The sequence below is a fragment of the Bradyrhizobium hereditatis genome (assembly GCF_020329435.1).
Classification (GTDB): domain Bacteria; phylum Pseudomonadota; class Alphaproteobacteria; order Rhizobiales; family Xanthobacteraceae; genus Bradyrhizobium; species Bradyrhizobium hereditatis.
The window spans coordinates 674,120-786,425 of sequence record NZ_JAGKJK010000001.1; the positions used below are offsets into that span (position 1 = coordinate 674,120).

The 112,306-nt window shown below is 62.6% G+C and carries 106 protein-coding genes and 1 pseudogene (2 of these 107 cut by a window edge); 36 read left to right on the top strand and 71 right to left on the bottom strand.

Annotated elements, in window-relative coordinates; genetic code table 11:
• The 4 genes from J6524_RS03375 to J6524_RS03390 form a co-directional block, all read left to right on the top strand.
• On the top strand, window positions 1–42 hold the 3' end of the coding sequence (locus tag J6524_RS03375; protein WP_225668913.1) for a patatin-like phospholipase family protein. Its footprint begins 1,053 nt before the window's first position; 42 of the gene's 1,095 nt are visible here — the last part of the coding sequence; its start codon lies beyond the left edge, outside the window; the stop codon is at window positions 40–42.
• Window positions 43–178: 136 nt separating this feature from the next.
• Window positions 179–919, top strand: coding sequence for a TetR/AcrR family transcriptional regulator (locus tag J6524_RS03380; protein ID WP_225668914.1), 741 nt, complete (start codon window positions 179–181; stop codon window positions 917–919).
• 463 nt (window positions 920–1,382) lie between these two features.
• Window positions 1,383–1,781: a PepSY domain-containing protein gene (locus J6524_RS03385; protein ID WP_249789252.1), complete on the top strand. Its 399-nt coding sequence runs from the start codon at window positions 1,383–1,385 to the stop codon at window positions 1,779–1,781.
• Window positions 1,782–2,027: 246 nt separating this feature from the next.
• The gene (locus J6524_RS03390; RefSeq protein ID WP_225668916.1) at window positions 2,028–3,053 is read left to right on the top strand and encodes an aspartate-semialdehyde dehydrogenase; all 1,026 of its coding nucleotides are present in this window, start codon (window positions 2,028–2,030) and stop codon (window positions 3,051–3,053) included.
• A 77-nt stretch (window positions 3,054–3,130) separates the two neighbouring features.
• Here J6524_RS03390 and J6524_RS03395 read toward each other — a convergent pair whose 3' ends face one another.
• The 8 genes from J6524_RS03395 to coaD form a co-directional block, all read right to left on the bottom strand.
• On the bottom strand, window positions 3,131–3,526 hold the full coding sequence (locus tag J6524_RS03395) for a type II toxin-antitoxin system VapC family toxin (RefSeq protein ID WP_225668917.1): 396 nt from the start codon (window positions 3,524–3,526) through the stop codon (window positions 3,131–3,133).
• Complete coding sequence (locus J6524_RS03400) at window positions 3,526–3,771, bottom strand: type II toxin-antitoxin system VapB family antitoxin (protein ID WP_225668918.1); 246 nt, start codon at window positions 3,769–3,771, stop codon at window positions 3,526–3,528. The genes J6524_RS03395 and J6524_RS03400 overlap by 1 nt, the downstream gene beginning before the upstream one ends.
• Window positions 3,772–3,905: 134 nt before the next feature.
• Window positions 3,906–5,216, bottom strand: a complete 1,311-nt coding sequence (locus tag J6524_RS03405) for a PQQ-dependent sugar dehydrogenase (RefSeq protein WP_225668919.1) — start codon at window positions 5,214–5,216, stop codon at window positions 3,906–3,908.
• 206 nt (window positions 5,217–5,422) lie between these two features.
• Window positions 5,423–6,499: a tRNA preQ1(34) S-adenosylmethionine ribosyltransferase-isomerase QueA gene (gene queA / locus J6524_RS03410; protein ID WP_225669316.1), complete on the bottom strand. Its 1,077-nt coding sequence runs from the start codon at window positions 6,497–6,499 to the stop codon at window positions 5,423–5,425.
• A gap of 112 nt (window positions 6,500–6,611) precedes the next feature.
• Window positions 6,612–7,076: a peptidylprolyl isomerase gene (locus tag J6524_RS03415; RefSeq protein WP_171713391.1), complete on the bottom strand. Its 465-nt coding sequence runs from the start codon at window positions 7,074–7,076 to the stop codon at window positions 6,612–6,614.
• The gene (locus J6524_RS03420; RefSeq protein WP_225668921.1) at window positions 7,052–7,492 is read right to left on the bottom strand and encodes a UCP034077 family protein; all 441 of its coding nucleotides are present in this window, start codon (window positions 7,490–7,492) and stop codon (window positions 7,052–7,054) included. The genes J6524_RS03415 and J6524_RS03420 overlap by 25 nt, the downstream gene beginning before the upstream one ends.
• 4 nt (window positions 7,493–7,496) lie before the next feature.
• Complete coding sequence (locus J6524_RS03425) at window positions 7,497–8,039, bottom strand: peptidylprolyl isomerase (RefSeq protein WP_225668923.1); 543 nt, start codon at window positions 8,037–8,039, stop codon at window positions 7,497–7,499.
• A gap of 51 nt (window positions 8,040–8,090) precedes the next feature.
• A complete protein-coding gene (coaD, locus tag J6524_RS03430) occupies window positions 8,091–8,588 on the bottom strand; it encodes a pantetheine-phosphate adenylyltransferase (protein WP_225668925.1) in 498 nt (165 codons plus the stop codon).
• A 266-nt stretch (window positions 8,589–8,854) separates the two neighbouring features.
• On the opposite strand from coaD, the gene J6524_RS03435 reads away from it, so the two are divergent.
• Together J6524_RS03435 and J6524_RS03440 are read left to right on the top strand one after the other, a co-directional pair.
• A complete protein-coding gene (locus tag J6524_RS03435; RefSeq protein WP_225668927.1) occupies window positions 8,855–9,112 on the top strand; it encodes a hypothetical protein in 258 nt (85 codons plus the stop codon).
• Between the two features lie 245 nt (window positions 9,113–9,357).
• Entirely contained in the window at window positions 9,358–12,582 is a 3,225-nt protein-coding gene (locus J6524_RS03440) for an alpha/beta fold hydrolase (protein WP_225668928.1), read from the top strand.
• 207 nt (window positions 12,583–12,789) lie between these two features.
• Here the strand turns inward: J6524_RS03440 and J6524_RS03445 are convergent, their stop codons facing one another.
• Window positions 12,790–13,572 carry a GntR family transcriptional regulator gene (locus tag J6524_RS03445; protein WP_225668930.1) on the bottom strand — a complete coding sequence of 261 codons (783 nt, stop codon included), beginning with the start codon at window positions 13,570–13,572 and terminating at the stop codon, window positions 12,790–12,792.
• Between the two features lie 117 nt (window positions 13,573–13,689).
• On the opposite strand from J6524_RS03445, the gene pcaB reads away from it, so the two are divergent.
• The 3 genes from pcaB (at window position 13,690) to J6524_RS03460 (ending at window position 17,891) form a co-directional block, all read left to right on the top strand.
• Window positions 13,690–15,048, top strand: coding sequence for a 3-carboxy-cis,cis-muconate cycloisomerase (gene pcaB / locus J6524_RS03450; protein WP_225668932.1), 1,359 nt, complete (start codon window positions 13,690–13,692; stop codon window positions 15,046–15,048).
• A 224-nt stretch (window positions 15,049–15,272) separates the two neighbouring features.
• Window positions 15,273–16,181 carry a hypothetical protein gene (locus tag J6524_RS03455; protein ID WP_225668934.1) on the top strand — a complete coding sequence of 303 codons (909 nt, stop codon included), beginning with the start codon at window positions 15,273–15,275 and terminating at the stop codon, window positions 16,179–16,181.
• Between the two features lie 180 nt (window positions 16,182–16,361).
• Window positions 16,362–17,891 (top strand): SGNH/GDSL hydrolase family protein, encoded by a 1,530-nt coding sequence (locus tag J6524_RS03460; protein ID WP_225668935.1) that lies wholly within the window; start codon window positions 16,362–16,364, stop codon window positions 17,889–17,891.
• On the opposite strand, the gene J6524_RS03465 is transcribed toward J6524_RS03460, so the two are convergent.
• Window positions 17,888–19,024, bottom strand: a complete 1,137-nt coding sequence (locus J6524_RS03465; protein WP_225668937.1) for a CapA family protein — start codon at window positions 19,022–19,024, stop codon at window positions 17,888–17,890. The two genes, J6524_RS03460 and J6524_RS03465, sit on opposite strands and share 4 nt — an antisense overlap.
• A gap of 22 nt (window positions 19,025–19,046) precedes the next feature.
• Window positions 19,047–20,054: a ribonuclease Z gene (locus tag J6524_RS03470; protein WP_225668939.1), complete on the bottom strand. Its 1,008-nt coding sequence runs from the start codon at window positions 20,052–20,054 to the stop codon at window positions 19,047–19,049.
• Between the two features lie 332 nt (window positions 20,055–20,386).
• Between J6524_RS03470 and J6524_RS03475 the strand changes: the two genes are divergently transcribed.
• Window positions 20,387–20,836, top strand: a complete 450-nt coding sequence (locus tag J6524_RS03475) for a YbhB/YbcL family Raf kinase inhibitor-like protein (RefSeq protein ID WP_225668941.1) — start codon at window positions 20,387–20,389, stop codon at window positions 20,834–20,836.
• Window positions 20,837–20,931: 95 nt separating this feature from the next.
• Here the strand turns inward: J6524_RS03475 and gyrA are convergent, their stop codons facing one another.
• From gyrA to J6524_RS03490, 3 genes are all read right to left on the bottom strand, one after another.
• Window positions 20,932–23,658 carry a DNA gyrase subunit A gene (gene gyrA, locus J6524_RS03480; RefSeq protein ID WP_225668943.1) on the bottom strand — a complete coding sequence of 909 codons (2,727 nt, stop codon included), beginning with the start codon at window positions 23,656–23,658 and terminating at the stop codon, window positions 20,932–20,934.
• Between the two features lie 203 nt (window positions 23,659–23,861).
• On the bottom strand, window positions 23,862–24,260 hold the full coding sequence (locus J6524_RS03485) for a DUF2306 domain-containing protein (RefSeq protein ID WP_225668945.1): 399 nt from the start codon (window positions 24,258–24,260) through the stop codon (window positions 23,862–23,864).
• Window positions 24,261–24,500: 240 nt separating this feature from the next.
• A complete protein-coding gene (locus J6524_RS03490; RefSeq protein ID WP_225668946.1) occupies window positions 24,501–24,986 on the bottom strand; it encodes a single-stranded DNA-binding protein in 486 nt (161 codons plus the stop codon).
• A 503-nt stretch (window positions 24,987–25,489) separates the two neighbouring features.
• Here J6524_RS03490 and J6524_RS03495 point away from each other — a divergent pair.
• From J6524_RS03495 to uvrA, 3 genes are all read left to right on the top strand, one after another.
• Window positions 25,490–26,239, top strand: coding sequence for an outer membrane protein (locus J6524_RS03495; protein WP_225668947.1), 750 nt, complete (start codon window positions 25,490–25,492; stop codon window positions 26,237–26,239).
• A gap of 246 nt (window positions 26,240–26,485) precedes the next feature.
• Window positions 26,486–27,217 carry an outer membrane protein gene (locus J6524_RS03500; RefSeq protein WP_225669317.1) on the top strand — a complete coding sequence of 244 codons (732 nt, stop codon included), beginning with the start codon at window positions 26,486–26,488 and terminating at the stop codon, window positions 27,215–27,217.
• Between the two features lie 258 nt (window positions 27,218–27,475).
• Entirely contained in the window at window positions 27,476–30,457 is a 2,982-nt protein-coding gene (gene uvrA, locus J6524_RS03505) for an excinuclease ABC subunit UvrA (protein ID WP_225668948.1), read from the top strand.
• An 82-nt stretch (window positions 30,458–30,539) separates the two neighbouring features.
• Here uvrA and J6524_RS03510 read toward each other — a convergent pair whose 3' ends face one another.
• The 5 genes from J6524_RS03510 to J6524_RS03530 form a co-directional block, all read right to left on the bottom strand.
• Window positions 30,540–30,866, bottom strand: coding sequence for a PRC-barrel domain-containing protein (locus tag J6524_RS03510; RefSeq protein ID WP_225668949.1), 327 nt, complete (start codon window positions 30,864–30,866; stop codon window positions 30,540–30,542).
• Window positions 30,867–31,005: 139 nt separating this feature from the next.
• Window positions 31,006–31,938 (bottom strand): YVTN family beta-propeller repeat protein, encoded by a 933-nt coding sequence (locus J6524_RS03515; RefSeq protein WP_225668950.1) that lies wholly within the window; start codon window positions 31,936–31,938, stop codon window positions 31,006–31,008.
• 2 nt (window positions 31,939–31,940) lie between these two features.
• Window positions 31,941–32,483 carry an SRPBCC family protein gene (locus tag J6524_RS03520; RefSeq protein WP_225668951.1) on the bottom strand — a complete coding sequence of 181 codons (543 nt, stop codon included), beginning with the start codon at window positions 32,481–32,483 and terminating at the stop codon, window positions 31,941–31,943.
• 145 nt (window positions 32,484–32,628) lie between these two features.
• On the bottom strand, window positions 32,629–33,402 hold the full coding sequence (locus tag J6524_RS03525) for an AAA family ATPase (RefSeq protein WP_225668953.1): 774 nt from the start codon (window positions 33,400–33,402) through the stop codon (window positions 32,629–32,631).
• Between the two features lie 19 nt (window positions 33,403–33,421).
• Window positions 33,422–34,180: an AAA family ATPase gene (locus J6524_RS03530; protein WP_225668955.1), complete on the bottom strand. Its 759-nt coding sequence runs from the start codon at window positions 34,178–34,180 to the stop codon at window positions 33,422–33,424.
• A 78-nt stretch (window positions 34,181–34,258) separates the two neighbouring features.
• Between J6524_RS03530 and J6524_RS03535 the strand changes: the two genes are divergently transcribed.
• Both J6524_RS03535 and J6524_RS03540 read left to right on the top strand, forming a co-directional pair.
• Entirely contained in the window at window positions 34,259–34,582 is a 324-nt protein-coding gene (locus tag J6524_RS03535) for a hypothetical protein (protein ID WP_225668957.1), read from the top strand.
• 455 nt (window positions 34,583–35,037) lie between these two features.
• Window positions 35,038–35,691, top strand: coding sequence for an outer membrane protein (locus tag J6524_RS03540; protein ID WP_225668958.1), 654 nt, complete (start codon window positions 35,038–35,040; stop codon window positions 35,689–35,691).
• Window positions 35,692–35,854: 163 nt separating this feature from the next.
• On the opposite strand, the gene J6524_RS03545 is transcribed toward J6524_RS03540, so the two are convergent.
• Complete coding sequence (locus tag J6524_RS03545; protein WP_225669318.1) at window positions 35,855–36,712, bottom strand: PCC domain-containing protein; 858 nt, start codon at window positions 36,710–36,712, stop codon at window positions 35,855–35,857.
• 4 nt (window positions 36,713–36,716) lie between these two features.
• Window positions 36,717–38,306: an acyl-CoA synthetase gene (locus J6524_RS03550; protein WP_249789300.1), complete on the bottom strand. Its 1,590-nt coding sequence runs from the start codon at window positions 38,304–38,306 to the stop codon at window positions 36,717–36,719.
• A gap of 232 nt (window positions 38,307–38,538) precedes the next feature.
• On the opposite strand from J6524_RS03550, the gene J6524_RS03555 reads away from it, so the two are divergent.
• A complete protein-coding gene (locus J6524_RS03555) occupies window positions 38,539–39,063 on the top strand; it encodes a DUF3828 domain-containing protein (RefSeq protein WP_225668960.1) in 525 nt (174 codons plus the stop codon).
• A gap of 50 nt (window positions 39,064–39,113) precedes the next feature.
• Here the strand turns inward: J6524_RS03555 and J6524_RS03560 are convergent, their stop codons facing one another.
• Complete coding sequence (locus tag J6524_RS03560) at window positions 39,114–39,515, bottom strand: SPW repeat protein (protein ID WP_225668961.1); 402 nt, start codon at window positions 39,513–39,515, stop codon at window positions 39,114–39,116.
• A gap of 178 nt (window positions 39,516–39,693) precedes the next feature.
• Window positions 39,694–40,638 (bottom strand): tetratricopeptide repeat protein, encoded by a 945-nt coding sequence (locus J6524_RS03565; protein WP_225668962.1) that lies wholly within the window; start codon window positions 40,636–40,638, stop codon window positions 39,694–39,696.
• A gap of 101 nt (window positions 40,639–40,739) precedes the next feature.
• Here J6524_RS03565 and J6524_RS03570 point away from each other — a divergent pair, with 101 nt between their 5' ends.
• Window positions 40,740–41,012: a GNAT family N-acetyltransferase gene (locus J6524_RS03570; RefSeq protein WP_225668963.1), complete on the top strand. Its 273-nt coding sequence runs from the start codon at window positions 40,740–40,742 to the stop codon at window positions 41,010–41,012.
• A gap of 80 nt (window positions 41,013–41,092) precedes the next feature.
• Here J6524_RS03570 and J6524_RS03575 read toward each other — a convergent pair whose 3' ends face one another.
• Window positions 41,093–41,479 carry a DUF3597 domain-containing protein gene (locus J6524_RS03575; RefSeq protein WP_225668964.1) on the bottom strand — a complete coding sequence of 129 codons (387 nt, stop codon included), beginning with the start codon at window positions 41,477–41,479 and terminating at the stop codon, window positions 41,093–41,095.
• A 306-nt stretch (window positions 41,480–41,785) separates the two neighbouring features.
• On the opposite strand from J6524_RS03575, the gene J6524_RS03580 reads away from it, so the two are divergent.
• From J6524_RS03580 to J6524_RS03600, 5 genes are all read left to right on the top strand, one after another.
• Window positions 41,786–42,691, top strand: a complete 906-nt coding sequence (locus J6524_RS03580) for a DUF2189 domain-containing protein (protein WP_225668965.1) — start codon at window positions 41,786–41,788, stop codon at window positions 42,689–42,691.
• Window positions 42,692–42,902: 211 nt separating this feature from the next.
• Window positions 42,903–43,718: a lytic murein transglycosylase gene (locus J6524_RS03585; protein ID WP_225668967.1), complete on the top strand. Its 816-nt coding sequence runs from the start codon at window positions 42,903–42,905 to the stop codon at window positions 43,716–43,718.
• A gap of 529 nt (window positions 43,719–44,247) precedes the next feature.
• Complete coding sequence (locus J6524_RS03590) at window positions 44,248–44,400, top strand: DUF1127 domain-containing protein (protein WP_016846063.1); 153 nt, start codon at window positions 44,248–44,250, stop codon at window positions 44,398–44,400.
• Window positions 44,401–44,583: 183 nt separating this feature from the next.
• Entirely contained in the window at window positions 44,584–46,017 is a 1,434-nt protein-coding gene (trmFO, locus tag J6524_RS03595; protein WP_225668969.1) for a methylenetetrahydrofolate--tRNA-(uracil(54)-C(5))-methyltransferase (FADH(2)-oxidizing) TrmFO, read from the top strand.
• A 4-nt stretch (window positions 46,018–46,021) separates the two neighbouring features.
• The gene (locus J6524_RS03600) at window positions 46,022–47,119 is read left to right on the top strand and encodes a serine/threonine protein kinase (RefSeq protein ID WP_225668970.1); all 1,098 of its coding nucleotides are present in this window, start codon (window positions 46,022–46,024) and stop codon (window positions 47,117–47,119) included.
• Window positions 47,120–47,255: 136 nt separating this feature from the next.
• Here the strand turns inward: J6524_RS03600 and J6524_RS03605 are convergent, their stop codons facing one another.
• From J6524_RS03605 to yajC, 5 genes are read right to left on the bottom strand one after another with little or no spacing between them, the layout of a single operon-like run.
• Window positions 47,256–48,119 carry a phytoene/squalene synthase family protein gene (locus J6524_RS03605; RefSeq protein WP_225668971.1) on the bottom strand — a complete coding sequence of 288 codons (864 nt, stop codon included), beginning with the start codon at window positions 48,117–48,119 and terminating at the stop codon, window positions 47,256–47,258.
• Window positions 48,116–48,499 (bottom strand): Mth938-like domain-containing protein, encoded by a 384-nt coding sequence (locus J6524_RS03610; RefSeq protein ID WP_225668972.1) that lies wholly within the window; start codon window positions 48,497–48,499, stop codon window positions 48,116–48,118. Before J6524_RS03610 ends, J6524_RS03605 begins: the two co-directional genes overlap by 4 nt.
• A 6-nt stretch (window positions 48,500–48,505) precedes the next feature.
• Window positions 48,506–49,507, bottom strand: coding sequence for a protein translocase subunit SecF (gene secF, locus J6524_RS03615; protein ID WP_225668973.1), 1,002 nt, complete (start codon window positions 49,505–49,507; stop codon window positions 48,506–48,508).
• Window positions 49,508–49,523: 16 nt separating this feature from the next.
• Window positions 49,524–51,125 (bottom strand): protein translocase subunit SecD, encoded by a 1,602-nt coding sequence (secD, locus tag J6524_RS03620; protein ID WP_225668974.1) that lies wholly within the window; start codon window positions 51,123–51,125, stop codon window positions 49,524–49,526.
• A gap of 54 nt (window positions 51,126–51,179) precedes the next feature.
• Window positions 51,180–51,542 (bottom strand): preprotein translocase subunit YajC, encoded by a 363-nt coding sequence (gene yajC / locus J6524_RS03625; protein WP_225668975.1) that lies wholly within the window; start codon window positions 51,540–51,542, stop codon window positions 51,180–51,182.
• 194 nt (window positions 51,543–51,736) lie between these two features.
• Between yajC and J6524_RS03630 the strand changes: the two genes are divergently transcribed.
• Window positions 51,737–52,708, top strand: coding sequence for an ATP-binding protein (locus tag J6524_RS03630; protein WP_225668976.1), 972 nt, complete (start codon window positions 51,737–51,739; stop codon window positions 52,706–52,708).
• A gap of 135 nt (window positions 52,709–52,843) precedes the next feature.
• On the opposite strand, the gene J6524_RS03635 is transcribed toward J6524_RS03630, so the two are convergent.
• Window positions 52,844–54,217 (bottom strand): peptidoglycan DD-metalloendopeptidase family protein, encoded by a 1,374-nt coding sequence (locus tag J6524_RS03635; RefSeq protein WP_225668977.1) that lies wholly within the window; start codon window positions 54,215–54,217, stop codon window positions 52,844–52,846.
• A gap of 109 nt (window positions 54,218–54,326) precedes the next feature.
• The gene (locus J6524_RS03640) at window positions 54,327–54,971 is read right to left on the bottom strand and encodes a protein-L-isoaspartate(D-aspartate) O-methyltransferase (protein ID WP_446479896.1); all 645 of its coding nucleotides are present in this window, start codon (window positions 54,969–54,971) and stop codon (window positions 54,327–54,329) included.
• A gap of 258 nt (window positions 54,972–55,229) precedes the next feature.
• Here J6524_RS03640 and J6524_RS03645 point away from each other — a divergent pair, with 258 nt between their 5' ends.
• Complete coding sequence (locus tag J6524_RS03645; protein WP_225668979.1) at window positions 55,230–55,607, top strand: response regulator; 378 nt, start codon at window positions 55,230–55,232, stop codon at window positions 55,605–55,607.
• A gap of 132 nt (window positions 55,608–55,739) precedes the next feature.
• Here the strand turns inward: J6524_RS03645 and surE are convergent, their stop codons facing one another.
• The 12 genes from surE to J6524_RS03705 all read right to left on the bottom strand — a co-directional run bounded on the left by surE (window position 55,740) and on the right by J6524_RS03705 (window position 67,728).
• A complete protein-coding gene (gene surE, locus J6524_RS03650; protein ID WP_225668981.1) occupies window positions 55,740–56,507 on the bottom strand; it encodes a 5'/3'-nucleotidase SurE in 768 nt (255 codons plus the stop codon).
• Window positions 56,508–56,601: 94 nt separating this feature from the next.
• Complete coding sequence (locus J6524_RS37820; RefSeq protein WP_376711970.1) at window positions 56,602–57,060, bottom strand: hypothetical protein; 459 nt, start codon at window positions 57,058–57,060, stop codon at window positions 56,602–56,604.
• A gap of 12 nt (window positions 57,061–57,072) precedes the next feature.
• Entirely contained in the window at window positions 57,073–58,404 is a 1,332-nt protein-coding gene (serS, locus tag J6524_RS03660) for a serine--tRNA ligase (protein WP_225668982.1), read from the bottom strand.
• Window positions 58,405–58,581: 177 nt separating this feature from the next.
• A complete protein-coding gene (gene tatC / locus J6524_RS03665) occupies window positions 58,582–59,403 on the bottom strand; it encodes a twin-arginine translocase subunit TatC (protein WP_225668984.1) in 822 nt (273 codons plus the stop codon).
• Window positions 59,400–59,921: a Sec-independent protein translocase protein TatB gene (gene tatB, locus J6524_RS03670; protein WP_225668986.1), complete on the bottom strand. Its 522-nt coding sequence runs from the start codon at window positions 59,919–59,921 to the stop codon at window positions 59,400–59,402. The genes tatC and tatB overlap by 4 nt, the downstream gene beginning before the upstream one ends.
• Before the next feature lie 122 nt (window positions 59,922–60,043).
• The gene (locus tag J6524_RS03675; RefSeq protein ID WP_225668988.1) at window positions 60,044–60,286 is read right to left on the bottom strand and encodes a twin-arginine translocase TatA/TatE family subunit; all 243 of its coding nucleotides are present in this window, start codon (window positions 60,284–60,286) and stop codon (window positions 60,044–60,046) included.
• Between the two features lie 168 nt (window positions 60,287–60,454).
• Window positions 60,455–61,186 (bottom strand): SMC-Scp complex subunit ScpB, encoded by a 732-nt coding sequence (gene scpB, locus J6524_RS03680; protein WP_225668989.1) that lies wholly within the window; start codon window positions 61,184–61,186, stop codon window positions 60,455–60,457.
• Window positions 61,187–61,204: 18 nt separating this feature from the next.
• Window positions 61,205–62,032 (bottom strand): segregation and condensation protein A, encoded by an 828-nt coding sequence (locus tag J6524_RS03685; RefSeq protein ID WP_225668990.1) that lies wholly within the window; start codon window positions 62,030–62,032, stop codon window positions 61,205–61,207.
• Window positions 62,029–63,051: a beta-N-acetylhexosaminidase gene (nagZ, locus tag J6524_RS03690; RefSeq protein ID WP_225668991.1), complete on the bottom strand. Its 1,023-nt coding sequence runs from the start codon at window positions 63,049–63,051 to the stop codon at window positions 62,029–62,031. The genes J6524_RS03685 and nagZ overlap by 4 nt, the downstream gene beginning before the upstream one ends.
• A gap of 47 nt (window positions 63,052–63,098) precedes the next feature.
• Window positions 63,099–64,601, bottom strand: a complete 1,503-nt coding sequence (locus J6524_RS03695) for an SPOR domain-containing protein (RefSeq protein WP_225668992.1) — start codon at window positions 64,599–64,601, stop codon at window positions 63,099–63,101.
• A 116-nt stretch (window positions 64,602–64,717) separates the two neighbouring features.
• Window positions 64,718–66,511 (bottom strand): arginine--tRNA ligase, encoded by a 1,794-nt coding sequence (gene argS / locus J6524_RS03700; protein ID WP_225668993.1) that lies wholly within the window; start codon window positions 66,509–66,511, stop codon window positions 64,718–64,720.
• 8 nt (window positions 66,512–66,519) lie between these two features.
• Complete coding sequence (locus J6524_RS03705) at window positions 66,520–67,728, bottom strand: deoxyguanosinetriphosphate triphosphohydrolase (RefSeq protein WP_225668994.1); 1,209 nt, start codon at window positions 67,726–67,728, stop codon at window positions 66,520–66,522.
• A 105-nt stretch (window positions 67,729–67,833) separates the two neighbouring features.
• Between J6524_RS03705 and erpA the strand changes: the two genes are divergently transcribed.
• On the top strand, window positions 67,834–68,163 hold the full coding sequence (gene erpA, locus J6524_RS03710; protein ID WP_225668995.1) for an iron-sulfur cluster insertion protein ErpA: 330 nt from the start codon (window positions 67,834–67,836) through the stop codon (window positions 68,161–68,163).
• Between the two features lie 313 nt (window positions 68,164–68,476).
• On the opposite strand, the gene J6524_RS03715 is transcribed toward erpA, so the two are convergent.
• Window positions 68,477–69,382, bottom strand: coding sequence for a LysR family transcriptional regulator (locus tag J6524_RS03715; RefSeq protein WP_225668997.1), 906 nt, complete (start codon window positions 69,380–69,382; stop codon window positions 68,477–68,479).
• A 219-nt stretch (window positions 69,383–69,601) separates the two neighbouring features.
• Between J6524_RS03715 and J6524_RS03720 the strand changes: the two genes are divergently transcribed.
• From J6524_RS03720 to J6524_RS03730, 3 genes are all read left to right on the top strand, one after another.
• Window positions 69,602–70,675, top strand: coding sequence for a tartrate dehydrogenase (locus J6524_RS03720; RefSeq protein ID WP_225668998.1), 1,074 nt, complete (start codon window positions 69,602–69,604; stop codon window positions 70,673–70,675).
• An 87-nt stretch (window positions 70,676–70,762) separates the two neighbouring features.
• The gene (locus tag J6524_RS03725) at window positions 70,763–71,743 is read left to right on the top strand and encodes a tripartite tricarboxylate transporter substrate binding protein BugD (RefSeq protein ID WP_225669320.1); all 981 of its coding nucleotides are present in this window, start codon (window positions 70,763–70,765) and stop codon (window positions 71,741–71,743) included.
• Between the two features lie 108 nt (window positions 71,744–71,851).
• Entirely contained in the window at window positions 71,852–73,144 is a 1,293-nt protein-coding gene (locus J6524_RS03730) for a Spy/CpxP family protein refolding chaperone (protein WP_225668999.1), read from the top strand.
• Window positions 73,145–73,193: 49 nt separating this feature from the next.
• Here the strand turns inward: J6524_RS03730 and J6524_RS03735 are convergent, their stop codons facing one another.
• Genes J6524_RS03735 through J6524_RS03745 form a run of 3 tightly spaced genes read right to left on the bottom strand, consistent with a single transcriptional unit; the run spans window position 73,194 to window position 78,319 of the window.
• Window positions 73,194–74,006, bottom strand: a complete 813-nt coding sequence (locus J6524_RS03735; RefSeq protein ID WP_225669000.1) for an amidohydrolase family protein — start codon at window positions 74,004–74,006, stop codon at window positions 73,194–73,196.
• 50 nt (window positions 74,007–74,056) lie between these two features.
• Entirely contained in the window at window positions 74,057–77,185 is a 3,129-nt protein-coding gene (locus tag J6524_RS03740) for an efflux RND transporter permease subunit (RefSeq protein ID WP_225669001.1), read from the bottom strand.
• A gap of 3 nt (window positions 77,186–77,188) precedes the next feature.
• Window positions 77,189–78,319 (bottom strand): efflux RND transporter periplasmic adaptor subunit, encoded by a 1,131-nt coding sequence (locus J6524_RS03745; RefSeq protein WP_225669321.1) that lies wholly within the window; start codon window positions 78,317–78,319, stop codon window positions 77,189–77,191.
• 205 nt (window positions 78,320–78,524) lie between these two features.
• Here J6524_RS03745 and xth point away from each other — a divergent pair, with 205 nt between their 5' ends.
• The gene (xth, locus tag J6524_RS03750) at window positions 78,525–79,316 is read left to right on the top strand and encodes an exodeoxyribonuclease III (RefSeq protein WP_225669002.1); all 792 of its coding nucleotides are present in this window, start codon (window positions 78,525–78,527) and stop codon (window positions 79,314–79,316) included.
• A 163-nt stretch (window positions 79,317–79,479) separates the two neighbouring features.
• On the opposite strand, the gene J6524_RS03755 is transcribed toward xth, so the two are convergent.
• Window positions 79,480–80,325 (bottom strand): tetratricopeptide repeat protein, encoded by an 846-nt coding sequence (locus J6524_RS03755; protein WP_225669003.1) that lies wholly within the window; start codon window positions 80,323–80,325, stop codon window positions 79,480–79,482.
• Window positions 80,312–82,036, bottom strand: a complete 1,725-nt coding sequence (gene ilvD, locus J6524_RS03760) for a dihydroxy-acid dehydratase (protein ID WP_225669004.1) — start codon at window positions 82,034–82,036, stop codon at window positions 80,312–80,314. Before ilvD ends, J6524_RS03755 begins: the two co-directional genes overlap by 14 nt.
• Window positions 82,037–82,925: 889 nt before the next feature.
• Here ilvD and J6524_RS03765 point away from each other — a divergent pair.
• The gene (locus J6524_RS03765; RefSeq protein WP_225669005.1) at window positions 82,926–83,876 is read left to right on the top strand and encodes a calcium-binding protein; all 951 of its coding nucleotides are present in this window, start codon (window positions 82,926–82,928) and stop codon (window positions 83,874–83,876) included.
• Between the two features lie 152 nt (window positions 83,877–84,028).
• On the opposite strand, the gene J6524_RS03770 is transcribed toward J6524_RS03765, so the two are convergent.
• From J6524_RS03770 to eno, 12 genes are all read right to left on the bottom strand, one after another.
• Complete coding sequence (locus J6524_RS03770; RefSeq protein ID WP_225669006.1) at window positions 84,029–84,199, bottom strand: hypothetical protein; 171 nt, start codon at window positions 84,197–84,199, stop codon at window positions 84,029–84,031.
• A gap of 58 nt (window positions 84,200–84,257) precedes the next feature.
• Window positions 84,258–85,226, bottom strand: a complete 969-nt coding sequence (locus tag J6524_RS03775) for a tripartite tricarboxylate transporter substrate binding protein BugD (protein ID WP_225669007.1) — start codon at window positions 85,224–85,226, stop codon at window positions 84,258–84,260.
• A gap of 33 nt (window positions 85,227–85,259) precedes the next feature.
• Complete coding sequence (locus J6524_RS03780) at window positions 85,260–86,501, bottom strand: threonine synthase (protein WP_225669008.1); 1,242 nt, start codon at window positions 86,499–86,501, stop codon at window positions 85,260–85,262.
• Between the two features lie 180 nt (window positions 86,502–86,681).
• Window positions 86,682–88,100 carry a dihydrolipoyl dehydrogenase gene (gene lpdA / locus J6524_RS03785; RefSeq protein WP_225669009.1) on the bottom strand — a complete coding sequence of 473 codons (1,419 nt, stop codon included), beginning with the start codon at window positions 88,098–88,100 and terminating at the stop codon, window positions 86,682–86,684.
• A 140-nt stretch (window positions 88,101–88,240) separates the two neighbouring features.
• Window positions 88,241–89,599, bottom strand: a complete 1,359-nt coding sequence (locus tag J6524_RS03790) for a pyruvate dehydrogenase complex dihydrolipoamide acetyltransferase (protein ID WP_225669010.1) — start codon at window positions 89,597–89,599, stop codon at window positions 88,241–88,243.
• A gap of 2 nt (window positions 89,600–89,601) precedes the next feature.
• Entirely contained in the window at window positions 89,602–89,907 is a 306-nt protein-coding gene (locus J6524_RS03795; RefSeq protein ID WP_225669011.1) for a DUF5076 domain-containing protein, read from the bottom strand.
• An 8-nt stretch (window positions 89,908–89,915) separates the two neighbouring features.
• The gene (locus J6524_RS03800) at window positions 89,916–91,307 is read right to left on the bottom strand and encodes a pyruvate dehydrogenase complex E1 component subunit beta (protein ID WP_225669012.1); all 1,392 of its coding nucleotides are present in this window, start codon (window positions 91,305–91,307) and stop codon (window positions 89,916–89,918) included.
• An 89-nt stretch (window positions 91,308–91,396) separates the two neighbouring features.
• Complete coding sequence (gene pdhA, locus J6524_RS03805) at window positions 91,397–92,422, bottom strand: pyruvate dehydrogenase (acetyl-transferring) E1 component subunit alpha (protein ID WP_225669013.1); 1,026 nt, start codon at window positions 92,420–92,422, stop codon at window positions 91,397–91,399.
• Between the two features lie 208 nt (window positions 92,423–92,630).
• A complete protein-coding gene (locus J6524_RS03810) occupies window positions 92,631–92,948 on the bottom strand; it encodes an FtsB family cell division protein (protein ID WP_225669014.1) in 318 nt (105 codons plus the stop codon).
• A 161-nt stretch (window positions 92,949–93,109) separates the two neighbouring features.
• On the bottom strand, window positions 93,110–93,664 hold the full coding sequence (locus J6524_RS03815; protein WP_225669015.1) for an NADPH-dependent FMN reductase: 555 nt from the start codon (window positions 93,662–93,664) through the stop codon (window positions 93,110–93,112).
• Window positions 93,665–93,853: 189 nt separating this feature from the next.
• Entirely contained in the window at window positions 93,854–94,990 is a 1,137-nt protein-coding gene (locus tag J6524_RS03820) for a zinc-binding dehydrogenase (RefSeq protein WP_225669016.1), read from the bottom strand.
• A gap of 45 nt (window positions 94,991–95,035) precedes the next feature.
• Window positions 95,036–96,319 (bottom strand): phosphopyruvate hydratase, encoded by a 1,284-nt coding sequence (gene eno, locus J6524_RS03825; RefSeq protein WP_225669017.1) that lies wholly within the window; start codon window positions 96,317–96,319, stop codon window positions 95,036–95,038.
• A gap of 178 nt (window positions 96,320–96,497) precedes the next feature.
• Between eno and J6524_RS03830 the strand changes: the two genes are divergently transcribed.
• The 3 genes from J6524_RS03830 to queF are packed head-to-tail and all read left to right on the top strand — an operon-like array spanning window position 96,498 to window position 98,387.
• Window positions 96,498–97,484: a Vgb family protein gene (locus J6524_RS03830; RefSeq protein ID WP_225669018.1), complete on the top strand. Its 987-nt coding sequence runs from the start codon at window positions 96,498–96,500 to the stop codon at window positions 97,482–97,484.
• 19 nt (window positions 97,485–97,503) lie between these two features.
• Window positions 97,504–97,854, top strand: coding sequence for a c-type cytochrome (locus J6524_RS03835; RefSeq protein WP_225669019.1), 351 nt, complete (start codon window positions 97,504–97,506; stop codon window positions 97,852–97,854).
• A 56-nt stretch (window positions 97,855–97,910) separates the two neighbouring features.
• The gene (gene queF, locus J6524_RS03840; RefSeq protein WP_225669020.1) at window positions 97,911–98,387 is read left to right on the top strand and encodes a preQ(1) synthase; all 477 of its coding nucleotides are present in this window, start codon (window positions 97,911–97,913) and stop codon (window positions 98,385–98,387) included.
• 17 nt (window positions 98,388–98,404) lie between these two features.
• On the opposite strand, the gene J6524_RS03845 is transcribed toward queF, so the two are convergent.
• Window positions 98,405–98,770, bottom strand: a complete 366-nt coding sequence (locus J6524_RS03845) for a VOC family protein (RefSeq protein ID WP_225669021.1) — start codon at window positions 98,768–98,770, stop codon at window positions 98,405–98,407.
• A 175-nt stretch (window positions 98,771–98,945) separates the two neighbouring features.
• The gene (locus J6524_RS03850; protein ID WP_225669022.1) at window positions 98,946–100,145 is read right to left on the bottom strand and encodes an alpha/beta hydrolase; all 1,200 of its coding nucleotides are present in this window, start codon (window positions 100,143–100,145) and stop codon (window positions 98,946–98,948) included.
• Between the two features lie 208 nt (window positions 100,146–100,353).
• On the opposite strand from J6524_RS03850, the gene J6524_RS03855 reads away from it, so the two are divergent.
• Entirely contained in the window at window positions 100,354–101,334 is a 981-nt protein-coding gene (locus tag J6524_RS03855; protein ID WP_225669023.1) for a Bug family tripartite tricarboxylate transporter substrate binding protein, read from the top strand.
• Window positions 101,335–101,566: 232 nt separating this feature from the next.
• Here J6524_RS03855 and J6524_RS03860 read toward each other — a convergent pair.
• Window positions 101,567–101,922: pseudogene (locus J6524_RS03860) on the bottom strand (cyclic nucleotide-binding domain-containing protein).
• A gap of 234 nt (window positions 101,923–102,156) precedes the next feature.
• Between J6524_RS03860 and J6524_RS03865 the strand changes: the two are divergent.
• Together J6524_RS03865 and J6524_RS03870 are read left to right on the top strand one after the other, a co-directional pair.
• Window positions 102,157–103,743, top strand: a complete 1,587-nt coding sequence (locus tag J6524_RS03865) for a tetratricopeptide repeat protein (RefSeq protein WP_225669024.1) — start codon at window positions 102,157–102,159, stop codon at window positions 103,741–103,743.
• 28 nt (window positions 103,744–103,771) lie between these two features.
• Entirely contained in the window at window positions 103,772–104,332 is a 561-nt protein-coding gene (locus J6524_RS03870; RefSeq protein ID WP_225669025.1) for a hypothetical protein, read from the top strand.
• A 27-nt stretch (window positions 104,333–104,359) separates the two neighbouring features.
• On the opposite strand, the gene J6524_RS03875 is transcribed toward J6524_RS03870, so the two are convergent.
• The 7 genes from J6524_RS03875 to secG all read right to left on the bottom strand — a co-directional run.
• Window positions 104,360–105,316, bottom strand: coding sequence for an ABC transporter substrate-binding protein (locus J6524_RS03875; protein ID WP_225669322.1), 957 nt, complete (start codon window positions 105,314–105,316; stop codon window positions 104,360–104,362).
• A 168-nt stretch (window positions 105,317–105,484) separates the two neighbouring features.
• A complete protein-coding gene (locus tag J6524_RS03880; protein WP_225669026.1) occupies window positions 105,485–107,215 on the bottom strand; it encodes an adenylate/guanylate cyclase domain-containing protein in 1,731 nt (576 codons plus the stop codon).
• A gap of 421 nt (window positions 107,216–107,636) precedes the next feature.
• A complete protein-coding gene (locus tag J6524_RS03885; RefSeq protein ID WP_225669323.1) occupies window positions 107,637–108,806 on the bottom strand; it encodes an MFS transporter in 1,170 nt (389 codons plus the stop codon).
• Window positions 108,807–108,837: 31 nt separating this feature from the next.
• The gene (gene kdsA / locus J6524_RS03890) at window positions 108,838–109,689 is read right to left on the bottom strand and encodes a 3-deoxy-8-phosphooctulonate synthase (protein WP_225669027.1); all 852 of its coding nucleotides are present in this window, start codon (window positions 109,687–109,689) and stop codon (window positions 108,838–108,840) included.
• Between the two features lie 88 nt (window positions 109,690–109,777).
• Window positions 109,778–110,104 carry an NIPSNAP family protein gene (locus J6524_RS03895; RefSeq protein ID WP_225669028.1) on the bottom strand — a complete coding sequence of 109 codons (327 nt, stop codon included), beginning with the start codon at window positions 110,102–110,104 and terminating at the stop codon, window positions 109,778–109,780.
• A 224-nt stretch (window positions 110,105–110,328) separates the two neighbouring features.
• Complete coding sequence (pyrG, locus tag J6524_RS03900) at window positions 110,329–111,960, bottom strand: CTP synthase (protein ID WP_225669029.1); 1,632 nt, start codon at window positions 111,958–111,960, stop codon at window positions 110,329–110,331.
• 166 nt (window positions 111,961–112,126) lie between these two features.
• Window positions 112,127–112,306, bottom strand: the 3' end of a protein-coding gene (gene secG, locus J6524_RS03905) for a preprotein translocase subunit SecG (RefSeq protein WP_225669030.1). The gene runs 195 nt beyond the window's last position; the window shows 180 of its 375 coding nt (coding positions 196–375); the start codon falls outside the window, past its right edge; its stop codon occupies window positions 112,127–112,129.

Below are 112,306 nucleotides of genomic sequence, written 5' to 3' on the forward strand. Positions count from 1 at the left end.
AAGGCTGCGTCGGGCCACGCCTGGACCTCGACACTTCCGTGAGCCACGCCGGAGCGGAACGACGACCTGTCTGGACCGTTGACGATATGGCCAATTCGGCCAGATTCGCCATGACGCCCCTCTTGCTGCGCGTTATAGAGCAATGACTGATATAACGACCGCGCAGGAATCAACGGGCATGGGATTGACTGCGACCAAGACCAGACCGGCAAGACGAGACGTCCCGAAGTCGCGCGGCGGCCGGCCGACCAAAAGCGCTGCCATCGAACGCGATCAGCGGCTGATCGAAGTCGCTACCCGCCTCTTTTTGGACCGGGGCTATGACGCGACCTCGCTTGATGCGGTTGCGGAGGCAGCCCGGGTCAGCAAGCCCACCGTCTATGCGCGCTACGGCGACAAGCGCGGGCTGTTTGCGGAAGTGCTGAGGCGCGAAATTGACCGTTGGCTTGCGCCGCTTGCTGAAGCGGCGGAGGTGCAACTCACACGTTCCTCGGACATTTCGGTCGAGCAGCGCCTGATCGAGGTTGGTCGCGAGATGCTGTCGTTCACCTGCGGGCCCGATGCCGTAGCCTTCAGCCGCATGATGACCTCACAGGCCATCAATTTTCCCGACATTGCCAAACTGGGCAAGGAAGAAGGCTGGCTGAAAGCCGTCTCCACGACCGCGCGGTTCTTCGATCACCTGGTCGCACAAGGCGCGATGGACGTCGAGGATACCGGCATCGCGGCTGAGGTCTTTCTCGACGTAGTCGTAGGTCACACGCACCGCATGGCGACGTTCGGAACGCCGCTCGAGATGAAGTCCGCCGAAAAACGCATGCGCTCGGCAATCAGGTTGTTCCTGGCCGGCGCGCTGGGACCAGCGAGCCGCGTGCAGTCCACTCCCAAGGGGACCGTCCGGCGGCGCCCTGCCCGCTGACAATTCCGTGAGAACGGCGGTTCACGCGTCGATCCATGTTGCTCATAATAAAACGATACGGTATGGTTTTGTTATAAGCGAAGTGGGTCCCGTTTCACTGGTCCCGGCGGGGCTCGCGTCGCTTTGATCGGCGCTAACGGCAGTACAGCCCGTTTGCGACCATCCGCGGCCGGCCCGTTTGCCTCCAAAGGGCCGGCCGCGCGTTGTACGAGATGATCCGGCCCGTCCGCCGGCCGAGATAGCCTTGAGGATGGAGACTGCAAACATGCGTGCGCCCTGTTTGAGACAGTTGCTTGCAGCCGCCCTGCTAGCCGCAATCCTCCCTGTCTATGCGATCGCGTCGCCGACCGGCGAGGCAGTTTCGCTCGGCAATGAAGCCGAGGACGGCGCTGCGTCCGACCAGCAGGCAGTCAATCGAGAGCTCGAGCTCTTCCGTGGCTCAGCGATCTCGCTCAGCCAGGCCATGGCGATTGCCGAAGCCCTGCATGCCGGCGCGACGACCGCCGATGTCAGTTTCGACGGCGCGTCGGATTTACCAGTCTACCGCGTAAAGACCCTTCATAACGACCGCATCTGGCAACACGCCATCGACGCAACCACGGGCAAGATTGTCGGCGGCGAAGCCGCCCTGCCCCTGAAAGAGCTCGATGCCGAGGACCGCAGCAACCTCGCGGCCCTCAAAACGATCCGACACAGCCTGGCAGATGCCGTTCGCGTGGCCGAGCAGGCAGCCGATGGCAAGGCCATCAGCGGCGGCCTGATCCGCCAGCGCAGCCGGCTGAATTTCGCGATCATCGTCATGAGCGGCGGCGACCTGAAGGAGGTGATCCTGGAGCCTCCCAGCGTCGCAAGGCGGCGATGACCGGGTTCGCCGTTGCAGCCCGGACAAGGCTAAAAACCGTTGACGGCGGCGCCTGGCTGCCGCATAAGTCCGCGCCATGACGACTTCGACCAAAGCGACCGCGAAAACCAAAGCACCCTCTGGGGGCTCGGGAGCCGTGCGCGCGTAGTCGAACGATCGCATCATCCGAACCGAAGCCCCGCCTGAAAAGGTCCGGGGCTTTTTTGTTGCCCGCAAACCATTGATGCCCAAACAGAGGACAGACCCGTGAGCTACGAACCCGTTGTTGCCATCGTCGGCGTGACCGGCGCGGTCGGCGCCGAATTCATCGCCACCATGGACAGGCGCAATTTTCCCGTCCGCAAGCTCAAGGCGCTGGCCAGCGCCCGTTCGGCCGGCAAGACCGTCGATTTCCGTGGTGCGAAGATCATCATCGAGGAGCTCACCGAAAAGTCGTTCGAGGGCGTCGACATCGCGCTGTTCTCGGCCGGCGGCGGCATCTCGCGCAAGTTCGCGCCCGCCGCCGTGAAGGCTGGCGCCGTCGTGGTCGACAATTCCTCCGCCTTCCGCATGGACCCGAACGTGCCGCTGGTGATCCCCGAGATCAATGCGGGCCGCATCCGGGATCACAAGGGCATCATTGCCAACCCGAACTGCTCGGCGATCACGGCGCTGGTGCCGCTGTGGCCGATCCATCGCCAAAACCGCATCAAGCGCATGATCGTCTCAACCTACCAGGCGGCGAGCGGCGCCGGTGCTGCGGCGATGGAGGAGCTGGTTGAATCGACCCGCGCCTACCTCGAGGGACGGCCGTTCACGCCCAAGGTGATACCGCTGCCCTACGCGTTCAACGTGTTCAGCCACAACACCGCGATCGATCCCGAGACCGGCTACAACGACGAAGAGACCAAAGTCATCAAGGAGACCCGCAAGATCTTCGAGGACGACCAAATCGCGATCGGCGTCACCTGCGTCCGCGTGCCGGTGCTGCGCGCCCATTGCGAGGCGATCACCTTCGAATGCGAACAGCCGATCACCGAGCATGATGTGCGCGCCATCCTGTCGAAGGCGCCGGGCGTCAAGATCGTCGACGATCGGGCGAAGAACTACTTCCCGATGCCGATCGATGCGTCGGGCCAGGACGATGTGCTCGTCGGTCGTATCAGGAAGGATCTCAGCGACGCCAGCGGCCACTCGATTTCGATGTTCGTCTCGGCCGACCAGCTCCTCAAGGGCGCGGCGCTGAATGCGGTCCAGATCGCGGAGCTGTTGCCGCAGCGCGCGATGGCGTGAGCCGAGACCAGTTCGCACAGCGATCCCTGGATCTCAAGAAGCTCGGCGTGTTTACGCCGAGCCAGCATCCAAGCGTATCAGAGCGCGGCTGGTATGACATCGGTCCGGGCGAAGTCGCCGCCCTTGAAGAGGAGGGGCTGGGAGCGCGCTTTCGCCAGCGCATAGGCGGCACAATCTACGATGTTCAACTGAGCCGGATGACCCTGCCCCTTGCCGAAACGTCGAAACGCATCGAAGGCGATTCTTGCCATATCGTCATCGAATGGCACGGCGACAATTCCCGCCCTCTCCAGCAGTTCGTCAAAGAGATCAACGGCCTCCGCCCCCAGTCGTGCAAAAAGGACGACCTTGGTCTCCAGAACGGTCACCGCTGAAATCAACAAACTGTCTGCACCAAGCATGGCCGCCCGATAACGCGGTCCATCCTGTTCATTCGCAATGGCCGCGATGATCGCAGACGTATCCAGAACCATCAGGATGGTAACCCGAAGCGATCATAGCCCATGATCTCGTCCGCCGGACGGGAATCAAGAACGGGCAGACGGGACGCCTTCTCAAAGAAGGAATCCATTGCAGCTCGTCGATCGGCTGAAGTTGCCGGCGTAACGCGGGACAGCCGCTCCTCAATTGCGCGTTCCAACGCAGTCTCAACATCCTCGCCGGTGAGGCGAGCAAGGCGCTGAACGAGTTCATCAACCTTCGCGGAACGGATGTTCATGGGCAGCCGATTTTCATTGCAAGCCGCAGCAAAGATACCACTATTGGAGAGCTAGGTCACTCCCGCCGCGCCAGATTGTAGTGCCGCTAGCGCACCTATCTCCTCGGCCACGCGACATAGGCTATCGCTGCAGCTCAGCCGCGTCGATCGCCCGTCACGCGCCAGATGCAGTTGCCGACATCATCGGCCACCAAGAGCGAGCCGTCAGGCCCGAGCGTCACGCCGACCGGCCGTCCGTACGAGACCTTCTCATCGGGCGCGAGAAAGCCCGTCAGAATATCGCGCGCCGGGCCGGAGGGTCGGCCGTTCTCGAACGGCACGAACACGACGGCGTAGCCGCTCAGCGTGCTGCGATTCCAGGAGCCGTGCTGGCCGATCACCATGCCATCAGGAAAGCCCGGCAGCGTGCCTGCCGGCATCCAGCAGAGGCCGAGTGAAGCGGTATGTCCGCCGAGCGCATAGTCCGGCGTGATGGCTTTCGCGACCATCGCAGGATCCTGCGGCACGCGGTCGTCTACCGTCTGCCCCCAGTAGCAATAGGGCCAACCATAGAAGCCGCCGTCGCGCACTGACGTGAGGTAGTCCGGCGGCGTCTCGTCTCCCAGGCCGTCGCGCTCGTTGACGACGGTCCAAAGCACGTTCGTGGTGGGCTCCCAGGCAAGCCCCACGGGATTGCGCAGGCCGTTGGCGAAGATACGGCTAGTGTTAGCAGCGAGGTCGAGCTCGTAGATCGCGGCGCGACCCTCCTCCACTTCCATGCCACTCTCGGCGATGTTGCTGAGCGAGCCGACGCCGGCATAGAGTTTCTTGCCGTCTGCACTCGGCAACAGGCTCCGCGTCCAATGTCCGCCGGGCTTGAACGTGACGAGCTTGCGTCCCTCGGCCGTGATGTGGTCCGCGCCCGCGACATACGGAAAGGCGACGACACCGTCGGTGTTGCCGACGTAGAACGTGTCGCCCACCAGCGCCATGCCGAACGGCTGGCTCAACCCTTCCATGAAGATCCCGCGACTTTCGGCAACACCATCGCCGTCGCGGTCGCGCAGCAGCGTGATACGGTCGGCGCTGACGCCAAGAGCCGCGGCACGCCGCATCGTCGCCTGCATCGCATAATGGAATACACTCCTGGGCGGTCCTGCGATCTGCGTCGCCTCGGCGATGAGGACATCACCGTTGGGCAGCACGTTGATCCAGCGCGGATGGTCGAGGCCCGACGCAAACGCGTTGACCTTCAGCCCGGGCGCCACGGTCGGCTTTTGCCCCTCGCTCCAGCCCTGCGCCGTCGGCATCTTGAGCGTCGGGATGGCGCCTTGCGACTTCGCGGTCGGGATCGCCGGCGCGCTGCCCCAGGCCGGTTTGGGCGCCGCGCCCTGCTGGCGGCGCCAGAGCAGCGCCACGGCGCCGATCAGCGCGACCACACGCGCAAAAATGCTGGAAAAACTCATGCAAGTCCCCTGTTGTCACGCGCAAGGATACGCCGAGAGACGGTAGTTATACGATCTTTTCGGGATGGGCCGAATCGCAGGAACATAACCGTGGCGCTTCTTTGTCAGAGCGCTTCCTCCCTGAACCTTTGCCCGCCGGCAACCGGCGGGCTTCTTTTTCGAGATCCGGCGGCTGTCGCCCGGCGCGAAAGCCAAGACTCCCTGCGTCAGTCCCGCGCTCGAAACAGCAGACAGGCATCGCCATAGGAATAGAACCGGTAGCCTTCCGCGATCGCATGCGCATAGGCGTGCTTCATCGTATCCAGACCGGAGAAAGCTGACACCAGCATGAACAGCGTCGAGCGCGGCAGATGGAAATTGGTCAGGAGGATGTCGACCGCGCGAAAGCGATAGCCCGGCGTGATGAAGATCGAGGTTTCGCCGTCGAACGGCTGGATGGTGCCGTCTTCGCGCGCGGCGCTCTCGAGTAGGCGCAGCGAGGTGGTGCCGACCGCAACGATGCGCCCGCCCTCGGCGCGCGCGGCGTTCAGCGCGGCGGCGGTGTCGGCCGAGATCGAACCCCACTCGGCATGCATCTTGTGCTCGGAAGTCTCCTCCACTTTGACCGGCAGGAATGTCCCCGCCCCGACATGCAGGGTCAGCCGGTGCAGATCGACGCCGCGCTCGCGAAGCGAAGCTTCCAGCGCAGGCGTGAAATGCAGTCCTGCGGTCGGCGCAGCCACCGCGCCCTCCTTCGCCGCGAACATGGTCTGGTAGTCGGCGGCATCGCGATCGTCAGGCGTGCGCCTGGAGGCGATATAGGGTGGTAGCGGCGGCGTGCCGAGATCGGCGATGGCCTGGTCCAACGCCGGCCCATGAAACGAGAACGATAGCGTAACCTCGCCCTCTTCGCCCTTGGCCTCGACCTCGGCGTCGAGATGGCCGAGCAGGCAGACCTTGCCCTCATTGCCGAAGCGAACGATGTCGCCGGGCGCGAGCTTCTTCGCCGGCTTGACCAGCGCGCGCCAGCGCGAGCCGTCCAGCCGCTTGATCAGGGTCGCCTCGATCTTCGGCTCGGTCTCGCGGCCGATGCGGCGGCCCTTGAGCTGGGCGGATATCACCTTGGTATCGTTGACGACGAGCTGATCGCCCGGCTCCAGCCAGTGCGGCAGCTCGGCGATGGTACGGTCGCTCAAGGCGCCATCAGGTTGCACCACCAGCATCCGCGCGGAATCGCGCGGGCTTGCCGGCCGCAGCGCGATGCTTGTCGAGGGAAGGTCAAAGTCGAAGAGATCGGTGCGCATGGCGCCGGTACGCCTCACTTGGCGTCATTCCGGGGCACGCGAAGCGTGAACCCGGAATCTCGAGATTCCGGATTGCCGCGCGTTGCGCGGCCTCCGGAATGACAGGTTGAAGTTACGCCGCGTCCAGCGCCATCCGCGCCTTCACGATCTTGTCCGGGTTCTGCACCGGCTCGCCGCGCTTGATCTTGTCGACGTTCTCCATGCCCGAGGTGACTTTGCCCCAGACCGTGTACTGGCCGTTGAGGAAGGAAGCATCGTCGAAGCAGATGAAGAACTGGCTGTCGCCGGAATCCGGATTGGCGGCGCGGGCCATCGAAACGGTGCCGCGGACATGCGGTTCCTTGTTGAACTCGGCCTTCAGCTTGTTGCCGGAACCGCCGGTGCCGGTGCCGTGCGGGCAGCCGGTCTGCGCCATGAAACCCTCGATCACGCGATGGAACACGATGCCGTCATAAAATCCATCGCGCACCAGCTTCTTGATCTGGGCGACGTGACCCGGCGCGAGATCCGGACGCATCTCGATGGTGACGGGGCCCTGGGTGGTTTCAAGGATCAAAGTATTTTCTGTATCAGCCATGCTCGTGTCTCTTCTGGTTTGGGTGGACGTTTGCGGGTTCTGAAAGTGACCGCGAAAGGCCGGCCGGCAACCGCACCGCCCAGTCCCTCGGTAAATGGCAACGGCGTACAGCGTTGCAATGTTTCCATGACCGCAATTCGGTACGCGACCCGGTCGTTCTCGCCGGCGTTTGCGGATTCGTAGGTAATCCTTGGTTGACCGAGAATGGCGCCTTCGCGGTTGAAGCTGACGATGACCGTAATGTCCATCGGATTGGCGCGCGAGACGGGCGGCGGCTGCCAGCACGAATGCAGTTTGGCGAAGACGTCCTTGAGGGTGTTGAGCTGCTGCGGCTGCGCCGAAAGGGATACATCAGACGCAAGCCACACCAGCGCGGCGGCAAACCAGACGAACCGCCTGCGCCGCGCCGACCTCATGGCCTCACTTGATGTCGGATGCGACTTGCACCTTCACCATCTTGTCGGGATCGACCACCGGTTCGCCGCGCTTGATCTTGTCGACCACGTCCATGCCCGACACCACCTCGCCGATCACGGTGTACTTGCCGTTTAGCGATGCGCCTTCCGCGAACATGATGAAGAACTGCGAATTCGCCGAATTGGGATCGCTGGTGCGAGCCATGCCGACGATGCCGCGCTTGTAGGGCACGTTGGAGAATTCGGCCGGCAGGTTCGGGTATTTCGAACCGCCGGTGCCATTGAAATTCTTGCCGTCGCCGGTCTGCGCCATGAAGCCTTCGATGACGCGATGGAACGGCACGTTGTTATAATAGCCATCGCGCGCGAGCTGCTTGATGCGCTCGGCATGCTGGGGCGCGATGTCGTTCCGCAGCTTGATCACGATGCGGCCCTTGGTGGTGTCGATCACGATCGCATTCGCCTTGTCCAGGTTGGCGGGCAGCGGCTGGGCGATGGCGGGAGCTACAAGGAACAGCGCGGCGAGAACGGCGAGAATTCGGATCATGAAAGCTCCGGTCATGTGAAACAGGAAAGCGTCTGGTCGCGTACGCGCGCGTCAGCCCGCGAATTTGGCCTTCAGGCTGACCGCAACCGATGGCGGCACGAAGGCGGAGAAATCGCCACCCATGCCGGCGATCTGGCGTACCAGCGTGGCGGTGATCGGGCGGACCGCCGGCGAGGCCGGGACGAATACGGTATGCACCTCCGGCGCCATAGCCTCGTTCATGCCCGCAAGCTGCATTTCGTAATCCATATCCGTTCCATCGCGCAGTCCACGAATCATGATGGTCGCGCCGACCTGCCGCGCCGCGGCTACAGTGAGGTTGTCGTACGTGATGCAGTCGAACGCGCAGCCGGCTTGTTGCGCAATCGGCTCACATACCGTCCGAACCATCTCGAGCCGTTCCTCGGTCGAAAATAGCGGCTTTTTGCCGGAATGGACGCCAATGGCGACGATCAGGCGGTCGCACAGCGTCACGGCGTGCCGCAGCACGTCCAGATGGCCGTTGGTAATGGGATCGAAGGAACCGGGATAGAGCGCGATACGGGACATAGGTCCCGTCTACCCCGCCCGCGGCGGCCCGGCAAGCCGGACCGGTTCCCGACTGGTCCAATGGCCTGATCCGGGTCGGCCAATGAACGAGTTCCCCGAGAACCTCCCGGCTTTGGGGAATGTTTCGTCGCGCCGGGCCGACGAAACAAAACTCAGCCGGAACGAAACCATTTTCCGCGTCCGCGAAGACAGGCGGAAACTTGCGCTAACTACAAGTCCCCCAACGAAACGACGGGGCCGCCAAGGCCCACAACAGGGGACCGTCAATGATCAAGGCTTTTTCCACAGTCGCCGCTGCCGCATTCATCGCTGCCGCGCTGACCGTACTGCCCGGCTTTGCCCCCCAGGTCGAAGCCAGCGTGCCGCAGGCGCTAGCCAAGGGCGACCGTCTGGATATCCGTACCGTCGGCAAGGATTGCTCGCAGCAGGCCTGGCCGAATTTCGAAACCTCGTGTCTCCGCACCGCCGGCTCCAAGGCCGCGGTGAAGGAAGCCCGCCTGGTCACCGCTGACCGCACGCCGTAACGGCGCAGTTCTTCGTTCCGATCAAACTCCAAGGAACGCTCTGGTGGCGAGTAGGGATGCCCCCCCTGCTCGCCACTTGCTTTTCAGTCACTCGTTGGAGGTCCCCGGGATTACCGCTGGCAACTCGAGCCGGCGCGGCCTGACGGCTGTCTGCCGGTGGGCGATGCCAGGGATGGCGTGCTGTTGAAGGCTGCGGTACACTTCGCGTGCGACGAGTGACCATCCCTCTCTTGCGGGAGGTCGATGTGGACATAGCGAATTGGCTGCGCCGCCTCGGATTGCATCAGTACGAGAGCGTGTTTCGCGACAACGACGTAGACGCGGAAACCCTGCCCAGCTTGACGGCAGACGATCTACGCGAACTCGGCATCACATCGGTTGGCCACCGCAAGAAGCTACTCTCGGCAATCGCCGCACTATCTCCAACACCTGGCAAGACCCCGGAGGACGATCGCGGCCTGCCGCCAGCCGAGGCCAGCGCTTCACGATCGTCGACTAAAGCGCGGCCCGCCGAGCGCCGTCACCTGACAGTGATGTTCGTCGACCTCGTCGGCTCGACCGCCCTGGCGGTGCGGCTTGATCCCGAGGACATGCGAGAGATCCTTGCTACCTATCATCGGACGGTTGCAGCGGAGGTGGCCCGTTTCGGGGGATATATCGCAAGATTAATGGGAGACGGGGTCCTCGTCTATTTTGGTTGGCCCCAAGCGTATGAGGACGCGGCCGAACGCGCTGTTCGCGCCGGACTCGCAATCGTGGAAGCTGTGGAGAGCCTTCAGGAGCGAGTAAGCGGCGCCCTTGCCGTGCGCGTCGGAATCGCGACCGGGCTGGTCGTGGTTGGCGAATTCGTCGTGGAAGGAGCCACCCAGGAAGAAGACGTGGTCGGTATGACCCCCAACCTCGCCGCGCGCCTGGAGCAACTGGCTGAACCCGGTGCTGTGGTGATCTCCGAGAGCACGCGGCGCCTTCTTGGCGGCTGGTTCACAATCATTGATCTGGGACCGCAACAGCTCAAAGGGATCGAGGTCCCAGTACAGGCTTTCCGCGTTGTTGGCGAAGCGACGGCCGAGGGTCGGTTCGAGGCCCTGCGGCGGTCCAATATTGGCCCGCTGATCGGTCGCGACAACGAACTCGCCCTGCTTCTCGACCGATGGGAGATGGCAAAAGGCGGCGAAGGTCAGGTCGTGCTGCTGTCCGGCGAGGCCGGCATCGGCAAGTCGCGAATTGTGCTCGCGCTTCGTGAACGCCTGCGAAACGAACCTCGCTTCCGGATCGGGTATTATTGTTCGCCGCACCATGTGAACAGCGCGCTCTGGCCAGTTATCGCTCAGCTCCAGCGCGCGGCAGGGCATCTCCACGAGGACACTCCTTCATTGAAGCTGGAGAAGTTGGAGCGGCTTCTCGGCCAGGCTGGCCAGTTTGGCGAGGACGCGGCACCGCGGCTCGCCGAGGTGATGGGATTGTCGCTCGATGGCTATACGGCGCCGGCAGGAACGCCACAGGAGAAGAAGGCGCGGCTTTTCGGCATTTTGCTGGCGCAGATGGAGGGGCTTTCGCGCCAGCGGCCGATGCTGATGGTGTTGGAAGACGCGCACTGGCTCGATCCGACCTCGGAGGAACTGTTCGAACGCGTGGTGGACAGGATCCGCGGTCTGCCAATACTTCTCGTCGCAACCTTGCGGCCCGACGTGCCAATGCCCTGGACCAATTTCCCGCACGTCACATTGCTGAGCCTCAACCGCCTCGGGCGGCCAGCATGCCGAACGCTGATCCAAATGGCGGCGGGTGAACGGTCGCTGCCGCCAATCGTGATCGAAGCCATTCTCTCCCGCACGGAGGGCGTCCCGCTGTTCGTCGAGGAATTGACCAAAGCGGTTCTTGAAGCAGCGATCTGGAAGACGCCGGGCGGCGATGGCGACCTCGAGCTTGCCGGGCCTCTTCCACCCCTTGCTATCCCGGCGACGCTGCAGGACTCACTCATGGCTCGCCTCGATCGCCTGGCTCCGGCGCGCGAGGTGGCCCAAATCGCTGCCTGCATAGGCCGGGAGTTCGAGGAGGATGTCGTCGCCGCAATTGCCGGATATCCCCAACCGCAGCTGGCCGCGGCGCTCGGTCAATTGTGTCAGGCTGGACTCATCCAACGACGCGGGACTTTGCCGAGTCATGCGTACAGCTTCAAGCACGCGCTCGTCCGCGACGCGGCCTACGCTACCTTGCTCAAATCGTCCCGTCAGCAACTCCATGCGCGCATCGCGCAGGCGATCGAGCAATTGCGGCCAGAGATCGCAGCGAGCCAGCCAGAGATTGTCGCGCATCATTTCATTGAAGGCGGTCTGCCTGATCAGGGGGCAATCTATCTGCTGGCTGCCGGTCGGCTGGCAAAGGCGCGGCACGCCGCCAGAGAAGCGGTTTCCCAGCTTGAGACGTGCCTGCAGCTCACCGCCCGTCACCGGGACGACGCGGCGCCGATCGATCGGCACACCGAGCGCGAGTGCCTCCTGATGCTGGGCGACCTGGCCGGCGTCGACGACGACCTGGACCGAGCGAACAACTATTACGAGCGCGCCATGGCACTCGGCGAAACCGACGCTGACCGCGACCGTGCGCGCAACTGCATTCACCGCGCCCGACACACGGTGCGGGACGGCGCGCGGCTCGTCTTCTACGAGCACGGCAGCGGCGAGCCGGCGATCGTATTCGTTAATCCAATCGTATACGGGCTGGCGACCTTTGAACCCATTCTCGAGCAGCTCTGCCAGGAATTCCGGGTTATCACCGTCGATTGCCGGGGCGCCGGACGATCTGCCCCATTTGTGCGGCCATACGGCATTCTCCAACACATGGAGGATCTGCGGGTAATCATCCAGGCAGCCGACGCCGCTCCAATCGTTGGTGTTGGCATCTCGCGCGGCTCCAATCTGCTTATCCAGCTTGCCCACAAACACCCGGAACTCGTCGGAAAGATCATGACGGTGGGCACGCCGTTGATCGGAGCGAACGGACGCCCGCTACTTAATCCGGAGTACATGGCGCTTCGTGATGAGATGGCGCTTCGTGAGGACGCTCATAGTCGGGGTGCCATTGAGGAATTGATTCGCATGCACAATCGCTACGTCTACAGCGAGCCAGAGTCCGACGAGTTGCGGCGGCTGGCCTTCGAGCGCGTCTCCAGGTTGCCAAACGAGACGATCCTCAGCTTCTTCGATCTGGATCCGGACTTAGACGTCGTACCGCTGCTTGAATCGATCGCCGTCCCGACGCTTGTCGCCCACGGTCGAGAAGACCAACTCATTTCCTACACCGCGAGCGAATTCATCGCCCCCCGCATTCCGGGCGCGGAGCTCTATATGTTTGAGGGCAAGGGGCATAACCCGATGTTCTCGGCCACGGACGAATTTTGCGAAGTGCTCCGCAATTTCATTCGCACGGGACGCGCGGAAAGAACGTCTCGAGGATCGCTTGCGGCGTGAAGCAAAGTGGGGCGTCGGCGTGGGCCAAGCGTTGGTTGAATCAAGCTTGGCCAGGAGAATTGATCCCAGGTGCCAATGGGTCTGGAGCCTGGTTTCCGGGCGACCGCCAGTGGCAAGTAGCGATGCCTCCTGCCCGCCACTGGCGTTCCGATCACCGTGTCCCCGTCTCGCTAATACCTTGGCCGGCGCCAAATTCTTCTGCCTGCCTCAGGCGCGCGATTTCGTCTTGCCGAACGATCGCGTCGCGCGGCGGCTCGCCGCGCCTGCATTGCCGACGCGCTTCAATACCGAGGTCACGACATAACGGCCGGCGGGATGGATGCTTTCCGATATCTCGAACAGGCGGCCGTTCGAATCCAGATATCGCCGGATGACCTCGAGCGCGGGCGATTCCGCTTCCGCTCCCAGCGCTTTGGCAAATTCGTTCGGCACCACGGTCGCCGCCACGGTTTGATGCACTTCGGAAGCGATTACGCCGTAGCTGTCGGCGATCATGTCGCAGACCAGGCGACGGTCCTTTCTGATGTTGCTGACCGCATCTGCATAGCTTTCCTCGACATAGCAATCGACCCAAGCCAGCGGCGGCGTTTTGGGCTTCGTCGATGCCCGAACATAGGCGACCCGCAACCAGCGCGAGCCCGGCTGGCAGCCGAAGCGCCGTGCCGCTTTGCGGTCCATCACGACAGTCTCGATGCTCCTGATATCGCGCTCCGTTGCCGCGGCGAGCGCGACGAGATCGCCGAGTGAGCCGAGCGTCTGCTGAAAACTCTGTTGCGGAGGTTCGCGCGTCTCGACCCGCGTGCCGGAGCCCTTCCGCCGCGACACTGCTCCAAGCTCGGTGAGACGGCGCATCGCCGCCCGCACGGTCTGCCGGCTGACATCGTAGCGCGCCGCAAGCTCGAGTTCGGTCGGGATCAAGCCGCCGACGGGGTACTCGCCGCGGTGGATCGCCTCCAAGAGATCGTGGGCGATGTCTTCGTAGATTGGCATGTCGAACGGTCTCTCGCGGGTTGGCGGCCCCCGTACCACGGCTTCACCGACCCAGCATCCGCTGTTGACAGCTTTGTACGTATTAATGATATGGCCGTACATACTTAGGGAGTGAAAATGACCGCGGTGGCCAGCACCATATTCGACAGCGTTCTTTATCGCGACGTTTTCTCCACCCCGGCGATGCGGGCGGTGTTTTCCGACGACGCCCAGCTCAAGGCCTATGTGCAGGCCGAGGTGGCGCTCGCCGTGGCCCAAGGCGAAACCGGTGTCATTCCGCGCGAAGCGGCCGAGGCGATTGCGCGCCAGGCCCCGGCGATCGTGCTCGACAGAGCGCAGTTGAAGCGCGATACCGAGAATGTCGGCTATCCGATCGTCGGGCTGGTCCGCCAGCTCTCGCAAGAGCTCGGCGAATCCGGCGGCTATTTGCACTGGGGCGCAACCACCCAGGACATCATGGATACCGCGACCGTCCTGCAACTGCGCGACGCGGTTATCCTGATCGAAGCCCAGCTCGCCGAAGTCATGGGTACCCTCGCGGGGCTCGCCCGCCTCCACCGCGATACGCCAATGGCGGGGCGAACCCATCTTCAGCAGGCCCTGCCGATCACGTTCGGCCACAAGGCGGCGATCTGGCTTTCGTCGCTGCAGCGCTCGGCCGATCGGCTCGCGCAAGCAAAACCGCGCGCGCTTCAGGCGCAGCTTGGCGGCGCGGCGGGCACGCTGGCTTCACTGGGCAATCGTGGACTGGATGTCCGCGCCGCTTACGCGCGCGCGCTCCACCTGGCCGAACCAGACATCACCTGGCATGTCGCCCGCGACGGGCTCGTCGAGATGGTGCAGACGCTTGCGGTGATCTGCGGCGCGCTCGGCAAGATCGGCTATGATGTCATGATCCTGATGACGACCGAGATCGGCGAGGTGTTCGAGCCGTTCTCCTCGCACCGCGGCGCATCCTCGACCATGCCGCAGAAGCGCAATCCGATCTCATCGGAAATCCTGCTGGCGAACGCGAAGGCCTCGCGCGACGCCGCTTCGCTGATGTTGGATGCCATGGTTCAAGACCTCGAGCGCGCCACGGGCCCCTGGCACTGCGAATGGCTCGCATTGCCCCAAGTCTGTCTGCTCACCGCGGGGTCGTTGGCGCAGGCACAATTCATGCTGTCCGGCCTGATCGTCGATCCCGCGGCGATGAAGAAAAACCTCGATTCCACGCGCGGTCTGATCGTGGCCGAAGCGGTCATGATGGGGCTCGCGCCCGCGCTTGGCCGCCAGTCCGCTCATGATGAGGTCTACGCCGCTTGCCGCGACGCGTTCGACCGCGGCGACGGATTGCTTGAGGCATTGCTGAGGCGTCCCGCGATCGCGTCAGCACTTCCGCGCGATCAGCTCGCCGCCTTGTGCGAACCATCCAACTATCTCGGAACGGCCGCGGAGATGGTCGACCGCGTGCTCGCCCGTCAAACCAAACGATAACAAACAATAGACACGTGGGAGGATCGACGTTCACGACGACCCGCACTCTCGACCGCCGCGCCGTAGCGTCTCGGCTGGTTGCGAGCGTTAAAATTCGTCCCCAACGTGATTTGGCTTACACTAATTCGCGCAAGGTGATGGCTAGAGTCCAGGCTCCGGTGGGTGCCTGCGGCAGAGCGCTCGTCAGCGCCCCGGGATGCCTAGTGATCGGGAGGGACGCCGACATGGCCGTCAACTTCAACTTTCCCCGCGTGATCCGCTCCGCCGAACCAAGGCGGCTGGTGAGGTCCTCGGACGGGGACACGACCGTCATCGAGCAGCCGATCCGGATGGTCTCGTGCGACACCCCGGAGAAGTCTGGATACGCCGGCAAGCCAGAGGTCAGCCAGCCGAAGCTCGATAAGTGCCGCCAGCGCCTCCAGGGCGGGTTTTACAACGCGCTGCCCCAACCGCTTCGCGACTATCTTGTCGCGAAACTCACCCACGATGCGGCGCAACGGCACATCGAGGCCGGGGAGCGCGCGAGCGAGGCGTTCGGCAAGCTCCTTGCAACCCGCCTCACCCGCCCCAATGGCACCACACGAAGCGTGGCAACGATCCCGACCGGCGAGATCATCGACTCCCACGGCCGCATGCTCGCGTATATCGCTCCGTGGTTCACCGGATCGCAGTCCGATCCGGTGCCGCCGCCGAACGACCCCGAGCGGCGAACGCTTAACCTCGACATGATCGCCAAGGGCTGGGCCGCCTTCTTCCCGATCTACCCGTCGCTGCCGAAGAACAGCGACATGAACCTCGCGATCGCGGAGGCTCAGGCCGGGTGGGAGGGGAACAAGGGGGCGTGGACGCTGCCCAGCGGCCGCAACCTCTTACTGGGCTACGAGTACCGCATGTGCATCAAGCTCGGGGAGGTGAAGAAGGATGCGGCGGGAAACGTCGTGCCGGACCAGAACGTGAATCCGCGGGATCTCATCGACGAAGCGTTCCAGAGAAGCTGCGTGAACTTGCAGACAATGACGGAGGTGGACCTGTTCGGATTCCACGCCGTGCCGCCGTGGGCGCGATTGTGGTTCTGGTGGAAGGACCGCAAGCTGGCGCGGCAGCACCTCGGTCTTCCCGCGGTCAACGACTGAGCTGAGGCGCGTTCCTCAGAAATAGCTCAGCATAATCTTGCAATGTCCGCTTTTTGAACCCGAAGCGGAATGGGCTGTTGTTTGTTCTGCGCTGAGCACCTCACGGCAAACTGAGGCCCGCCAAAGGGCCTTTGTGTTAGTCTTGTCACTGGAGGTTCTGCGTGTGTGCGGTCCAGAAGCATGCCAAAGGAACCAAAAAAGCTTCGCCTCTTTACCGAGCATGGTTGGCTGATTGCGCTGGCCGTCGCGGTTGGCTTGGTGCTCGGCTTGGCCGGACCCACCTCTGCGCAGTTCTTTGATTTCGGCGGATATCAGCAGCGGCCGCCACCGCACCGCGGTGGCGGCTGGTTTGGTAACGAACAACGCGGCGGCGGCTGGCTTGGTAACGACACGTTTGGGCCATACCAGCAGCAGTATGCGCCGCCGCCTCGTTGGAATGGCCGGCAAGCGCAACCGGTAGTGCGCGAGGATTTTTCCAAGGCGCCGCCGCCCGAGAAGCGCAACACGGAACCGGAGCGCCACATTCTTGTGCTCGGTGACGCCATGGCAGACTGGCTCGCCTATGGGCTTGAGAATGTCTATGACGATCAGCCCGAGATCGGTGTGATCCGCAAACACAAGACAGTCTCCGGCCTGATCAAGTATCAGCCGAAGGGCGATCCAGCCGATTGGGCCGCCGCCGCCAAAGGCATTCTGGCTACCGAAAAAGCGGACGCTATTGTCGTCATGCTCGGGCTTGATGACCGCGCTGCAATCCGCGAGCCGGCAGCCGAAAAATCCGACAATAAGACAGGCGACAAGAAGGACGCCGACAAGAAAGACGCCAAGGCCAAACCGGATAGCAAGCCGTCGGACGCAAAACCGGCGGCGAAGCCGGACGGCGCAACCAAGGGGACGGATGCCGAATTGTCGCCAGACGACAGTGATGCGCCGTCGGTCACTGGACCGGAGAAGAGCGCGCGTTCGCCGAACGGCCTCCACGAGTTTCGCGAGAAACGCTGGGTCGAACTCTACATGCAAAAGATCGAGGAGACGATCGGCGTACTCAAGTCCAAGGGTGTGCCAGTGCTGTGGGTGGGTCTGCCAGCGGTACGTGGCTCCAAGTCGACAGCCGACACGGCGTTTCTGAATACGCTCTATCGGGATGCGGCCGGCAAGACCGGCATCACCTTTCTCGATGTCTGGGACGGATTTGTCGATGAAACCGGGCGCTTTTTGCAGCAAGGCCCCGATTTCGAAGGGCAAATCCGCCGGCTGCGCTCCTCCGATGGCGTGTACTTCACCAAGGCCGGAGCGCTTAAGCTCGCGCATTATGCCGAGCGCGAAATCAACCGGTTGTTGGCTGCGCGTTCCGCGCCGATTGTGCTGCCCACCGAACCGGCAACGCCCGACGCCAGTGCGCGGCCAGATCAGCCGGCGCCGCGTCCGCTGGCCGGGCCGATCGTTCCCTTGACGGCCCCCTCTGTCGGCACGGATCAATTGCAGGGCGGTCCGGGGTCGCGGCCGGTAACGATGGATGCGCAAGCAGCTCGGTTCTTGATCACAGGTGAGCCCTTGTCGGCGCCAGCCGGTCGAGCCGACGATTTTGCCTGGCCGCGGCGAGAAATCGGACGCGAACGGGCCCAGGGCGAGACGCCAATGGCATCACGATTGCTCGACGCCAATGCGCGGGCGCCGGCGGCATCGCCAAAGCCAAAAAAGCAACGCTAAAGTGAGACCACGACGAGTTGCCGTTCGGCGTCAAAGATGACCCTAGTTCCGAACTGCTGACATTCTCGATCGAGGCTTTGCTGGATCCATTCCATGTCTCGCCACGATGGAATGGACAGACGAAAGTTCTTGATCTGCAGGGGCACCAGTTTGAGCGCATGGAGGCATCCGCTGGTCGGATCCAGGTCGGCGAAATACATCAGCACGAGATCGTCACGGTAACGCTCGTAACCGGGGATCCCTTCATAGTCGTTCAGAAAATCACCGCAGCCATAGAGAATGAGACGATCTCGATAGATTTCGATCGCTCTGGGATGATGCGAAGAATGCCCGTGAACGATCGACACCCCTGCCTTGTCGATGAGGGTCCGGGCCAGAACTTTCTGCTCATGGGGAATGTGATATCCCCAATTGGATCCCCAATGGATCGAAACGACGACGAGATCGCCCGGCCTCCTCTGCGACATGACCTGGTGGGCGATCTCCGACGCACTCGCCTCGGAGAGGTCGGGCAGCAGGTTGACGCCTGGAGCGTCTGCTGTCGCAGCCCATTCGAGCGGGACGCCGCTCGATGTTGATCCGAACGAAAAGATCAGGAGACGCGCTCTGGCAAGGTTAAGCACCGCGGGTGCGAGCGCTTCGCGATCGTTGCGTCCTGCACCCGTCGCTTTGACGTTGAGTTTCTGCAGGGTCGTCAGCGTCTCAAGCAGGCCGGCGCGGCCCCAGTCGAGCACATGGTTGTTGGACAATACACAGCAGTCGATCTTGGCGGCCACGAGACATTCGGCATTCTCGGGGCTCATGCGATAGTTGATGCCTTTGTTTGCGCGGTCGCCGCTGCGGGTGACAGCCGTTTCGAGATTGATGATCCGCGCGTCAGGCTGCATGCGCTCCAATTGATCCAATGCGGCGCCCCAAACGTAGGATGCCCCGTTACGTCGCGGAATGGAGCCGTTTGCCTGTTCGGCGAGCAGCACGTAGCCTTCCGCCGATCGCATGTAATCTTCGTAAATCTCGGGGCTGCAGGGGTGCGCCAGCACCTGGTCGATACCACGGCCGCACATCACATCTCCGCAGAGAAAGAGCCGCACTGATTCTCTGGGCGCAGCGGGCAATCGTCTTTCCTCGGGCATGAACACTGCTCCGGAATCCGCGTCAGGCGGAAGATCCTCGGAATGCCGCCATCACCTCGGCCAGCATCCGCTCCTGCTCTCCCGAATAGCGCGGAGAAAAGTGAAACGGCTCGACGCGGTGCACATTTGCCTCCCGCGCAATTTCTCCCGCAGCTGTTGTTGTAAGGTGGCCTCGCCCCCTCGCCAATTCGGCGTCCGCCGCGGCAAATGCGGCCTCAATGAAGAGGATGTCCGCATTCTGAACGAGCGCCACGATGGCGGCCCGATTGGACGGCGTGTCGGCTACATCGGTAACATAAGCGATTTTCTGACCGGCGGCGACCGTCAAGAGATCGCGCAGGCTGCCAAGTGGCACAAGACGACCATCTGATGTCGCCGGTCCGTCGATATGGACCAGATGATCGTCCGCGCGACGCTCGACAACGGCCTGCTTGAGCGAGCGCAACCACGGGCCAACGGGAAGTCCACGCTCCGACAGTCGGTTCTTCCAGATGTTCACATGCGCCGCTTCCTGCAGGGCAAAGGCAAGGCAGGGCGTTCCGTGTTCAAGGATCGCGGCCGAGACGCGATGGGTCGGCTCGTCGCAGAGTACGCCGGCAGAGGTTTTCTGTGAGGCTAATGGCTCCGCGGCAAAGGCCTTCCTCAGGCGGAACCGTGTCGTAGGCATGGAATTCGGCGTTTCGAATTCACTCACAACGAAAACAAGATCGCAAGGATAGGCTTCGACCAGATTCCATCGATAGGCCTGAAGCTTGTGAAACACGCGCTCCGCGAAGCCGGGCGGACCGTAGAGCTGCACCGTTTTCTCGCGCCCGACCAGCAAACGGAGCAGATGGTCGAAGCCGACGAAATGGTCGATATGCGCATGCGAGACGAAGATCTGGTCGACACGTCGTATCTTCCGCGCTGACAGAGAAGCGATTTCTCCGACGTCGAACAGCAGACTGTGCTTTTCGAACATCGTCTCCACATAGATCGTCGGGTCGCCATAGCGACCATTGACGAGGCTCGGATGGAAGATCGGTCGCATCGCAAGCTACTCTGCCGCAACGGGTTTTCCACGCATCTCAGGCGCGTCATACTAGCTTCATCGCACAAGACCCTTTGTATACCGCGGCTGATTTTGGCCAATGTCCGATGAACTTCCCGGATGTAATCAGAGTTATTGGATTCTGCACCGGGCAAGGTCGAGCCAAACTGCCGCAATCGGATCGCGCCCGCGCCTAGCACCGTCAAGGCCACTCGGAGCGAGTGTGGTGAACATAGTTCCGCGCCGCACCGCGACCAGAGTTGAGATCGGCGAGCCGGATCTGGAAGAACTCGTCAAGCCCGAGCCGATGTCTCAGCCTGATGGAGAGAGCCATGAAGCTCGTTTCAAACGCCTTCGCCGACGGGGCAGCAATTCCTCGGCGTTTCACCTGCGATGGAGAAAACCTGTCGCCGCCTTTGCAATGGTCCGGCGCGCCAGCCGAAACGCAAAGTTTTGTTCTGCTCTGCGATGATCCCGATGCGCCCGGTGGAACGTGGCATCATTGGGCGGTTTACGATATTCCCCCAGTGCTAACGGAGCTCACGGACGGGGCCGCGCAAAACACGAACTTGAAGCAGGCAGCCAACGATTTTCGGAAGGTCGGCTATGGCGGCCCGTGTCCACCACATGGCCATGGACGTCATCACTATCACTTCCGGTTGCTCGCCCTCTCGACGGACCATCTTCCGGCAACGGCCGGAGCGTCCTGTCGTGATATTGAGCGAGAGGCGCGCAAGCACGCGATCACAGAAGCGATCCTCGTTGGCTGGTATGAGAGATAGCGTCGTAGTCCGGATGAGCGAAGCGAGATCCGGGGACAGTCTTTCCGCGGATGAAGTTTCCCGGATGTCGCTCCGCTCATCACTCCAGGCCGGCCTTATTGGCCGTTCCCGTTCTCGCCGTTCTCATCTTCCGAAATATGCTCGACCGAGACCACGTGTTCGTCTTCGGCGGTGTCGAACACGATGACGCCTTGCGTCGAGCGGCCGGCGATGCGGATGTCCTCGACCGGGCAGCGGATGAGCTGGCCCCTGTCAGTAACCAGCATGATCTGGTCGCTGTGCTCGACGGGGAATGACGCCACCAGCTTGCCGTTGCGGTTGTTGACGTTCATCGCGACGATGCCTTTGCCGCCGCGGCCGGTGGTGCGGTACTCGTAGGACGAGGTGCGCTTGCCGTAGCCGTTGACGGAGACCGTCAATACCACCTGCTCCTGCGCGGACATTTCTGCGTAGCGCTCCTGCGAGAGCTGCAGCGAGCCTGCACTCTCCTCGCCCTCGGCATCGGCAGGTTCTTCCGCCGCCGTTTCGCCGGCCACCGCGCGGCGCATCTTCAGGTAAGCCGACCGCTCATCCGAAGTGGCCTCGACATGGCGCAGGATCGCCAACGAGATCAACGTATCGTTTTTTGCTAGCGCAATGCCGCGCACGCCCATCGAGGTGCGGCCGGTAAAGACGCGCACATCGGCCACAGGGAAGCGGATACACTGGCCGCCGGCTGCGGTCAGCAGCACGTCGTCATGCTCGGTGCAGATCTGCACGTCGACGATCGCCTCGCCCTCTCCGAGCTTCATGGCGATGATGCCGGAGCGGCGGACATCGACGAAGTCGGACAGCTTGTTGCGGCGGACGGTGCCGCCGGTCGTGGCGAACATGACGTCGAGATTGCCCCAGGAGGATTCGTCCTCCGGCAGCGGCATGATGGTGGTGATGCGCTCGCCCTGCTCCAGCGGCAGGATGTTGATCAGCGCCTTGCCGCGCGCGTTCGGCGCCGCCATCGGCAGCCGCCAGACCTTCTCCTTGTAGACCTGGCCCTTCGAGGAGAAGAACAGCACCGGCGTATGGGTCGAGGCGACGAACAGCCTGGAGACAAAGTCCTCGTCGCGGGTCTGCATGCCTGCGCGGCCCTTGCCGCCGCGCCGCTGCGCCCGGTAGGTCGAGAGCGGCACGCGCTTGACGTAGCCGGCGTGCGAGACCGTGACCACCATGTCCTCGCGCTGGATCAGGTCCTCGTCCTCAACCTCACCCTCCTGCTCGATGATGAGGGTTCGGCGCGGGGTGGCGAACTTCTGCTTCACCTCCGCCAGTTCGGTCTTGACGATCGCCTGAACGCGGGCGCGCGACCGCAGGATGTCGAGGTAGTCGGCGATCTCTGCCGCGAGCTTGTCGAGGTCTGCGGAAATCTCATCCCGCCCCAGTGCGGTCAGCCGCTGGAGCCGCAGGTCGAGGATGGCCTTGGCCTGCTCCATCGACAGCCGGATCGTACCATCGGCGTTGATGCGGTGCCTGGGATCGTCGATCAGCGTGATCATCGCCTCGACGTCCCGCGCCGGCCAGTCGCGCGACATTAGCGTATCGCGCGCGGTGTTCGGATCTGGCGAGGTTCGGATCACGCGGATCATTTCGTCGATATTGGCGACCGCGATCGCAAGGCCGACCAGGATATGGGCGCGGTCACGCGCCTTACTGAGCCGGAACTTGGTCCGCCGGGTCACCACCTGCTCGCGGAATGCGATGAAGATGGCGAGCAGATCCTTCAGGGTCATCGTCTGCGGACGACCGGAATCCAGCGCCAGCATGTTGGCCGGGAAATTCGCCTGTAACGGCGTGAACCGATAGAGCTGGTTGAGCACCACATCGGGCACGGTTTCGCGCTTCAGTTCGATCACGACGCGATAACCGTCGCGGTCGGACTCATCGCGGAGATCGCCAATGCCCTCGATCTTCTTCTCTTTTACCAGATCGGCAATGCGCTCGACCATCGTCGCCTTGTTCACCTGGTAGGGAATTTCGGTGACGATGATCGCTTCGCGGTCCTTGCGGATCGTATCGATTGTGACATTGCCGCGCATCACGATCGAGCCACGGCCGAGATGATAGGCGGAGCGGATGCCCTGACGGCCGAGAATAATGCCGCCGGTCGGGAAATCCGGGCCTGGCACGATGTTGATGAGGTCGTCGATCGTGAGCGCCGGATTGTCGATCAGTGCGACGCAGGCGTCGATGACCTCGCCGAGATTGTGCGGCGGGATGTTGGTTGCCATGCCGACGGCGATGCCGCCGGCGCCATTGACCAGGAGATTTGGGAACTTGGCCGGCAGAACCGACGGTTCCTGCTCGGAACTGTCATAGTTGGGCTGGAAGTCGACCGTATCTTCGTCGATATCGCCGATGACCTCCTGCGCCGACCGGGTCAGGCGCGCTTCGGTATATCGATAGGCCGCCGGGGGATCGCCGTCGATCGAGCCGAAATTGCCCTGCCCGTCGATCAGCGGCACGCGCATGGAAAAATCCTGCGCCATACGCACCATCGCGTCGTAAATCGATTGATCGCCGTGCGGATGATACTTACCGATCACGTCGCCGACGACGCGCGCGGATTTGACGTATTTCTTGTCCGGCGTGTGTCCTTGCTCATGCATCGAGTACAGAATACGGCGATGCACCGGCTTCAATCCGTCGCGCGCATCCGGCAGCGCCCGCGCCACGATCACGCTCATGGCGTAATCGAGGTAGGAGCGTTTCATCTCGTCGAGGATCGAAACGGGACGGATATCGGAGGGCTCCGGCGGCTCGCCGGGCTTGTCGTCTTCGTTGTCGGACAAAGGGGAAATCCAGTCAGTTCTCAGTCAGGAATCATATAGCGCATCGTGGGTCCGATCACCACCCCGTAACGATCGGGATGAGCTGTTTTTCCGCTCGTTTTTTCATGGACTTACGGCATTGCAAGAAAGTCTTCCAAGCGTTCTTGAAACGGCCGGTTCCGGGCCGGAAAATGCCGGCAGGAAGGTGTCTTCCTACCCCAGTTTCAAGGGCCGAAAACCACCGCATGCATGATCCGTCCCGGCAGGAAAGTGAACGCGCCGGCGATGATCAGCGCGCCGAAGAAGATCGATGTCATCGCCTTCTTGTGGCCGCTGACATTGTGCCGCCGCGCATACAGGACCGCGAGCACCAGCATGACCGGCACGAAGATCGACAGGAGATGGATCGGGCTGAATGGCCCGACCATGCGGATCTCGTGGATCCAGAGCGAGCTGATTGCCACCGCCGCCATCAGCACCACCCAGATCCAGCCGATGGTCCGGTGCGGCAGCGTCCCCTTCGGGGCCACGAACTGCACGACGCCGAGCGCGAAGGCCGCCATTGCGGCGAAGGCGTGTAGCGGGATCGTTCCGGGGGCCTCCAGCAGCGGTGCGAGGCTCATGGCGCGCGCTCCAGATCGGTTTGGCGTTCGAGGCTGGGCGCAGTTTACGTAAAATAGCTCATGTAAAAATTAATAGCAGCAAGCGGCCGCGCGGTGCGGATCACAGCACGGCTGTCGCGGGCACTGCAGCCAAATGCGGATGGTTCTCGCGGCGGCACATTGATCGCTGAAGCAGGCGCAAAACACTGCCTCTCGCGAGCGAATTCCTGCAAGCCAAATGCGCCAGTCGTGCGCCCTGCGCTAGAACGGGATGTCGTCGTCCATGTCGCTATTGCGGCTGCCAGCCGCTACAGCGCGCCGCGGCGCCGAGCTAACCGGGCCGCTGGAGCCGAAATCGTCCGCATCGTCGGAGCCGAAGCCGCCGCCCCCGCCGCCACGGCCGTCGAGCATGGTCAGGTTCGAGTTGAAGCCCTGCAACACGACTTCGGTCGAGTATTTGTCGACGCCGCTCTGGTCGGTCCATTTGCGCGTCTGCAACTGGCCCTCGATGTAAACCTTGGCGCCCTTCTTCAGATACTGCTCGGCGACCTTACAGAGGCCCTCGTTGAAGATCACGACGCGGTGCCACTCGGTCTTTTCCTTGCGCTCGCCGGTGGCCTTGTCGCGCCAGGTTTCCGACGTCGCGACGCTCAGGTTGGCGATCGGTCGCCCGTCCTGTGTGCGCCGGATTTCAGGATCCTTGCCGAGGTTGCCGACCAGAATCACCTTGTTCACGCTTCCCGCCATCGCCGCTCTCCACTCGATATTGCCGGCAAAAATCCTGGTCCGGCCGCTCCGTCTGCAATTCTTGACCTGTCGCTTGTCTGACTTCCGCGTCCGCTTCCGGACTTCCGAATTGACCCTATACGCTCGCAGGCCGCACTGACCTCGCGATCCCTTCGCAAATCGGCGGTTATCCACATATAGCATCACGAGGCCATATGTTCCAGCTTTGTTCCATCGCGCCTCGCTCACGCCGCCTCATCGGGTCACGCAACCAAAAGGCGAGTCGCTGGTACTGGAGAGGAATCGGACAGCCATGCTGACGGACCTTACGGTTCCCGTCGAGTTCCAGTTATCCTAAACAAATCATTACGTTGGTTCCATACACTTGGTTCTGCAGTGTGACTTTTGGGAGACGCTATTTTGGCGCGAGTCACGGTATAGACATGATCCAACGGCGCGGGCGCTCGCGTCATTTTTGGAACGCTTCGGGACCAGCGAGAAGCGGACAATATCTGGAGATGGACATGAAGAAGGTTTGGTTAGCTTCGGTTGCCCTCATCGCGTTCGCTGCGCCTGCTGCGGCTGCCGACCTTGCTGCGCGCCCCTACACCAAGGCGCCGCCGCCCGCGGTCGCCACCCTGTACGACTGGAGCGGCTTCTACATCGGCGGCAATGGCGGCTGGGGTACGAGCCGCAAGTGTTGGGACTTCGTCACGCCGGCCGGCGCCTTCGTCGGGGCCGAAGGTTGTCATGACGCAGACGGCGGCACCGCTGGCGGTCAGATCGGCTATCGCTGGCAGGCCGGCACCTGGGTGTTCGGTGTTGAAGGCCAGGGCAACTGGGCCGACTTCCAGGGCAGCAATGTGAGCCTGCTTTTCCCCGCCGCCAGGAACGAGTCGCGAATCGACGCATTCGGCCTCATCACGGGCCAGGTCGGTTACGCGGCCAACAACGTTCTGTTCTACGTCAAGGGCGGTGCGGCCGTTACGGCGGATCGTTTCCGCGTCTTTGATGTCCCCACCGGCGTGCTGGTTGCCACGACCGGTGATGACACCCGCTGGGGCGCCAGCGTCGGCGCGGGCATCGAATTCGGCTTCGCACCCAACTGGTCGGCCGGCGTCGAGTACAATCACCTGTTCATGCAGGACCGCACCCACACCTTCGTCACACCGGCTGGCGTCTTCAGCGGCACCGACAACATCAGCCAGGATGTGGATCTCGTCACCGTCCGCGTGAACTACCGATGGGGTGGCCCGACCATCGCGAGATACTGATCGCTGCGACAGCATACGGGAATACGGAAAGGCCGGCGTGACGCCGGCCTTTTTGTTTGGTTGTACCGGGAACTTATTTGGTTGTACCGGGAACCGTGAATGCCCGCGACGGTTGCAAAATACCTATATTTGCCGCCGATGTGGTTTTTGGGAGACAGGATTCCGGCGACGGTTTCGCTATATGGGCTAGCCAACCTCAAATTGACCACTCCCGCAGTTGCGTTGGAAATGCCGAAAGGAAGAAACGTGAAGAAGATTTTGCTGATGACGACCGGTCTGATCGCGCTCGGGATGGCGCCCGCGATCGCCGCCGATCTTGCCGCACGGCCCTATACCAAAGCGCCGATCGCGGTTGCAGCGTACAACTGGAGCGGCTTCTACGCCGGCATTAACGGCGGCTGGGGATCGAGCCGCCAGAGTTGGTACGACGCGGGCTTCTCGCTGGGCAGCCATGACGCAACTGGCGGCACCGTCGGTGGTCAGATCGGCTATCGCTGGCAGGCTGGTACGTGGGTGTTCGGCGTTGAAGCGCAGGGCAACTGGGCTGACTTCCACGGCAGCAATGTGATCCCGCTTGTTGTTCCGTCGATTACCAATGACACTCGTGTCGATGCCTTCGGCCTGTTCACCGGTCAGGTCGGCTACGCTGCGAACAACGTCCTGTTCTACGTCAAGGGCGGCGCCGCCGTGACCTCCAATCGCTACCGTATGCTCGCGAGTGCCACCGGTGCCCAGATCGCCAACGGCGTCGATGATACCCGCTGGGGTGGCGTGGTCGGCGTCGGCCTGGAGTATGGCTTCGCCCCGAATTGGTCGGCCGGCATCGAATACAATCACATGTTCATGCAGGACAAGACCTATAACTTCGTGACCAACGGCGTCGTCTTCCCGGCTGGCCTACTGCTGGCCAACGGCCGCATCAGTCAGGACGTTGATATCGTTACCGCTCGCATCAACTATAAGTTTGGCGGATACTGATCTCCGCATTGGAGTTCCAACATGAGAAAAGGCCGGTCTTGCGCCGGCCTTTTTTTGCGCGGTCTCGGTCCGAGCTGCTGACGACTGCTGCCAAAATATCCTCGCGCAAACAATCCGTTGATGACTCGCACGCGACACTGGAAATTCCCTGTCGTTCTTCCTATGTTCCGGCTTTCAATCATCGGCGCCTGATCCGGTTCTTTGCCGGCAATGCGCCGCCTAACGCGGCGCGTTCCTCGCGTGCCTGGAAATGCCGATATGGATGAAGTGCTAAGGGCGAAGCGCCAACAGAACGCCGGCTCCGCGTCGCGTGCGATCACCATTCGTGGTGCGCGCGAGCACAATCTCAAGAACATCGATCTCGAGATTCCCCGCGACAAGCTCGTCGTATTCACCGGCCTCTCCGGCTCCGGCAAATCCTCGCTCGCCTTCGACACCATCTATGCCGAGGGTCAGCGCCGTTACGTCGAGTCGCTCTCTGCCTATGCGCGCCAGTTCCTTGAGATGATGCAGAAGCCCGATGTCGACCAGATCGACGGGCTCTCTCCCGCCATCTCGATCGAGCAGAAAACCACATCGAAGAACCCGCGCTCGACCGTCGGCACCGTCACGGAAATCTACGACTACATGCGCCTCTTATGGGCGCGCGTCGGCGTGCCCTATTCGCCCGCCACCGGCCTGCCGATCGAAAGCCAGGTGGTCTCGCAGATGGTCGACCGCGTGCTGGCGCTGCCCGAAGGCACCCGCCTCTACCTGCTGGCCCCCGTCGTGCGCGGCCGCAAGGGCGAGTACAGGAAGGAGCTCGCCGAATGGCTCAAAAAGGGCTTTCAGCGCGTCAAGATCGACGGCACGTTCTATGAGCTGTCGGAGGCGCCCGCGCTCGACAAGAAATTCCCGCACGACATTGACGTCGTGGTCGACCGCATCGTGGTCCGTCCCGATCTCGGCCAGCGCCTCGCCGAAAGCTTTGAGACGGCGCTGAAGCTCGCCGAAGGACTTGCGGTGATCGAATACGCCGATGCCCCGGCCGGCGCGCCGGCGGCCGAGGACAAGAAGAAGACCGCAAAGATCCACGACAAGAGCGGGCCCGAGCGTATCCTGTTTTCGGAAAAGTTCGCCTGCCCGGTTTCCGGCTTCACCATCCCCGAGATCGAGCCGCGGCTATTCTCGTTCAACAATCCCTACGGCGCCTGCCCGGCCTGCGGCGGCCTCGGCGTCGAACAACATATCGACGAGGACCTCGTCATTCCGGACAAGGAGCTGACGCTGCGCAAGGGCGCGATCGCGCCCTGGGCCAAATCCTCCTCGCCCTATTACATCCAGACGCTGACCGCGCTCGGCAAGTTCTACAAGTTCACGCTCGACACCAAGTGGAAGGACCTGCCGAAGAAGACGCAGGCAGCGCTGCTACACGGCTCCGGCGACGACGAGATCAAGTTCTCCTATGAGGACGGCGTTCGCTCCTACGACACCAAAAAGCCGTTCGAGGGCGTCATCACCAATCTCGAGCGCCGCTATCGCGAGACCGAGAGCGAATGGGCGCGCGAAGAACTGGCAAAATATTTCTCCGACATTCCCTGCGAGGCCTGCAAGGGCCATCGCCTCAAGCCGGAGGCGCTCTGCGTCAAGATCGGCGGCAAGCATATCGGGGAGATCTCGGAACTGTCGGTGAAGCGCGCCGGCGAATGGTTCGAGAGCGTGCCGAAGGCGCTGAACGCGCAGCAGAACGAGATCGCCGCGCGCGTATTGAAGGAGATTCGCGAGCGGCTGTCCTTCCTGCTCGATGTCGGCCTGAACTACCTCACCCTCTCGCGCTCCTCCGGCACATTGAGCGGCGGCGAGAGCCAGCGCATCCGCCTGGCTTCGCAGATCGGCTCGGGGCTGACAGGCGTCCTCTACGTGCTCGACGAGCCCTCGATCGGCCTGCACCAGCGTGACAACGCGCGATTGCTGGATACGCTGAAACGGCTGCGCGACCTCGGCAATACCGTGATCGTGGTCGAGCATGACGAGGATGCGATCCGCCTCGCCGATCATGTACTCGACATCGGCCCCGGCGCCGGCATGCATGGCGGCAATATCGTGGCGCAAGGCACGCCCGCCGACATCATGCGCAATCCGAAATCGCTGACCGGCAAATATCTCACCGGCGAGTTGTCGGTGCCGATCCCCGAGCGCCGGCCGCCGAACCACAGGCGCACCATCAAGGTCGTCAACGCCCGCGGCAATAACCTGAAAAACGTCTCGGCGGAAATTCCGCTCGGCTTGTTCACCTGCGTCACCGGCGTTTCCGGCGGTGGCAAGTCGACGCTTCTGATCGATACGCTCTATCGCGCGATCGCGCGCAAGCTCAATAATGCCAGTGAAGGCGCCGCGCCCCACGACCGCATCGAGGGGCTGGAGCATATCGACAAGATCATCGACATCGACCAGTCGCCGATCGGCCGCACGCCACGCTCGAACCCCGCGACCTATACTGGCGCCTTCACGCCGATCCGCGAATGGTTCGCCGGCCTGCCCGAGGCCAAGGCGCGCGGCTACGAGCCCGGCCGCTTCTCCTTCAACGTCAAGGGCGGCCGCTGCGAGGCCTGCCAGGGCGACGGCGTCATCAAGATCGAGATGCACTTTCTGCCCGACGTCTACGTCACCTGCGACACCTGCAAGGGCAAGCGCTACAACCGCGAGACGCTGGAAGTCCTGTTCAAGGGCAAGTCGATCTCTGACGTGCTCGACATGACGGTGGAAGAAGCCGCCGAGTTCTTCAAGGCAGTCCCCCGCGTCCGCGAGACCTTCAAGACGCTGCACCGCGTCGGCCTCGACTACATCCATGTCGGCCAACAGGCGACGACGCTGTCCGGCGGCGAAGCCCAGCGCGTCAAACTGGCAAAGGAACTGTCAAAGCGCGCCACCGGCCGCACGCTCTACATCCTGGACGAGCCCACGACCGGCCTGCATTTCCACGATGTCGCCAAGCTGCTCGAGGTGCTGCACGAGCTGGTCGCGCAGGGCAACACGGTGGTGGTGATCGAGCACAACCTCGAAGTCATCAAGACCGCCGACTGGGTCATCGACCTCGGCCCCGAAGGCGGCGACGGCGGCGGCGAAATCGTCGCCTGGGGCCCGCCGGAGGACATCGTCAAGGCGCCGCGGAGCTATACGGGGAAGTTCTTGGCGCCGGTGCTGAAGAAGGCGGAGGGCAAGCCGCGGAAGAGCGCGGGAGCGAGCGAGGCGGCGGAGTAGGCTCACGACCCCCGATAGAGCGTGGGGCGATTAGCGAAGCGTAAAACCGCCGCTCCTCTTTGTGATCAACCCCGCCGGCTTGCTACACCGTCCAATAATGCGGATGCGGGCGCGAGCGGTCGCCCCAGTCGAAGGCTTCTTCATCAAGTTCGGACGGGCCGGCGCGCAGGTCCTCCGCCGTCACGTCGGTCTGGAAGGCCTGACGTGCTGGGTCAAACCGAAGCGCGTCCCACCGGATCGGACAATGATGGTGGCTGCCGAGCAGCCCTCCGGTCTTGATCACGGCGTAGGCTACCGTTCCACTGGCCTTGTCGAGCATCAGGCGTTCGATGAAGCCGAGCTTTGTGCCGTCGCGACCGTAGACGCTTACATGCTCGACGCGATCACTGGGCACCAGGGTATGAGGCATGGTTGACCTCCCTGTCTTCTCTGTTCTCCCGGCATTCTAGCACAAACGAGGCGGCATGCGGGGCGTCCAGTCGCCGCGGCCCTACCGACAGCTCCTTGCTTGATGTTTTTTTGCAATGCCGAATGCCCTTGCCACGCCTTTACCGCCGCAAAAACGTCCCGAACGCGCGCGGTCCGTCGCCGACCTTGATCTCTCCGGTCACCTTCAGCTCGGCCACATCGATGATGCTGATCGAGTTGCTCTCCCAGTTCGCCACCACGATCTGCCTGCCGTCCGCCGTCGCCGCGATCCCCTCCGGATAGTCGCCGACACGGATGCGCTTGACCGGCGCCAGGCTCGCGAGATCGAACACGCTGACGGTGCCCTCATACTGGTCGGCGACGAAGCCGCGGCCTTGCGCGAGCGCAACCGCATAGGGGCGCAAACCCGTCTTCACGCGCCCGATCTCTTTGTTATCGGCAATGTCGATCACGGAGACGTCGTTCGATCCGACATTGGCGGTGTAGGCGCGCCGTCCCTCTGCATCTATGGTGATGCCAAACGGCCGCGTCCCGACCTTGATCGTGGCCCGCCGCTCGCGCGTTGCGGTATCGATGACGGAGACACTGTCGGCATCGCGGTCCGCCGAGAGCAAGAGCCGCCCGTCCGGTGTTACGGCAAGCCCCGACGGCGATGCGCCGACCGCGATATCGGCGATCACGCGCAGCTCTTTCGGATCGATCACCCGCACCGCCGCGGCGTACCAGTCGGCGACATAGACCGCGGCGCCATCCGGCGCCACTGCAACGCCGAGCGGACCACCGCCGACGTTGACCTTGCCGACGACCTGGCGTGCGGCAGCATCGATCACGGTAAGCGCCTTGGCGTCGGGGCTCGTCACATAGGCGAAGCGTCCGTCCGGCGTGACGGCGACGCCTGCCGGCTTGCCGCCAATCGCGATGGTCGCCACCGGCCGCGATGTCGCGAGATCAACGACGGTGAGATTTTCGCTGAGCTGATTGGTGACGAACGCCTCCTCGGCGCTCGCTGCGCCGATGCTGGCGACGAGCGCCGCCAGAACAAGGCCCCGCACGATCAGCTTCCGCTTTCGACCTTCTTCTTCAGCGCCTCGAGGCCCGCGCGATAAAGCCCACTCACCGCCTTCACGGCAGCCTCGTCGTTCAGCTCCGGCGGCGGATCGTTGTTGGGAAAACCGCGATAGAACGCACCGGCCCACTCCAGGCTGCTCCCCTTGCCGTCAGCGCTGGGCGTGACCGTCAGGGTGGACGAATAGTTGGTGACCGGCAGCACCTTCACGTCCACGGCGGTGATCCGATACGAATAGGTCATCTTCTCGGCGTCGTATTTATAGAGCTCCTCGTCAACCGTCGCGCCGGTCGCCAGCGTCAACCGCCGCGTGGCCTCGATCGCGTTGCCCTTGTCGCCTTCCGTCTTGCTGACCGGCGGCAACCAGCTCAGGTCCTGAAAATTGCCGATCACAGCCCACACCTTCGCCGGCGGCGCGTTGATCTCGATCGATTCCCGCACCTTCTGGCGGGTCGGTCCATGCGCCCAGGCTGCCCCCACTACGGCCATGGCCGCTAGCACGGCCGCAGCTTTCGCGATCGTTGCTCTCATGCGTTTCCCCATTGTCTTGCCCGCCGGCGCGGGCTGCGGTTATCCATGCGCATTCTCGCAGCAATCAAGGCCGGTTCGTGGCATCGGCCAGAAGCGAGCCTGTTTCGAAACCGCTGGTACGGCAGGTTAATACCATGTTCCGTCCTCACTCTGCGATTGCCGCGTCCACAAATCCCTTCGGGTCCTCGCAAAACTCCCGCATGAGCTTGTAGTGGTCGGTGTCCTTCACCGTCACCGGCTCCAGCCCGTACTTCGTCAGCCGCAGCAGCGTGGCGTTCGGGTAGGCCATCAGCATCGGTGAGTGCGTCGCCATGATGACCTGGCAATGGCCGATATTTTCCATCCGCCGCATCAGCTTCAGGAATTCGATCTGGCGCGAGGGCGACAGCGCCGATTCCGGTTCGTCGAAGATAAAGATGCCCTGCTTCTGGCAGCGCTCGTTGAAGAAGCGCAAAAAGCCTTCTCCGTGCGAGTGCGAGAGGAAGTCCGGTGGTGGCGGCCTGAACGGGTCGTTCAGCGCCGCCTTGTCCAGATATCTGGCAACCGAGAAGAAGCTCTCCGCGCGAAAGAACCATCCGTTCGTGATCCTGGGCAGCCAGCTCGCGCGCAGTGCCGACGAGAGGCTGCCGCCCATTTTCTCCACCGCCTCCGAATGGTCGACCGGCATATAGCCCTTGCCGCCGCCCGCTTCGTCATAACCCGCAAGCGCGGCAATGCCTTCCAGCAGCGTCGATTTGCCCGTGCCGTTCTCACCGACGATGATGGTGATGGCGCGGTCAAAGCTGAGGTCGAAATCGTCGCGCAGCAACGGCAGGCAGAACGGATAGGCCTCGCGATCGGTGATACGTGAAGGTTCGAGCCAGACGCGTTTGAGATAAGGCGCAGGCAGGTTGATCGGCCGATTACGTTTCAGAGCCATGTTCGCTTCCCGCCGGGCCTTAATCCACTATTCCGGCTTCTACGAACCCGTGCGGATCCTCGCAAAACTCTCGCATGACCTTATAGTGGTCGGTGTCCTTCACCGTCACCGGCTCCAGCCCGTATTTCGTCAGCCGCAGCAGGGTCGCATTCGGATAGGCCATCAGCATCGGTGAGTGGGTGGCCATGATGATCTGACAGTGGCCGATATTCTCCATCCGGCGCATCAGCTTCAGGAACTCGATCTGGCGCCCAGGCGACAGCGCCGATTCTGGTTCATCGAAGATGAAGACCCCTTGGCGCTGGCAGCGCTCCTCGAAGAAGCGCAGAAAGCCCTCGCCATGCGAATGCGAGAGGAAATCGGCATAGAGGCTGCCGACGGCGTCGAGGTAGCGCGCGACCGAAAAGAAGCTCTCGGCCCGAAAGAACCAACCACCGCCGACAATCTTCGGCAGCCAGCTCGCGCGAAGCGCATGCGAAAGCTGCCCGCCCATCTTCTCCAGTGCATCGGAATGGTCGACCGGCATATAGCCCTTGGCGCCGCCGGCTTCATCAAATCCCGCGAGCGCGGCGATACCTTCCAGCAACGTCGATTTTCCGGTGCCGTTCTCGCCGACGATGATGGTGATGGCACGGTCGAAGCGCAGTGAAAATTCGTCGTGCAGGAACGGCAGGCAGAACGGATAGGCCTCGCGGTCGGCGATCCGCGAAGGTTCAAGCCAGATCCGTTTGAGGTATGGCGCTGGCAGGTTGATCGGCTTGTTGCGTCTGGAAGCCATTGGGTTTGGGTTTCAAGGAAACAAAGTCGTTCGTTATGGTTATACAGGGAATACCATACAATCCTAGATGGCACCCCCATGCCGAGTAGCACCTATATCTTCTTGCGCAACGCCATCCTTAGCGCGCAGCAGGTCGTCTGCTTTTATGATGGCCGTCGCCGCGAAGTCTGTCCACACATCATCGGCACCAACAGGAACGGCGAAGAGGTCGTGCTGGCCTGGCAGTTCGCTGGCGAGAGCTCGGGCCCGTTGCCGCAATGGCGCTGCCTGAAGCTGGCGGGCGTTACCAAGGTACATACGCGCGAGGGCTGCTGGCACGAGGGCCACTCGCACCGCACGACGCAGACCTGCGTCAGCAATATCGATCTCGACATCAACGTTCATGTTCGGAAGCGGCGGTGACGTGCCGTCATTGCGAGCGTAGCGAAGCAATCCATTGTCACCTCATGCGCGGAAAGATGGATTGCTTCGCTGCGCTCGCAATGACGTGGATGGGTCGCATCGTGCTGAATACTCGCATGCACGATACAACCAAACCTGATCCAACAAACACGATCGTCTCATCTCTCGCGCATTTCGAGAACGCAGTCTCCACCACACGTCGCCGCACCGCTGTCGAAATAGCAACCTGCCCGCGCCAATGCGCGGACGCGCTTCGGTCCAATTTTTGCCGGCATAGATGTCGTATGGTTAATCCTGCGAACGACGTTCACACATCCGCACAAACGTCGATTGCAGACGACTCTTTGGGGCGCGTTCGCGCCCACTTCCAGAACGTTACGTCACCATGCCGGTGCAATCGGTCCGTGATGGGCCTGCAGGGGGTTATGCGAGTGTTCAACTACAGGGGACAAATTATGAAACGACTACTTCTAGCTGGTGTGGCCCTTTCGGTCGCGACTGCGGCCTCGGCCGCCGACCTTCGGGCGCGGCCCTACCCCAAGGCCCCGCCGGCGGCGGTGGTTGCAGCGTACAATTGGTCCGGCTTCTACATCGGCGCGATGGGCGGCTATGGCTGGGAGAGCGAAGCAGGAAGCGGCGGCTTCGGCGGCGGCACCATCGGCTACAACTGGCAATTCCCGGGCAGCCAGTTCGTCTTCGGTATCGAAGTCGATGCCGCCGGCGCCAGCATCAAGGACAGCGTCACCGAGGATCTCGGTGGACTTCTGGTCACGACGGAAACCAAGATCAACTCATTCGGCAGCGTGACCGGCCGCGCCGGCTTTGCACTGGATGCGGCCCTCCTCTACGCCAAGGGCGGCTATGCCTGGGCCAACAACAAGGCCTCGATTTCGGCGCTCGGCACGACGTTCTCGGACAGCCAGTCGCACTCGGGCTACACCATCGGCGGCGGCCTCGAATATTTGTTCGCTCCGAACTGGTCGGCCAAGGGCGAATACATGTTCACCAGCCTGGGCAGCGAGACCTACAATCTGGGCGGCTTCCCGCTGGATTCCGGCACCATCGACTTCCACACCATCAAGGTTGGCGTGAACTATCACTTCAGGTGAGACACGCTGGGACCCGCAGGGGCTCGCCCTATTCGACAAACTGTGGTCACCCGCGAAAGCGGGTGACCACGTATTCCAGAAGCGCCTGTGATTGAATCGATAGGCCGCGGCGTACTGGGTGCCCCGCCTTCGCGGGGCACGACAATGCGTCGCGAGAAGCCAGTCACAACACCTCCAGCACCAGCTCCATCGTCATCAGCACCGGATTGTCGCCGCGCATCAGACGGCCCTCGGCGATACCGCCGAGATAATCGACAAGCGCGACATCGATCTCCGCATGCAACATGCCGTCAGCGCCGGGGGCGATCAGGCCGTCCCTGATCGCAAGCTCGGTCGCGAACGGCACGACGGTTCGGCCATCAGTGAAATGAGCGCCAATGGTGGAGCCGACGCCGCCGTGAATGCGTGCGCGCAGGATTCCATGTTGCCGGCAGAACGTCTCCAGCGCCGCAGCAAAATCCTGATTCGGCCGCAGCCGCATTGCAAAGGCGCGGCTGTCGGCCTTCACGTCGGTGCCGATACGCGCGACCGGGCCGAACAATTTGAAATTGGTCTCAGGATCGGGCGCCGCCGTAAACATCGCGCCGTCAATGCCGAACGCTTCCACCGCAAACGATTCGGCGACGATGCTCTCCTCGGGCAGGATATGGCCACCGTGCAGATGGCCGTCGCTCTCGATCCACAGCCCATGGCAATGAAAGAATGGTGCGCCGTCGCGCTCACCGAGCGTCATCGCACCACACTTCAGCCGCGTGATGCCTGCCGGTCGAAAAGTATCGCTATAGAACGCCGCGTTCGCGCCCGTCTTCGACAGCGCCGGCATCACATAGGCAAAGGGCCCGAGCGCCCCTCCTCGCATGCTCAGCACGCCGCCGGAAAATCCGGCTTCGGCAAATCCGCGGCGTGCGGCGTCCAAGAGCGGCAGACCCGACTGCAGCGTGAATGAAAACGCGCGTCCCCGCGCCTCGACCCATTGGATGCGTTCGGGCGCGGGCGGCCCGGGCTGCGCGACGCTGCGCATCGGCTCAGCTACCAGTTTTGGAAATGAGCTCAAGCAGCCCTCGCGCTTCCAGTTCGTCGCGGACCAGCCGCTTCGGAATCTTGCCATAGCCGGACTTCGGCAGCGCCTCCCAGAAGAAGAAGCGCTTCGGCATCTTGTAACGCGGCACCTTCGGCGCCAGGAACGCGGCCAGCTCGGCCTCGCTCACAGGGCCTGCGCCCTCGCGCGCGACGCAGACGGCAACGCCGACCTCGCCCCAGAATGGGTCGGGCACACCGAGCACGGCGACCTCGCCGATCGCGGGATGGGTGAGAATTTTCTCCTCGACCTCGCGAGGATGGATGTTGGAGCCGCCGGAGATGTACATGTCGGAGGCACGGCCGGTGATGTAGACGAAACCCTCCTCGTCCATATGGCCGAGATCGCCGGTCCGAAACCAGCCGTCGCGAAACGCCTTCGCGTTGGCTTCCGGGTTATCGTAGTAGCCGGCGAACACGGCAGGTCCGATCACGCAGATCTCGCCGGTCTCAAATGGCTTGAGCTCGCGCCCGTCGTCACCCTGGATCGACACCTGCATGCCGGTGCGCTCAAAGCCGCAGGTGCCGATGCGCGCCTGCGGACCGTCCTCGGCATCGTGCAGAATGGCCGGCATCACCGTGATATTGCCGGTGACCTCGCCTAGCCCGAAATACTGCACCAGCACCTTGCCGAGCTTGCCCAGTGCGGCCTTCTGGTCCTCGCGGTACATCGGCGCGCCGGCGTAGATCACGAAGCGCAGAGAGGAATGGTCGTATTGATCGACCGCGGGATGCTCGACCATCATCTTCAGGATGGTCGGCACGGTGAAAAGATTGCTGACGCGATGCGTTTCGATCAACCGGAAGGCCTCGGCGATATCGAACTTCTCCGTCGGCAGTAGGATGGTCGGCACACCGCGCGCGGCCTGCACGAGCTGGTGCACGCCGGCGCCATGCGAGAGCGGCGCAACCACCAGCGAGGCATCCGTCTCGGTCGTGCCGGGCATCAGGTCGGCGAGGTGGTTGGTGACGACGAAAGCCATCTGGCCATGGGTCAGCACCGCCGCCTTGGAGCGACCGGTGGTGCCGGAGGTGAAGAAGAACCAGCAGGGATCGTCGTAATCGACCGCCGCATTCTCGACACGTGCGCCGGCCTGCGCGGCGATCACCTCGCTCACCGCCCCCTCGCCAAGGGTGCCCTCGCCGATCCGCCAGATGAATTCGAGCGCGGGATTGGCCGCCGCCGTGGCATGGTCCGGGAAATCGCCATGGCACAAAAAAGCCTTGGCGCCGGAGGCGCTGGCGAGATAGGCGACCTCGTCCGGCATCAAACGGAAGTTGGTCGGCACCCAGACCGCGCCGAGCCGGAAGGCCGCGAACATCGACCAGAACATCTCGTCGCAATTTTTCGAATGAACCAGGATGCGATCGCCCTTCACTACTCCACGCGCAGCAAGGCCGGCTGCCAGCGCCGACACGGCAGCATCGATCTCACGCCAGGTCCAGGATTTGTCGCCCCAGATGAAGCCAACGCGGTCGCCATGGCGGCGGGCATTCTGGGTCAGCATATGCGCCAGGTTCATCACCCGGCGCGACATCCGCGCCAGGCCGCCGCGCGGAACGGGAATAGTCACGGTTTCAGTCACGGGAAGCCAACCATCACACTTGGAAAACAGACATCGAACAACGATAGCAGAAAGCGCCGCGCCTGCTCAAATCTGCCACCCGGCGTGCACGCCGTGATAGTCTCGCAGCCGGCGTGCAGGTCCAGCACGATTTAACCCGCCAATCCCATAAGCCCCCGCGCAAAAGCGATTCAAAGGAGGCAAAATGATTATCCGTCGAGAGTTGATATTGTCGGGCGCAGCCGCCATCCTGGCTGCGATCCTGCCAGAGCATGCGCACGCAGCGGATGATCCCACCGCTATCCTCACCGCGATCTATGCGAGGGTGATCAAGGGCAAGGGTGACGGCGGCGGAACGTTCGTGATTGACACGAAAGCTGCCCGAACAAAGTACCTGTCGAATTCATTGGCCACGCTCTGGGCCAAGGCGGACGCCCGCACGCGCAAGGGCGATGGCGGGCCGATAGGCTTCGATCCCGTCACCAATTCTCAGGATCCGGACGTGAAGTCGTACAAGATCGTGGCCGAAAAGCAGGCAGCCGACAAAGCGACCATGGCCGTTACGATTGAGGCTCACCAAAGCGCCGCGCGCACCAACGCGGCGGACAAGACCATCCGCTACGATTTCGTGCTCGAAGCCGGTCAATGGAAGATCGACGACATCAAGGGCGCCGTCGATGGCAGGCCGTGGTCGGTTCGCGCCCTGCTCGTCGAGTCATTCAAGCACTAGGTACTTGGAGAGCCCGCCGGTCATAAACGTGACCAGCGGGCTCTCCGGAATTACTGCGGATGATTGGCGAGCTCCTGGTCGCTCAAGCGCCAATCCTGCCAAAGCTGAAGCGCACCCAGAAAGGCGACGATCCCACCGAGCACGATATGCCAGGCTCGCAGCATCTCGTCGCCGGAGTAGCCGAAGATGAATGGCGAAGCGACCAGCCAGAGGCCGAGCGCGATCTCCCCCACCTCCTCCCAGCGCTGCAGTGCGACATACTCGAGCTGGGCCAGTCCGAAGACCAGCATGCCGATCACGAACGTGTTGAGGATCATGGTGCTCCGCTCGGCGTCCATGACGTCGTGGCTGGAGAAGGGAAACCACGGCGATACCACGATCAGCACGCCTAGCAGCATGCCGAGCCAGTCCTCCCATGTGCGGTGCTTTCTGAAGAAACCAAAGCCGTACATTGTAGACCTCCCCTTGAAAAAAGAGGCATACGTCGGCGGCCGCGATCACAGCATTTTCAATGTCGAGCCAGACCAGGCCGCCTTAGCGGCGTATGTCATTACAAAGACTTAGGAACCCTGCCCCCTGTTGCAAGGCCCGCCGCCAAGAGATCGCGGGTAGAGAAATCCGCGTGGCACCCTATTGCGCCGCACCAAGCCGCTGCAGGGCGTCACGCGCGATGCGCAAGCCCGGACTGAGTTCCAGCGCCTTGCGGAAATCGGCAATCGCGCCGGCCTTGTCGCCGGCCTGCATCCTTCCCAGGCCACGGTTGTTCCAGGAATAGGCGTCGGCCGGATCGTATTGCAGCGCCTTGTCGTAATCTGCGATGCCTCCCTTGGTGTCATCCCGATAGAGCCGGATCATGCCGCGGTTGCGATAGCCTCGCGCATCGGTCGGCGCGAGCCGGATCACCTCGCTGTAGTCGGCCGCGGCGCGGCCAAGCTGCTCGCTGTCGCGATAGACGTTGCCGCGATTGATATAGGCCAGCACGTCCGGCTTCAATTTGATCTGCATCGTGTAGTCAGCGATGGCCCGCGCCATGTCGCGTTTACGGTGATAGGCGTAGCCGCGATTGCCATAGGCGATCGCAAGCGATGGATTATGTTTGATGGCGGCGCTGAAATCGGCAATGGCGCGATCGAGATCGCCCTTGCTGCGCCAGGCATCGCCGCGGTTGTTGTAGGCCAGGGCAAAACCCGGATCGAGCCGAATGGCTTCATCGTAGTCGGCGATCGCGGAATCGAGATCGCCCTTGAAGCCAAAGACGCGGCCGCGGTTGGTCAGCGCACAGGCCGAGGTCGGATCAAGACGGATCGATTCGTTGAGATCGGAAAGCGCGGCATCGAGCTGCCGCTTCTCGGTCAGGCCATGACCGCGGAAGCAATAGGCAGCAGCCAACCGGGTGACGCTTTCAGGTTTGGCATCGATGACGGCGCCGCACGCAGTCACCCTCTCATCCGGCGCTGTGGTCACGCTGATGCAAGTTTGCCAGCTGGCATCTCCCTCGGCCGATGCGATGGGCAGTTGTGCGAGCAGGGTAGCGGTGCTTAACAACGCAGCGGTCAGGCAGGTCAGAACACGCATGTCAGCCATCCCCGGACGATTCGGTTCCCCCTTCGTCGCCGGTTTGCATCACTGGGTTCATGTCCCTAAATGAAAGGGTGAATCATTCGGGAAATCGCTGCATGGCTGCCGTCCGCGACAACAAGGCTCAAAATCGGTTCGAACTCGACGTCGAGGGCGCCGTGGCGTTTGCGAACTATCGCGTTACGCCCTCCGCGGTCATCATCACCCACACCGAGACGCCCCGCGCGCTACGCGGTCGCGGCATCGCTTCTGAACTGATCAGGGGCGCGCTCGAACTGATCCGCGCCGATCGACGCAAGGTTATCGCCGGCTGCGGATTCGTCGTGGACTACTTACGCCGAAACCCGGAATTTGCCGACCTGACGGCGTGAGCCGGCGCGACGTTCCAAGCCAAATAAAAAGAAGGCCCGCGTCACCGCGAGCCTTCAAATGTGCGAGCAGAGCAACAACGTTAGTGCTTGATATCCGGCGGCAGCTTGCCGCCATTGGCGGCCAGCTTGGCCATGACCTGTTTGTGCAGCCAGATGTTCATGCTCGCGGAATCATTGGTATCGCCGGTATAGCCAAGCTCCTTCGCGAGATCCTTGCGCGCACCCAAGCTGGAATCGATGTCGAGCGCCTTCATCAGGTCGACGATCGAGGTGCGCCACGCCAGCTTTTCGCCCTTGGCCGCGACGGCCTTGTCCAGGATCGGCGCGACGTCGACAGTCGCGGCGGCTGGTGCAGCAGCGGCAGCCCCGCCCGACGATTCGGCAGCTGCGGCCGTCCCGCCGCCGGCCGGCGCAGCATCCGCCTTGCTGCCGAAGATCGCGCTCATGATTTTTCCGAAAATGCTCATCGTTCGCTCCCAATGACTTGAGATGGGTTTTGAGTCCTGGCAGGCACTGTGTGACCCGCAGCACCACGGTCCGGATCAACTACAAGTGTAGCCAGCCGGACGACACTTGCCAATGAAACCTTCACCTAAGCGTGAGTGTGTTTGTCGCTATTGTTTGTCGCTGTTTGGGGGTACGTTGTCGGAACAGTTCGCGACATGGCCAGTTACCCTGTCTTCGCGTCTGGCCCGATCGTGATCGTTTTATGAAAGGTCGCATTTTGCGTCTTTCGGTAGGCGCGCAATGCGGCCGCGAGGGAGACAGCGACCATGGCCAACTATCACGGCAATGTCACATCGATGGCGCGGAGCGGAGCGGACACCGCCGCAGCGCCGATCATCCGAACCATCGGCTTCACCGAACTCGGCCGCGCACTGCGCCGCGGCTGGGAAGATTTCAAGGCCGTGCCAACCCACGCGATCCTTCTGTGCGTAATCTATCCCGTGCTCGGACTGATGCTGGCACGCGCCGTCCTCGGCTATTCCGTCATACCGCTGCTGTTTCCGCTGGCCGCTGGCTTTGCCCTGATCGGTCCGTTTGCTGCAGTCGGCCTCTATGAGATGAGCCGACGCCGCGAGCGTGGCGAACAGGCAACCGCCTCGGACGCGCTTGAGGTGCTGCGTGCGCCGTCCTTCGGCGCGATGCTCGGGCTCGGCGTGCTGCTGCTGGCGCTCTTCGTAACCTGGGTGGCTACCGCGCAGGCGATCTATATCGCCGCGTTCGGTTATGAGGGCGCCACCGGCATTTCCGATTTCGCGACACGCGTGCTGACCACGACGCAGGGCTGGTGGCTGATCGTGGTTGGTTGCGGCGTCGGCTTCTTGTTTGCTCTCGTCGCGCTTTGCATCAGCGTCGTCTCCTTCCCACTGATGCTCGACCGGCATGCGGGCGCCGGCGAGGCGATGGTAACTTCGCTGCGCGCGGTCGCACGCAATCCCGTACCGATGACAGTCTGGGGACTGATCGTTGCGGTGCTGCTCGTCGCAGGAACGCTGCCCTTCTTCCTCGGCCTTGCCATCGTCATTCCCCTGCTCGGACATGCCACCTGGCATCTTTACCGGGAGACGGTTGAGCCGGAACTTAATCCGCAGCCGCTTCCGCCCCGCGCGCATCGCGAGCGCAAGCCCGCTGCCGATTTCCCGGCCAATCTGTTCCCCTGGCGGCAAAAAGGATAGCGATAGCCGCAGGGAACCCTGATCGCTCGAACCGCCGGTCGAATTCCGACCGGCGGGTGGCCATTCACCGCTAACGATGAATTGAGCATGTTCAATGGAATGACCCGGGCGATAACAACCTAAGCCTTGTTTTGGCCGATCTTGCTTCGAACATACGGCGTGGCGTGAACACTAATATGGATCACGCATTGATCGTGGAGCGAACGGCACGATGATCTCTCGTCTATCCTTGCGCGCCCTCACGTTGAGCACCCTGTTGCTGAGTTCTGCCGCGCCTGCGCTCGCCGCGCCCTGCGGCACCGGCCCCTTCGAGACCTGGCTGGAGGATTTCAAGAAGGAAGCCGCCGCCAAGGGAATATCGGCGTCCGCGATCCAGACGGGCCTGACCGGCGTCACCCTCGACAAGAGCGTGCTGGCCCGCGACCAATCGCAAAAGGTCTTCACCCAAAGCTTTGAGGAATTCTCCGGCCGCATGGTGCCGCCCCGGCTGACACGCGGCTCCAACATGCTCAAGCAATATGGATCCGTGCTCGGCCGCATCGAACAGGCTTATGGTGTTCCCGGCGAAGTGCTGGTGGCTATCTGGGGCCTGGAAACCGATTACGGCGTCAACATCGGAAAATTCGCGACGCTGCGCTCGCTGGCGACGCTGGCCTATGACTGCCGCCGCTCCGACATGTTCAAGGCCGAGTTGATGGACGCACTACGCATCGTCGAGCGCGGCGATATCGCACCACAGGATATGCGCGGGGCATGGGCCGGCGAAATCGGCCAGACGCAGTTCATGCCCTCATCCTACGTGAAGTTCGCGGTCGATTTTGACGGCAACGGCCGCCGCGATCTCCTGCGCAGCCCACCGGACGTGCTGGCCTCGACCGCCAACTTCCTCGCAAACCACGGCTGGCAACGCGGCAAGGAGTGGGAGCCCGGCAGCGCCAATTTCGCTGCGATCAAGGAATGGAATAAGAGCGACGTTTACGCCAGGACGATCGCCTATTTCGCCACGCAGCTTTCGCGAGCCCCTTAAGCTAAACGCAGCCGTTCTCTCGCCTCGTGGACCACTTCGGGTGCAAATTGCTTTGCGCCCGCCTGGAACAGCGACGCAGTAGCGCCTACGCAGGTAGCGATCAGTACGAGCTGCTCTTTGTAAAAATGAACAGATATTCATTATTGCTTGGTTCAGTGCATGCGATTCGTGCATAAGAAAATTCCAAAACACCACGTCCTGAAGCACGTTTTGACCTCTCATCCCGCACACGCGGACTTGAGTGGAACCGTCCTGAGGCGCGAGGCCAATACGCCTACGGTTCATCCGAAGATTACGATAACTCCGTAAATTTACGGCACTATTTTCATCGGCTGGGCCTTCAACCGGACGTGACTGCCGATTAAGGGGGTGACTGCGCCAAAACATTAAGCGCCCCTTACCACCGTCATGCGTTTTAGGATTAGCTGCATCGCAACATCGGAACTTCTGCACCGCAAAATCTAAGCTATATTCATTTCAACGATGAGGCCTTCTCCAAAGGCTGAATCGTAACTACAAGGAGACTACCATGTTGCTCTCGCTCATCCGCATGATCCAGGCGTTCCGGGATTATCAGCGCAATGTCAGCGAACTGTCCCAGCTTAGCGATCGCGAACTCGCCGACATCGGCCTCGATCGGTCCGACATTCCGCGCGTTGCTGCTGGAACCTATAACGGCTGATCCTCATCAGCCGCCTGACGAACGGATAACGCCCGCCCTGCTGCGGGCGTTATCGTTTGGATTTTGACGCGTCTTCTTCACGCGAACCGGTGCCCCACCCACGGATCAAGTCCGGGGGCATGCGTCGCTTGAAAACGCTATGATAGGTGCGCTTGGCACGAAAACGCGCTAAACGCTGCGCGCATGATTTCCGCTAACTCCCAAACTGATACTGTCCATGTAATCGGCGGCGGCCTCGCCGGCTCGGAAGCCGCCTGGCAGGTTGCCAATGCGGGTATTCGCGTCGTCCTGCACGAGATGCGACCGCTACGGATGACCGAAGCGCATCGCACCGAGGGCTTGGCCGAACTCGTCTGCTCCAACTCGTTCCGCTCCGACGATGCTGCCAACAACGCCGTAGGCCTGCTGCATGCCGAGATGCGCCGGCTGGGCTCGCTGATCATGCGTTCTGCCGACGCCAACCAAGTCCCCGCCGGCGGGGCGCTGGCGGTCGACCGCGACGGGTTTTCCGCTGATGTCACCAAGGCGCTCAGCGATCATCCCCTGATCGAGATCGACCGCACCGAGATCGCCGGCCTGCCGCCAGCCGAATGGGGCAATGTGATCGTCGCGACAGGTCCCCTCACCTCGGCGCCGCTGGCCGAGGCGATCCGCGAATTAACGGACGAGAACGCGCTCGCCTTCTTCGATGCGATCGCGCCGATCGTTTACAAGGATTCCATCGACATGTCGGTGGCGTGGTTTCAGTCGCGCTACGACAAGGTAGGACCCGGCGGCACCGGCGCCGACTACATCAACTGCCCGATGACGAAGGAGCAGTACGACGCCTTCGTCGCGGCGCTGCTCGCCGGTGACAAGGTCAACTTCAAGGAGTGGGAGACCAATACGCCGTATTTCGATGGCTGCCTGCCCGTCGAGGTGATGGCCGAGCGCGGCCACGAGACATTGCGACACGGACCGATGAAGCCGGTCGGGTTGACCAATCCGCACAATCCGACGGTCAAGCCCTACGCGATCGTGCAGCTACGCCAGGACAACAAGCTCGGCACGCTCTACAACATGGTCGGCTTCCAGACCAAGCTGAACTACGGCGCGCAACAGCGCGTCTTCCGTACCATCCCCGGGCTTGAGAACGCCGAATTCGCCCGGCTCGGAGGCCTGCATCGCAACACCTTCCTGAACTCGCCAAAGCTGCTGGACAGCCAGTTACGCTTGCGTGCGCAGCCGCGGCTGCGCTTTGCCGGCCAGATGACCGGCTGCGAGGGTTATGTGGAATCCGCCAGCATCGGCCTGATCGCCGGCCTCTATGCCGCAGCGAACGCACGGGCGCAGTCGCTTGAGCCGCCGCCTGCGACAACGGCGTTGGGATCGCTGCTCGGCCATATCACCGGAGGCCACATCGAGACCATCGAGGCCGGAACGCGCTCGTTCCAGCCGATGAATATCAATTTCGGCCTGTTTCCGCCGCTTGCCAGTGTGCCGACCAAAAAGGCTGATGGCACGCGGCTGCGCGGCAACGAGAAGTCCGTCGCCAAGAAGCAGGCGCTCAGCGCTCGCGCGCTTGTCGATCTCGATCGCTGGATCGCCGATCACCTGCGCGTAGCGGCGGCGGCGTAATCCCATGGGCCTTCCGAAAGACGACGCCGCCACGCTCTCGGCGAGATGGATCGAAGGCGTGCTGTTGAAGCGTGACGTGTTCTCGACTGTCGAGCGCGGCCGCTTCCGCGATGAATCCGGCGAGGTCGACGCCGTGCTGCGCCGCCTCGATCAGGTGCCGATCTGGTCCTATCCGCTCGCCCGACACCTGTTCGCCCGCGAACGCCGCGCGCTGGCATTGGCCCGCGAGCTCAACGTCGGACCGAAATTGCTATGGGCCGGACGGCGGGCGCTGGTGCGCGGCTTCGTTGATGGCGTCGCGCTGCATCTGGCAAAACCCCATGGCGACATCGCCTATTTCCGTTCTGCCAAGCTCGCGCTGCGCAAGCTGCATCGCGCCGGCATCTGCCACAACGATCTCGCCAAGGAGCAGAACTGGCTGGTGGGACGCGACGGACGCGCCTATCTGACCGACTTCCAACTGGCCGCCTGCTTTTCGAGCCGCAGCCGGCTATTCCGGATCGCGGCTTACGAGGATCTGCGGCATATGCTGAAGCACAAGCGCAGCTATGCGCCGCAGGCTTTGACGCCAATGGAACGCAAGATCCTGGCCCGCAAATCCGTTGTCGCCAGCCTCTGGCTCAAGACCGGCAAAAAGGTCTATCAGGCCATCACCCGCGGCCTGTTCAACTTCACGGACCGCGAAGGCGGCGGCCGGCGACTGGTCAACGATGCGCCCGTCCTGGCCGAACTGATCAGGAAAAATCCTGACGTACGCGACACCTCCATTGTCGCATTCGCCGACCGCCGTACCGGCGTCGGGCTGTACGCCTTCGTGGAGGCCGACGATGTCGCGCTGGAAAAGCAACTGCGCAGCGAACTCGCGTCGGCCAAGGGCGTCAGGCCGCCCGAGCATATCCAGGTGGTGCACGCCCTGCCGCGCGACGCTGCCGGCAAACCGCGCACGGAGATCCTGCAGCTTGTGGCAATGAACCAAGTCGATCTGATCGAGCCGCTGATCACGAGCGATCTCGACCGCGCGTTTCTGAAGGACATTTTAGAGAGCCGCAAGAATTTGCGGGATCGGTTCAATTTCGAGAGCAGCGAGTTGAATTCGCGGTAGGTGCTTGCTGCGTCATTGCGAGCGCCGCGAAGCAATCCATATGTCCCCGAGTCGAGCCGCGGATTGCTTCGCGGAGCCTGTCATCCGGCGGCGCTTCGCGCCGACCGGGTGCTCGCGATGACCTCGTGGGGCGGACCTACCCGCCAAACTCCCGCGTTCGCGACGCGCGCCACAGCGTCCACAGGATCCGCAACCGCGACGTCGTGTGCAGCACAAACGGGTCGGCGTCGGCACGCGACATGCGCGTCAGCTCACGGCGGATCAGCGCCAGCGGAAGAAATATCGGCCGCACCTGCGACGGCACATGCGCGAGCAGTTCGAACGCCGTGCCGAGATGTTTCCGGGCCTCCCCAATCAACTGGTCGATCGCAGCACGCACGTTCGGCGTCTGCTTGCCCGAAAAGACCTGTTCCATCCCGCTGCCGTGCTGCTGCAACAATTGCAGCGGCAGGAATAGCTGGCGCCGCGCGGCATCGAGCGGCAGCGTTGCGATCACCTGCGCCATGCCCTGGGCGAGGCCGGCATGGCGGGCGAGATGGTCGATCGCCGCGGACGGTGGCGCCGCGATCCGCGCGCCGAGCGAGAACAGTGCCGCGGCGGTGTCGGTCACGTAGCCTTCGAGCGCCGCCATCGACGGCATCGGGTCGTTATAGAGGTCGAACTGATGCTCCTCGATCAGCCGCGACAGCGGCGCGACCGGCAGGTGAAATTCGCTGATCGTGTGCAACAGTTCGGCTGCAACCGGATTGCCCTCGACGCCGCCATGGCCGGCGCCTTCCAGCATATCGGTCCACCATTGCAGCCGCATTTCGCCGGGCAGCGGCTGGGTGACGTGCTCGCGCACGCGTGAGATCTCGACATTGAAGGCGTAGATCGACAATAGCGCGCGGCGCTGGATCGCCGGCAGGAACAGGGTCGAGGCGTAGCGGACAAAATCGTGCGTGCGTACGAGATCGGCGCAGAACGCCGCTGAATCCTTCGACGTCGCGGTCCCGCTCATGGCACCGCGATCAATGCCGCGGCAACGCGCCGGCGCTCGCCCAGCATGATGTTGTAGGTGCGGATCGCAGGCCCGGTTTGCATCGCATCGAGCACCACGCGCACGGCGCGGAGCGCCTCTCTGAGGCCGCGCGGCGGCACCCAGATCTCGGTGCCGGTACCGACGATCAAGGTATCGATAGCGTTGGCAGCCTTGAACACTTGCGCCAGGGAATATTCGTCGATCTCAGCAGGTTTCGTCACCGGCCAGGCCCAGATGCCGTCGGGCAGGCACAGCAACGAGCCGCGATGCGACATGTCGGCGAAGGCGAAGCCGCCCTTGCCGTAGGCTTCGATCGGCGCCGACCTCGGAAGATGCGGGGCGTCCGAGGAACTAGCCATAGTTAACTACTTCTTCGCAGGCGTATCCGGCGCGTCGCGGTGCTCGCCAACACCGAGATAGATTAGGATCGGCGCGGCGATGAAGATCGAAGTGTAGGTACCAACCAGCACCACGCCGAACATCATGACTGCCGTGAAGCTGTGGATCGCGTGGCCGCCGAACAAAAGCAGCGCGAACAACGCCAGCGTCACCGTGACGTGGGTAATGATCGAACGCGACAGTGTCGAATTGATGGATTCGTTGAGAAGCTGCGGCATCGGCATTTTCTTGTAGCGCCGCAGCATTTCTCGAATGCGGTCGTAGATCACGACCGTGTCGTTCAGGGAGTAGCCGAGAATGGTGAGCAGCGCCGCGATACTGGTGAGGTCGAAATCGACCTGGGAGATCGACATGAAGCCGATCGTCAGCACGATGTCGTGGACGTTTGCGATCATGGCGCCCAATGCGAACTGCCATTCGAATCGGAACCAGAGATAGATCAGGATGCCAAAGATCGCGAGCATCAGTCCGATCATGCCGTAGGCCAGGAGCTCGCCGGAAACGCGTGGTCCGACCACCTCGACGCGGCGGTATTCGACGCTGTCGCCGAGCGCGCCGCGAACCTTCGTCACCGCTTCCTGCTGCGCCTTGTCGCCACCCGGCTGTTCGGCAACGCGGATCAGAACGTCGGCGGGGCCACCAAACTGCTGAAGCTGGACTTCGCCAAGACCCAGCGTGCTCAGCTTGGCGCGCATCGCGCCGATGTCGGCGGCGCCGGACTTGGACTGCACTTCCAGCAGGGTGCCGCCCCTGAAGTCGATGCCGAAATTCAGGCCATGGGTGAAGAACAGAATGATCGCAACGATCGAAAGCGCCGCCGAGATCGGAAAGCTGATGCGGCGGAAGCGCGTGAAATCGAAATGCGTGTCGTCAGGCACGATGCGCAGCGGCGGCAGCAGATCGAAGATCGCGACCACTGTGAGCACGGCAATCAGAACGCCAAGCCCGATGAGAACGTATTGTGTCAAAGCCGGCTCCGCATACTCAGATTGGCACGGTCTTCGGCCGCTTCCATCGTACCCAGCCGGCGACGATCAGGCTGGTCAGCGTAAATGCGGTGAACACTGTGGTTATGATGCCGATGCCGAGCGTGACGGCGAAGCCGCGAACCGGCCCGGTGCCGATATAGAACAGCACGGCGGCGGCAATGAAGGTAGTGATGTTGGAGTCCAGAATGGTTGCCAGCGCGCGCGTGAACCCGGCGTCGATCGCCGAAATTGCGTTGCGGCCATGGCGGAGCTCCTCGCGGATGCGCTCGTAGATCAGCACGTTGGAATCGACGGCGATGCCGACCGTCAACACGATGCCGGCGATGCCGGGCAGCGTTAGCGTGGCATTGAGCAGCGACAACAGGCCAAAGATCATCGCGATGTTGATGGCGACCGCGATGTTGGCGAATACGCCGAACAGGCGGTAGGTCACCAGCATGAATACGATGACCATGATCGAGCCGACATAGGCGGCAAGCTGCCCCTTCTCGATCGAGTCCTGACCGAGCCCCGGACCGACGGTGCGTTCTTCAACCACGGTCAGCGGCGCCGGCAGCGCACCAGCCCGCAGCAGGATCGCGAGATCGTTGGCTTGCTGGACCGTGAAGTTGCCGGAAATCTGCCCGGAGCCGCCGGTGATCGGCTCGCGGATCACGGGTGCGGAAATCACTTCATTGTCGAGCACGATCGCAAAGGGCAGGCCTACGTTTTCCGAGGTCGCCTGGGCAAATTTGCGCGCGCCAGAGGTATTGAAACGGAAGCTGACGATCGGCTCGTTCGTGCGCTGATCGAAGCCCGGCTGGGCATCAATCAGATCGCCACCGGACACCAGCACCTGCCGCTTGATGACATAGGGGACCTTGGGCGAGGTCGAGCTCATCAGCACTTCGGATTCCGCCGGCACGCGCCCCCCTTGCGCCTGGTCCGGCGACACCGAAGTGTCGACCATGCGGAATTCCATCTTCGCGGTCTTACCGAGCAGTTCCTTCAGGTGCGTCGGATCCTGCAGGCCCGGCACCTGGACCAGAATGCGGTCAGTACCCTGACGCTGGATGATCGGCTCGACAGTGCCGAGCTCGTTGACGCGCTTCTCGACAATCTGGATCGATTGCTCGATGGTCTTCCGCATGCGGTCGAGCATCGCAGCCTGCGGGATCGTGATCCGGATCAGCCCTCCGCCCGCATCGGTCACCTCGAGATCACGCTGCCCGGTACCCCCCAAAAGCCCGCCGATCGGTTGCGACAGCTCGCGCAACTTGGACAGGCCGGTCGCCTGATCGGCCTCGCGGCTGATGCGGACTTCGACCGCATCGTTGCGGACAGCGAGGCCGGTATAGGCAACCTTGGCGTCGCGCAACACGCGACGGGCTTCATCGCGCACCTGATCGAGCTTTTCCTTCTTTACGTAATTGGCGTCGACTTCGAGCAGCAGGTACGAACCGCCCTGCAAGTCGAGGCCGAGCACGATGTGACGTTGCGCCCACACCGGCCAGGTCTTCACCCGCTCCTGAGAAAAGAAGTTCGGAACCGCGAACAGGCAGACGATCAGCGCGGTCAGAATGATCGCCAGCGCCTTCCACCGCGAGAAATACAGCATCGAGTAGACCCGTCACATCCAGGAAAATGCGCCGCGACGAGCAGCGCGCAAAACTCAGCTCGCGGACGACTCGTCCTTGGCCTCACTCTTTTCCTTGGCCGGTTCGCCCTTGGCGCGGACGCCCGAAATCATCTGCCGCATCTGCCGCACACGGACGCCGTCCGAGATTTCGAATTCGATCTGGTCGTCATCGACCACCTTGGTCACCTTGCCGACCAGGCCGCCGGAGGTCACCACGGTGTCGCCGCGGCGGATGTTTTTGACTAGTTCCTGATGATCCCTGATCTTCTTCTGCTGGGGGCGTAGAATCAGGAAGTACATGATCACGAAGATCAACGCGAACGGCAGCAGCGACATCAGCATGCTGTTCGCATCGCCGCCGGCTGCAGCCTGGGCGTACGCAGGGGTAATCAGCATTCGAACAATCCTCGTGAGACGGAAAAGAACCGGCCACGCCTGGGCATAGCGGCCTGGGCATGTCGCCGGTCCGGGCAAATTCGCGCGGACTATAGCGGCGGCGGGCCCAATTGCAACGTTGGCCGTCCCCTCATTTAGGCCGCTTGCGAGACCTTCCAAGGCCCGTTAAGGCTGCCCGGTCAGGAACTCCGGAAATGTCGAAAAAATCCAAGAAAACAGCGTCCCGCGCCGCCCCCAAAGCCGCCTCCCGAGCAGCAGCGAAATCCGCGACAAAACGTCCGGAGAACACGTTTGACGGCGCCACCGCCGAGCGGATCGCAAGCGCGCTGGAAGCCATCGTCGGCCACCTTTCCGCGGCCGCTCCGGCGGCCACAAGCCCCGAGCAGTTCGGCGCTGCCGACGCCTTCGTTTGGCACCCGGACGGCCGCCTCTCGCCGGTGCCGCGCGTCAGCCGCGTCGAGCTCGGCCTGCTCAAGGGGATCGACCGGATGCGGGACATTCTGATCGAAAACACCGAACGCTTTGCCGACGGCCTGCCTGCCAACAACGCGCTGCTCTGGGGCGCGCGCGGCATGGGCAAGTCGTCCCTGGTGAAGGCTACGCACGCTAGCATCAACATGGAGCGCAAGCCGGCCGACCGCCTCAAGCTGATCGAGATTCATCGCGAGGACATCGAGAGCCTGCCTGGCCTGATGGATCTGTTACGCAGCTCCGACTTCCGCTTCATCGTGTTCTGTGACGATCTCTCGTTCGACGGCAATGATGCCTCCTACAAATCGCTGAAGGCGGTGCTGGAAGGCGGCATCGAGGGTCGCCCCGACAACGTCATCCTCTACGCCACTTCGAACCGGCGGCACTTGCTGGCGCGCGAAATGATCGAGAACGAACGCTCGACCGCCATCAATCCGGGCGAGGCCGTTGAGGAGAAGGTGTCGCTGTCCGACCGCTTCGGCCTGTGGCTCGGCTTCCACCGCTGCAGCCAGGACGAGTACCTCGCGATGGTGCGCGGCTATTGCGGCCATTTCGGCATCAAGATCGATGACGAAGAGCTGGAGCGCGAGGCGCTGGAATGGTCGACGACGCGCGGCTCCCGCTCGGGCCGCGTCGCCTGGCAGTTCACGCAGGAGCTTGCGGGACGGCTCGGGGTGAGGCTGGCGGGGAAGTAGGCGGGCCTGTTTGGCACTGCGGCCGTAACGAACTCGGTCGTCATACGCGGGCTCGACCCGCGTAGCCATCAATCTTCGAAAGAGCGGTTTCTTCCGGGATGGATTGCCGGGTCAAGCCCGGCAATGACGAGCGGCTCACGCCCCGTTCAGGAATTGCAGCGGGTCAACCGGCGATGATCCCTTGCGAATTTCGAAGTGGAGCTGCGGCGACCCCACCTCACCCGATTGACCCGACTTGGCAATGATCTGGCCGCGCTTGATGGTATCGCCGCGTTTCACCAGCAGTTCACTCGCATGGGCATATGCGGTGACGTAACCGTTGGAGTGCCGCACCAGAATCAGATTGCCGTAACCCTTGAGCTCGTTACCGGAATAGGCGACCACGCCGTCTTCCGCCGCTTTCACCGGCGTGCCTTCCGGCACCGCAACGTTGATGCCGTCATTCGACTTGCCGTTGGTCTTGGCGCCATAGCTCGTGATCACCTTGCCGCGCACCGGCCAGCGGAAGGTCGGCAGCGCGCCGGTAGCTTCGCTGGGCTTGACCGAAGCGGCTTCCGCGGCGGGCTTTTCTTCCACGATATTGGTCGTGGCAGAGGCGAGCCGCGCGCTCTGCGGCGGGCCCCCGGCCGCAGCCATCTTGGCGGCCGGCGCAGCAACCGGCGCGGCAGGCTGGGCCGGCGCTGCGGCGACCGGCTGCACCACCGGAGCAGCGGCCGCGGCCGACTTCGAACCGGGCACCGTGAGCTTCATGCCGAGGCTGAGCTTGGCGGACTGATCGAGATTGTTGGCCTTGGCGAGTTCGGCAACCGAGACCTGGTTGCGGCGCGCGATACTCATCAGCGTGTCGCCGCGATTGACGACATGGACGCTCGGCGCTGCGGCGCCGACGGCGACCGGCTTGCTGGCTGCCGGAGCGGGCGCCGGTGCCGGCGCCGCCGCAGTCTGCCGCGGAATGATCAGTTGCTGACCGGGCGACAGCGTGCGCGGGCCCTTGTAACCGTTGGCCTGCAGGATCGCAGCGGCCGAAACGTTGTAGCGCTTCGCCAGAACGTCGAGGGTGTCGCTGGTGCCGACGATGATCGTGGTGCCGCCCTGCGCGGCCGGACGCGCTGCAGCGACCGAGCGCGGCGGTACCGTGGCGGTGGTCTCGATCGGCGATTGAGTAGGCGGCGCATAGGAGGAAATCCCGCGCCCTCCTCCGGACACCCCGCCCGAGCTGGCGGGATAAGCGGGCGGCGCAGCGACCGCGGGCGGCGGTAACGACTGGGATTGGAATTGCGGCGCCTGGCTCTGCGGACGGGCGTATTGCGGCAGCTCGCGGCGTTCGGCGGCGGGAGCGCGCACCGAACCGGTGGCTTCGGGCTGGGAGGCAAAGGGATTGGAGAACGAGCTATCGGAAAAGCGCGTCTGCATATCGGCGCTGCAGCCGGCAAAGCCCACCGACATCAGCGCCAGCACCGCGACCTGCGGCACCCGACGCGAGCGAAGCAACTCGGCGACACGGGACATGGTTACTCACTCGTACGCAACAAAATACTGTTTTGAGTAAACACGCACCGAGTAAATTAACGCTTAACCCTTGGAATAAGATGTTGGCGGGAACCGCCAATCCGGAATTCTACAGCTCGCGCGCAATGCCCCGCAGGGCCGGGACGAAGCGGACATCGACCAGTTCCTTGCGCTCGAAACCGCTCTCGGTTCTGACGACACGGACCAGAGTCTGGGTGCCGTGATGCGGGCCGACGGGGGCGATCAGGATGCCGCCGGGTTGCAACCGTTGCAGCAGATTGTCCGGGATTTGCTCCATCGCGGCGGTGACGATGATGCGGTCGAAATCGCCGGCTCCGGCTGGTACGTCGAAGCCATCTCCGAGCATCACCTCGATGTTGTAGTAGCCAAGCTTTTCAAGCCTGGCGCGAGCAGCGTCCGCGAGCGTCCGGTAGCGCTCGATCGTCAGCACATGGGCGCAGAGTCGCGACAACACCGCGGCCTGATAGCCGGAGCCGGTGCCGATCTCCAGCACCTTGTGGTTCTTCTGAAGCTGCAACTGCTCGGTCATGTACGCGACCACAAAGGGCTGGCTGATGGTCTGCCCGCAGGCGATGCCGAGCGCACTGTCGCGGTAGGCGTGGCCGCGATCGCCAGGCGCCACGAAGGCTTCGCGCGGCACCTCCTCCATCGTACGCAGCACAGCCAAGTCGCTGATCCCCCGCCGCCGCAGGGTGAGCTGAAACATCATCTTCTCGGGCGGTTCTTGCGACATTGCGGTCTCGCGGCGGGTTCTGCCGCCAGTCGGATGCTTCGGCTCGCCAAGATGTAATAGCGTACGCCATCTTAAGGAAGAATTTCCTGAAGGTTCAGGTTCCTACCTTCGGGAACCACAAGCCGTAGCCCGGCGTTGGGGGCCGGCAAGTCCGTCGCGAGAGGTGCCTGCCTCAAAGGCCGTGGCCTGTTCATGTCGACATTGCACCCAGGCACGTTTTTTGCGAACCTCAGTGCTCGGAAGGGCAAGGAATCCATCATGGTAGCGACACGGCCGGCGGGCTGTTCTGTTTTCCTCGTTGAAGACGAGGTCATGATCCGCATGATGGTCGCCGACATGCTGGAAGAGCTGGGCCACAGCGTAGCTGCCGAGGCGGGGGAAATCGGCGAAGCGGTCAAGCTGGTGCAGTCGACCGAGTTCGATCTCGCCATTCTCGACGTCAACGTCAACGGCAAGGTGATCACGCCGGTCGCCGAGCTGATCACGGCGCGCAACCTTCCGTTTATCTTTGCAACCGGCTACGGCTCATCCGGCCTGCCCCAGGAATACCGCGACCGCCCTGCCCTGCAGAAGCCATTCCAGCTGGAGACGCTGGCCCAGGTCATCAGCGCTACGCTCAAGAACGCGCCGGCTTAACGAAGATCGTGTCCCGGACGCGGTGCAGCGTGAAACGCTGCTCCGCAGAGCCGGGACCCACTCTTTCCCATGCACCATAGGCCCCGGCTCAGCAGCGCATCACTCCGTGCTGCGCTGCGTCCGGGGCACGAGCTATCTCAATGTCGTCATGAGCTCTTCTGAAAACGCCTCGTCGGTACGATCCAACCGCAGCGGCGTCACCGACACGTAGCGAGCCGCTAGCGCAGCGAGATCGGTGCCTTCGGCTGGCGTATCCATTACTGCCGCCCGCTCAAAACCGATCCAGAAATAGGGATTGCCGCGGCCGTCGTGGCGCTTGTCCACCTTGAGGAAGCCGAGATTGCGCTTGCCCTGTCGCGTGACGCGGACACCCTTGACCTGATCGGGCGTGCAAGCCGGGAAATTGACGTTGATCACCGTGTTTTTCGGCACCCCGGCATCGATCACCTTGCGCAGGATATCGGGCCCGAATTTCAGTGCGGTGTCCCACAGCGGCGCGTGGCGGGTCTCGACGGAAAATTCCTGGCTCAGTGCAAATGACGGGATGCCCAGGATCGTGCCCTCGAGGGCGCCAGCGATGGTGCCGGAATAGACGACGTCCTCGGCGACGTTGCGGCCCTTATTGACGCCGGACAGCACGAGATCGGGCATCTTCTCGCCGAGGATGTAGCGCGAGCCCATGATCACGCAATCGGTCGGCGTGCCCCGCACCGCGAAATGGCGCGGACCGACCTCGCGCAGGCGCAGCGGATCGTTCAACGACAACGAGTGCGAAACGCCGGACTGATCGAGCTCCGGGGCGACGACCCAGACATCGTCGGACAGCGCGCGAGCGATCTCCTCGACGATCTTCAGGCCCGGCGCATGGATGCCGTCGTCGTTGGTGCAGAGAATTCGCATCCGTCAAAGTGCCTTTCATTCGAGATCGCTCGGCCTTGCCGCCCGCGCGCCGTCTTATCCGGCTATCGCCGTCGAGGCAAACCGGCCGATTTGCTCATGTTTTCTTCATCCAGACGCGCCAGGGGCGCGCGAATCTGGCGCCAACATCAATTTTCATCTGCAGGTCCGGCGACGCCTGTTCCGCTTGCGGCAGCGGCGGATTCGGATCCGCCGGTGGGGCCGATGCAATTTGCGGAGGCTCAATGGAAGCCGGCCGCTCCAGCTTCGGCGGCGGAGTCGCGACGACGGGATCGATCGCCGGAACCGCCGCAGCCGCCGGCTCCGAGCCTGCCTCCGGCCGCTTGTGGCGCGTGCGTGCAACCGCCAGCCCCTTGTCGAAATCGGCGACGTTGAGCCACTCCTTGGCATGCATCCGCGCGATCAGATCGTCGTCCCACAGACGTGACACCTCGATATCGAAGGCGCCCATCAGCCTTTGATCGATCAACTGCATCCCATGGCCAGTGACCGCCCATTGCCTCCCGATCCAAAGGATGTCGCGATGCAATGCCATTTTTGCTTTGCGCTATTTATCCCGCTCGATGGTCTTGAGGCCGCCCATGTAGGGCTGCAGCACATCGGGCACCGCGATCGAACCGTCTTCCTGCTGATAGGTCTCCATGATCGCGATCAGCGCACGGCCGACCGCAGTGCCGGAGCCATTCAGCGTATGTACGAAGCGCGGCTTGCCATCGGCCGCGCGATAGCGCGCATCCATGCGGCGCGCCTGGAAATCGCCGCACACCGAGCAGCTCGAGATTTCCCTGAACGCGCCGCCCTCGCCTTGCCCGGGCATCCAGACCTCGATGTCGTAGGTCTTCTGTGCGGAGAAGCCCATATCACCGGAGCACAGCGTCATCACGCGATAATGCAGATCGAGCCGGCGCAGCACTTCCTCCGCGCAGGACAGCATGCGTTCGTGCTCGTCGCGGCTGGCTTCGGGCGTCGTGATCGAGACCAGTTCGACCTTTGTAAATTGATGCTGCCGGATCATGCCGCGGGTGTCGCGGCCCGCCGCGCCCGCCTCGGCGCGGAAGCATGGCGTCAGAGCGGTGAGCCGCATCGGCAGCTCTTTTTCGTCGACGATGGACTCTCGGACGAGGTTGGTCAGCGAGACTTCGGCGGTGGGGATGAGACCGAGACGTTCGGTCTTCAATCGTTCGTCGGGTGCTGCGAGCAGTTCACCCTTGATAGCCCAGAACTGGTCGTCCTCGAATTTCGGCAATTGGCCCGTGCCGAACATCACGTCGTTGCGCACCAGGAGCGGCGGGTTGACCTCAGTATAGCCATGCTCGTTGGTATGGAGATCGAGCATAAATTGGCCGATGGCGCGCTCGAGCCGTGCGAGACCTTTCTTCAGCACGACGAAGCGCGCGCCTGACAATTTCGCGGCGGCCTCGAAATCCATGTAGCCGAGCGCACCGCCGAGATCGTCGTGCGGCTTCGGCGTGAAGGCATAGTTGCGGACGTTGCCGTAGATGTGCCGCTGCACATTGCCATGCTCGTCTGCGCCTTCGGGCACGTCGTCGAGCGGCAGATTGGGAATCGCGGCGAGCTCTTTCGCCAGCTCTTCGTCGGCCGTCTTCGCCGCCAATTCGAGTTCGGGCATCGTGGTCTTGAGCTCGGCGACTTCGGCCATCAGCTTGCCGGCGCGCGCTTCATCTTTGGCTTTCTTCGCCTCACCGATTTCCTTCGAAGCCGAATTGCGCCGCGCCTGCGCCTGCTCGGACGCCAGGATCGCCGCTCGACGTCTTTCGTCGATCGCGAGCAGCGAGGCCGACAACGGCGCCAGTCCGCGGCGCTTCAGTGCGGCGTCGAAGCCTTGCGGATTGTCGCGGATCGATTTGATGTCGTGCATGGGTAGTCAGTCCTGAATCGTGCCGAAAAAGGCGCGATCCCAGTACCACACTGGTCATCACCCGCGAAAGCGGGTGATCCAGTATTCCAGAGCAGCAGCCATCAATCGAGAGGCCTCGGCGTACTGGATTCCCCGCTTTCGCGGGGAATGACGGCCAATCGGAGAGCAGAATGGTGCCTATTCCGCCGGATTGGCTTCCGGCGGCGGGCTGGCGGAGGGCGGCGTAGTGGACGCCTGCGTGGCGCTCGCCTTCTTTTCCACCATGCGGACGGCGACAATCGCGCCCTCGTAGAGCGCCATCAGCGGGATCGCGAGCGAGGCCTGACTGATGACGTCGGGCGGCGTCAGAACGGCGGCGATGACGAAGGCGATCACGATAAAATAGCGCCGCTTCTCGCGAAGCTGCTGGGAGGTAATGATGCCGATCCGCCCCAGCAGCGTCAGGATGACCGGTAGTTGGAACGCGACGCCGAAGGCGAAGATCAGCGACATCATCAGCGACAGGTATTCGCCGACCTTGGGCAATAGCTGGATCTGCGCGCTCTCGTCGCCGCCCATCTGCTGCATGCCGAGCGAGAACCGCACCAGCATCGGCATCACGACGAAATAGACCAGGAGCGAGCCGAGCCCGAAGAAGAAGGGCGTTGCGATCAGATAAGGCAGGAACGCGTTGCGCTCGTGCTTGTAGAGGCCCGGCGCCACGAACTTGTAGATCTGCGTCGCCACGATCGGGAATGAGATGAAGGCGGCGCCGAACAGCGCGAGCTTTAACTGCGTGAGGAAATATTCGAGCAGCGCCGTGTAGATGAATTTCGAATTCTCGGCGCCCGCGATCCAGACGAACGGCCAGACCAGCACGTTGTAGATCTGCTTGGCGAAGAAGAAACAGAAGATGAAAGCAATGCCGAAGCCGAGCAGCGCCTTGATCAGCCGCGAGCGCAGCTCGATCAAATGATCCATCAATGGCGCCTTGCTGGCCTCTATATCTTCGATGGTCATGACGCTTTGGCGTCCTTGAGAATGTCAGGCGCCGGTGGTGCGACGTCCTGCTGGACCGGGGCCTGAACTTCACGCGTAATCGCAAGCGGCTCGGAGGCTGCCGGATGGGCCTCGGCTTCGACGAAGGTCTCCGGCGTCGGAGCAGCCGGCGTCGTCGGGGTGACGGGTTCGCCGACCGCAGACGCGACCTGCGCGTCGTTGACTTCCGGAATGGCGGGCTTGTCGGGCCCGCTGATCTGCAGGGCGTTGTCGACGTCCTTCTGCAGGGAGGTCATGAGGTTGCCAGGGGACAGCGCCGTCGCGGTGTCCTTGACCTCGTCAAAACTCTTCTTGAGGTCGGCCATTTCGGCCTCGCGCATGGCTTCCTGGAACTGGCCCTGGAATTCGGCGGCCATCTTGCGCGCCTTGCCCATCCATTGCCCGACCATGCGCAGCACGCCCGGCAGTTCTTTCGGGCCGATGGCAATCAGCGCGACAACCGCGATGACGACCAGTTCACTCCACCCGATATCGAACATGAATTCTTCCGCTCGCGCGAGACGTCCGCGCCCCAAGCCATCATAGCCAAGAATTGGAGCAGCAGCCCGCGCCTTTTCTCAACCGGCGTCTTTCAACCGACGCCCGGCTCAAGCTGCCTGGTTCAGACAGCCTTGCTGCCGACATCCGTCCGCGCTGCGGTCGGCGCTGGCGCGGTATTGTGGTCGATGGCCTTCATCGGCTCGGCGGGCTTCTCAGGCGCCTTCTCGTCGTCCTGCATGCCCTTCTTGAAGGCCTTGATGCCGTTTGCGACATCGCCCATCAGATCCGATATCTTGCCGCGGCCGAACAGCAGCAGGACCACTGCGATCACGACGATCCAGTGCCAAATGCTAAGCGAACCCATCCTGCAACTCCTCCAAAAGAGATGGCCGGCTTCCGGCCTAAGCTTGGGCGGAAGGTAGGCCTGAGAGGTGTCAAAAACAAGGACCCCGCCGCGGCAAATCGCTGTCGCGGCTACGTAATATGGCTATCATTAACCCCGCCTGAGCGTATGGCCGGCGGGACCTCGGAACTAGTTTCCGCTGCCTTCTTCAGGCTCGGCGGCCGGTGCGAGCAGCAGTTCCAGATTATCTCCAGCCTCCAGCGGATCCTCGTCCTCGCGCAGCGCGACGTCATCGGACGGCGTCGGAACGCTGAAGCCGGAGGGTAGCCGCGAATCCAGTAGCCCCGTACCCTTCAGCTCCTCCAGGCCCGGCAGGTCGCTCAGCGCTTCCAGGCTAAATTGGGAGAGGAACGCTTCCGTGGTGCCGAAGGTCAGCGGCCGGCCCGGTGTCTTGCGGCGGCCGCGTGGGCGGATCCAGCCGGTTTCAAGCAGCACGTCCAGCGTTCCCTTTGATGTGACCACGCCGCGGATCTCCTCGATCTCGGCCCGCGTCACCGGCTGGTGATAGGCGATGATCGCAAGCACCTCGATCGCCGCCCGCGACAGGCGCCGCGTCTCCGTGCTTTCGCGCGTCATCAGCCACGACAGGTCGCCGGCCGTACGGAAGGTCCATTTGTTGGCGACACGCACCAGATTGACGCCGCGCGGGGCATATTCCGCCTGCAGCTGTGCCAGTGCTGCCTTGACGTCGACCCCGTCGGGCATGCGCTTGGCGAGCGCTGCCTGATCGATCGGTTCGGCGGAAGCAAACAACAGCGCTTCGAGAAGCCGCAATTCCTCGGGCCGCGCGGCCTGATCGGTATTCTGGTCGATGGGATGATCCTCGGCATCTTCCATGCGTTTTTCCGCCAGGCTTGCCATGGCTAGGTCTCCTTCCACTTACTCGACCGTCAGATCCGGCGCGGGCACCGCTGCCTGCGGCGGGCGCTTACGAAAATACAGCGGCGCGAACGCCTCTTTCTGGTTCAGCTCCATCTCACCTTCCCGCACCAGTTCGAGGGCTGCGGCAAAGCTCGATGCGAACACCGTCGCCCGCTGAGAGGGATCGACCACGTAGGTCAGCAGGTAATCGTCGAGGCAGCTCCACTCCTCAGACTCGGCCATGCCGACGAGGCGCTCCAGCGAGGCGCGCGCTTCGGCGAGCGACCACACCGTGCGCTTGGCAAGATGCACGGTCGCCAGCACGCGCTGCTGACGCTGCGCGGCATAGGCGGTGAGCAGGTCGAACAGTGTGGCCGTGAATTTGGGGTGCTTGATCTCGGCGATCGTTTCAGGATTGCCGCGCGGGAAAATATCGCGCTGGAACTGCGGCCGGTTCATCAGGCGGTTGGCGGCCTCGCGGATCGCCTCGAGCCGGCGCAGCCGATTGGCAAGCGCTGTCGCCATTTCCTCGGCGCTCGGCCCGTCGGGCGTTGCCGGCTCGGGCAGCAGCAGCCGCGATTTCAGGAACGCGAGCCAGGCCGCCATCACGAGGTAGTCGGCCGCAAGCTCGAGGCGGATTTTTCGCGCCGCCTCGATGAAGTTCAGATACTGGTCGGCCAGCGCCAGGATCGAAATCTTGGCGAGGTCGACCTTCTGCTGCCGCGCCAACGTGAGCAGCAGGTCGAGCGGGCCCTCATAGCCCTCGACGTCGACGACCAGCGCCGGCTCGCCTTCGGTGATCTCGGCGGGCCGTCCGGTCTCAAACGATAGAATCTCAGCCGTCATGCCGTTCCTACCCGATCCATCAACGCTTCAAGTTCAGCCCGCCCCGCCTGCCGGTCGAACGGCTCGGGCTGCTTTCGCAAGGCCAGCGCCCGCCTGGCGCGTTCCAAAGCCTCGCCCGTCAGCTCCGGCGTCTCGCGCGCCACATCGCGCATCTCGTCGAGCTTGCCGTTGCAATGCAGGACCATGTCACAGCCGGCATTGACGATGGCGCGGGTCCGCTCGGCGATCGATCCCGCCAGGGCGTTCATCGACACGTCGTCACTCATCAACAAGCCCTGGAACCCAATTACGCCGCGAATCACCTGACGGATGATTGTCGCAGATGTCGTCGCGGGTTGGACCGGGTCAATCGCGCTAAACACAACATGTGCGGTCATGGCCATCGGCAGGTCCGCGAGCGGTTGAAAGGCGGCAAAATCGGTCTGTTCCAGCTCTTCCCGCGGGGTATCAACGGTCGGGAGGCGGAAATGGCTATCTGCCGTGGCACGGCCGTGGCCGGGAATGTGCTTCAGGATGGGCAGCACGCCGCCCTGCTCCAGCCCCCCGGTGACCGCCCGGGCGACCGACGCGACCTTTGCCGGTTCGGTTCCATAGGCCCGGTTGCCGATCACGGCGTCCGCGCCGGCCACCGGCACGTCCGCCAGCGGCAGGCAGTCGACGGTGATCCCGAGGTCGATCAGGTCGGCCGCAATAAGGCGCGAACTGAGCCACGCCGCTCTTAGCCCCAGCGCCTTGTCGAGATCATAGAGCGCGCCGAAGGTGGCGCCGGCCGGATAGACCGGCCAGTGCGGCGGCCCGAGCCGCGCCACCCGCCCGCCTTCCTGGTCAATCAGGACCGGCGCATCCGCCTCACCGACGAGACTTCGAAATTCATCAACAAGATCAGATACTTGATCCTTCGTCTCGATATTGCGTTTGAACAGGATCAAGCCCCATGGCAGCTCGCCACGGATGAACTCGCGTTCCGTGGCCGTCAGTTCCAGTCCCGATACGCCTGTAATGAATGCGCGGCTTGTCATGGGGGCCGATTAGGCCCCCCGCAGCCCCCGGGTCAAGGAAACCGCCGTTAATTCCTTTGGACGAAGCACTGTCCGCCGGCGGATTTCAGGCTGTTGCAGACCTGCGCCGCCTCTTCGGACGAGCCGAACGGGCCGGCGAAGGCGCGGTAATAGACGCCCTTCTCGCCAAGATCGACGCGTTTCACCATCGACGATTGCGCCCCCAGCACGCTCGGGTACTTGCCCTGCAGCGCGCGATAGGCCGCCTGCGCGTCGGCTTCACTCTTCTGCGAGGAGACCTGAACCAGATAACCACCACCTGACGGAGTGGCTGGCTGAGTCGGATTGGTCGCGGCCATCCGGGTCGGTGATGGCGACGGCGCGGGATCAGCCTGCGGTGCGATCGACATCGGCCCGTTGGCGCTGGCATTGGCCGAGGCGGGGTTACGCGACGGCGAGGCGGCGGGCGACGGGGATGGGGCCGCCGGCGGAGGGACAGCGGCGGCGCTTCGCGTCATTGGCTTCGGCGGCGGCGCGGTCGCGCCAGCCGGAATGCCGCCATTGTCCGCGGGATCACCCTTGACCGCGAGCGTCTTGATCCGGCGCGGCTCGTTGTTCGGCATCGTGCCATTCGCACCTGATGCAGGCGCTGGACCGGTCGGAGAGACGCTCGCGACCGGCGGCGGGCTGCTGTTCTGATTGAGCGGCGGAAACACCACGCGCGGTCCGCCGGACCTCGCATTGACATCGACCGGCGTCTCTTCGCGCGACACCAGTTTTTCACCACCATCGCCGGGCACCATACGGTCAGGCGTTTTGGCAGCACCTCCGTCTGATGGCGCGGGCATCACCTTGGTCGGGCTGTTGTCGGCCCTGATGATCGGCGGCTCACCACTGCGCGGCGAACCGACATAGGTGCGGTAGGCAAAGGCGGCGCCCGTCCCGACTACGGCCAGCGCCAGCACCGCAGCGACCGTTATCAGCCCGCTCGAGCGCTTCTTCGGCTCGGGCTCTTCCTCATAGTCATCGCCCTGGTAGGCATAGGGATCGTTCGGATAGGCCGGATCGCGCTGATAGTCCTGCTCGCCGTTTTCGAGCCGGCCATACAGCGCATCGTCGTAACGCGACGGATCCTGCTGCTGTGGCTCGTCGGCATATTGTTGTGGAGCCTCGTGTTGCTGCGAAGCGTCGTCGTAATAGTCCTGAGCGGGCGCCTGCTTGGCCGAATAGCGATGCAAGGGATGCACCGGCTGCGGCTGGTAATCCCGCTCGTTGTCGTAATCTTCCGGCAGCGGTGATGGCAGCGGCGGCGGCGGAGTGGTTTCCTGACGCGCCCGCTGCATCCAGCTCGGCGGGCTCGGCGGCGTGTCGATATCTTCTGCGGGCGGATCATATTGCGGCGGACGTAGATTGGCCCGCGACTGCAGCGGGTGCGGCGCAGGTTTGGCAGGCGCGCTCCCGAATTGATCGGTTTGCCCGATCAGCCGAGCGAGTTCGGCAAGCGGATCGTTCTCGCCGCGAGCCTGGTCGGCAGCGGAGGGAAAATGTTGGTTCTGATATCGATCAGCCATCGTGATGATGCATCCCCTACGGGACAGCGCCAACCCGCCATGTCAAATGATCCATGACGAGCGGCCCCTGCCAGATACCCCCACGAACCCCCATCCGTGAAGGCCTACGCCCCTGCCTACCGCATCTCGGTCGGAGCGTGGACGCCGAGAACGGCTAAGCCCGATGCCAGAACCGAGACGACGCCCTGTACCATCGCCAGTCGCGCCCTCGTGATTTCTGCATCATTAGTCATAATGAAGCGTAAATAGGGCAAATCCCGCCCTTTAGTCCACAACGCATGAAATTCACTGGCCAAATCATATAGATAAAAAGCGATTCGGTGTGGCTCATGCGCGACCGCCGCCGCCTCGATCATTCTGGGATAGAGCGCCAATCGCTTCAAAAGGTCCACTTCGGCCGGATCTGTCAGCCGCTCGACCGGGGCCGAACCCAGCCAATCGCGTCTCACAGCATCGTCCTCCGGCAGACCGGGGACCACCTCGCGGGCATTTTTGAAAATTGAATGACCGCGGGCGTGCCCGTACTGCACGTAGAAGACGGGATTGTCCTTCGACTGTTCGAGCACCTTCGCAAGGTCGAAATCGAGCACGGCGTCGTTCTTGCGAAACAGCATCATGAACCGCACCGCATCGGACCCGACTTCGTCGACCACTTCGCGCAGCGTGACGAAATCGCCGGAGCGCTTCGACATCCGCACCTGTTCGCCGGCGCGCAACAGACGCACGAGCTGCACGACCTTGATGTCGAGCGCGGCCTTGCCATCGCTGACGCCCTTCACCGCCGCCTGCATGCGCTTGATGTAGCCGCCATGATCGGCGCCAAACACGTCGATCATATCGAGAAAGCCGCGATCGACCTTGTTCTTGTGATAGGCGATGTCAGACGCGAAATAGGTATATGAGCCGTCCGACTTGATCAGCGGACGATCGACGTCGTCGCCATAGGCTGTGGCGCGGAACAGCGTCTGGATGCGGTCCTCGTAGTCCTCGACCGGCTTGCCTTTTGGCGGCGGCAGGCGCCCTTCGTAGATGTCGCCCTTGGCGCGCAGGAAATCGATAGTCTCGGTGACTTTGTTATTGCCAGTCTCGACCAGCGACCGCTCCGAGAAGAACACGTCATGCTTGATGTTGAGCGCGGCGAGATCGCCCTTGATCATGTCCATCATCATGGCGATCGCCTTGGCGCGCACGATCGGCAGCCACGCCGTATCCGGCATCGCCTTCAGTTTGTCGCCATGCTCGGCAGCGAGCGCCTGCCCGACCGGAACGAGATAGTCGCCGGGGTAAAGCCCTTCCGGAATCTCGCCGATGATCTCGCCAAGCGCTTCGAGGTAGCGCAGGAATGCCGAGCGCGCGAGCACGTCGACCTGCGCGCCGGCATCGTTGATGTAATATTCGCGCGTGACGTCGAAGCCTGCGAATTGCAACAGACCGCACAGCGCATCGCCGAATACGGCGCCCCGGCAGTGGCCGACATGCATCGGCCCGGTCGGATTGGCCGAGACATATTCGACATTGACCTTTCCGCCGTGGCCGACCGCGCCTTTGCCGTAGGACACGCCTTCGCGCAGCACGGTGCGCAGCTCGTCGGCCCAGACCTCAGGCTTCAGGGTGAGATTGATGAAGCCGGGTCCGGCGACCTCGACGGAGGCGACCAGATCGTCAGCGCGCAACTTTTCCGCGATTTTTTCGGCAAGGTCGCGCGGCTTGATCTTGGCGTCCTTGGCCAGCACCATCGCGGCATTGGTCGCCATGTCGCCATGGCTCGCATCGCGCGGCGGCTCGACCACGACGCGGGAGAAATCGGTGCCGGCGGGCCATTGGCCGTCGGCCGCGAGCGCGGCGCAGATCGCCTGCACGCGCGCCAGCGCGTCGGCAAACAGGTGTTGGGAAGCTGGCTTGTCGGACATGCCGCCGCCTAACGCAAATCCGGGGTCGAGTCAAAAAGCCTTTGGTGCTCCATCAGGGCGAAACGGTCGGTCATTCCGGCGATGAAATTGCCGATCCGGCGCGCCCGCTCCCCCTCGCTCTCGCGTTCGGTACCCTCGACCCATTCGGGCGGCAGGTCTCCCGGGGAGGCCTGGTAGCGCGCGAACAGGTCGAACAGGATGCCTTCCGCCTCGCCCATCACCCGCATGACGCGGTGGTGGCGGTACATGTGCTGTTTCAGGAACGCCTTGATCGCCGCCTCCTCCTCCGCAACCGCGGGCGGAAAGGCGACCAGCGGCTGATGGTGGTGGCGGATGTCATGGGCTGATTGCGGCTTCGCTGCGGCGAGGCGCCTGTTCGCCTCCGACATGACGGCGCCGATCATGTAGGAGATCAGCTCGCGCACCAGTTCCGCGCCGCGCCTGGCGTCGTCGAGCTTGGGATAGCGCCGGTCGATCTCGGCGATGATCGCGTCGGTGAGCGGCATCACCTTGAGATCGTCGACGCTGAAGAGGTCGGCGCGCAGGCCGTCGTCGATGTCATGGGCGTCGTATGCGATATCGTCGGCGAAGGCGGCGACCTGCGCCTCGAGCGAAGCGTAGCTCCACAGCTCCAGATCGAATTTTGCGTTGAAGTCGGCAATGCCGACGGGAATCCCGCTATCGCGATAGGGTCCGGCCGCAGCCCCGCTCCGCTCCGTGAGAGGACCGTTGTGCTTGACGATGCCTTCGAGCGATTCCCAGGTCAGATTCAGCCCGTCGAATTCGGGATAGCGGTGCTCCAGCGAGGTCACCACCCGCAGGGCCTGCGCGTTGTGGTCGAAGCCGCCATGGGCTTTCAAGCATTTGTCGAGCGCCCGTTCGCCGGCATGTCCAAACGGTGGGTGACCGAGGTCATGGGCCAGCGCCAGCGTTTCGGTGAGGTCCTCGTCGAGGCCGAGCTGGCGGGCCAGCGCGCGGGCGATCTGCGCCACTTCAAGCGAATGTGTAAGCCGCGTGCGGTAATGGTCGCCCTCGTGGAACACGAACACCTGCGTCTTGTGCTTGAGGCGGCGGAAGGCGGTGGAATGGATCACCCGGTCGCAATCGCGCCGGAACGGGCTGCGGGTCCGGCTCGGCGGCTCCGAAAACAGCCGGCCGCGGCTGGAATCAGGGTCGCAGCCATAAGGCGCACGGGGGGCAGCCATTCCGACCGGCACGATTTTTTAGTCCTTATCCATTTGATTCCGCGACATTACGCACTTAACTATGTCTAACGCGCCATACCAAATGAATTGGGTATGACGGGGCCGGAGACGATTGTCATGACTGCTGCCATCACCGTCAGCGAGCGGGCCGCCCGCCGCATCGGCGAAATCCTCAAGGGCGAAGGCGACGGCGCCATGTTGCGCATCTCGGTCGAGGGCGGCGGCTGCTCCGGCTTCCAGTACAAATTCGATGTCGACCACGCCAAGGCCGAAGACGACCTCGTGATCGCGCGCGAGGGCGCGGTGGTCCTGGTCGATCCGGCTTCGGTGCCGTTCCTCGCCGGCTCCGAAGTCGATTTCGTCGACGATCTGATCGGCGCGTCGTTCCGCGTGGTCAATCCGAACGCGACCGCCTCGTGTGGTTGCGGGACGAGCTTTTCGATCTGAGACGATACGCAACGGCCCATCCTCGTCATTGCGAGCGCAGCGAAGCAATCCACGCCTCAGCTCGGGCTAGATGGATTGCTTCGCTGCGCTCGCAATGACGCTGAAATAGCGACGCAACATTCGACTGTCATCCCCCGCGCAGGCGGGGGATCCGGTACGCCGCGGCTTATCGATCCTGTCACTGAAGTCTCTGAAATACTGGGTCACCCGCCTTCGCGGGTGACGACCATGGAGTATGAGTTCGCGATCTCGCGACATGTTTTGCCCGAGGCTTGCATCGTCCTGCCCGTCGCGCCAATTGGTTTCGCCCATTCTACGCCTCGCGCGCGTAGCGCGGCAGATCGGCTTTCAACATTGCCAGAACATCATCCCGCACCGGATCGCGTGTGCCGCGGGTGAAGGCCGCTGCGAGCGGCAGCTTGTTCATGTCGGAGGCTGCGAGGCGGATGAAGCGAACGCCGCGCGTGGCCATGCGCGACGTCCAGCGCGGCACGATGGCAACGCCGAGACCGGCGGAAACGAGGTTGACGATGGTCTGCTTCTCGTCGGCGATCTGCGCGACGTGCGCCTCGCGTCCCGCCTCGGCGAACAGTTTCATGGTGAGGTCGTGGCTGTGCGGGCGCGAGCGACGTTCGGGTACGATCAGCGGCTCGTTTTCGAGATCGGCAATGGTCACGCGCTTGCGCTGTGACAACGGATGACGCTCGGCCACCGCGACGACGGCGGTCTCGTGCAGCAGAAACAGAAACTCCAGCCGCTTGTCGGGCCGCTGCGGCGGCCGCACGAAGGCGAGATCGAGCCGGCCGGACAACAGCCGCGGCAAGAGGCGCACGGTCTTGTCCTCGACCAGTTGCACGGTGACATCGGGCTGGCGCTTCCGAAAATCGTGCAACAGGTGCGGCAACAGCCCCGCGGCGGCGCTGTCGATGGCGCCGACACGGATGATCGCCGCCCGCTTCCGTCCGCGCGTGCGGAATTGGCCGGCCAGCGCGTCGGCCTGCGCGAGCAGCGCCCGCGCTTCCTTTAGCAGCACCGCGCCGTCCTCGGTCAGCGCGACGCTGCGCGTCGTGCGCGTCATCAGCCGCGTGCCGAGATCATCTTCCAGCAACCGGATGAAGCGGCCCAGCGCCGACGGCAGCATGTCAAGCCGCTGCGCAGCCCGGCCAAAATGCAACTCTTCTGCCGCCGCCACGAAGCAGCGTAGGTGATGAAGATCCATCGTTCCTCCCGAACGGGATTATATCAATTTTTTGTATAAACGCGAGACGGTTGCCGATGGGCGGCGGCAGCCGCAGGATGGCCGGAGAGTAAGGCCCGCTGGGCCCCCGTCATTGCGAGCGCAGCGAAGCAATCCACCTCTCCACTTGCGGCGCCATGGATTGCTTCGCTGCGCTCGCAATGACGGGGATAGAGCGTCGGCCCATCCAAGGAGATTTCGATGCGTGAATATTCGATCGCGGCCATCCCAGCCGATGGTATCGGCCCTGAGGTTATCGCCGCCGGCGTGCAGACGCTCGAAGCTCTTCAGAAGCGCCTCGGCGATGTGAAGTTCAACGTCGAAACCTTCGATTGGGGTTCCGACTATTACCGCAAGCACGGCGTGATGATGCCGGCGGACGGCCTCGCCACGCTGAAGAAATTCGACGCGATCTATTTCGGCGCGGTCGGCGCGCCTGATGTCCCCGATCATATCACGCTGTGGGGCCTGCGCCTGCCGATCTGCCAGGGCTTTGATCAATACGCCAATGTGCGCCCGACACGTATCCTGCCCGGCATCATCTCGCCGCTGCGCCATGCCGGCCCCGACGACCTCGACTGGGTGATCGTGCGGGAGAACTCCGAAGGCGAATATGCCGGCTGCGGCGGGCGGGTGCATCGCGGGCTGCCGGAGGAAGTCGGCACTGAAGTCGCCGTCTTCACCCGCGTCGGCGTCCAGCGCATCATGCGCTATGCGTTCCGCCTCGCGCAGTCGCGGCCGCGCAAGCTGCTCACCGTCGTGACCAAGTCCAACGCACAGCGGCATGGCATGGTGATGTGGGACGAGATCGCCGAGGAGGTCTCCAAAGAGTTCCCTGACGTCACCTGGGACAAGATGCTGGTCGATGCGATGACGGTGCGGATGACGCTGAAGCCACAGAGCCTCGACACCATCGTCGCGACCAACCTGCACGCCGATATCCTGTCCGACCTCGCCGGCGCGCTGGCCGGCAGCCTCGGCGTGGCTCCCACCGCGAACATCGATCCCGAGCGGCGCTTTCCCTCGATGTTCGAGCCGATCCACGGTTCGGCGTTCGATATCACCGGAAAGGGCATCGCCAATCCGGTCGCCAGCTTCTGGACGGCGTCGCAGATGCTCGATCATCTCGGGGAGGCCGAGGCATCGGCGCGACTGATGCGCGCCGTGGAGAAGGTCACGGGCGCCGGCATCACCACGCCTGACGTCGGCGGCACGGCAACAACCAAGGATGTCACCCAGGCCGTCGTGGACGCGATCCATAGTTCCAACGTGTGACAGGGTCGCTGGTATGGTGGATAAGTCGTGAGGCAAAAATGCCCGCGACATTGATCACAACAAGAACTCAGGGAGACGCCAATGCACATGCCAATGCACATCAAGAAGACCGGCATTCTTGCGCTCGCGTTCGCGATGGTCAGTTCCGCAGGCCTCGCGCAAAACTATCCAAGCCGGCCGATCACGTTGCTGGTCCCCTTCGCTGCCGGCGGCGCGACCGACACGGTGGCGCGGGTGACGGCGCAGTCGATGTCGAAAATCCTGGGACAGACGATCATCATCGAAAACGCAACCGGCGCCGGCGGCACGATCGCGGCCACGCGGGCATCCCGCGCCGAACCGGATGGCTACACACTGCTGATCCACCACATCGGCATCTCCACGGCGGCGACGCTGTACCGCAAGCTGCCCTACGACACCAAGACCGCGTTTGCGCCGATCGGCCTTGTCACTAACGCGCCGATGACGATCATCGGCCGTCCGGACTTGCCGCCGAACACGCTCGCAGAGCTGATCACCTACATGAAAGCCAATGGCGACAAGATGACTTTCGGCAATGCGGGCCTGGGCGCCGCCTCGCATCTCTGCGGCATGCTGTTCATGACGGCGGTCGGCAAGGAGATCCTCACTGTGCCTTACAAGGGCAATGCGCCCGTGATGAACGATCTGATCGCCAAGCAGATCGACCTCTCCTGCGACCAGACCACCAACACGACAGCGCCGATCGCGTCAAAACTGATCAAGAGCTACGCCATCACGACGAAAACCCGGCTTGGCTCGATGCCCGATCTGCCGACCGCCGACGAAGCCGGCCTGAAGGGTTTTGAAGTCGGCGCCTGGCACGGCATCTATGCGCCGAAGGGCACGCCCGACGACATCGTCCAGAAGCTCGCCAAGACGCTGCAGGAAGCGCTGCGCGACCCTGACCTGGTGAAGCGGTTCAATGATATCAACACCGAACCCGTACCGCAGAACGAAGCGACGCCGGAAGCGCTGAAGGCAAAACTGATCAGCGAGGTCGATCGCTGGGCACCGATCATCAAGGCAGCCGGACAGTTTGCGGATTGAGCGCTATCCGCCACGACGTCAGTTATCCGAGGCATGATTGCTGCAAGGAACTTTCGGTCCTGTACGGCGTCATAAGTGAGGCGGCCAAGGCTTGGCACGGGAGGTGCCATGTCGAAGTTCTGCGTTACAGTAATCGCTGTGGTACTGGTGACCGCGCTGTCGAGTGCCGCCACTGCGAAACAGCGCGGACATTTTGGTCTCGGCCCACTTGGCACCGTGAAATCCGCGTTCGCCCGCGTGTTGGCGCCAGGGCTGTTTCGCGGCCCCGCGCATCACCGCCGGGTGCACGTCCGTCGGGCCAAAAACGCTCCCGTCGCTTTAAAAAGTGCTCCCGTCGCCTTACAAAACATCCCGTCCGCGACGAGCCAGCCTTCCGGCGAGGAGGAGTTGGTTGTTGGCAGGCTATTCACTGATCCCGCGGCACGCAGGCAGATCGCCGCGACTGCCGCACTTGCTCACTATGGTGACCGAAGCACTACAAACGGGTGGTGGTCGCATGGCCATGACGGATATGGCTGGGTTGGGCCGCTGTTCTGGCCGTTCGCCTACAATGATATTCTTGGTTACGCCATCTTCGGCGATGGTATGGGCTTCTGGGACTATGGCTACCCCGACATCTATGCCGGAGTTTTTGGGCCTTACGGCAGTGATGAACTAGCGGCTTATATGGCACCGCCCTCTTCCGGCCGAGGAGAACGGAGGACTCCGCCGCTGCAGCAGCTCTGCGGTGATGCCGGTCGCGAGATTACCGGTCTCGCCATTGATCAGATTCAGCGGGTGATCCAGCCGACCGAGGCGCAGCGGGCTGCGCTGGACCGGCTTGCCGACGCATCGAACTCGGCCGCTCAGGTCATTCAGGCAACTTGTCCGACGCAGCCCGCATCAACGGCCCCGGCCCGATTGGCCCTGATGCAGCAGCGCACTGCGGCTATTCTCAGTGCAGTAATATCCTTGCAGCCGCTGCTATGGGACCTTTATGATTTACTGAATGACGAACAGAAAGCACGGCTCAACGCACTCGCTGATGATCAGCTCAAGACGGCATCCGCAAACGGCGCCATGAAGACGCCGGCCCAGGGCTGCGAAGCGTCCCTGCCGACCGCGTTGCAATGGCCGGCTGGCGAGATCGAGGCCAGGCTACACCCGACCGATGCCCAACGCAGCGCGCTTGAGCGGATGCAACGTGCCAGCGCCAGAGCTGTCGAGATGCTGAGCTATGAATGTCAGCCGCCGAAAGATGCGATCACGCTACCGGATCGCCTCGCCGCGGTGGATGGTCGGCTCGGTACCATGCAACAAGCCATCAATCTGGTGAGCGATGCGCTGGAAGACTTCTATTCTACGCTGAGTGACGAGCAGAAGTTTCAATTCGAGCTGATCGGACAAAAACGAGCGCCGTGATTGCCATGGGCTCCAATCGGCGATGCGCAGGAGTTGACACTTACACGGCTTAGTGGCCAAAACCGAACAAGGCCTTCGCATTCCCATTGGCAATCTGCGCCGCGACCTTGGGCGGCAACTGCGCAAGCCACGCGCGATAGCCGGCCACGATCTCGCCGTAGCTCTGCCAGCGCTCGTTGATCCAGGTGTCGGAGCCGAGCAGGAAACGGTCCGGGAAACGCTCGAACAGCGCGCGCCATTCGTCGGTCAGCTTGCCGCTGCCATTGGTGATGCCGCCGCGATAGGACAGTTCGCCCCATAGCTTCGGATACTTTGTGAGCATCTCCGCGACGCGGTCGGTCGACAGGCCGAAGCCGGTATGCGCCCAGATGATGCGGGCGCGCGGATTATGCCGCATCAGGATTTCGACGGCCACGTCATCAGCATGGGCATGCAGATAAAGATCGTGCTCGACTGCGAAGTCGACGGTCTTCTTCACCCATTCGCTTTCCGCTGCCTTGCCCGAAATGTGGAACTCGCCGATGCCGCGGTAATAGCCGCGTTTGAACTCGTCCTGCACGAGGTCGAAGATGAAGGGATCGCCGAACCAGGTCTGAATGTCCGCGCGCACGCGGTACGGGCGGATGAACGGGACGATCTGCAGGTCCTGGGGCTTGGCTTCCATCAGCGCATGCGTGCCGGTGTTCGGTCGGCTGGTGGCGAGGATGCCGGTGACGCGGTGCTTCCTAAACAGCGCCAGCACCTCGTCGACGCTGTAATAGGGCTTTGGCTCCCAATTGTAGTGCAGGTGGGCGTCGAAGATCTCGATCGGCTCGTCCGCCCTCGCCCGCTCGACCGGCACCGTTATCCACGCGAGCGCCACGGCGATCGCGATGCACCGCGATGCAGAACGGAGTGCCTGCCCGATTGCCATCATTCGGCGGCGACCACGCGCGGCCGCTCCTCCTCACCGGTCTCGGCCAATTGCGGTTCGAGCTTGCGCCGCAAGCGGCGATCGACGCGGTCGAGATAGATATAGACGACCGGCGTGATGTAGAGCGTCAAGAGTTGCGACAGGAAAAGGCCGCCGACCACGGCAACGCCAAGCGGCTGGCGCAGTTCGGCGCCGGCGCCCGCTCCGAGCGCAATCGGCAGTGTGCCGAAGATCGCAGCGAACGTCGTCATCATGATTGGACGGAAGCGAAGCAGCGCCGCTTCCCGGATCGCGTGCTCGGCGCTGAGGCCGACGCGGCGGCGCTCGAGCGCAAAATCCACCATCATGATGGCGTTCTTCTTGACGATGCCGACCAGCATCACGATGCCGATCATGGCGATGACAGACATCTCCATGCCAAACATCATCAGAGTCAGGATCGCGCCGATGCCGGCCGACGGCAGGCCCGAGATGATCGTGATCGGGTGGATGAAGCTCTCGTAGAGAATGCCGAGGATGACGAAGGCGGCGAACACGGCAGCGAGGATCAAGACGCCCTGCCCGCGCAGCGAATCCTGGAACACCTGCGCGGTGCCCGAGAAGTTGGTGGCGATCGTCGCAGGCAGATTCGCGGCCTGCTCCAGCTCGGTGATCTTGTCGACCGCATAGCCCAGCGAAACGCCAGGCGCCAGATTGAAGGAGATCGTCACCGCCGGCTGCTGCGCCTGGTGATTGATCTGCAGCGGACCGACCGTCGGAACCAGCTTTGCCACCGCCGACAGCGGGATGGTCTGGCCATTCTGGGTCTTCATGTAGAGCTTAGAGAGATCGGACGGATCGACCCGGAACTGCGGCTGCACTTCCAGGATGATCTGGTAATCGTTCGACGGCATGTAAATAGTGCCGATCTGGCGCGAGCCATAGGCGTTGTAGAGCTGGTTGCGCACCTGATCGACGGTGACGCCGTAGACCGCCGCCTTCTCGCGGTCGATATCGACCGTCATCTGAGGGTTCTTGATGTAGAGGTCGGTGGTGACGTCGAGCAGGCCCGGGAGCTTCTCGATCTTGTCGCGCATCTCAGGCGCAATGCGATAAAGCGACTCGGTGTCGCCGCTCTGCATCACGTACTGGTACTGGCTCTTGGAAATGCGGCCGCCGATATTGAGGTTCTGGATCGGCTGGAAGAACGCCTGGATGCCCGGAATCGCGCGTGACTTGAGGCGTAGCCGGGCAATGATAGTGTTGAGATTATCGCGCTCCTTTTTCGGCTTCAACGCAATGAACAGCCGACCGTAATTGGCGGTCGGATTCGGCCCGCCGGCGCCAACGGTGGAGTTGATGTAGTCAATTGCAGGATCGGATTTCAGCACATCGATCAGAGCGAGCTGCCGCTCCTTCATTGCCTCGAAGGAAGTATCGGTGGCAGCTTCGGTGACGCCGATCAGGAAGCCGGTGTCCTCCTGCGGAAAGAAGCCCTTCGGCACGATCATGTAGAGATAGACGGTGCCGCCAAGGGTGGCCAGCGTCACCATCAGCATCAGGAACTTTCGCGCCAGCACCCAGTCGAGCGTCCATTCATAGGCGCGCAGCCAGGATTCGAACATCTTCTCGAAGGTGCGGAGCACGATGTTCGGCCGCTTGGTCGCATCATGGGCGCGCAACACCCGGGCGCACAGCATCGGCGTCAGCGTCAACGACACGAACCCTGACACCAGGATCGCGACCGAAATCGTCACGGCGAATTCGCGGAACACGCGACCGACAATGCCACCCATCAAGAGCACCGGAATGAACACGGCGATCAACGAGAAGGTGATCGAGATGATGGTGAAGCCGATCTCGCGCGCGCCCTTTAGCGCGGCCTCGAACGGCCGCATGCCATGCTCGATGTGGCGGACGATGTTTTCCAGCATGACGATGGCGTCGTCGACCACAAAGCCGACCGACAGCGTCAGCGCCAAGAGTGTCATGTTGTTGATGGAATAGTCGAGCGCGTACATCACCGCGCAGGTCCCGAACAGCGAAATAGGAACCGCGAGCGCCGGAATGAAGGTCGCGGACGCCGAGCGCAGGAACAGGAAGATCACCAGGATAACCAGTCCGATCGCGATCAAAAGCGTTTCCTCGACGTCGGCCACCGCCTGACGGATCGATATCGAGCGGTCCATCAAGACGTTGATTGACACCGATGGCGGGATCTGCGCCCGCAACGCCGGAAATTTGGCCAGAATGGAATCGACCACCGCCACCGTATTGGCGTCCGGCTGCTTCTGGATGCCGAGCACAATGGCGCGGTCGTTGTTGAGCCAGCTCGCGATCCGTTCGTTCTCGACGCTGTCATAGATCCGCGCGACCTCGTCCAGCTTGACCGGGGCACCGTTGCGCCAGGCCACGACGATCTGGCGATAGTCCATCGCCTTATCCATCTGGCCGGATGCCTGCAGCGCGACGTCCTGCTTCGGCCCATTCAGCGTGCCGACCGGGGTCGAGGAATTGGCGCGGGACACTGCCGTCCTGATATCCTCAAGCGACAGCCCGCGCGCCGCGGCGGCCTCAGGATCGGCCTGGACACGAATGGCGAACTTCTGCGCGCCGTAGACGCTGACCTGGGCAACGCCCGGAATCTGCGAGAGCGTCTGGCCGATGGTAATGTCGGCATATTCGTGGACGGTCGACAGTGGCAGCGTCGACGAGTTGAGCACGACGAACAGCACCGGGAAATCGGCCGGGTTCACTTTGCGGAAACTCGGCGGGATGATCATCTCGACCGGCAAACGGCGCTGCGCGATCGTCAGCGCGGTCTGCACATCCAGCGCCGCGGCATCGATGTTGCGGTTAAGATCGAACTGGATGGTGATGGTGCTGGTGCCCTGCGACGAGTTCGACGACATCGAGGAGATGCCGGCGACCGTCGAGAGCTGGCGCTCGATAACGCCGGCGACCGAGGCCGCCATCGTATCCGCGCTCGCGCCCGGCAAGGTCGCGGTCACCGCGATGGTCGGGAAATCCACCCGAGGCAGCGCCGATACCGGCAACAGACGGAAGCCGAAGATGCCGAACGCGATGATCGACGCCGTGATCAGCGTCGTCATGACCGGGCGGCGGATGCAGAGTTCGGAGAGCGTCATGGCTCAGGCCCCGGCCTTTTTGGCCCGCGGCTCGACCCGCGTTCCGTCCGACAGCAGCAATTGGCCGTCGACCACCACGTCCTCGCCGCCGGCGAGCCCTTCCGAGATCACCGACATGCCCTGCGCGGTGCGATCGACCTTGACGGCCTGCACCTTGGCCACGCCGTCCTTGACCACGAACACGAAGTTGCCGCTCTGGCTGCGCTGGACCGCAACCGTCGGCACCACCACCGAGTCCTCGCTTCGAATGATCAGCTTGGTCGCGACCAGCGTCCCCGGCCACAACGCCTCGTTCTCGTTACTCATGATGCCGCGCACGGTGACCATGCCGGTGGTCTGATCGACGGTGTTCTCGACCATCGCGACCTTGCCGCTCTCGGAATGCTGAGAGCCCGGGATGGTGGCGGTCACGCTGGAGACGCCCTTGGCCATCGCCTCGCGCAGATCCACCAGCACACGCTGCGGCACCGAGAACGTCACATAGACCGGCGCCATCTGATTGATGACCGCCAGTGGAGTGCTGTCGGCCGGCCGCACGAAATTGCCGACCTTCACATTGGCGGCACCGATACGGCCCGTGACTGGCGCGCGGATCGTGGTGTAGCTTTTCTGGACCCTGAGATTATCGAGCGCCGCCTGGTCGGCCTTGATGGTGCCGGTCAGGATGTCGGACTGTGTCTTGGCATTGTCGACATTGACCTGCGTGGTGGCGCCCTTGGCGACGAGATCGTTGAAGCGGCGGAGGTCGCGCTGCGCGCCTTCGAGCTGCGCCTGGTCCCTGGCGAGCACGCCCTCGGCCTGCTCGATCTGCGCGTCGATCTGGCGGCTGTCCAGCGTGAACAGCAAATCGCCTTCGTTGACCTTGGCGCCGTCCTGGAAATGAACTGCGACGATCATGGTCTCCAACCGCGACTTCAGCGCGACGCTGGAGATCGGCGTCACCATGCCGATTGCATCGACATCGACGGGCATGGATTTGCGCTCGGCCTTTGCCAGCTCGACCGAAACCGTCCGCGGCCGCTGCGGGCCCTGAGCGCTGCTGCTGCCGCCCATCCACGAGGAGCGGGTGATAAAGCCGGCCGCCGTGGCAATGGCGATGGCGCCGACAAGAACGATCAGGCTACGCTTCTTCATAATTTTTTTCACGCTCACCGTCCTCAAAGGACGGGACGAACTTCTCCGGCCCCTTGACGGCGACTTTTGCGCCTTATTTCTAAACGGTTATCACAGCCTTCCTGCACATGGTATGCCACTGCCGGAAAATGTGTAGTTACCGTTTCGTATTCGAGCATGAAAAACCGGCGTCGCCGGGATCATGCGTCAGCCGGGGCCCCTTTTCATGCGCATTGCCACCTGGAACGTCAATTCGATCCGGCAGCGGATCGAGCACCTGCTGATCTGGCTCAAGGAGTGCTCGCCGGATATTGCCTGTCTGCAGGAAATCAAATGCACGGACGAGGCATTCCCGCGGCTGGAGATCGAGGCGCTCGGCTATAATGTCGTCACCCACGGCCAAAAGACCTTCAATGGCGTGGCGCTCTTGTCCAAACTGCCGTTCGACGAGACCAAATCGGGCCTTGCCGGCGACGATGAGGACGCCCATGCCCGGTTCCTGGAGGGTGTGGTGACCCTGAAGACCGGCGTGATGCGGATCGCCTGCCTCTATCTGCCCAACGGAAACCCGCCGAATACCGACAAATATCCCTATAAACTCAAATGGATGTCGCGGCTTCTTGAGTATTCGAAGGAGCGACTTAAGGCGGAAGAGCCGCTGGTGCTCGCAGGCGACTTCAACGTCATTCCGGCCGCTCGCGATGTCTATAACCCCGCCGCCTGGACCAACGACGCGCTGTTCCGCACCGAGACCCGCGAGGCCTTCCAGTCTCTCCTCGGCCTCGGGCTGACGGACGCGCTGCGCGCGGTGACCGACGAACCGAACCTCTACACCTTCTGGGACTATCAGGCGGGGTGCTGGCAGAAGAACTGGGGCCTGAGAATCGATCATCTCCTGCTGTCGCCGCAAGCCAGCGACCGGCTCGCCCATGTCGGCATCGATAGCTACGTCCGCGCTTGGGAGAAGCCGTCAGACCACGTGCCGGTGTGGGCGGACTTCGATCTGGAGACGGCGTAGCCGCCGCTGCCGAGTGCGGCAATTACTGATGTCGAGGGTGATTGGTCTCAGCGCAGAATCGTAGGGTGGGCAAAGCGAAGCGTGCCCACCACAAGTGCCAGCGGTTTGGAGAGATGGTGGGCACGGCGCGTTGCGCCTTTGCCCACCCTACAGCAGCGCGACGTCAGTCGCGCTTGCCCTGCACCCAGTGTTCGAGCATCTGCAGCGCCATCGCGCGGTCGTCGTCAGAGGCCTTGGCGAAGGCGCGGTTGTAGCTTTCCCGGATCCAGGTCTCGTCGGGAGCCGCGTTGTCGCGCGCCAGCGTCAGCCACATCAGGCCACGCGCAGGCTGCCGCGGCAGGCGGTCGCCGTTGAACAGCATCTGGCCGAGCATCGCCTGCGCCTGGTGCTGGCCCTTCTGGGCAGCCAACCCAAGCCAGCGCGCGCCGTAGCGGAAATCATCCCGCGAGGCGTCCGGCGTCTTCAGGTAAAGCCGCGCCAGATCGTACTGCGCATCCGCATTGCCGAAATAGGACGCGGCATAGGAGAACATCTCCCGCGCACGCTCCGTGTCCGGCTTGACCTTCGAGTTCGGGATGCCGTTCAGGTAGTAGCGTCCCAGCGCCACGAAGGCGTTGGCGACGATCGTCGCCTGCGGCGCCGACGGGCTGTCCTCGGCATGCGCATTGGCGATGCGGCTGAAATATTCGAAGGCGCGCAGATCGTCCTGCACGACGCCGTCGCCGTCGGCATACATGCGCCCGAGCTTCCACTGCGCGACGGGATGACCGCCTTCGGCGGCGTATTGCAGCGATGTCAGCGAGGGCGCGGCAACCGGCGTGGCCGTCGTGGACGCCGGCGGAACCTTCTTCAGGGCCTGGGCCGTGACGGCCTGCGCGGCGGCCGGCTGGTTCATCAACGGCAGCGCGGCATCCGGTTTAACCGGTGCGCCATCGAATGCGAATCCGGGAGCCGCCACCGGCGCGGCGCCCAGCATCAACGCAAGAATGATACGCCTAGATGTCCGCATAACACTGTTTCTCGTGCGCACCGCCCGGATGGGTCACAGCCCCGTCCACCGCCGGCCCAACCTGTTGGGCATACTTCCACAGAGCACCCGACGTATGATTTGTCGGTCGGGGCACCCATTTGGTTTTACGATCGGCGAGCTCGGCGTCGGTCAATTTTACGTTAAGAGTGCCGGCCTCGGCGTCGATCTCGATAATGTCACCATTCTGCAACAGGGCGATCGGTCCGCCCACGGCCGCCTCCGGCCCGACATGGCCGATGCAGAAGCCGCGGGTGGCGCCGGAGAACCGGCCATCGGTGATCAGGGCGACCTTGCCGCCCATCCCCTGCCCGGTCAGCGCCGCCGTGGTCGAGAGCATCTCGCGCATGCCGGGACCGCCGCGCGGCCCCTCATAGCGGATCACGATGACGTCGCCCTCTTTGTAGGTTTTCTTCTGGACCGAATCGAAGGCGTCTTCCTCGCGGTCAAAGCACCGGGCAGGACCAGTAAACTTCAGCTTCGACATGCCCGCGACCTTCACGATCGCACCCTCCGGCGCCAAATTACCCTTCAGCCCGACAACGCCTCCCGTGACGGTGATCGGGTTGTCGGCGGACCGCACCACATCCTGGTGCGGATTCCATTTCACGCTCTTGAGGTTTTCGGCGATCGTACGGCCCGTGACGGTTATGCAATCCCCGTGTAGGTAGCCATTGTCGAGCAGCGTCTTCATCAGAAGCGGAATGCCGCCAACCTCGAACATGTCTTTGGCAACATAACGGCCCCCCGGCTTCAAATCCGCGACATATGGTGTCTTTTTGAAGATTTCGGCGACGTCGAATAAGTCAAACTTTATGCCGCACTCATGCGCGATAGCGGGCAGGTGCAATGCAGCATTGGTCGACCCACCCGAGGCGGCGACCACGGCGGCAGCGTTCTCCAGTGAGCGGCGGGTGACAATATCGCGCGGCCGGATGTTGGCTGCGATCAGCTCCAGGATCTTCTCGCCGGCGGCGGCGCAAAACGCGTCGCGAATCTCGTAAGGCGCTGGCGCGCCCGCCGAATACGGTAGCGCCAGACCAATCGCCTCGGATACCGTCGCCATGGTGTTAGCGGTGAATTGTGCGCCGCACGCGCCCGCCGACGGGCACGCCACCCGCTCGATTTCGTCGAGATCGGCATCCGACATTTCGCCGACCGAGTGCTTGCCGACGGCCTCGAACATGTCCTGCACCGTGACCTGCTGGCCGCGGAAATTACCCGGCAAGATCGAGCCACCATAGATGAAGATGGAGGGCACGTTGAGCCGGACCATGGCCATCATCATGCCCGGCAACGACTTGTCGCACCCGGCGAGCCCGACGAGGGCGTCGTAGGCATGGCCCCGAACAGTCAGCTCGACCGAATCGGCGATGCATTCTCTTGAAGGCAGCGACGAGCGCATGCCGTCATGGCCCATGGCGATGCCATCGGTAACGGTGATGGTGCAGAATTCCCGCGGGGTGCCGCCAGCGGCGACGACGCCCTTCTTGACAGCCTGCGCCTGGCGCATCAGCGAGATGTTGCAGGGCGCCGCCTCATTCCAGCAGGACGCGACGCCGACGAAGGGCTGGTGGATCTGCTCGGTGGTCAGCCCCATCGCGTAGAGGTACGACCGATGGGGGGCGCGCTCCGGCCCCTCCGTCACGTGACGGCTCGGCAACCTCTTCTTGATGTCGGTCTTGGTGTCCATCCGCGCAAACCTGTTTCCTCAGCCATCTCCCTGTCGGTCCCGGGAGCAATTCCCGTCACCTGCACCGGCGCTGAGGCTAATCAGCTTAAGAAAGAAATGGTTTCATTGAGGGGTGTGGCTAAAAAGCGGCGCACGCAAGAGGCAGCCGGTTCCATTAACCAGAAGTTCGCTTACTGTTGCGGTCACGCAACAATCGTTGCGCGGCAGCAACCATTATTTGGGTTTATCGAAGCCGGCGCGCAATCCGCGTCCCAAGTTTCAGATCTCGGCAGGGCCAAATCCTCCGCCGGTAACAACCAACCTGAGGCTGATTGATCGAGGCGGTTCTCTAAGGCGAATCGTCCCATCTCATCGCACACACCCGAACTGGCTTTGATGAACGCGCGCGCTACAGAGAATCGGAAAACGCGACTCGAACGACATGGGCAGCGCCGATTATTTCGATTGAACCCATCGCGCACGCCGAAAGTCACGTCGTGACATCCATCTGCTCAAAAGGGATCGCGTCATTTTTGTGCGGCTGGCACTTTTTGCGTCAGTTTTTCGTCACGCGATGGCGCCGCTCGCGACATGCGCACCCTCGGTGCTTCTCATTCATATGCAAGAGAGAACAACGCGGTACGCAGTTTGTTGCGGATGTTTGATCGTTGCTTGAATTGAGGCGCGTGCTTGAAGATCGGCCGCACGAGCGCCTTTCGCGTCACCATATTGCCCCTACGAAGCGCAAATCCGCCGCTCACACGTCCAGCCGCTGGCCCGTTTTGCTGTTTCTCATTCGCTGTGGGTGAAGGATCCTGCCTCACGTCCTTCCCGCGCATCACGCGAGGCTTTCCTAGAGTCAGTGGTGGTTTCTAGTTCGTGAGGCCTCTGAGTAAGGGGTTTTGAATAAATGGCACGCTTCAATCTGAACAGATTCTTCGACAACGACCGGTTCGAAGATTTTTTCGCCAGGTTCGGCGGCGGCAGCTCCGATCATGATCATCTGAACGGGACAACGGCCAACAACGTCTTGTTCGGCGGTGCCAAGGAAGACACGCTCGCCGGTATGGCCGGCAGCGACACGCTCAACGGCGGCTCCGGCGCCGATAAGGTGTGGGGCGGTTCGGGTAACGACAACCTTTCGGGCGGCTCCGGCGCCGACCTTCTCGTCGGCGGCTTCGGCGCCGACCGGATGGATGGCGGTACCGGCAATGACGTCCTGCTCAGCCGTTCGGATTCGGGCGAGATGGTCGCAGCCCAGGACGGCAAGACGCAGATCTTCGCGGCTGAATCGGCGGCGTTCAAGGCGGTCAACGACACCATCACCGGTGGCAGTGGCGCCGACACCTTCCGCTTCGAAATGAACGTCAACGCCAAGGACGAGATCGTCGCCAAGCACGTCAATGCCGACGGCACGATCGACTGGGTCGGCGTGACCGGCGAGAACAACGCCACTCACGACCATTGGGTCGACGGCATCGGCAACGACGTGATCCGCGACTTCAATCGCGCCCAGGGCGACAAGATTGAAATCTCGGGTCACACCGCCGAGGTCAAGTCGATCGAGCACAAGGACAGCAATGGCGACGGCCGGAACGACTACAGCGTGATCACCGTCATCAGCCAGCAGGGCAACGCCGGCGCGCATGACGAGGATCTGCTCGGCACCATCACCGTCTACGGCAACCTCGTGAAGCAGAGCGATATCGCCGTTACCCAGACGGTGTACGGTGCCTACGAGAAGGTCGGCGAACTCAATGGCGCGCATTTCGATCTGGAGGACGACGGCATCCTTCCGAATGGCGGCACTGACGGTGGCCACCACAACGAAGCCACCGCAATGGCCAACATGTACGGCTAAGCCGAAAAAGCACGATCACGGGCAAGGGCCGCCTCCCGGCCCTTGTTCTCCAGCGTCTGGTTTCGATCGAATTGGAACTGGACGCTGGACTGCCTTCGCGCGTCGACAGCACGCGTGCTGCGTGAACCAGCTAAGTAGCCCGCGTCTTCACACTATTTCTTCTTTTCAGGCGAGGAGACCGGCGGAAGGTCAGCATCGCTGGTCACCTCTTTAGTCCCGCTCAATTCACCGCCGGCGAGAAAGAACACCGCCGCAGCCACGACGATGACTCCGCCGAGAATGAGTCCGATTGTGCCCTTGGGTCGGTTGTCGCCGTCAGCCATAGTCCGCTCCGTATGAGAGCGGTTAACGTCCGCACTGCCCGTAGGTTCCTACTTCGGTCTAATCCACCTTGACGTTGGCGGCCTTGATCATCGGCCACCATTTGTCGATCTCGGCTTTCTGCCAGGCGCCGAGCGCTTGGGGTGTGAGCTTGTCCTTTGGCGGCATCTGCAAGCCGAGATTTTCAAGCTGCTTGCGCACCGCCGGATCGCCCAGTGCCTCTACCGTCGCCGTATTCAATTTTGCGATAACGTCCTTCGGCGTGCCCTTGGGAACCCAGAGGCCGGACCACAGGGTCATGTGGAATCCGGGTAACCCGGCCTCATCGACGGTCGGGATATCAGACGCTGATTCCACGCGCTTGGAATCGGTGATGGCATAGGCGCGGATATTGCCTGCGCGTACCTGCCCGATTGAGTTGGAAGTCTGGTCGACGATCATGTCGATCTGGCCAGCGACAAGATCGTTCATCGCCGGTCCCGTGCCGCGATACGGCACATATTGCAGCTTGATGCCGCTGACGTTCTCGAAATAGAGCCCAGCGATATGGCTACCGGACCCGGCGCCAGCGGTACCTGCGGTCGGCGCCGTCGGCTGCGCCTTAAGCCACGCCAGAAACTCCTTCAGCGAGGAGGCGGGAACCGCCTTCTTGCTGACGATGATCATCGGGTTGCTCGGCAATAGCGCGACCGGCTCGAGGTCGGTGACGAGATCATAGCCGAGCTTGTAGACCGCGCCATTGGCGACATGGGTACCGAGATGGCCGAAGCTGATCGTGTACCCGTCAGGCGGCGATCGCACCGCGCGGCCAACGCCGACCGATCCGCCCGCCCCGGTCACATTCTCGACCAGGACCTGCTCGCCGAAGGCTACCTTCATGCGCTCGGCGAGGATGCGCGCCATCGCATCCGATGGCCCGCCGGCCGAGAACGGCACGATGATGGTAATGGGACGCGAGGGAAAATTCTGGGCGGCCGCGACGCCGCCGAACGCCAAGACTGCAATTGCGGCTAGGATGATCTTTCGCATCTTGTGCTCCCATCACATTCCGCCGCGTGACAGTCAGAGCCTTGCGTAGTCGATCGGCTGATGGCGATCGAGCGTGCGCGTCACCGGCGGCAGTGGATATTTAAGCCCCGTCGCGCAATTGAACAGCATGATGCGATCGTTTTTCGTCACACGGCCGTCCGCGAGGCTCTGCTGGTAGGCAGCATATGTCGCCGCCCCTTCCGGACACAACAGCAAACCTTCCTCACGCGCGACTTCGCTCAGCGCAGCAGAAATCTTCTCATCCGGCACCGCGATCGCAAATCCCTTGCTCTCGCGGACTGCACGCAGGATCAGAAAATCTCCGACCGCCTGCGGCACGCGAATGCCCGAGGCGATGGTGTGCGCGTCTTCCCAGCGCGGCGCATGCTCGGTGCCTGCTTCAAAAGCACGCACCATCGGCGCGCAGCCCGCGGCCTGCACCGCCACCATCCGCGGCCGCTTCGATCCGATGAAGCCAATCGCTTCCAGTTCGGCGAACGCCTTCCACATGCCGATCAGGCCGGTGCCGCCGCCGGTCGGATAGAAGATTACGTCGGGCATCTCCCAGCCGAGTTGCTCGGCAAGCTCGAGCCCCATCGTCTTCTTGCCCTCGATCCGGTAGGGCTCCTTCAGCGTCGAGGTATCGAACCAGCCGGCCTTCGCCTTGCCCTCGCCGACGATCTTGCCGCAATCGTCGATCAGGCCGTTGACCCGATAGACAGTGGCGCCCTGCAGCTCGATCTCGCTGACATTCACTTCCGGCGTATCGGCCGGGCAGAAGATCGTGGTCTTGATGCCGCAGGAGGTGGCGTAGGCGGCGAGCGCCGCGCCGGCATTGCCGTTGGTCGGCATCGCCATATGCTTGATGCCGAGCGCCTTGCCCATCGACACCGCCATGACAAGGCCGCGCGCCTTGAACGAACCGGTCGGCAGCCGCCCCTCGTCCTTGACGATGATCTCGCCACCGCCGAGCTTCTTCGCGAGTTTCGGCAGGCGGATGAGTGGCGTCATCACTTCGCCGAGGCTGACGATGTCTGCGCATTTGCGCACCGGCAGTAGTTCGCGGTAGCGCCACATGTCGGCAGGGCGTTGTGCGAGCGCGTCCTTGGACAGCGCCTTCTTCACCCCTGCGAGATCGTAGCGCACCAAGAGCGGCTTGCCGGCCTTGGAGAGATTATGGATCTGGTCGGCGGGATAATGGTCGCCCTCCATCGCGCATTCGAGGTGGGTGACGAAGGTCGGGCGTTCGATGGTGAGGTTGTCGTTGTCTTTCACGGAGTATGTTCTTTCTTCTTGTTCTAATCTCTTCGCTATCAGACCCGTCACCCTGAGGAGGCCGCGAAGCGGCCGTCTCGAAGGGCGACAGGCCCCGCTGTTCGATCCGGGCCGTGCATCCTTCGAGGCTCGCTGCGCTCGCGCCTCAGGATGACGGGACGACCGCTGTGCTCCCGTCGGTTAAATGTTCAACACCCGCCCATAGGCGTCCAGCACAGCCTCCTTCATCATCTCCGACAGCGTCGGATGCGGGAAGATCGTGTGCATCAGCTCTTCCTCCGTCGTCTCCAGATTCATCGCGACGACATAGCCCTGGATAAGCTCGGTCACCTCGGCGCCGATCATGTGGGCGCCAAGCAGCTGGCCGGTCTTCTTGTCGAAGATCACCTTGACGAGGCCCTGGTCCTCACCGAGCGCGATCGCCTTGCCGTTGCCGACGAAGGGGAAGCGGCCGACGCGGACCTCGCGGCCCCCCTCTTTCGCCTTGGCTTCAGTCAGGCCCACAGAGGCGATCTGCGGGTGGCAATAGGTGCAGCCGGGGATGAGATTCTTGTCCGTGGCGTGCGGATGCAGGCCCTTGATGGCTTCGATGCAGACCACGCCCTCATGCTCGGCCTTGTGCGCCAGCATCGGCGGCCCTGCGACGTCGCCGATGGCGTAGATGCCGGGCACATTGGTCTTGCCGTAGCCGTCGACGACAACGATGCCGCGATCGGTCTTGACGCCGACCTTCTCCAGGCCGAGCCCCTCGACATTGCCGACGACGCCGACCGCCGAGATCACGCGCTCGAACTCGACCGTCTGCGGCTTCTTGCCGTCGTCGATGGTGGCGACCACGCTGTCGGCCTTCTTCTCCAGCTTCGTCACCTTGGTATCGGAGAGGATCTTGATGCCCTGCTTCTCGAAACGCTTGCGCGCCAGCCCGGCGATCTCGGGATCCTCGACCGGGAGGATCTGCGGCAGCACCTCCACAACGGTGACGTCGGCGCCCATGGTGTGGAAGAAGGACGCAAACTCGATGCCGATCGCGCCGGAGCCGACGACCAGCAGCGATTTCGGCATCCGATCCGGCACCATCGCCTCGAAATAGGTCCAGACCAGCTTCTTGTCGGGTTCGAGCCCCGGCAGCACCCGTGGTCGTGCACCGGTGGCGAGGATGATGTGCTTGGCCTGGTAGGCGCCCTCGCCCAGCGCACCCTTCGGCGCCTCGACGGCGGATTTCTTCACGGTGACCTTGCCGGGCGCATCGATCGACGCCTCGCCCCAGATCACCGTGACCTTGTTCTTTTTCATCAGGAAGCCGACGCCGTCGTTCAGTCGCTTCGAGACGCCGCGCGAGCGCTGCACCACGGCCTTCGGATCGAACGATATCTTCTCGGCGGAAAGGCCGTAATCCTTGGCGTGCTGCATGTAGTGGAAGATTTCGGCGGAGCGCAAAAGTGCCTTGGTTGGGATGCAGCCCCAGTTCAGGCAGATGCCGCCGAGATAGGATTTTTCGATGATCGCAGTCTTGAAGCCGAGCTGGGCCGAGCGGATCGCGGTGACGTAGCCGCCTGGGCCGGAGCCGATGATGATGACGTCGAAGGATGTGTCGGCCATATTACGCGCTCATTGTCATCGTGCGACCGTCAGTTCGTCCGTCATTGCGAGGAGCTCTTGCGACGAAGCAATCCATCGTGTCGCCGGAGAGATGGATTGCTTCGCTGCGCTCGCAATGACGGGGCTATGTCATTCGATCGTCACACCATCATCATCACGGGGTTTTCGATCAGTTGCTTGAAGGCGCCGATCAACTCGGCGCCGAGCGCACCGTCGATGGCGCGGTGATCGCAGGAAAGCGTGACGCTCATCATCTGCGCGATCTCGACCTTGCCGTTGCGGACGACAGGGCGCTCTTCGCTGGTGCCGACCGCAAGAATCGTTGCGTGCGGCGGGTTGATCACGGCGGTGAAGTGGTTGATGCCGTACATGCCGAGGTTCGACACCGCCGTGGTGCCGCCCTGATATTCCTCCGGCTTCAGCTTGCGCGCTCGTGCGCGCGCCGCAAAGTCCTTCATCTCGGCCGAGATGGTCGACAGCGTCTTGGTCTCCGCCTTGCGGATGATCGGCGTGATTAGGCCGCCCGGCATCGCGACCGCAACGCCGACGTCGGAATGCTTGTGCTTTACCATGCCCCCTTCAGTCCAGCTCACGTTGCAGTTCGGAATCTTCTGCAGCGCGACCGCCATCGCCTTGATGACGAAGTCGTTGACCGAGAGCTTGTAGAGCGGCTTGTTTTCCTTGTCCTTGGGCGCTGCGGCGTTGATCTCCTCGCGGGCGACCAGGAGCTTGCCGATGTCGCAATCCATCGTCAGATAGAAATGCGGCACGGTCTGCACCGAGGCGGTGAGCCGCTGCGCGATGGTGCGGCGCATGCCGTCATGCGGCACGATTTCGTAAGAACCCTCTTCGAACAGCGCGAGGATCTGCTTGTCGGACATCGATGGGGCGATGGCAGGTCCTGCAGCGGGCGCGGCAGCAGGCGCCTTGAGGCCCTTGCCAGACTTGGCGTCCTCGACGTCGCGGGCGACGATGCGACCATGCGGGCCGGACCCGTTGATCCGCGCAATTTCGATGCCGGCCTCCTTGGCGAGGCGACGGGCGAGCGGCGACGAGAATACACGAGCATGACCGTTACCTCGCGAGACGGAAGCCGCAGCCTGCGGCGCGGCAGCCTGCGTCGGCCCGGTTGCTGCGGGCTTTGCCGCAGGCGCGGCAGCGGGTGCCGGTTCGCCTGCCGGCTTCGCGGCGGGTGCTTCGGCGGCTTTCGGCGCCGGTGCAGCACCGGCAGCGGCGCTCGCCGCCTTCACGTCCTCGCCGTCACCGGCCAGCACCGCAATCACGTCATTGACCGGCACGTCCTGCGTGCCCTCTGGCACCAGGATTTTTGCGATGGTACCCTCGTCCACCGCCTCGACTTCCATGGTCGCCTTGTCGGTCTCGATCTCAGCAATGACGTCGCCGGACTTGACCTTGTCGCCCTCCTTCTTGAGCCATTTGGCAAGGTTGCCCTTTTCCATCGTGGGCGACAGCGCGGGCATCAAAATGTTGATCGGCATCGTCAGTGACCTTGTTGCGACCGCGGCGTGGTGGAGCCCATGTCGGTCGGCCGGTTGATTTCGGCTTCGAACATATCGACGATGCGCGCGAGCGCCTCGTCCTCGGTGTAGCCGCTCTCACGCGCATAGGCGCGGGAGGCGTGGCGGGCGATATCGACCAGCAGGAGGCCCCACATGTCCGGCTCCTCAAACGCGCGCTGGAACGCGATCGAGAGTCCGCCATCGACGACGAAGGCGCGCAGGACCTCGACGGCATCCTCGCGGCCGATCACGTCGGGCGGCAGCGGCTGTTCGTTAGGACCGGCCATGTGAAAACCTAGCGGTAGGAAACGGCCTTGGCGGCCGCGATCACCTCGGCCACCGACGGCAGTGCGAGCTTTTCGAGATTGGCCGCATAGGGCATCGGCACGTCCTTGCCGGAGACGCGCGCCACCGGCGCGTCGAGATAATCGAAGGCGTGCTCCATGATGCGGGCGGCGACTTCCGCGCCAACGCCGGATTGCTGCCAGCCCTCCTCCACCGTGACCGCGCGGCCGGTCTTTTGCACGGATGCGATGATTGTCTCGGTATCCATCGGGCGCAGCGTGCGCAGGTCGATCACCTCGGCCTCGATGCCTTCCTTGGCGAGCTCTTCCGCGGCTTTGAGTGCATAGGTCATGCCCATCGACCAGGAAACGATGGTGACGTCCTTGCCCTGGCGCACGACACGCGCCTTACCGATCGGTACGACGTAGTCGTCGAGCTTCGGCACCTCGCCGGTGTGACCGTAGAGCACCTCGTTCTCGAGGAAGATGACGGGGTTGGGATCGCGGATCGCAGCCTTGAGCAGGCCCTTGTAGTCCGCGGCCGAGAACGGCGCGATCACCTTCAGGCCGGGGATCTGCGAGTACCAGGCAGAATAATCTTGGCTGTGCTGGGCGGCGACCCGCGCGGCAGCGCCGTTCGGGCCACGGAATACGATCGAGCAGCCCATCTGGCCGCCAGACATGTAGAGCGTCTTGGCCGCGGAGTTGATGATCTGGTCGATCGCCTGCATGGCGAAGTTGAAGGTCATGAACTCAACGATCGGCTTCAGCCCGGTCATCGCCGCGCCGACGCCGACGCCTGCGAAGCCGTGCTCGGTGATGGGTGTGTCGATCACGCGGCGTGCGCCGAATTCCTGCAACAGGCCCTGAGTGACCTTGTAGGCGCCCTGATATTCGGCGACCTCCTCGCCCATGATGAAGACATCAGGATCCCTGCGCATCTCTTCGGCCATCGCATCGCGCAGCGCTTCGCGGATGGTCTGCGTAACGAATTCGGTGCCTTCAGGCACCTCCGGCTCGGGCTCGCTCACGGAAGTGGGCGCAGTCGGATGAGGCGCGGCCTTCGGCTGGGGCGCTTCCGCCTTGGCTTCAGCCGGAGGCGCGGATTCCGCGGCCTTGGCAGCGGGCGCCGGCGCCTTCACAAGATCGGCGGCATTCTCGCCGTCGGCAAGGATCATCGCGATCGGCGTGTTGACGGCAACATCGGCGGTGCCTTCCGGAATCAAAATCTTGCCGAGCGTGCCCTCATCGGTCGCCTCGACTTCCATCGTCGCTTTGTCGGTCTCGATCTCGGCAATGACATCGCCGGACTTGATCGGCTCGCCTTCTTTTTTCAGCCATTTGGCAAGGTTGCCCTTCTCCATCGTGGGCGACAGCGCAGGCATCAGAACTTGAATCGGCATGGTAGCTCCGAAAATTTAAGTCTTTTGTTTGAGCATGATCTTGTCCGAAAACCGGTCCCCACTTTTCGGGATCATGCTCTGGCTTGCGCTTAGCGGTAGACGTCGGTCCATAGCTCGGACGGATCGGGCTCGGGATCGTGCTGGGCGAAATCGGCTGAGGCGTTGACGATCTCGCGGACCTCGGCGTCGATCTTCTTCAATTCGTCCTCGCTGACCTTGGCGGCGAGGAGGCGATTGCGCACCTGCTCGATCGGGTCGGACTCGTGGCGGACTTTTTCGACCTCATCACGGGTGCGATATTTCGCAGGGTCCGACATCGAGTGACCGCGATAGCGGTAGGTCTGCATCTCCAGGATGAACGGACCGTTGCCGCCACGGCACCAGGCGACCGCCTCATCGGCGGCGGCCTTCACTGCGCGCACGTCCATGCCGTCGGCCTGTTTGCCGGGAATGTTGAAGGAAGCGCCACGCTTGGAGAAATCGGATTGCGCGGAGGCGCGGCTGACCGATGTGCCCATGGCATAGCGGTTGTTCTCGATGACGTAGACCACGGGGAGCTTCCACAGCTCCGCCATGTTGAAGCTTTCGTAGACCTGGCCCTGGTTGGCGGCGCCATCGCCGAAATAGGCGAGCGTAACATTGTCATTGCCGCGATAACGGTTGGCGAACGCAAGGCCGGTGCCGAGCGAGACCTGGGCGCCGACGATGCCGTGGCCGCCGTAAAAATGCTTCTCCAGGCTGAACATGTGCATGGAGCCGCCCTTGCCCTTGGAATATCCGCCGCGCCGGCCGGTGAGCTCGGCCATGACGCCGTTGGCCGACATCCCGCAGGCCAGCATGTGGCCGTGATCCCGGTATCCAGTTATGACCTGGTCGCCCGGCTTGAGGGCCATCTGCATGCCGACCACGACGGCTTCCTGACCGATATAGAGATGGCAGAAACCGCCGATCGCGCCCATGCCATAGAGTTGGCCGGCCTTTTCCTCGAAGCGGCGGATCAGGAGCATGTCCCGCAGCGCAGCCAGTTCCTGCGCCTTGGTGAATTCCGGTGGTGACCCGTTTGCCTTCTCCTGCCCTGATTCCTTCGCGACGACGCTTTTCTTGGGTGCAGCCATGGCATTTCCGGGGGTGAGAAAGAGAGACGGGATCAGCCCTCTCTAACCCAACTCAAACCGGCGTGAAAGGATTGCGTGCGTTGGAGAAAATATTGCTATGCCGCACTGCAACGCGAAGGGCGACATTTTCGAAATCGATTTCGCGATTTTTTGAAATTTGCAGACCGGCATCGTCCCGCCGGCGTCGTTGTCACATCGGTGACGAAAATCAGTTCGGCTTGATGATCCGGATGAGGTCGCGCGGATGGGCGTAGTCGAGCTGGAAGCGCGCGCGCTCGTCCAGCATATCAGGATCGACCCGGTCGGACCGCAACAGCGACACCCGCTGCTCACCCTGCGCCCGCTCGCGCTTCAGCCGCGCCAGCTCCGAGGTCAGCGCGATGATCTCCTGATCGAGCTCCTGACGCGCATTCAGCCCGTATTTGCCGGTATAGGCGTTGACACCGAAATAGCCGACCATCAGCGCCGCTATCGTGTAGAGAGCGAGCCCGGTCAGAATGGATTTCAATCGGGTGCGGGAGACCATACGCCAAGATGCGACGGTCGGGTTAATGGATTCCTAAAGCGGTGGGCACGAATGGCCGCCCCGTCATTGCGAGCAGCGAAGCGACGAAGCAATCCATCTGTCCGTTATGCCGCGATATGGATTGCTTCGCTGCGCTCGCAATGACGGGGAAAGAGCGCGGCTTACTTGTTCTGTTTTTCGATGAACGCCGCGAACGCGCCGAGATATTGCTGCAGCACCTTCTGCACGGACTCCTTGATTAGCTCGCCCTTGTCGTCGAAGGCATCGCCAATGCCGTTGAGGTAGATTTCGGGCTGGCCGAGAATCGGGCCCGCAATACCCGGCAGGATGTTCTGCAAATGCTTGGCCGCGCTGACGCCACCGAGCGCGCCCGGGGAATTGCTGATGATGCCGACCGGCTTGCCGAGCAACGAGCTCTTGCCGTAGGGGCGCGAGGCCACGTCGATGGCGTTCTTCAATACGCCGGGAATCGAACGGTTATATTCCGGCGTCACGAACAGCACGCCGTTCGACTTCTGCAGCTTTTCGCGAAAGCCCAGCCAGTCGGCCGGCGGATTGGCTTCCAGATCCTGGTTGAAGAAGGAAATGTCGCCGAGCGTGGTGACGTCGAGCTTGAGCGACTCCGGCGCCAGTTTGGCAAGCGCGTTGGCGACCTTGAGCGAATAGCTCTCTTTGCGAAGGCTGCCGACGATCGTGACGATGGTATGGGTGGCCATTTTATGTCCCTGTTGGAGTGAAAGCGCCTGCCCTCCCTTACGCCAGATCGCCAGAAAGATGCAAGTGCATGGAGTGGGCTTTGTGGCTCGGTTGCGAGAAAAACTTTCTGCAAGGGGTCGCAAATGCAGAACGGGCCGCCTGTGCGAGACGGCCCGTTCCGTTCATGTCTCGATGAAAGCCCCTCGTCCTCAACCCTTGTTCGGATTGATCAGGAATTTCTCGCCTGTGGAGCGCTTGTTGTAGACCGCGATGTTGTCGATCTGCAGCGCCTCCTGCAACGACACAACCTTGGTGTAGTGGCTGGCAAAGGTGGTCTTGAGTTCGGACGCCACGCGCTGGCGCAACCGAGCGATTTCGGCGGGACCGATCTTCTGCAGGAACGGCGTGAGCAGCCAGCCGCCGACGCCCCAGGTGAAGCCGAACGCGCGGCTCAGCTCGGTCGGCCGGTTGTCGAGGCTGCCATAAATATAGACCTGCTTATACACGTTGGAGCCGTAGCGGCTGTATTCCTTGGCGGTCTTGTTGGCGGCCATCTCCATGGCGGTGAGGATCTGGCTTGCCAACTTGCCGCCGCCGATCGCATCGAAGGCAATGGTGGCGCCGGTTTCCACCAGCGCATCGGTGAGGTCATCCATGAAGGTGGCGGAGGTGGAATCGACGACATATTTGGCGCCGATCTTGTGCAGGATGTCGGCCTGCTCCTTGCTGCGCACGATATTGACGAGGCCGATGCCGTCCTTGATGCAGATCTTGTTGAGCATCTGGCCGAGGTTGGAGGCGGCGGCCGTATGCACCAGCGCCTTGTGATTTTCGCGCCGCATGGTCTCGGTCATGCCGAGCGCCGTCAGCGGGTTGACGAACCACGACGCGCCGTCGGCAGGCGTGGTGCCCTCGGGCAATTCCATCACGTCCCTCACCTTGATGGTGCGGTACTGCGTGTACATCGCGCCGCCGATCATCGAGACGGTCTTGCCCATCAAGGCCTTGGCCGCATCAGACGATCCGGTCCTGATCACAACGCCGGCGCCCTCGTTGCCGACCGGCATCGACTGATCGAGCCGCGCGGCCATCATCCGCATCGCCGCGTCCGGCATCTTCGCGGTAACTACGGGCGCCTCCGCCGTGCCCGACACCTTTGCGGTCGACATGTCGGCGGGACCGATCAGAAGCCCGAGATCGGAGGGATTGATCGGCGTCGCCTCGACCCGGACCACGACTTCGTCGTCGGCCGGCTCGAGCGTCGGGACATCCACCAGCGACAGTTCGAGTTCGCCGCTGTTCTTGAGCAGCGAACGCAACTGCAGCCCGCTTTTGCCATCACTCATCGCAAGCCTCCCCTTGTCTCAGCTATATTTGGCTACGCCGGCGCGTTACGCCAGCGCCTTCAGCGCCGCCTTCCCTGCATATTTCGCCTGCGTGCCGAGCTGCTGCTCGATGCGCAGGAGCTGGTTGTACTTGGCGGTGCGATCGGAGCGCGCCAGCGAACCGGTCTTGATCTGTCCGCAATTGGTGGCGACCGCGAGATCGGCGATGGTAGAATCTTCCGTCTCGCCGGAACGGTGCGACATCACCGACGTGTAACCGTATTTGTGCGCCAGCTCGACAGCGGCGAGCGTCTCCGTCAGCGTGCCGATCTGGTTGACCTTGATCAGGATCGAATTGGCGCGGCCGTTCTTGATGCCGTCGGCAAGCCGCGTCACGTTGGTGACGAACAGATCGTCGCCGACGAGCTGGCACTTCTTGCCGATCAGATCGGTCAGCTCCTTCCAGCCTTCCATATCGTCTTCCGACATGCCGTCCTCGATAGTGACGATCGGGTAGCGGGAGACGAGATCGGCGAGATATTTCGCCTGCTCCGATCGTGAGCGAGTCTTGTTCTCACCGCCATAAACGTAAGCGCCGTCCTTGAAGAACTCGGTGGCGGCGCAGTCGAGACCGAGCATCACGTCGCTGCCCGCCTTGTAGCCGGCCTTGCCGATCGCGCTCATCACGAACTCGAGCGCGGCATCGGCCGAGGGCAGGTTCGGCGCAAAGCCGCCCTCGTCGCCGACGTTGGTGTTGTGGCCGGCTTTCTTCAACTCGCTCTTCAGCGTGTGGAAGACCTCCGCGCCGCAACGCAAGGCTTCGGCGAAGGTCGCGGCGCCCACCGGCAGGATCATGAACTCCTGGAAGTCGATCGGGTTGTCGGCATGTACGCCGCCATTGATGATGTTCATCATCGGCACCGGCAACGTCCGCGCCGAGGTACCGCCGACATAGCGATAGAGCGGCATGTCGAAGGATGCGGCTGCGGCCTTGGCGCAGGCCAGCGAGACCCCGAGGATGGCGTTGGCGCCGAGGCGGCTTTTGTTCGGCGTGCCGTCGAGATCGATCATGATCTGATCGATGTGGACCTGATCCTCGACCGCGTGATCGCTCAGCGCCTCGAAGATTTCGCCGTTGACGGCATCGACCGCCTTCTGCACGCCCTTGCCGAGATAGCGCTTCTTGTCGCCGTCCCGGAGTTCGACTGCCTCATGCGCGCCGGTGGAGGCGCCGGAGGGAACGGCGGCACGGCCGATCGAGCCGTCTTCCAGCACCACATCGACTTCGACGGTGGGATTGCCCCGGCTGTCGAGAATTTCACGGCCAATGATGTCAACGATGGCGGTCATGTCTAAACTTTCCTGGAAGGATGGGGTCAGGTTTCGGACGGCGTCTTACACGGCAAGCAAGCAAATGTGAACGCTTGACGGCCGGCCTTTTCCGGACGGCCAATGCGGCTCGGGATAGAATTGATTGAGGGTCGATGTCAGCGTCCGAACCTTCACGTTCACAAGCCGGGGTAACGCAATGAATCGCCGCCAGTTTCTTCGGAACTCCGCCGCCGGAATCCTTGCTGCCCCCGCCCTCTTGCGTCACGCGAATGCCCAGGAAGGCCCGTTCCGCGTGAAATATTATCCAGTCAAGACGGGCATGGGTTCGCGCGACACGACGCCGGCCCCGGATGGCACGATCTGGTTCTGCGGCCAACGCAACGGCACGCTCGGCCGGCTCGACCCACGCGACGGCTCCTACCAGCTGGTCGATCTCGGCAAGAGCGCCGCGCCTCATGGCGTCGTCATCGGCCCCGACGGCGCGCCTTGGATAACCGAGGGCGGACAGAACGCGATCGCGCGCGTCGATCCCAAGGATCACAAAGTGACGCTGTTCCGCCTGCCTGAAAAAGAGGCATACGCCAACCTCAACACGGGTGTGTTCGACAGAGGCGGCATCTACTGGTTCACTGGCCAATCCGGCATCTATGGCCGGCTCGATCCGAAATCCGGCGACATGACCGTGTTCAAATCACCGCGCGGCCGCGGCACCTACGGCATGACCGTCACGCCGAAGGGCGACGTCTGGTACGCCTCGCTCGCCGGCAATCACATCGCCAAAATCGATCCGGCGACCGGCAACGCGACTGTCGTCGAACCGCCGACGCCGAACCAGGGCGCGCGGCGCGTATGGTCGGATTCGAAGGGCCGGATCTGGGTCAGCGAGTGGAACAGCGGCAATGTATCCGTCCACGATCCCGCCGACGGCTCCTGGAAGGCGTGGAAGCTGCCGGGCAGCAATCCGCGCACCTACGCGGTCTATGTCGACGATAAGGACAAGGTCTGGCTCACCGATTTCGGGGCGAACGCCATCGTGCGTTTCGATCCCATGACGGAGAAGTTCAACGCATTCCCGAGCGATAGGCCCGGCGCGAATGTGCGCCAGCTCGACGGCCGGCCTGGTGAGACGTGGGGTGGTGAATCCGGTAATGACCGCCTGGTCGTGATACAGACGGTCGCGTGAAGTTTTTGCCGTCCTGCTCTTGTTGTTGCTGTCCCTGCTTGCTCCCGCCTCTGCAGACGAAAATGGCGCGCGGGCGTTCGCGCGCTGCCGCGCCTGCCACAGCCTCGATCGCGCCGAGCGCGGCCTGCCCGGCCCCAACCTCTCAGGGCTGATCGGCCGCACGGTTGCCGGTGATGCCGAGTTCGACTATTCGCCGGTGCTGCGCAAGGCACGTGACGAAGGACTGCGCTGGGACACCAAGCGTCTCGATGCCTTTCTCGCCGATCCAGCCGCGATGTTTCCGGGATTGTGGATGTCGATCCGCGGCATCGAGGACGCCGCTGAGCGGCAGGCGCTGGTGAAATTTCTCGAAGGCTCGTCCTCGCGCTAACGGTTGACGATCGCGGCCTATTGCAGCCATGTCAGCGCTCGCAAAGGACGATCATGATGGCCAAGAAATCATCGCAGAAATCATTGCCCCAATCATTGCAGCTCGGCCGGGCCGTGGAATGGCCCGACAGCCCCGAGAAGGCAAAGCTCGACCGTGTGCCCAATCCGCAAGCCGGCACCAATTATCTGGTTCGCTTCACCGCGCCGGAATTCACCTCGATCTGCCCGGTGACGGGCCAGCCGGACTTTGCGCATCTCGTGATCGACTACGTGCCCGGACAATGGCTTCTGGAATCCAAGTCGCTGAAACTCTATGTGGCGAGCTTCCGCAGTCACGGCGCATTCCACGAGGATTGCACGGTCATGATCGGCAAGCGCATCGCGGACGAGATCAAGCCGAAATGGCTGCGCATCGGCGGCTACTGGTATCCCCGCGGCGGCATCCCGATTGATGTGTTCTGGCAGACCGGCAAACTGCCGAAGGATGTGTGGGTGCCGGACCAGGGCGTCGCGTCGTACCGCGGACGAGGGTGACCCGACGCTTCGGCGGCCTATTGAACGGGCGAAGGCAAAGGCCGCGCGAAACTGAGTTCGTGGCCGTCGGGGTCAACAAGGTGGAAGTACCTCTCACCCCATTCGGCATCTCGCGGCACCGTGGCTGGCTCGAATCCTGCCGCGAGCGCACGGTGGTAAAGTGCGTCGACATCGGCAACGTAGAAGATCACCCGCCCCCACCAGGACCAACGACGCTCGGCCGGCTGGGCGACGAGGTTGAGATAGCCTGCTCCCGCGCGAAAGCTAGTGAATGACGCCGCTTCGCCGCCATGCAGAACCTCAAAGCCGAGCGCGCGGTAGAACCGGACCGCTCGCGGCATCTCGTGGGTGCCCAGTGTGATCGCGCTGATCCCCTCGATCATGGCCAAACTCTCCCGAAGTTTGGAAGTTTGAATCACAGGCGTGCAGCGAAATACAACCCTCTTGGCCCGAGCCCCGGCACCGGTTGCTTTTTGGGGCAAAGCGGACATCAAAAAGCCCACAGACTCGGTCGAAATGACCCGAAGCGGACGCTCGGATCGCTCGAAACAGTGAGTGTCAGACGTCCAACAAAAACGTCTCGATCTCGCCGATGAACTTTGACCAAGCTGGCTCGCCCGGTAAGGGGACGTGGTTCTCTGAGTCCAGAATCACGAATTTGGCATTCGGGATGGACGTGGCGATGCGGCGCCCCTCATTAAACGGCGCCACGTTGTCGTAACGAGAGTGAAGAACCAGGGTTGGGGCAGACACCTTCGGCAATAGATCGACGACGTCGACGTCGTCGACAGCGCATCGGTTCATGATCGCGTTTTCAACTGATGTCGAGAGGCGCAGCAGGTTTGCGTACCACTTGATCTGCTCGGCCGAAGCCCCGGGAAGCCACATCGAACTAAATATCCTGAGCAGGGCGGAGTTATCGTCGCTCCATCCTTGCCGCAAACAAGTAATAGCAATCCACGCCTTCGCCATTTCGGCCTCTTTCGGAGAGCCGCGTTTGTTGCGGCCCAGTGCGAAGCCACCCTGAAGGATCAGTTTCGACACACGTTCCGGATAGCGGGCGGCGTGAGCGATCGCGGTTGCTGCGCCCTGCGATATGCCCAGGACGGCGTAACGATGCAGATGCAATGCATCGACAACCGCCTCCAGGTCGCGCTCGAATGTTGCAAAGGAAATGTCGGTGATGTCGCGGTCGGAAAACCCAAAACCTCGACCATCATAACGAACGAGCCGGACGCGGTCGATGAGGAAGCGCCAAAGCGGTCCGCGGATGGGACTCTGCCAGTCGTATTCCAGGTGGGTGGCCCATGTGGGAGTACACACGAGCGGCATGCCCTGACCCACACATGCTGTGGCAATGTTGACGCCGTCCTGGGTCCGGCAGAATGTAAGCTCCTGACTGCGTGAACCGATGGCTGGAACTCCCTTGTCTGGTTCGTCGCCGGATAACTCGGCTGCGAACAGGTAGCCCCGGCGCGGGACGGTCTTGACGATCGCATGGGCATCGTCGGACAGCGCTTCCCGGATGTCCTTGATGCATTGGACGAGCGAGTCATCGGATACGAACACGTTGGGCCACGTTGCCTTGATCAGCTCTTCCTTGGAGACGAGCTTGCCGGCGTGCTCAGCGAGATAGCGTAGCACATCGAAGGATTTCGGCCGAAGTTGAAGTTCCCGCCCGCCGCGCATGATCGCGCAGCGCTGCAGGTCGACGGCATAATCGCTGAAGCACAACATCCTGGGAGAGTCGGAATGCATCCTGACCTCCACCGCGACCTTCAAAATACAATCTTACCACCTTCACCGATATTTCGGCGAAATTTCATCGCGCCCTCGCTACGCCAGATGCCCGCCGTGCCAGTGTCGGCGCGGCCGGGTGGTCGCGCCCCGTCGGATTGATTCAGACCCGCTGCAAAAAGGCACCCAATACGCGTCGCCGGACCACGATACCTGAAGGGGGACAGCCATGAAGCTTCTGCACTCATTGTTTTGGTTTCTTGCCACTCTGGTCATGTTCGTCACGGCGGGGCCAGTTGCACTGGCGCTGGATTATCCCGCCCACACGGTTCGAATTGTCGTCGGTTTCGGACCGGGCACATCTCCAGATATTGTTGCGCGCTTGCTCGGCGATAAGCTTTTCCAGGCATGGGGGAAGCCAGTCGTGATCGAGAACACGGTCGGCGCCAACGGCAATCTTGCCGGGGAGCGCGTCGCGAGGGCTGAGTCGGATGGCCAAACACTGCTGCTCGCGGCCAACCCGGTGATCGTCATCAATCCCAGCCTTTATGAGAAGATGCCGTTTGACCCCGTCCGGGATCTTGTGCCGATCTCTCAGGTGTGCGCTTACGCAAACATCCTCATCGTCAACAACGACGTGCCGGCGAAGAACGTGCAAGAATTGGTTGCGGTCGCACGCGCCCGGCCGGGCACACTCACCTACGGATCCTCAGGATTTGGTTCAACGCAGCATCTCGCCGGAGAGCTGCTGAAATCGATGGCGAAAGTCGATATCCTTCACGTGCCGTATCGCAGCGCGTTTGGGCAGGAGATAGTCGCTGGACGGCTCAGCATGGCGTTTGTTCCTCCCACCAGTGCGTTGTTACCCCTCGCGCGCGATGGGAAAGTCAGGGCACTCGCAGTGACATCGTTGGAGCGATATGCCGGCGCACCCGATCTCCCGACCATGGCAGAATCAGGCTTCCCTGCCTTCGAGGTAACGGTATGGTTCGGCCTGATGGCGCCTGCCAGAACTCCACCGGCGATTATCGAAAAGCTGCACCGCGAAACCGTGAGCATTCTCGCGATGCCGGAGATGCGCAAGCGATTCGATGATCTTGGAATCAAGCCGATTGGCAACTCACCCGCGGAATTCGCTGCTGTTATTGATGGCGAGATTCCGAAATGGGCCAAGCTGATTAAAGAAGCGGGTATAAAGCTGCACGATTAGATTGCGGTCGGCCGCGGAACTTGTCGCAAGTAGCATCGCCAAAGTGAGCGTCGAGCGGCGCGCGATGAGAAGGGAATTGAGAGGCCGCTGGGGCGCTATCGATAGTAGAGAAACCAGCGATGTCAGTTGATGGCCCATCGCGTCATTCGCTGGTTCGCAGCAACTGCGTCGCTTTAAGAGCAAAGCGGACATCAACCTAGATGCGTCATGTCGCCGGGGTATGAGTACAAGACTAATATGCGCTGAGCAGATCGACCTTGGCGTTGTCGAGGATCAGGCGCCGCGCTAAGAGCGCAGATCGATTGCGCATGATCTTCAAGGCGATCTGCGGATGGAGCTGGCGGTAATTGGCGAAACTGTCGAGCGGCAGTTCGAGGCATTTTACCGGCGTGTCAGCCCACACATCCGCGCTGCGGTGCTGTTCGATGATCGCCATCTCGCCGAATTCCATGCCGGGCCCAAGCGAGGCCAGCCGCGCGCCGTTGGCAGCTTCACGCTCACCATTCCGCTTTGAAGAAAGAATAGTGAATTGGCTGGCTCGTCCGCGCTGATGATGCGCTGGCCGGCCTCATAGCGGCGTGGGGAGATAGGTCAGCCAGTGCTGCGATTTCCTCCCGCGCCAAATCGGTCAGCAGCGCCTGTTCGCCGAGATGGCTGGAAGGTGGACTAGCAGCGGACCTCCGAGAGTTATTTAGGCCTCGAGGAGCGAAAGGTCAGTTGCGCTGCCATGATCCATCATATTCGTTCAAGCACGGGCGCGAAAGGCGTATAAAGGCGTATTGCAATCCATTCTTTTATAGATGCGCCAAAAGGAGGAAGGCCATGCGGAAGTCTCTCCTCGGATTTACCGTCGCAGTTCTTACTCTACCGATATCCCAGCCGCTGCTTGCGCAAGACGATGTGGATAAGCAGCTCGGTCAAGTGCACTTCAAAACATCTTGCAACGAAGTGGCGCAGCGTCGCTTCGATCGTGCGATGCGCTATCAGCATTCTTTTTGGTACGTGAACGCAAAAGAGATCTTTGAGGAGGTCATCGAGGCCGACCCCACATGTGCCATGGCATATTATGGCATTGCTCTCACGCTGATGGACAACCCGCACAACGCGATTCCGCGGCCGAATCTAGCGCCTGGCCTTGCCGCCATCACCAAGGCCAAGGAGATAGGGGCAAAGACCGAGCGCGAACGCGACTACATCGATGCCCTTATGGTGATGTACGCTGATTATGACAAAATTCCCCACGCCCAGCGCATGCGCGCCTTGCGGGATGCGCAAGCCAAAGTCGCAGCGAAATATCCAGACGACGACGAAGCTCAGATCGCCTACGCCATCACGCTCAACGCGTCGGCAGACCTCAACGACAAGACTTACGCACAGCAGACCAAGGGCGCCTCAATCCTGGAGCCGATTTCCGTGCGGCTTCCGCAGCATCCGGGGGTGACGCACTACCTGATCCATCTCTACGACTATCCGGCAACCGCGCACAAAGGTCTCGACGCCGCCAACCGCTACGCCAAGATCGCGCCCGCAGCGCCGCACGCCCAGCACATGCCCTCGCACATTTACACCCGCGTCGGCTACTGGAACGAATCGATTGCCTCCAACATCGCCTCCGTAAAGGCAGCCAAGGCCGAGAAGTCGGTGGGTAATTATCTGCACGCGCAGGACTATATGGTTTATGCCTACCTTCAGCTTGCCCAAGATCAACAGGCGCGTGTCGTCATGGACGACATGGCAAAGGAGTCCAACTTCAAGGCCACGGTCTCGGCGGCCGACTACGCGCTGGCGGCTTCACCAGCCCGTTATGCGATCGAGCGCGGTGACTGGGATGGCGCCTCACAACTGACTGTAAGGCCGAGCGGTTCAAACTTCGCGATGGCGATCTCGCACTTCGCCCGCGCTCTCGGCGCTGCGCGCTCTGGCAAGCCGGAGGCCGCCAAGGCTGACGTCCAAAAACTTGCGGAATTGCGCGACAAGCTGCGCGAAGCCAAGGATAATTATTGGCCGGACATCGTCGACATCCAGCGTCAGGTCGCCGTTGCCTGGGTGCTTCATGCGGAGGGCAAATACGACGAGGCTCTCAATGCTATGAGCGCTGCGGCGGACGCCGAGGACAAGACCGAGAAGCACGCGATCACGCCGGGCCCGCTGGCGCCGGCGCGGGAGCTCTACGGCTTCATGCTGCTCGATCGCGGCATGGCCAAGGAGGCGCTTGCGGCATTCGAGGCCACCAAGACCAAGGAGCCGAACCGTCTCCAAGGCTACGCAGGCGCCGCCAAGGCCGCCGATCAGTTCGGTGACAAGGCTGCGGCACGAGACAACTATCAGCAACTCGTGGCGCTGACAGCGAATGCCGACACGGAACGGCCGGAAGTCGCGACGGCGAAGAAGTATCTCGCCAGCAACTAGTCCAACCCGAAACTAGACGGGTGGAGCAATGAGGCAGATCGGTCGTATCGCCATTGTAGCAGCGTCGCTGGGAGGTGTACTGGCGACGGTGCTGGCATGGTCCGGTCTGCCACAGCGCGCGGCAGCAACTGCAACCGCGCCGGTTTGGACTGAGATGGCTTGGCCTTTCCCCAGCGATCCCTTTGGGAAGGGAAAGGCATTCCGCTGTCAGGCGGCGGATTGCGGTGTCGAGGTGAAGGTCTATCTGCGCGCCAAGATCGGCTTCTGCAATTGCACAACTGGCGTTGCCGATGACGACGATGTGGACCGCATGGGAGATCTTGTTCTCGTCGGCGATGCCTCACCGCTCGGCACCAGTCGTCCAGTCAGAATTGCGTGGATGGACGGTCGCAGCCGCGCTTACACGCTCAACGCTCGCAATCCGCTTGGCAAGACGGCGATATCGGTGGTTTTTAGGGAACGCTGCGACATGATCGCAGCGACTGCCGTGCTCGGCCACGACCGGCCGGCAGCTATCGAGCCAAGCGTGATCGAGTTTCTCAACGGCAGCACCGTGCTGCGCTGGGCCGAAATCACGCTTGGTCTCTAGACTCACTGCGCGGCCGGAATAGATCTCCTACTCGATCACCTCATCAGCGCCGCTGACGAATGAGGGTGAAAACTCGCGTCCCACCAACTTCGCCGCCCTCATGTTGATAATGAACTCCAACCGGGTGACAAGCTGGACTGGAAGATCAGAGGGCTTCTCGCCTTTCAGTATTCGCCCGACATACATGCCTGCGCGCCGATGTGATTGCGCAAAGTCTCCCCCATAGCTCATCAAGCCGCCTGCCATGGGGAAGTCTCGGGATTGAGTAATTGCGGGCACGCGATATTTCATGGCGAGCTCGGCCAACTGTCTGCTGCGGAATGCAAGATAGGGGTCCGACGTAAAGACGAGCCCGCCCCCTTCCTCGGCTACGGCTGAGAAAATAGGTTCGAACTCCTTCTCGGTACTTGCATTCACCACCTGCAAACGGACGCCCAAGGTTTCGGCGGCCGAACGCAGCTTCTGCAATTGTGAATTGGCGGTTGGACTCGTGGGGTTGGCGACTACTGTCAATTTTGCAGCGGATGCCAGCAATTCATGCATCAACTCAAGCCGCTTCGGCGAGACGTCGACGCTCAAGCTCGAAACCCCGGTGATATTGCCGCCCGGCCGCGACAGGCTGTCCACGACACCTAACTGAACGGGGTCACCACCCATCTCAAAGACGATTGCATTATTGGTATTAGTGGCAGCCGCTTTCGCAGCGAGCGCCACCGGCGCTCCACCGGGCGCGACGATGATGTCGACATTGCGAGCTACCAAATTGGCAGCCAGGGCAGGCAATCGAGTGTATTGCCCTTCGGCCCACTGATACTCGATGGCGACATTGCGGCCTTCGACAAAGCCAGCTTCGCGAAGACCTTCGTGGAAAGCTTTGAGCCGGCTGGCAAACGGCTCCGGAGATTCCGCGCAGAGATAGCCGATGACCGGCATCGTCAGCTTTTGCGCATGGAGCGAGGTTGTCCAAGTGACGGCGCCCGCCATCAACGAAAGCAAGTCTCGACGCCTGATGCCTCCCCGGGACGCTGTTGCGTTGAACTTGGCGCTTGTCATACTTTCACCTTCGACTGCCTGTCAGCCGCCGCCCAGCATATCCCGTGACCCCGACCTAGTCTCGAACGGATTACGCCAGGCCCTGCGGCTTGATGTCGGCTATGGTGTAGTGAGGGAAATCCCGAATACCGGAATAGCTTCGTCAAATCCCTTGATTTGGCGGTCGCCAAGTCGCTCCAGGGAGCGCTTGCCTCTAACGCGTTCGGCGACCTCAGCGTCTACCAGGATTTCCCGATCTGCCGCGGATGCGCATAGACGGGCCGCGAGGTTCACCACACTTCCGATGGCGGTGTAATCGAACCGGTCCGCGTATCCGATCCGTCCTACGGTCGCTACCCCGCTGGCAAGACCAATCCCGAAGCCAACCTGGTGGCCTCGGGATCGCCAGCTGGCGATGAGTCCTTGCACACTCTTCTGCATCTCGACGGCGAGATCGACAGCCCTTAATGCGGGTTCTTCGACAGGAACGGGTGCATTCACCAGAACCATGAGGCCGTCGCCAGAAAAACTGATGAGTGTCGCTGCAAATTGCGTGATGGCTCTGCCAAGGGCCTCATAATACTCCGACAACACGCTCATGACTTCCTCTGGTGCAAGTGCCGCAGAAAATGCGGTGAAGCCGCGCAAGTCGCAGAATATGACGACAACTTCCGCGCGGCGGCCGTCCAACACGCTGTCGTCGCCCGCTCGATCGACGAGGTCGGCGACCTGCGGCGCGAGGAATCGCTTGAGCTTCGCTATGCGTTCCTGATGCTGCTGCGCGAGCGCCAACTCGGCAGCCATCTTGTTGAAGCTGTTTGCCAGGCGCTGAAACTCGTCCCCGGTCTCGATGGAAATGCGGTGACCGAAAGCGCCGGCTCCGATTTTCTCGGTCCCTTCCTCCAGGACCCTTATCGGTTCGGTCATCCGGTGCGCCAACGTGTAGGCAAGCAGCGCGGCGAATATCGTACCCGCCGCGAGAAGCGCCGCGGTCCTCCATAAGGCTGCATAGATGGGCGCGTAGGCTTCAGACAGCGGCTGTTCGACGATTACAGTCCAATCGAGACCGGCAACGGGAGCAGCCCCGGCGGCAATCTCACGGCCTTGCGCATCTCGGCTCGTCGCGAAGCCTGCCCCCGCCGGGCCGATTGCGTCGCGTATGATACGGAACGGCTTGGAAGTCGCTTCTTCCGCCCCACGGAGGACAAGGCTGATATCGGGATGCGCAATGAGCCGACCAGGTCGATCCAGGACGAAAGCAAAGCCACTCTTTCCCACTTTTATCGCTGAAATCACATCCCAAATCAGCTTGAGATTGACTTCCGCGACAACCGCGCCGACCGATGGCCGGTTGCCAACGACCGCAACCGTCAAATGTGGTTCGGAGCCTCGATGGTAGCTTACATCGCTGAACCAGACTCGTGCCGAGCGGGCGCCAACTACAGCGGGATCAGCAGATCGGTCTGTGCGGCTTTCAATTCGATTGAGCCCGATCCGCGAGACATAGAGGCGCTCCAGGCCCCTGTTGTCGATGAGTGCCAGACTGACGATAGCAGGAGCCTGTCGAAACAAGCGTAACGCCTCGGTCCTCCGCCGCTCGTCAGGCTCGTCGCTCCAGGGAACCTGGACTAACCAGCCGAGCTGGTTTGTGATACCGAAAATGAAGTCGTGAATTTCGGCCGCGGCAGACGTTGCTTGAACGCCGAGCAACTGATCGAGCCTTTCTCGCTGGTCGCGATAGCCGAACCAGGCTTCGACCACACCGTTGATCGCGAGCGGAATCGCGACGGCCATGAACAACACAAACAAGTACTTCGGGAAAAGGCCGCGAAAACGTTCTCGAACAATCATGCGCTGGCACCCAATACAAGGCAAGTCGACACTGCACTTGCTTCGACTGTCCACCGGTGCTTTTTATCATAGACTCCCAAGCAAATAGCCGCTCCAAAAGATATGGCGGGCGAGCGGGTGCTTGCTCTTTCCTGCACTTTAATTCTATCGGATCGCACCGCTAGACGCGCAAATCGGCCGTGCGTGCCATCCGATGTGACCGCGAACCAAGCCGGGCGGAAACCAAGCCTTGCACGGAGTGACGACGGTTGCCGCCGGCGGCTGCGCAGGGTAGCTCCATCGCTGATGGGGGTGATCTCGATCGTTCGCCTTGAGCCGGCCCGGGGGTCGACCGACCACCACAATGCCTTCTCGGCCATTTTCGGTTTGATTGTCGCAGGTGGCCTTGAATGCACGGATGCAGAACGCTCTGCGCGGCAGGCTAGGCCGCATCCGTCGGCCGCGTCTGGCGCAGCAGCTTGGCGCAGACGAACCCCAGCGCGATCATCACCGCCGCAGCAGTGAGCAGGGTCGGCACCTTGCCGGCATGCTGGATGCCGAAGCCATAGGCGATCGGGCCGACGGTCTGGCCCATGAAGAAAAAGAACGCGTGCAGCGACAACGCCGTCGCGCGCGCCTCCGCCGACAATTCGCTGGCGAAAACCTGGAGGCTGCCGTGGATCATGTAGAAGCCCCAGCCCATGAAGATCAGGCTAAGTAGCTGCAACTTCCATTCCGGTCCCATCGCGACCGCGATGAGTTGCGCGCCGACCAGCGCCGCTCCGCCGATCATCATGCCGTTGACGCCGATCTTCGGCAGCAGCCGCGACACCGTCATGGTGTAGAAGAGGCCACCGACCGCGAAGCCGGCGATGACGACGCCTGCTATCGACAGCGAGGTTTGTCCGAGCTCGAACAGGAAAGAGGCAATGAACGGAAACAGGCCAAGCACGCAGCAGCCTTCGATGAAAACAGCCGAATAGCAAATGCGCGCGTTCGGGTTGGTGAAGATCGTGCGATAGCCCTGCTTGAGGGCTGACAGGCTGGTCCGCGGCGGATTTGTCAGCGCCGCGCCGCGAAACCCGATCGCGACCACAATCGAAGCCACTACGACGATCGCGCCGAGCACGGCCAGCACGCCGCGCCAGCCGAGGAAGTCGCCGATCAGGCCTGAGACCGTCGCGCCCAGGAGATTGCCGGTCATGGCGCCGGCCAGCGTGCGTCCGATCGCGACCTGACGCTTCTCCGCACCGACGAGATCGCTGGTCAGCCCGAGCGCAATCGGAAAAACGCCGCCCGAACCGATGCCGGCCAAAATCCGGCTCGCAAACAACAATGGAAACGACGTCGCCATTGCGCCGAGAATGTTGGCGAAGCCAAGCAGTGCGAGGGCGACGATCATCAGCCTCGCCTTGCCGAACATGTCGGCGAAGGCGCCGAGCACCGGCTGGATGATGGCAAAGGTGAAGGCGAAGGCGGCGGCGAAACTGGCGGCGGTCGCGATGCTGACCGAAAAGTCCTCCGCCACATGCGGCAGCACGGGATCGAGCGCGCGGGCGGACAATGCTGCCGAAAAAGTCGCGAGCGCAATGATATTGAGCGCCGGCGGCATGCCGCTGGCGACGGTCACGGCGCTACCTGCATCATTGGCGAGCCCCGCGCTTGGACAGCGCGTCGAACTCCATCAGCGTCTTCACCAGGGCTTCGAACTCGCGCAGCGGCACCATGTTGGGGCCGTCTGACGGGGCATGATCGGGATCGGGATGGGTCTCGATGAACACGCCGGCAACCCCGACCGCAACCGCCGCGCGCGCCAGCACGGACACGAATTCGCGCTGGCCGCCGGAGGAAGTGCCCTGCCCGCCCGGCTGCTGCACCGAATGCGTGGCGTCAAAAATCACGGGCGCGCCCGTCTGCGCCATGATCGGCAGCGCGCGCATGTCAGAGACCAGCGTGTTGTAGCCGAACGAGGCGCCACGCTCGGTCAGCAGCACATTAGGATTGCCGCCGCCAGTAATCTTGCCGACGACATTGGCCATGTCCCATGGCGCAAGGAACTGCCCCTTTTTGACGTTGACGGCTTTGCCAGTCGCAGCCGCTGCGAGCAGCAGGTCGGTCTGTCGGCACAGGAATGCCGGGATCTGCAACACGTCCACCGCCTCTGCGGCCTGCGCGCACTGCGCGGGCTCATGCACGTCGGTGAGCACGGGAAGGTCGAGCGAGGAACGGATCTCGGCAAAAACCGGCAAAGCCTGTTCGAGGCCAACGCCACGCGCCGCCGAGCCTGAGGTGCGGTTGGCCTTGTCGAAAGAGGTCTTGAAGACGAGGCCTACCCCAAGCCGGCCGGCGATCTCCTTCAGCGCGCTCGCCACTTCGAGGGCGTGCGCGCGGCTTTCGAGCTGGCAGGGACCGGCAATGATCGAAATCGGCAGGTCGTTGCCGAATTTGACCTTGCCGACCGAGACGACCGGGGCAGCTTTGAGGTTCGCGTTCACAGGGTTTTCCTTTGCGTCAGGCGCGGACCATGCCGGTCCGCGATATCAGGATCAACCCCGTTTAACCCCTGAATATCAGGATTGCGGGCTACTTCACCGCGGAGAACGACGTCGGCACCAGGAGCTGACTGACGATGTTCTCGATGATCTGGCCGTCCTCTTCACTCTTGGCGCGGCCCGCGATCCAGTCGGGATCGCTCTGGAATGCAGTCCATTTCTTCTCGCGCTCGGCGAGCGATTCCCAGGCGATGAAATAGGTCAGTTCCTGGTTGGAAGTGCCGATCAGCGTCGTATAGAAGCCGGCCTGCTTGATGCCGTGCTTGTCCCACAGTTTCAGCGTCAGCGTATCGAACCGCTTCATCAGCGCCGGCAAGCGCCCAGGCAGGCAGCGATAGACGCGCATTTCCATGATCATCGGCTTTGCTCCCAAAGGTTATTGTTCTTGCACGCTAGGCAGCGGTTTGTGGCAACAATCGGCACGTTCGTCAAAGGGCGGAGCAGCCATCAAACCCTCATGGTGAGGAGGCGCGCAAGCGCCGTCTCGAACCATGTGGCCCGGCTCATGCCATTCATCCTTCGAGACGACCGCTTCGCGGTCTCCTCAGGATGAGGTCCTGCAGCAGGCATAGCGTGGCAGGCCTACACCAGCCGCGACTGCACCACCGCCGCCTGAATGAACGACGCAAACAGCGGGTGCGGTTCGAACGGGCGCGACTTCAGCTCGGGGTGGAACTGCACGCCGATGAACCAGGGATGGTCTTCGTATTCGACGATCTCCGGCAGCACGCCGTCGGGCGACAGGCCCGAGAAGCGCAGGCCATGCTGCTCAAGACGGTCCTTGTAGGCAGTGTTGACCTCGTAGCGATGACGGTGGCGCTCGGAAATCTCGAGCGCGCCGCCGTAGACTTCCGAGACGCGGCTGCCGCGCTTCAGCATCGCCGGATATGCGCCGAGCCGCATGGTGCCGCCGAGGTCGCCGCCCTTGGCGCGCTTCTCCAGCTCGTTGCCGCGCAGCCATTCCGTCATCAGGCCGACAAGTGGCTCCTTGGTCGGCCCGAACTCGGTCGAGTTCGCGTCCTCGATGCCGACGAGATTACGCGCGGCCTCGATCACCGCCATCTGCATGCCGAAGCAAATGCCGAAATACGGCACGTCGCGCTCCCGCGCGAACTGCGCCGCGCGGATCTTGCCCTCGGCGCCGCGCTGGCCGAAGCCGCCGGGCACCAGGATGCCGTTGACGTGTTCGAGGAACGGCGCCGGATCCTCGTTCTCAAAAACCTCGCTCTCGATCCAGTCGAGATTGACCTTCACCTTGTTGGCGATGCCGCCATGCGAGAGCGCCTCGATCAGCGATTTATAGGCGTCCTTCATGCCGGTGTACTTGCCGACGACGGCAATGGTCACCGCGCCTTCGGGATTACGGATGCGCTCGTTGATGACGTTCCAGCTCTGCAGCGCCGGCGGAATCTTTGGCTGAATGCCAAAGGCGGCCAGCACCTCATCGTCGAGACCGGCGGCGTGGTAGGCTTCAGGCACCGCGTAGATGTTGTCGACGTCCCTCGCCTCGATCACGGCGCTTTCGCGCACGTTACAGAACAGGCCGAGCTTGCGCCGTTCTTCCTTCGGGATTTCGCGGTCGGTGCGGCAGAGCAGGATGTCCGGCTGGATGCCGATCGAGCGCAGCTCCTTCACCGAATGTTGCGTCGGTTTCGTCTTCAGTTCGCCCGCGCTCGGAATGTAGGGCAACAGCGTCAGATGAATATAGACCGCGTGATCGCGCGGCAGTTCGTTCTTGAGCTGGCGGATCGCCTCGAAGAACGGCAGGCCCTCGATGTCGCCGACGGTGCCGCCGATCTCCACCAGCACGAAATCATAGTCGTCGTTGCCCGAAACGACGAATTCCTTGATCGCGTTGGTGACGTGCGGAACGACCTGGATGGTGGCGCCGAGATAATCGCCGCGGCGTTCTTTGCTGATGATGTCCTGGTAGATGCGCCCGGTGGTGATGTTGTCGGCCTTGGTGGCAGGACGCCCCGTGAAACGCTCGTAATGGCCGAGATCGAGATCGGTCTCGGCGCCGTCATCGGTCACGAACACTTCGCCGTGCTGATACGGCGACATCGTTCCGGGATCGAGATTGAGATAGGGATCGAGCTTGCGGAGGCGGACCTTGTACCCGCGAGCCTGCAGCAGGGCACCGAGTGCCGCTGAAGCCAGACCCTTTCCGAGCGAAGAAACCACGCCGCCGGTGATGAATATGTACCGCGCCATGGGATTCTACCTTTAAGGCCACTGCCCCGATTCTCCAAAACGAATCGCGTGCGCGGACGAAGATTTCGCCAGGCTGTGGGTGACGTTAAAACTGAAGCAATTTCAGACGATTGATGGGAAGTTCTGATGCAGGACGGTAGAGCCCGTCCTGCATAGCCACCCTGCTTTATTGCGAACGCGGCGCCTGCGGGGCCGACTGCTGCTGTTCATCCACCTTCTTGAGCGTATCGAGCACGCCGCCGGAGGTCGGCGGGGCAACCGGCGTCGCGCCACCCGGCTGCGACTGCGTGGCGGGTGTGCCGAGAATCGACGCCGGCTTGCGGTCGACGCCGGCGAGCCAGGCCAG

Excerpts from the sequence above, each read along its gene's own strand:
- J6524_RS03800 (WP_225669012.1), bottom strand. The coding sequence starts at position 91,307 with ATGCCGATTCAAGTTCTGATGCCTGCGCTGTCGCCCACGATGGAGAAG.
- J6524_RS03445 (WP_225668930.1), bottom strand. The coding sequence starts at position 13,572 with ATGCCAATCTACGAAGACATCGCCCACGATCTCTTGGAGGCGATCCAC.
- queA (WP_225669316.1), bottom strand. The coding sequence starts at position 6,499 with ATGCGCACCGATCTCTTCGACTTTGACCTTCCCTCGACAAGCATCGCG.
- J6524_RS03405 (WP_225668919.1), bottom strand. The coding sequence starts at position 5,216 with ATGAGTTTTTCCAGCATTTTTGCGCGTGTGGTCGCGCTGATCGGCGCC.
- J6524_RS03585 (WP_225668967.1), top strand. The coding sequence starts at position 42,903 with ATGATCTCTCGTCTATCCTTGCGCGCCCTCACGTTGAGCACCCTGTTG.
- J6524_RS37820 (WP_376711970.1), bottom strand. The coding sequence starts at position 57,060 with ATGGCATTGCATCGCGACATCCTTTGGATCGGGAGGCAATGGGCGGTC.
- J6524_RS03755 (WP_225669003.1), bottom strand. The coding sequence starts at position 80,325 with ATGCGGACATCTAGGCGTATCATTCTTGCGTTGATGCTGGGCGCCGCG.
- J6524_RS03510 (WP_225668949.1), bottom strand. The coding sequence starts at position 30,866 with ATGCCTCATACCCTGGTGCCCAGTGATCGCGTCGAGCATGTAAGCGTC.
- J6524_RS03850 (WP_225669022.1), bottom strand. The coding sequence starts at position 100,145 with ATGCATTCCGACTCTCCCAGGATGTTGTGCTTCAGCGATTATGCCGTC.
- J6524_RS03545 (WP_225669318.1), bottom strand. The coding sequence starts at position 36,712 with ATGCGCAGCGTCGCGCAGCCCGGGCCGCCCGCGCCCGAACGCATCCAA.
- J6524_RS03730 (WP_225668999.1), top strand. The coding sequence starts at position 71,852 with ATGTCGAAGTTCTGCGTTACAGTAATCGCTGTGGTACTGGTGACCGCG.
- J6524_RS03630 (WP_225668976.1), top strand. The coding sequence starts at position 51,737 with ATGTCGAAAAAATCCAAGAAAACAGCGTCCCGCGCCGCCCCCAAAGCC.
- J6524_RS03610 (WP_225668972.1), bottom strand. The coding sequence starts at position 48,499 with ATGGCTAGTTCCTCGGACGCCCCGCATCTTCCGAGGTCGGCGCCGATC.
- J6524_RS03770 (WP_225669006.1), bottom strand. The coding sequence starts at position 84,199 with ATGGCTGACGGCGACAACCGACCCAAGGGCACAATCGGACTCATTCTC.
- tatB (WP_225668986.1), bottom strand. The coding sequence starts at position 59,921 with ATGTTCGATATCGGGTGGAGTGAACTGGTCGTCATCGCGGTTGTCGCG.
- J6524_RS03875 (WP_225669322.1), bottom strand. The coding sequence starts at position 105,316 with ATGGCGGGCGCCGTCACTTGGACAACCTCGCTCCATGCGCAAAAGCTG.
- J6524_RS03895 (WP_225669028.1), bottom strand. The coding sequence starts at position 110,104 with ATGATCATGGAAATGCGCGTCTATCGCTGCCTGCCTGGGCGCTTGCCG.
- J6524_RS03455 (WP_225668934.1), top strand. The coding sequence starts at position 15,273 with ATGGCCGTCAACTTCAACTTTCCCCGCGTGATCCGCTCCGCCGAACCA.
- J6524_RS03645 (WP_225668979.1), top strand. The coding sequence starts at position 55,230 with ATGGTAGCGACACGGCCGGCGGGCTGTTCTGTTTTCCTCGTTGAAGAC.
- pyrG (WP_225669029.1), bottom strand. The coding sequence starts at position 111,960 with ATGGCGCGGTACATATTCATCACCGGCGGCGTGGTTTCTTCGCTCGGA.
- J6524_RS03475 (WP_225668941.1), top strand. The coding sequence starts at position 20,387 with ATGAAGCTCGTTTCAAACGCCTTCGCCGACGGGGCAGCAATTCCTCGG.
- J6524_RS03565 (WP_225668962.1), bottom strand. The coding sequence starts at position 40,638 with ATGCGTGTTCTGACCTGCCTGACCGCTGCGTTGTTAAGCACCGCTACC.
- scpB (WP_225668989.1), bottom strand. The coding sequence starts at position 61,186 with ATGGCAAGCCTGGCGGAAAAACGCATGGAAGATGCCGAGGATCATCCC.
- J6524_RS03715 (WP_225668997.1), bottom strand. The coding sequence starts at position 69,382 with ATGGATCTTCATCACCTACGCTGCTTCGTGGCGGCGGCAGAAGAGTTG.
- J6524_RS03425 (WP_225668923.1), bottom strand. The coding sequence starts at position 8,039 with ATGATCCGAATTCTCGCCGTTCTCGCCGCGCTGTTCCTTGTAGCTCCC.
- J6524_RS03590 (WP_016846063.1), top strand. The coding sequence starts at position 44,248 with ATGTTGCTCTCGCTCATCCGCATGATCCAGGCGTTCCGGGATTATCAG.
- J6524_RS03575 (WP_225668964.1), bottom strand. The coding sequence starts at position 41,479 with ATGAGCATTTTCGGAAAAATCATGAGCGCGATCTTCGGCAGCAAGGCG.
- nagZ (WP_225668991.1), bottom strand. The coding sequence starts at position 63,051 with ATGACAAGCCGCGCATTCATTACAGGCGTATCGGGACTGGAACTGACG.
- erpA (WP_225668995.1), top strand. The coding sequence starts at position 67,834 with ATGACTGCTGCCATCACCGTCAGCGAGCGGGCCGCCCGCCGCATCGGC.
- J6524_RS03460 (WP_225668935.1), top strand. The coding sequence starts at position 16,362 with ATGCCAAAGGAACCAAAAAAGCTTCGCCTCTTTACCGAGCATGGTTGG.
- J6524_RS03420 (WP_225668921.1), bottom strand. The coding sequence starts at position 7,492 with ATGAGGTCGGCGCGGCGCAGGCGGTTCGTCTGGTTTGCCGCCGCGCTG.
- J6524_RS03795 (WP_225669011.1), bottom strand. The coding sequence starts at position 89,907 with ATGGCCGGTCCTAACGAACAGCCGCTGCCGCCCGACGTGATCGGCCGC.
- J6524_RS03540 (WP_225668958.1), top strand. The coding sequence starts at position 35,038 with ATGAAACGACTACTTCTAGCTGGTGTGGCCCTTTCGGTCGCGACTGCG.
- J6524_RS03830 (WP_225669018.1), top strand. The coding sequence starts at position 96,498 with ATGAATCGCCGCCAGTTTCTTCGGAACTCCGCCGCCGGAATCCTTGCT.
- J6524_RS03520 (WP_225668951.1), bottom strand. The coding sequence starts at position 32,483 with ATGAGAGCAACGATCGCGAAAGCTGCGGCCGTGCTAGCGGCCATGGCC.
- J6524_RS03695 (WP_225668992.1), bottom strand. The coding sequence starts at position 64,601 with ATGGCTGATCGATATCAGAACCAACATTTTCCCTCCGCTGCCGACCAG.
- J6524_RS03580 (WP_225668965.1), top strand. The coding sequence starts at position 41,786 with ATGGCCAACTATCACGGCAATGTCACATCGATGGCGCGGAGCGGAGCG.
- queF (WP_225669020.1), top strand. The coding sequence starts at position 97,911 with ATGGCCAAGAAATCATCGCAGAAATCATTGCCCCAATCATTGCAGCTC.
- uvrA (WP_225668948.1), top strand. The coding sequence starts at position 27,476 with ATGGATGAAGTGCTAAGGGCGAAGCGCCAACAGAACGCCGGCTCCGCG.
- J6524_RS03415 (WP_171713391.1), bottom strand. The coding sequence starts at position 7,076 with ATGGCTGATACAGAAAATACTTTGATCCTTGAAACCACCCAGGGCCCC.
- J6524_RS03820 (WP_225669016.1), bottom strand. The coding sequence starts at position 94,990 with ATGAGTGATGGCAAAAGCGGGCTGCAGTTGCGTTCGCTGCTCAAGAAC.
- pcaB (WP_225668932.1), top strand. The coding sequence starts at position 13,690 with ATGACCGCGGTGGCCAGCACCATATTCGACAGCGTTCTTTATCGCGAC.
- J6524_RS03525 (WP_225668953.1), bottom strand. The coding sequence starts at position 33,402 with ATGGCTCTGAAACGTAATCGGCCGATCAACCTGCCTGCGCCTTATCTC.
- coaD (WP_225668925.1), bottom strand. The coding sequence starts at position 8,588 with ATGTCCCGTATCGCGCTCTATCCCGGTTCCTTCGATCCCATTACCAAC.
- J6524_RS03745 (WP_225669321.1), bottom strand. The coding sequence starts at position 78,319 with ATGAAGAAGCGTAGCCTGATCGTTCTTGTCGGCGCCATCGCCATTGCC.
- J6524_RS03685 (WP_225668990.1), bottom strand. The coding sequence starts at position 62,032 with ATGACGGCTGAGATTCTATCGTTTGAGACCGGACGGCCCGCCGAGATC.
- J6524_RS03605 (WP_225668971.1), bottom strand. The coding sequence starts at position 48,119 with ATGAGCGGGACCGCGACGTCGAAGGATTCAGCGGCGTTCTGCGCCGAT.
- serS (WP_225668982.1), bottom strand. The coding sequence starts at position 58,404 with ATGCACGACATCAAATCGATCCGCGACAATCCGCAAGGCTTCGACGCC.
- J6524_RS03555 (WP_225668960.1), top strand. The coding sequence starts at position 38,539 with ATGATTATCCGTCGAGAGTTGATATTGTCGGGCGCAGCCGCCATCCTG.
- J6524_RS03380 (WP_225668914.1), top strand. The coding sequence starts at position 179 with ATGGGATTGACTGCGACCAAGACCAGACCGGCAAGACGAGACGTCCCG.
- J6524_RS03740 (WP_225669001.1), bottom strand. The coding sequence starts at position 77,185 with ATGACGCTCTCCGAACTCTGCATCCGCCGCCCGGTCATGACGACGCTG.
- yajC (WP_225668975.1), bottom strand. The coding sequence starts at position 51,542 with ATGCTGATTACCCCTGCGTACGCCCAGGCTGCAGCCGGCGGCGATGCG.
- J6524_RS03535 (WP_225668957.1), top strand. The coding sequence starts at position 34,259 with ATGCCGAGTAGCACCTATATCTTCTTGCGCAACGCCATCCTTAGCGCG.
- J6524_RS03400 (WP_225668918.1), bottom strand. The coding sequence starts at position 3,771 with ATGAACATCCGTTCCGCGAAGGTTGATGAACTCGTTCAGCGCCTTGCT.
- J6524_RS03815 (WP_225669015.1), bottom strand. The coding sequence starts at position 93,664 with ATGGCCACCCATACCATCGTCACGATCGTCGGCAGCCTTCGCAAAGAG.
- J6524_RS03725 (WP_225669320.1), top strand. The coding sequence starts at position 70,763 with ATGCCAATGCACATCAAGAAGACCGGCATTCTTGCGCTCGCGTTCGCG.
- xth (WP_225669002.1), top strand. The coding sequence starts at position 78,525 with ATGCGCATTGCCACCTGGAACGTCAATTCGATCCGGCAGCGGATCGAG.
- J6524_RS03485 (WP_225668945.1), bottom strand. The coding sequence starts at position 24,260 with ATGAGCCTCGCACCGCTGCTGGAGGCCCCCGGAACGATCCCGCTACAC.
- J6524_RS03385 (WP_249789252.1), top strand. The coding sequence starts at position 1,383 with ATGGCGATTGCCGAAGCCCTGCATGCCGGCGCGACGACCGCCGATGTC.
- J6524_RS03470 (WP_225668939.1), bottom strand. The coding sequence starts at position 20,054 with ATGCGACCGATCTTCCATCCGAGCCTCGTCAATGGTCGCTATGGCGAC.
- argS (WP_225668993.1), bottom strand. The coding sequence starts at position 66,511 with ATGTCCGACAAGCCAGCTTCCCAACACCTGTTTGCCGACGCGCTGGCG.
- secD (WP_225668974.1), bottom strand. The coding sequence starts at position 51,125 with ATGCTGTATTTCTCGCGGTGGAAGGCGCTGGCGATCATTCTGACCGCG.
- J6524_RS03765 (WP_225669005.1), top strand. The coding sequence starts at position 82,926 with ATGGCACGCTTCAATCTGAACAGATTCTTCGACAACGACCGGTTCGAA.
- J6524_RS03465 (WP_225668937.1), bottom strand. The coding sequence starts at position 19,024 with ATGCCCGAGGAAAGACGATTGCCCGCTGCGCCCAGAGAATCAGTGCGG.
- J6524_RS03530 (WP_225668955.1), bottom strand. The coding sequence starts at position 34,180 with ATGGCTTCCAGACGCAACAAGCCGATCAACCTGCCAGCGCCATACCTC.
- J6524_RS03810 (WP_225669014.1), bottom strand. The coding sequence starts at position 92,948 with ATGGTCTCCCGCACCCGATTGAAATCCATTCTGACCGGGCTCGCTCTC.
- J6524_RS03395 (WP_225668917.1), bottom strand. The coding sequence starts at position 3,526 with ATGGTTCTGGATACGTCTGCGATCATCGCGGCCATTGCGAATGAACAG.
- pdhA (WP_225669013.1), bottom strand. The coding sequence starts at position 92,422 with ATGGCTGCACCCAAGAAAAGCGTCGTCGCGAAGGAATCAGGGCAGGAG.
- eno (WP_225669017.1), bottom strand. The coding sequence starts at position 96,319 with ATGACCGCCATCGTTGACATCATTGGCCGTGAAATTCTCGACAGCCGG.
- J6524_RS03495 (WP_225668947.1), top strand. The coding sequence starts at position 25,490 with ATGAAGAAGGTTTGGTTAGCTTCGGTTGCCCTCATCGCGTTCGCTGCG.
- J6524_RS03635 (WP_225668977.1), bottom strand. The coding sequence starts at position 54,217 with ATGTCCCGTGTCGCCGAGTTGCTTCGCTCGCGTCGGGTGCCGCAGGTC.
- J6524_RS03790 (WP_225669010.1), bottom strand. The coding sequence starts at position 89,599 with ATGCCGATCAACATTTTGATGCCCGCGCTGTCGCCCACGATGGAAAAG.
- J6524_RS03880 (WP_225669026.1), bottom strand. The coding sequence starts at position 107,215 with ATGATTGTTCGAGAACGTTTTCGCGGCCTTTTCCCGAAGTACTTGTTT.
- tatC (WP_225668984.1), bottom strand. The coding sequence starts at position 59,403 with ATGACCATCGAAGATATAGAGGCCAGCAAGGCGCCATTGATGGATCAT.
- J6524_RS03870 (WP_225669025.1), top strand. The coding sequence starts at position 103,772 with ATGAGGCAGATCGGTCGTATCGCCATTGTAGCAGCGTCGCTGGGAGGT.
- J6524_RS03855 (WP_225669023.1), top strand. The coding sequence starts at position 100,354 with ATGAAGCTTCTGCACTCATTGTTTTGGTTTCTTGCCACTCTGGTCATG.
- J6524_RS03885 (WP_225669323.1), bottom strand. The coding sequence starts at position 108,806 with ATGCCGCCGGCGCTCAATATCATTGCGCTCGCGACTTTTTCGGCAGCA.
- lpdA (WP_225669009.1), bottom strand. The coding sequence starts at position 88,100 with ATGGCCGACACATCCTTCGACGTCATCATCATCGGCTCCGGCCCAGGC.
- J6524_RS03600 (WP_225668970.1), top strand. The coding sequence starts at position 46,022 with ATGGGCCTTCCGAAAGACGACGCCGCCACGCTCTCGGCGAGATGGATC.
- trmFO (WP_225668969.1), top strand. The coding sequence starts at position 44,584 with ATGATTTCCGCTAACTCCCAAACTGATACTGTCCATGTAATCGGCGGC.
- J6524_RS03865 (WP_225669024.1), top strand. The coding sequence starts at position 102,157 with ATGCGGAAGTCTCTCCTCGGATTTACCGTCGCAGTTCTTACTCTACCG.
- J6524_RS03640 (WP_446479896.1), bottom strand. The coding sequence starts at position 54,971 with ATGTCGCAAGAACCGCCCGAGAAGATGATGTTTCAGCTCACCCTGCGG.
- J6524_RS03560 (WP_225668961.1), bottom strand. The coding sequence starts at position 39,515 with ATGTACGGCTTTGGTTTCTTCAGAAAGCACCGCACATGGGAGGACTGG.
- J6524_RS03435 (WP_225668927.1), top strand. The coding sequence starts at position 8,855 with ATGATCAAGGCTTTTTCCACAGTCGCCGCTGCCGCATTCATCGCTGCC.
- surE (WP_225668981.1), bottom strand. The coding sequence starts at position 56,507 with ATGCGAATTCTCTGCACCAACGACGACGGCATCCATGCGCCGGGCCTG.
- J6524_RS03675 (WP_225668988.1), bottom strand. The coding sequence starts at position 60,286 with ATGGGTTCGCTTAGCATTTGGCACTGGATCGTCGTGATCGCAGTGGTC.
- J6524_RS03775 (WP_225669007.1), bottom strand. The coding sequence starts at position 85,226 with ATGCGAAAGATCATCCTAGCCGCAATTGCAGTCTTGGCGTTCGGCGGC.
- J6524_RS03845 (WP_225669021.1), bottom strand. The coding sequence starts at position 98,770 with ATGATCGAGGGGATCAGCGCGATCACACTGGGCACCCACGAGATGCCG.
- J6524_RS03720 (WP_225668998.1), top strand. The coding sequence starts at position 69,602 with ATGCGTGAATATTCGATCGCGGCCATCCCAGCCGATGGTATCGGCCCT.
- J6524_RS03490 (WP_225668946.1), bottom strand. The coding sequence starts at position 24,986 with ATGGCGGGAAGCGTGAACAAGGTGATTCTGGTCGGCAACCTCGGCAAG.
- J6524_RS03570 (WP_225668963.1), top strand. The coding sequence starts at position 40,740 with ATGGCTGCCGTCCGCGACAACAAGGCTCAAAATCGGTTCGAACTCGAC.
- J6524_RS03550 (WP_249789300.1), bottom strand. The coding sequence starts at position 38,306 with ATGTCGCGCCGGGTGATGAACCTGGCGCATATGCTGACCCAGAATGCC.
- ilvD (WP_225669004.1), bottom strand. The coding sequence starts at position 82,036 with ATGGACACCAAGACCGACATCAAGAAGAGGTTGCCGAGCCGTCACGTG.